Annotated in this window: 108 protein-coding genes, 7 tRNA genes, 2 rRNA genes and 1 pseudogene (2 of these 118 running past the window's edge); 46 read left to right on the top strand and 72 right to left on the bottom strand. The window is 62.2% G+C overall.

The features are described 5' to 3' along the window. The 3 genes from REH59_RS03610 to ycaC all read right to left on the bottom strand — a co-directional run. Positions 1-806 carry the 5' portion of a monovalent cation:proton antiporter-2 (CPA2) family protein gene (locus tag REH59_RS03610; protein WP_014862065.1) on the bottom strand. It extends 391 nt beyond the left edge of the window, so the window shows 806 of its 1,197 coding nt (coding positions 1-806); its start codon is at positions 804-806; the stop codon falls past the left edge of the window. A gap of 36 nt (positions 807-842) precedes the next feature. Continuing rightward, positions 843-1,658: a polyphosphate kinase 2 gene (ppk2, locus tag REH59_RS03605; RefSeq protein WP_003247423.1), complete on the bottom strand. Its 816-nt coding sequence runs from the start codon at positions 1,656-1,658 to the stop codon at positions 843-845. 106 nt (positions 1,659-1,764) lie between these two features. Continuing rightward, positions 1,765-2,385, bottom strand: a complete 621-nt coding sequence (gene ycaC, locus REH59_RS03600; protein WP_003247424.1) for an isochorismate family cysteine hydrolase YcaC — start codon at positions 2,383-2,385, stop codon at positions 1,765-1,767. A 210-nt stretch (positions 2,386-2,595) separates the two neighbouring features. Here ycaC and REH59_RS03595 point away from each other — a divergent pair, with 210 nt between their 5' ends. From REH59_RS03595 to REH59_RS03575, 5 genes are all read left to right on the top strand, one after another. Beyond that, positions 2,596-2,985 (top strand): YybH family protein, encoded by a 390-nt coding sequence (locus REH59_RS03595; RefSeq protein ID WP_004575697.1) that lies wholly within the window; start codon positions 2,596-2,598, stop codon positions 2,983-2,985. 92 nt (positions 2,986-3,077) lie between these two features. Next, complete coding sequence (locus tag REH59_RS03590) at positions 3,078-4,577, top strand: purine-cytosine permease family protein (protein ID WP_010951957.1); 1,500 nt, start codon at positions 3,078-3,080, stop codon at positions 4,575-4,577. A gap of 13 nt (positions 4,578-4,590) precedes the next feature. After that, on the top strand, positions 4,591-6,021 hold the full coding sequence (locus REH59_RS03585) for an aldehyde dehydrogenase family protein (RefSeq protein ID WP_014862066.1): 1,431 nt from the start codon (positions 4,591-4,593) through the stop codon (positions 6,019-6,021). Between the two features lie 17 nt (positions 6,022-6,038). Then, the gene (locus tag REH59_RS03580; protein ID WP_014862067.1) at positions 6,039-6,200 is read left to right on the top strand and encodes a hypothetical protein; all 162 of its coding nucleotides are present in this window, start codon (positions 6,039-6,041) and stop codon (positions 6,198-6,200) included. 399 nt (positions 6,201-6,599) lie between these two features. Continuing rightward, positions 6,600-7,817 carry a DUF3422 domain-containing protein gene (locus REH59_RS03575; protein WP_014859287.1) on the top strand — a complete coding sequence of 406 codons (1,218 nt, stop codon included), beginning with the start codon at positions 6,600-6,602 and terminating at the stop codon, positions 7,815-7,817. A 25-nt stretch (positions 7,818-7,842) separates the two neighbouring features. Here REH59_RS03575 and REH59_RS03570 read toward each other — a convergent pair whose 3' ends face one another. From REH59_RS03570 to REH59_RS03560, 3 genes are read right to left on the bottom strand one after another with little or no spacing between them, the layout of a single operon-like run. Beyond that, positions 7,843-10,254: a DUF3772 domain-containing protein gene (locus REH59_RS03570; protein WP_014859288.1), complete on the bottom strand. Its 2,412-nt coding sequence runs from the start codon at positions 10,252-10,254 to the stop codon at positions 7,843-7,845. A gap of 56 nt (positions 10,255-10,310) precedes the next feature. Then, a complete protein-coding gene (ada, locus tag REH59_RS03565; protein ID WP_014859289.1) occupies positions 10,311-11,363 on the bottom strand; it encodes a bifunctional DNA-binding transcriptional regulator/O6-methylguanine-DNA methyltransferase Ada in 1,053 nt (350 codons plus the stop codon). A gap of 47 nt (positions 11,364-11,410) precedes the next feature. Beyond that, positions 11,411-12,037, bottom strand: coding sequence for a DNA-3-methyladenine glycosylase family protein (locus tag REH59_RS03560; protein WP_014859290.1), 627 nt, complete (start codon positions 12,035-12,037; stop codon positions 11,411-11,413). Positions 12,038-12,208: 171 nt separating this feature from the next. Here REH59_RS03560 and REH59_RS03555 point away from each other — a divergent pair, with 171 nt between their 5' ends. Together REH59_RS03555 and REH59_RS03550 are read left to right on the top strand one after the other, a co-directional pair. After that, a complete protein-coding gene (locus REH59_RS03555) occupies positions 12,209-12,724 on the top strand; it encodes a sigma-70 family RNA polymerase sigma factor (RefSeq protein ID WP_003247432.1) in 516 nt (171 codons plus the stop codon). After that, positions 12,711-13,667 carry a FecR domain-containing protein gene (locus REH59_RS03550; protein WP_047605088.1) on the top strand — a complete coding sequence of 319 codons (957 nt, stop codon included), beginning with the start codon at positions 12,711-12,713 and terminating at the stop codon, positions 13,665-13,667. The genes REH59_RS03555 and REH59_RS03550 overlap by 14 nt, the downstream gene beginning before the upstream one ends. A gap of 7 nt (positions 13,668-13,674) precedes the next feature. Here the strand turns inward: REH59_RS03550 and REH59_RS03545 are convergent, their stop codons facing one another. The 3 genes from REH59_RS03545 to REH59_RS03535 all read right to left on the bottom strand — a co-directional run bounded on the left by REH59_RS03545 (position 13,675) and on the right by REH59_RS03535 (position 16,371). Further along, the gene (locus REH59_RS03545) at positions 13,675-14,832 is read right to left on the bottom strand and encodes an MFS transporter (RefSeq protein WP_320450386.1); all 1,158 of its coding nucleotides are present in this window, start codon (positions 14,830-14,832) and stop codon (positions 13,675-13,677) included. Between the two features lie 83 nt (positions 14,833-14,915). Further along, on the bottom strand, positions 14,916-15,053 hold the full coding sequence (locus REH59_RS03540; protein WP_003247435.1) for a hypothetical protein: 138 nt from the start codon (positions 15,051-15,053) through the stop codon (positions 14,916-14,918). A gap of 103 nt (positions 15,054-15,156) precedes the next feature. Continuing rightward, positions 15,157-16,371, bottom strand: coding sequence for an MFS transporter (locus REH59_RS03535; RefSeq protein ID WP_003247436.1), 1,215 nt, complete (start codon positions 16,369-16,371; stop codon positions 15,157-15,159). Positions 16,372-16,564: 193 nt separating this feature from the next. Here REH59_RS03535 and REH59_RS03530 point away from each other — a divergent pair, with 193 nt between their 5' ends. Both REH59_RS03530 and REH59_RS03525 read left to right on the top strand, forming a co-directional pair. Beyond that, positions 16,565-17,488, top strand: a complete 924-nt coding sequence (locus REH59_RS03530; RefSeq protein ID WP_265536670.1) for a FecR family protein — start codon at positions 16,565-16,567, stop codon at positions 17,486-17,488. 95 nt (positions 17,489-17,583) lie between these two features. Further along, positions 17,584-17,660 (top strand) — tRNA-Met (locus tag REH59_RS03525). Between the two features lie 130 nt (positions 17,661-17,790). Here the strand turns inward: REH59_RS03525 and REH59_RS03520 are convergent. Continuing rightward, positions 17,791-18,405: a LysE family translocator gene (locus REH59_RS03520; protein WP_014861555.1), complete on the bottom strand. Its 615-nt coding sequence runs from the start codon at positions 18,403-18,405 to the stop codon at positions 17,791-17,793. A gap of 227 nt (positions 18,406-18,632) precedes the next feature. Between REH59_RS03520 and REH59_RS03515 the strand changes: the two genes are divergently transcribed. Beyond that, entirely contained in the window at positions 18,633-19,550 is a 918-nt protein-coding gene (locus tag REH59_RS03515; RefSeq protein WP_014861554.1) for a LysR substrate-binding domain-containing protein, read from the top strand. On the opposite strand, the gene REH59_RS03510 is transcribed toward REH59_RS03515, so the two are convergent. The 3 genes from REH59_RS03510 to REH59_RS03500 all read right to left on the bottom strand — a co-directional run bounded on the left by REH59_RS03510 (position 19,490) and on the right by REH59_RS03500 (position 21,441). Further along, the gene (locus tag REH59_RS03510; RefSeq protein ID WP_033725220.1) at positions 19,490-20,065 is read right to left on the bottom strand and encodes a D-Ala-D-Ala carboxypeptidase family metallohydrolase; all 576 of its coding nucleotides are present in this window, start codon (positions 20,063-20,065) and stop codon (positions 19,490-19,492) included. The two genes, REH59_RS03515 and REH59_RS03510, sit on opposite strands and share 61 nt — an antisense overlap. Before the next feature lie 138 nt (positions 20,066-20,203). After that, on the bottom strand, positions 20,204-20,659 hold the full coding sequence (gene rimI / locus REH59_RS03505) for a ribosomal protein S18-alanine N-acetyltransferase (RefSeq protein WP_014861553.1): 456 nt from the start codon (positions 20,657-20,659) through the stop codon (positions 20,204-20,206). Continuing rightward, positions 20,656-21,441, bottom strand: coding sequence for a hypothetical protein (locus REH59_RS03500; protein WP_003247448.1), 786 nt, complete (start codon positions 21,439-21,441; stop codon positions 20,656-20,658). The genes rimI and REH59_RS03500 overlap by 4 nt, the downstream gene beginning before the upstream one ends. Before the next feature lie 208 nt (positions 21,442-21,649). Here REH59_RS03500 and mksB point away from each other — a divergent pair, with 208 nt between their 5' ends. The 3 genes from mksB to mksF are packed head-to-tail and all read left to right on the top strand — an operon-like array spanning position 21,650 to position 26,464. Beyond that, on the top strand, positions 21,650-22,939 hold the full coding sequence (gene mksB, locus REH59_RS03495; RefSeq protein ID WP_003247449.1) for an Mks condensin complex protein MksB: 1,290 nt from the start codon (positions 21,650-21,652) through the stop codon (positions 22,937-22,939). Next, positions 22,929-23,636, top strand: a complete 708-nt coding sequence (mksE, locus tag REH59_RS03490) for an Mks condensin complex protein MksE (protein ID WP_003247452.1) — start codon at positions 22,929-22,931, stop codon at positions 23,634-23,636. The genes mksB and mksE overlap by 11 nt, the downstream gene beginning before the upstream one ends. Then, positions 23,633-26,464 carry an Mks condensin complex protein MksF gene (gene mksF / locus REH59_RS03485; protein WP_014861551.1) on the top strand — a complete coding sequence of 944 codons (2,832 nt, stop codon included), beginning with the start codon at positions 23,633-23,635 and terminating at the stop codon, positions 26,462-26,464. Before mksE ends, mksF begins: the two co-directional genes overlap by 4 nt. A 419-nt stretch (positions 26,465-26,883) precedes the next feature. Here mksF and REH59_RS03480 read toward each other — a convergent pair whose 3' ends face one another. The 5 genes from REH59_RS03480 to rplU all read right to left on the bottom strand — a co-directional run bounded on the left by REH59_RS03480 (position 26,884) and on the right by rplU (position 30,571). Then, entirely contained in the window at positions 26,884-27,345 is a 462-nt protein-coding gene (locus REH59_RS03480; RefSeq protein WP_014859417.1) for a CreA family protein, read from the bottom strand. Continuing rightward, complete coding sequence (proB, locus tag REH59_RS03475; RefSeq protein ID WP_003247458.1) at positions 27,342-28,460, bottom strand: glutamate 5-kinase; 1,119 nt, start codon at positions 28,458-28,460, stop codon at positions 27,342-27,344. The genes REH59_RS03480 and proB overlap by 4 nt, the downstream gene beginning before the upstream one ends. Positions 28,461-28,545: 85 nt before the next feature. After that, complete coding sequence (cgtA, locus tag REH59_RS03470; protein ID WP_003247460.1) at positions 28,546-29,772, bottom strand: Obg family GTPase CgtA; 1,227 nt, start codon at positions 29,770-29,772, stop codon at positions 28,546-28,548. A gap of 188 nt (positions 29,773-29,960) precedes the next feature. Then, entirely contained in the window at positions 29,961-30,218 is a 258-nt protein-coding gene (rpmA, locus tag REH59_RS03465; RefSeq protein WP_003247464.1) for a 50S ribosomal protein L27, read from the bottom strand. A 38-nt stretch (positions 30,219-30,256) separates the two neighbouring features. Next, positions 30,257-30,571, bottom strand: coding sequence for a 50S ribosomal protein L21 (rplU, locus tag REH59_RS03460; protein ID WP_003247466.1), 315 nt, complete (start codon positions 30,569-30,571; stop codon positions 30,257-30,259). Between the two features lie 244 nt (positions 30,572-30,815). On the opposite strand from rplU, the gene REH59_RS03455 reads away from it, so the two are divergent. The 3 genes from REH59_RS03455 (at position 30,816) to REH59_RS03445 (ending at position 32,615) form a co-directional block, all read left to right on the top strand. Continuing rightward, on the top strand, positions 30,816-31,784 hold the full coding sequence (locus tag REH59_RS03455) for a polyprenyl synthetase family protein (RefSeq protein ID WP_003247469.1): 969 nt from the start codon (positions 30,816-30,818) through the stop codon (positions 31,782-31,784). A 159-nt stretch (positions 31,785-31,943) separates the two neighbouring features. Further along, positions 31,944-32,285: a zinc ribbon domain-containing protein YjdM gene (locus tag REH59_RS03450; protein WP_003247477.1), complete on the top strand. Its 342-nt coding sequence runs from the start codon at positions 31,944-31,946 to the stop codon at positions 32,283-32,285. Between the two features lie 84 nt (positions 32,286-32,369). Then, complete coding sequence (locus REH59_RS03445; RefSeq protein ID WP_010951938.1) at positions 32,370-32,615, top strand: hypothetical protein; 246 nt, start codon at positions 32,370-32,372, stop codon at positions 32,613-32,615. Positions 32,616-32,641: 26 nt separating this feature from the next. Here REH59_RS03445 and REH59_RS03440 read toward each other — a convergent pair whose 3' ends face one another. The 5 genes from REH59_RS03440 to REH59_RS03420 all read right to left on the bottom strand — a co-directional run bounded on the left by REH59_RS03440 (position 32,642) and on the right by REH59_RS03420 (position 37,398). Then, positions 32,642-33,259: an FKBP-type peptidyl-prolyl cis-trans isomerase gene (locus REH59_RS03440; protein ID WP_003247482.1), complete on the bottom strand. Its 618-nt coding sequence runs from the start codon at positions 33,257-33,259 to the stop codon at positions 32,642-32,644. A gap of 85 nt (positions 33,260-33,344) precedes the next feature. Beyond that, positions 33,345-33,650, bottom strand: coding sequence for a DUF6482 family protein (locus tag REH59_RS03435; protein WP_003247483.1), 306 nt, complete (start codon positions 33,648-33,650; stop codon positions 33,345-33,347). A 128-nt stretch (positions 33,651-33,778) separates the two neighbouring features. Next, on the bottom strand, positions 33,779-34,267 hold the full coding sequence (locus REH59_RS03430) for a TIGR00645 family protein (RefSeq protein WP_003247486.1): 489 nt from the start codon (positions 34,265-34,267) through the stop codon (positions 33,779-33,781). A gap of 191 nt (positions 34,268-34,458) precedes the next feature. After that, positions 34,459-34,797 carry a hypothetical protein gene (locus REH59_RS03425; RefSeq protein ID WP_003247487.1) on the bottom strand — a complete coding sequence of 113 codons (339 nt, stop codon included), beginning with the start codon at positions 34,795-34,797 and terminating at the stop codon, positions 34,459-34,461. A gap of 162 nt (positions 34,798-34,959) precedes the next feature. Beyond that, complete coding sequence (locus REH59_RS03420) at positions 34,960-37,398, bottom strand: Lon protease family protein (RefSeq protein WP_004575710.1); 2,439 nt, start codon at positions 37,396-37,398, stop codon at positions 34,960-34,962. A 249-nt stretch (positions 37,399-37,647) separates the two neighbouring features. Between REH59_RS03420 and REH59_RS03415 the strand changes: the two genes are divergently transcribed. From REH59_RS03415 to REH59_RS03400, 4 genes are all read left to right on the top strand, one after another. Next, on the top strand, positions 37,648-38,136 hold the full coding sequence (locus REH59_RS03415; RefSeq protein WP_003247492.1) for a DUF3015 domain-containing protein: 489 nt from the start codon (positions 37,648-37,650) through the stop codon (positions 38,134-38,136). 71 nt (positions 38,137-38,207) lie between these two features. Next, positions 38,208-40,061: a DUF4105 domain-containing protein gene (locus REH59_RS03410; RefSeq protein ID WP_014859418.1), complete on the top strand. Its 1,854-nt coding sequence runs from the start codon at positions 38,208-38,210 to the stop codon at positions 40,059-40,061. 101 nt (positions 40,062-40,162) lie between these two features. Further along, positions 40,163-40,519 carry a hypothetical protein gene (locus tag REH59_RS03405; protein WP_004575712.1) on the top strand — a complete coding sequence of 119 codons (357 nt, stop codon included), beginning with the start codon at positions 40,163-40,165 and terminating at the stop codon, positions 40,517-40,519. 67 nt (positions 40,520-40,586) lie between these two features. Beyond that, entirely contained in the window at positions 40,587-41,084 is a 498-nt protein-coding gene (locus REH59_RS03400; RefSeq protein WP_014859419.1) for a GreA/GreB family elongation factor, read from the top strand. Between the two features lie 216 nt (positions 41,085-41,300). Here REH59_RS03400 and gdhA read toward each other — a convergent pair whose 3' ends face one another. The 3 genes from gdhA to REH59_RS03385 all read right to left on the bottom strand — a co-directional run bounded on the left by gdhA (position 41,301) and on the right by REH59_RS03385 (position 45,240). Beyond that, on the bottom strand, positions 41,301-42,641 hold the full coding sequence (gene gdhA / locus REH59_RS03395) for an NADP-specific glutamate dehydrogenase (protein WP_003247498.1): 1,341 nt from the start codon (positions 42,639-42,641) through the stop codon (positions 41,301-41,303). A 222-nt stretch (positions 42,642-42,863) separates the two neighbouring features. Next, a complete protein-coding gene (ettA, locus tag REH59_RS03390) occupies positions 42,864-44,531 on the bottom strand; it encodes an energy-dependent translational throttle protein EttA (RefSeq protein WP_003247499.1) in 1,668 nt (555 codons plus the stop codon). A gap of 304 nt (positions 44,532-44,835) precedes the next feature. Then, a complete protein-coding gene (locus tag REH59_RS03385) occupies positions 44,836-45,240 on the bottom strand; it encodes a hypothetical protein (RefSeq protein ID WP_004575714.1) in 405 nt (134 codons plus the stop codon). Positions 45,241-45,488: 248 nt separating this feature from the next. Between REH59_RS03385 and REH59_RS03380 the strand changes: the two genes are divergently transcribed. The 3 genes from REH59_RS03380 to REH59_RS03370 all read left to right on the top strand — a co-directional run bounded on the left by REH59_RS03380 (position 45,489) and on the right by REH59_RS03370 (position 52,121). Beyond that, complete coding sequence (locus tag REH59_RS03380; RefSeq protein ID WP_014859421.1) at positions 45,489-49,319, top strand: sensor domain-containing protein; 3,831 nt, start codon at positions 45,489-45,491, stop codon at positions 49,317-49,319. Positions 49,320-49,625: 306 nt separating this feature from the next. Further along, positions 49,626-50,879, top strand: a complete 1,254-nt coding sequence (glyA, locus tag REH59_RS03375; protein ID WP_003247505.1) for a serine hydroxymethyltransferase — start codon at positions 49,626-49,628, stop codon at positions 50,877-50,879. Positions 50,880-51,167: 288 nt separating this feature from the next. Continuing rightward, entirely contained in the window at positions 51,168-52,121 is a 954-nt protein-coding gene (locus REH59_RS03370) for an arsenic resistance protein (RefSeq protein ID WP_014859422.1), read from the top strand. Positions 52,122-52,149: 28 nt separating this feature from the next. Here REH59_RS03370 and REH59_RS03365 read toward each other — a convergent pair whose 3' ends face one another. The 9 genes from REH59_RS03365 to REH59_RS03325 form a co-directional block, all read right to left on the bottom strand. Next, complete coding sequence (locus REH59_RS03365) at positions 52,150-52,467, bottom strand: RidA family protein (protein WP_014755282.1); 318 nt, start codon at positions 52,465-52,467, stop codon at positions 52,150-52,152. Between the two features lie 46 nt (positions 52,468-52,513). Beyond that, positions 52,514-53,932, bottom strand: coding sequence for an aldehyde dehydrogenase family protein (locus REH59_RS03360; RefSeq protein ID WP_239607031.1), 1,419 nt, complete (start codon positions 53,930-53,932; stop codon positions 52,514-52,516). Between the two features lie 12 nt (positions 53,933-53,944). Further along, complete coding sequence (locus REH59_RS03355) at positions 53,945-54,988, bottom strand: homoserine dehydrogenase (protein ID WP_064328550.1); 1,044 nt, start codon at positions 54,986-54,988, stop codon at positions 53,945-53,947. 198 nt (positions 54,989-55,186) lie between these two features. Beyond that, positions 55,187-55,624, bottom strand: coding sequence for an Lrp/AsnC family transcriptional regulator (locus REH59_RS03350; RefSeq protein ID WP_010951921.1), 438 nt, complete (start codon positions 55,622-55,624; stop codon positions 55,187-55,189). Then, positions 55,621-57,009 (bottom strand): threonine synthase, encoded by a 1,389-nt coding sequence (locus tag REH59_RS03345; RefSeq protein WP_014859426.1) that lies wholly within the window; start codon positions 57,007-57,009, stop codon positions 55,621-55,623. Before REH59_RS03345 ends, REH59_RS03350 begins: the two co-directional genes overlap by 4 nt. Positions 57,010-57,033: 24 nt before the next feature. Next, a complete protein-coding gene (locus REH59_RS03340; RefSeq protein WP_014859427.1) occupies positions 57,034-57,918 on the bottom strand; it encodes a LysR substrate-binding domain-containing protein in 885 nt (294 codons plus the stop codon). A gap of 45 nt (positions 57,919-57,963) precedes the next feature. Further along, the gene (locus REH59_RS03335; protein WP_010951918.1) at positions 57,964-59,403 is read right to left on the bottom strand and encodes an amino acid permease; all 1,440 of its coding nucleotides are present in this window, start codon (positions 59,401-59,403) and stop codon (positions 57,964-57,966) included. A gap of 142 nt (positions 59,404-59,545) precedes the next feature. After that, on the bottom strand, positions 59,546-60,817 hold the full coding sequence (locus REH59_RS03330) for a cystathionine gamma-synthase family protein (RefSeq protein WP_014859428.1): 1,272 nt from the start codon (positions 60,815-60,817) through the stop codon (positions 59,546-59,548). A 167-nt stretch (positions 60,818-60,984) separates the two neighbouring features. Beyond that, positions 60,985-61,869: a homocysteine S-methyltransferase family protein gene (locus REH59_RS03325; protein WP_014859429.1), complete on the bottom strand. Its 885-nt coding sequence runs from the start codon at positions 61,867-61,869 to the stop codon at positions 60,985-60,987. A gap of 118 nt (positions 61,870-61,987) precedes the next feature. On the opposite strand from REH59_RS03325, the gene REH59_RS03320 reads away from it, so the two are divergent. Together REH59_RS03320 and REH59_RS03315 are read left to right on the top strand one after the other, a co-directional pair. Continuing rightward, positions 61,988-62,809 carry an ABC transporter substrate-binding protein gene (locus REH59_RS03320; protein WP_003247511.1) on the top strand — a complete coding sequence of 274 codons (822 nt, stop codon included), beginning with the start codon at positions 61,988-61,990 and terminating at the stop codon, positions 62,807-62,809. Next, positions 62,806-63,627 carry an amino acid ABC transporter permease gene (locus REH59_RS03315; protein WP_003247513.1) on the top strand — a complete coding sequence of 274 codons (822 nt, stop codon included), beginning with the start codon at positions 62,806-62,808 and terminating at the stop codon, positions 63,625-63,627. The genes REH59_RS03320 and REH59_RS03315 overlap by 4 nt, the downstream gene beginning before the upstream one ends. 61 nt (positions 63,628-63,688) lie before the next feature. Here REH59_RS03315 and REH59_RS03310 read toward each other — a convergent pair whose 3' ends face one another. From REH59_RS03310 to REH59_RS03300, 3 genes and pseudogenes are all read right to left on the bottom strand, one after another. Continuing rightward, complete coding sequence (locus tag REH59_RS03310) at positions 63,689-64,048, bottom strand: hypothetical protein (protein ID WP_014859430.1); 360 nt, start codon at positions 64,046-64,048, stop codon at positions 63,689-63,691. A 5-nt stretch (positions 64,049-64,053) separates the two neighbouring features. Then, positions 64,054-64,305 (bottom strand): annotated as a pseudogene (locus REH59_RS03305) (Hcp family type VI secretion system effector); the annotation flags it as partial. A gap of 118 nt (positions 64,306-64,423) precedes the next feature. Next, the gene (locus REH59_RS03300; protein ID WP_014589614.1) at positions 64,424-65,353 is read right to left on the bottom strand and encodes a malate dehydrogenase; all 930 of its coding nucleotides are present in this window, start codon (positions 65,351-65,353) and stop codon (positions 64,424-64,426) included. Between the two features lie 366 nt (positions 65,354-65,719). On the opposite strand from REH59_RS03300, the gene REH59_RS03295 reads away from it, so the two are divergent. Then, positions 65,720-67,105, top strand: coding sequence for a GntP family permease (locus tag REH59_RS03295; protein WP_014859432.1), 1,386 nt, complete (start codon positions 65,720-65,722; stop codon positions 67,103-67,105). A 64-nt stretch (positions 67,106-67,169) separates the two neighbouring features. Here REH59_RS03295 and REH59_RS03290 read toward each other — a convergent pair whose 3' ends face one another. The 9 genes from REH59_RS03290 to REH59_RS03250 form a co-directional block, all read right to left on the bottom strand. After that, positions 67,170-67,397 carry a hypothetical protein gene (locus tag REH59_RS03290; protein WP_003247523.1) on the bottom strand — a complete coding sequence of 76 codons (228 nt, stop codon included), beginning with the start codon at positions 67,395-67,397 and terminating at the stop codon, positions 67,170-67,172. A 678-nt stretch (positions 67,398-68,075) separates the two neighbouring features. Then, on the bottom strand, positions 68,076-68,486 hold the full coding sequence (locus REH59_RS03285) for an NUDIX hydrolase (RefSeq protein WP_088513546.1): 411 nt from the start codon (positions 68,484-68,486) through the stop codon (positions 68,076-68,078). Between the two features lie 87 nt (positions 68,487-68,573). Further along, positions 68,574-69,029, bottom strand: coding sequence for a GFA family protein (locus REH59_RS03280; protein ID WP_010951906.1), 456 nt, complete (start codon positions 69,027-69,029; stop codon positions 68,574-68,576). A gap of 181 nt (positions 69,030-69,210) precedes the next feature. After that, positions 69,211-69,681, bottom strand: coding sequence for a helix-turn-helix domain-containing protein (locus REH59_RS03275; RefSeq protein WP_088513547.1), 471 nt, complete (start codon positions 69,679-69,681; stop codon positions 69,211-69,213). Then, complete coding sequence (locus REH59_RS03270; protein WP_420715414.1) at positions 69,678-71,042, bottom strand: type II toxin-antitoxin system HipA family toxin; 1,365 nt, start codon at positions 71,040-71,042, stop codon at positions 69,678-69,680. Before REH59_RS03270 ends, REH59_RS03275 begins: the two co-directional genes overlap by 4 nt. A gap of 247 nt (positions 71,043-71,289) precedes the next feature. Further along, complete coding sequence (locus REH59_RS03265) at positions 71,290-71,679, bottom strand: hypothetical protein (RefSeq protein WP_041167277.1); 390 nt, start codon at positions 71,677-71,679, stop codon at positions 71,290-71,292. Further along, on the bottom strand, positions 71,672-73,072 hold the full coding sequence (locus REH59_RS03260; RefSeq protein ID WP_265536593.1) for a PAAR domain-containing protein: 1,401 nt from the start codon (positions 73,070-73,072) through the stop codon (positions 71,672-71,674). Before REH59_RS03260 ends, REH59_RS03265 begins: the two co-directional genes overlap by 8 nt. 222 nt (positions 73,073-73,294) lie before the next feature. Next, a tRNA-Thr gene (locus tag REH59_RS03255) sits at positions 73,295-73,370 on the bottom strand. A gap of 71 nt (positions 73,371-73,441) precedes the next feature. Next, positions 73,442-73,852, bottom strand: a complete 411-nt coding sequence (locus REH59_RS03250) for a pilin (protein ID WP_012051131.1) — start codon at positions 73,850-73,852, stop codon at positions 73,442-73,444. Positions 73,853-74,068: 216 nt separating this feature from the next. Between REH59_RS03250 and REH59_RS03245 the strand changes: the two genes are divergently transcribed. From REH59_RS03245 to yacG, 4 genes are read left to right on the top strand one after another with little or no spacing between them, the layout of a single operon-like run. Continuing rightward, entirely contained in the window at positions 74,069-75,277 is a 1,209-nt protein-coding gene (locus REH59_RS03245; RefSeq protein ID WP_128573576.1) for a type II secretion system F family protein, read from the top strand. Between the two features lie 2 nt (positions 75,278-75,279). Then, a complete protein-coding gene (locus REH59_RS03240) occupies positions 75,280-76,146 on the top strand; it encodes a prepilin peptidase (RefSeq protein WP_265536592.1) in 867 nt (288 codons plus the stop codon). Then, positions 76,146-76,769 (top strand): dephospho-CoA kinase, encoded by a 624-nt coding sequence (coaE, locus tag REH59_RS03235; protein ID WP_004575721.1) that lies wholly within the window; start codon positions 76,146-76,148, stop codon positions 76,767-76,769. The genes REH59_RS03240 and coaE overlap by 1 nt, the downstream gene beginning before the upstream one ends. Next, positions 76,766-76,966: a DNA gyrase inhibitor YacG gene (gene yacG / locus REH59_RS03230; protein WP_003247540.1), complete on the top strand. Its 201-nt coding sequence runs from the start codon at positions 76,766-76,768 to the stop codon at positions 76,964-76,966. The genes coaE and yacG overlap by 4 nt, the downstream gene beginning before the upstream one ends. A gap of 190 nt (positions 76,967-77,156) precedes the next feature. Here the strand turns inward: yacG and REH59_RS03225 are convergent, their stop codons facing one another. Further along, on the bottom strand, positions 77,157-77,864 hold the full coding sequence (locus REH59_RS03225) for an energy-coupling factor ABC transporter permease (protein ID WP_014859437.1): 708 nt from the start codon (positions 77,862-77,864) through the stop codon (positions 77,157-77,159). 86 nt (positions 77,865-77,950) lie between these two features. On the opposite strand from REH59_RS03225, the gene REH59_RS03220 reads away from it, so the two are divergent. From REH59_RS03220 to REH59_RS03205, 4 genes are all read left to right on the top strand, one after another. After that, the gene (locus REH59_RS03220; protein ID WP_014859438.1) at positions 77,951-78,382 is read left to right on the top strand and encodes a hypothetical protein; all 432 of its coding nucleotides are present in this window, start codon (positions 77,951-77,953) and stop codon (positions 78,380-78,382) included. 55 nt (positions 78,383-78,437) lie between these two features. After that, positions 78,438-79,067, top strand: coding sequence for a DUF1780 domain-containing protein (locus REH59_RS03215; RefSeq protein WP_003247546.1), 630 nt, complete (start codon positions 78,438-78,440; stop codon positions 79,065-79,067). 132 nt (positions 79,068-79,199) lie between these two features. Next, on the top strand, positions 79,200-79,373 hold the full coding sequence (locus REH59_RS03210; protein WP_008091951.1) for a DUF3094 domain-containing protein: 174 nt from the start codon (positions 79,200-79,202) through the stop codon (positions 79,371-79,373). An 84-nt stretch (positions 79,374-79,457) separates the two neighbouring features. Continuing rightward, positions 79,458-80,753 carry an NAD(P)/FAD-dependent oxidoreductase gene (locus tag REH59_RS03205; RefSeq protein ID WP_003247549.1) on the top strand — a complete coding sequence of 432 codons (1,296 nt, stop codon included), beginning with the start codon at positions 79,458-79,460 and terminating at the stop codon, positions 80,751-80,753. A 184-nt stretch (positions 80,754-80,937) separates the two neighbouring features. Here REH59_RS03205 and REH59_RS03200 read toward each other — a convergent pair. The 8 genes from REH59_RS03200 to rluD form a co-directional block, all read right to left on the bottom strand. After that, a tRNA-Lys gene (locus REH59_RS03200) sits at positions 80,938-81,013 on the bottom strand. 5 nt (positions 81,014-81,018) lie between these two features. After that, positions 81,019-81,095 (bottom strand) — tRNA-Pro (locus tag REH59_RS03195). Positions 81,096-81,141: 46 nt separating this feature from the next. Then, positions 81,142-81,217: transfer RNA gene (locus tag REH59_RS03190), tRNA-Lys, on the bottom strand. Between the two features lie 6 nt (positions 81,218-81,223). After that, positions 81,224-81,300: transfer RNA gene (locus REH59_RS03185), tRNA-Pro, on the bottom strand. A gap of 4 nt (positions 81,301-81,304) precedes the next feature. Further along, positions 81,305-81,380, bottom strand: a tRNA-Asn gene (locus REH59_RS03180). Between the two features lie 362 nt (positions 81,381-81,742). Beyond that, positions 81,743-84,307, bottom strand: coding sequence for an ATP-dependent chaperone ClpB (gene clpB / locus REH59_RS03175; RefSeq protein WP_012051127.1), 2,565 nt, complete (start codon positions 84,305-84,307; stop codon positions 81,743-81,745). Between the two features lie 249 nt (positions 84,308-84,556). Beyond that, complete coding sequence (gene pgeF / locus REH59_RS03170) at positions 84,557-85,297, bottom strand: peptidoglycan editing factor PgeF (RefSeq protein ID WP_012051126.1); 741 nt, start codon at positions 85,295-85,297, stop codon at positions 84,557-84,559. Then, positions 85,294-86,256, bottom strand: a complete 963-nt coding sequence (rluD, locus tag REH59_RS03165) for a 23S rRNA pseudouridine(1911/1915/1917) synthase RluD (protein ID WP_003247554.1) — start codon at positions 86,254-86,256, stop codon at positions 85,294-85,296. The genes pgeF and rluD overlap by 4 nt, the downstream gene beginning before the upstream one ends. Positions 86,257-86,403: 147 nt before the next feature. Here rluD and REH59_RS03160 point away from each other — a divergent pair, with 147 nt between their 5' ends. The 10 genes from REH59_RS03160 (at position 86,404) to REH59_RS03115 (ending at position 96,305) form a co-directional block, all read left to right on the top strand. Further along, positions 86,404-87,423, top strand: coding sequence for an outer membrane protein assembly factor BamD (locus REH59_RS03160; protein WP_004577276.1), 1,020 nt, complete (start codon positions 86,404-86,406; stop codon positions 87,421-87,423). A gap of 94 nt (positions 87,424-87,517) precedes the next feature. After that, positions 87,518-87,748 carry a PP0621 family protein gene (locus REH59_RS03155; RefSeq protein WP_014755231.1) on the top strand — a complete coding sequence of 77 codons (231 nt, stop codon included), beginning with the start codon at positions 87,518-87,520 and terminating at the stop codon, positions 87,746-87,748. Positions 87,749-88,015: 267 nt separating this feature from the next. Next, a complete protein-coding gene (locus tag REH59_RS03150) occupies positions 88,016-88,780 on the top strand; it encodes a FadR/GntR family transcriptional regulator (RefSeq protein WP_010951884.1) in 765 nt (254 codons plus the stop codon). 90 nt (positions 88,781-88,870) lie between these two features. Continuing rightward, positions 88,871-90,073: an ABC transporter substrate-binding protein gene (locus tag REH59_RS03145; RefSeq protein ID WP_320450385.1), complete on the top strand. Its 1,203-nt coding sequence runs from the start codon at positions 88,871-88,873 to the stop codon at positions 90,071-90,073. 65 nt (positions 90,074-90,138) lie between these two features. Next, positions 90,139-90,999: a branched-chain amino acid ABC transporter permease gene (locus tag REH59_RS03140; RefSeq protein WP_003247565.1), complete on the top strand. Its 861-nt coding sequence runs from the start codon at positions 90,139-90,141 to the stop codon at positions 90,997-90,999. 1 nt (position 91,000) lies between these two features. Then, a complete protein-coding gene (locus tag REH59_RS03135) occupies positions 91,001-92,020 on the top strand; it encodes a branched-chain amino acid ABC transporter permease (RefSeq protein WP_003247567.1) in 1,020 nt (339 codons plus the stop codon). Continuing rightward, a complete protein-coding gene (locus REH59_RS03130; protein ID WP_012051121.1) occupies positions 92,020-92,772 on the top strand; it encodes an ABC transporter ATP-binding protein in 753 nt (250 codons plus the stop codon). The genes REH59_RS03135 and REH59_RS03130 overlap by 1 nt, the downstream gene beginning before the upstream one ends. Beyond that, complete coding sequence (locus REH59_RS03125; RefSeq protein WP_014859443.1) at positions 92,772-93,467, top strand: ABC transporter ATP-binding protein; 696 nt, start codon at positions 92,772-92,774, stop codon at positions 93,465-93,467. The genes REH59_RS03130 and REH59_RS03125 overlap by 1 nt, the downstream gene beginning before the upstream one ends. Positions 93,468-93,616: 149 nt before the next feature. Then, on the top strand, positions 93,617-94,894 hold the full coding sequence (locus tag REH59_RS03120; protein ID WP_014859444.1) for a Zn-dependent hydrolase: 1,278 nt from the start codon (positions 93,617-93,619) through the stop codon (positions 94,892-94,894). Position 94,895: 1 nt separating this feature from the next. Continuing rightward, positions 94,896-96,305: an amidase gene (locus REH59_RS03115; protein WP_014859445.1), complete on the top strand. Its 1,410-nt coding sequence runs from the start codon at positions 94,896-94,898 to the stop codon at positions 96,303-96,305. Between the two features lie 280 nt (positions 96,306-96,585). Here the strand turns inward: REH59_RS03115 and thiO are convergent, their stop codons facing one another. Genes thiO through REH59_RS03090 form a run of 5 tightly spaced genes read right to left on the bottom strand, consistent with a single transcriptional unit; the run spans position 96,586 to position 99,407 of the window. Next, the gene (gene thiO / locus REH59_RS03110; RefSeq protein ID WP_004577282.1) at positions 96,586-97,683 is read right to left on the bottom strand and encodes a glycine oxidase ThiO; all 1,098 of its coding nucleotides are present in this window, start codon (positions 97,681-97,683) and stop codon (positions 96,586-96,588) included. 54 nt (positions 97,684-97,737) lie between these two features. Continuing rightward, on the bottom strand, positions 97,738-98,127 hold the full coding sequence (locus tag REH59_RS03105) for a type IV pilin protein (RefSeq protein WP_003247577.1): 390 nt from the start codon (positions 98,125-98,127) through the stop codon (positions 97,738-97,740). 1 nt (position 98,128) lies between these two features. Further along, the gene (locus REH59_RS03100) at positions 98,129-98,593 is read right to left on the bottom strand and encodes a hypothetical protein (protein WP_014859469.1); all 465 of its coding nucleotides are present in this window, start codon (positions 98,591-98,593) and stop codon (positions 98,129-98,131) included. Then, positions 98,590-99,228, bottom strand: a complete 639-nt coding sequence (locus tag REH59_RS03095) for a PilW family protein (RefSeq protein ID WP_004577284.1) — start codon at positions 99,226-99,228, stop codon at positions 98,590-98,592. The genes REH59_RS03100 and REH59_RS03095 overlap by 4 nt, the downstream gene beginning before the upstream one ends. Next, a complete protein-coding gene (locus REH59_RS03090; protein ID WP_003247582.1) occupies positions 99,225-99,407 on the bottom strand; it encodes a type IV pilus modification PilV family protein in 183 nt (60 codons plus the stop codon). Before REH59_RS03090 ends, REH59_RS03095 begins: the two co-directional genes overlap by 4 nt. A 109-nt stretch (positions 99,408-99,516) precedes the next feature. Between REH59_RS03090 and REH59_RS03085 the strand changes: the two genes are divergently transcribed. Continuing rightward, a complete protein-coding gene (locus tag REH59_RS03085; protein WP_012051114.1) occupies positions 99,517-99,999 on the top strand; it encodes a GspH/FimT family pseudopilin in 483 nt (160 codons plus the stop codon). 76 nt (positions 100,000-100,075) lie between these two features. Here REH59_RS03085 and ispH read toward each other — a convergent pair whose 3' ends face one another. From ispH to murJ, 6 genes are all read right to left on the bottom strand, one after another. Beyond that, a complete protein-coding gene (gene ispH / locus REH59_RS03080; RefSeq protein ID WP_004577287.1) occupies positions 100,076-101,023 on the bottom strand; it encodes a 4-hydroxy-3-methylbut-2-enyl diphosphate reductase in 948 nt (315 codons plus the stop codon). A 14-nt stretch (positions 101,024-101,037) separates the two neighbouring features. Further along, positions 101,038-101,475, bottom strand: a complete 438-nt coding sequence (gene fkpB, locus REH59_RS03075) for an FKBP-type peptidyl-prolyl cis-trans isomerase (RefSeq protein ID WP_003247607.1) — start codon at positions 101,473-101,475, stop codon at positions 101,038-101,040. Continuing rightward, entirely contained in the window at positions 101,468-101,983 is a 516-nt protein-coding gene (lspA, locus tag REH59_RS03070) for a signal peptidase II (RefSeq protein WP_014862058.1), read from the bottom strand. The genes fkpB and lspA overlap by 8 nt, the downstream gene beginning before the upstream one ends. Then, complete coding sequence (gene ileS / locus REH59_RS03065; RefSeq protein WP_014862057.1) at positions 101,976-104,807, bottom strand: isoleucine--tRNA ligase; 2,832 nt, start codon at positions 104,805-104,807, stop codon at positions 101,976-101,978. Before ileS ends, lspA begins: the two co-directional genes overlap by 8 nt. Further along, the gene (ribF, locus tag REH59_RS03060) at positions 104,804-105,754 is read right to left on the bottom strand and encodes a bifunctional riboflavin kinase/FAD synthetase (protein ID WP_003247613.1); all 951 of its coding nucleotides are present in this window, start codon (positions 105,752-105,754) and stop codon (positions 104,804-104,806) included. Before ribF ends, ileS begins: the two co-directional genes overlap by 4 nt. Before the next feature lie 118 nt (positions 105,755-105,872). Further along, positions 105,873-107,411 (bottom strand): murein biosynthesis integral membrane protein MurJ, encoded by a 1,539-nt coding sequence (murJ, locus tag REH59_RS03055; RefSeq protein WP_003247616.1) that lies wholly within the window; start codon positions 107,409-107,411, stop codon positions 105,873-105,875. Positions 107,412-107,661: 250 nt separating this feature from the next. Here murJ and rpsT point away from each other — a divergent pair, with 250 nt between their 5' ends. Further along, positions 107,662-107,940, top strand: a complete 279-nt coding sequence (gene rpsT / locus REH59_RS03050) for a 30S ribosomal protein S20 (protein ID WP_003247625.1) — start codon at positions 107,662-107,664, stop codon at positions 107,938-107,940. Between the two features lie 247 nt (positions 107,941-108,187). Here the strand turns inward: rpsT and REH59_RS03045 are convergent, their stop codons facing one another. The 5 genes from REH59_RS03045 to REH59_RS03025 all read right to left on the bottom strand — a co-directional run. Next, entirely contained in the window at positions 108,188-110,488 is a 2,301-nt protein-coding gene (locus tag REH59_RS03045) for a PqiB family protein (protein WP_004577289.1), read from the bottom strand. After that, a complete protein-coding gene (locus tag REH59_RS03040) occupies positions 110,481-111,104 on the bottom strand; it encodes a paraquat-inducible protein A (RefSeq protein ID WP_003247629.1) in 624 nt (207 codons plus the stop codon). Before REH59_RS03040 ends, REH59_RS03045 begins: the two co-directional genes overlap by 8 nt. Next, positions 111,091-111,750 (bottom strand): paraquat-inducible protein A, encoded by a 660-nt coding sequence (locus REH59_RS03035; protein WP_003247631.1) that lies wholly within the window; start codon positions 111,748-111,750, stop codon positions 111,091-111,093. The genes REH59_RS03040 and REH59_RS03035 overlap by 14 nt, the downstream gene beginning before the upstream one ends. Before the next feature lie 241 nt (positions 111,751-111,991). Next, positions 111,992-112,107, bottom strand: a 5S ribosomal RNA gene (gene rrf / locus REH59_RS03030). A gap of 131 nt (positions 112,108-112,238) precedes the next feature. Further along, a 23S ribosomal RNA gene (locus REH59_RS03025) occupies positions 112,239-112,705 on the bottom strand (it continues 2,426 nt past the right edge of the window).

Here is a 112,705-nt window from a genome sequence, read left to right as displayed (position 1 = left end):
ATCGGCTCGATCTGGGTTTCCAGTTCATGGCGGAACGGCGACTCGGCCATCAGCACACCGGCCAGAAACGCCCCCAGCGCCATCGACACACCCACATGCTCCATCAACCAAGCGGTGCCCAGCACGACCAGCAAGGCCGTGGCGGTCGACAGCTCAGGCAGGCCCGAACCCACCGTCCACTTGAATATCGGGGTCAGCAGATAACGGCCAAAAACAATCAGCACTCCAATGCCGACAGCTACAGCCAACAAAGGCCAGGCACCTTCGTCAGCAGTGCTGACATCGCCACCGAGCAGCGGCACCACGGCAATCAAGGGAATGGCGGCAATGTCCTGGAACAGCAGGATGGCCACGGCCAGGCGGCCATGAGGTTTGCCCAGGTCCTTGCGCTCGGCCAGTACCTGCAAGCCAAAAGCGGTGGACGACAGCGCCAGGCCCAGCCCCAGCACGATGGCGGCGGGTTTCGATTGGTCGAACAGCCAGAATGCCAGTAGCCCAAGCAGCACGGCGGTCAGCCCCACTTGCAAACTGCCGACGCCAAATAGCGCCCGGCGCATGGTCCACAGGCGCCTTGGGGACAACTCCAGGCCAATCACGAACAACAGCATGACCACGCCCATTTCCGACAGCCGCGCCACGTTGTCCGGGTTGCCGAGCAGGCCAAACACCGACGGACCAATCAAGATACCCGCCAAGAGGTATCCCGGTACTGCGCCCATTTTCAGACGCTGCGCCAGCGGTACCAGAAGCACCACAGCCAAAAGGAATACCACCGTCGCCTGCAACAGGCTGCCGTCATGTGGCATGAGCTCGTACCTTCGCAGCTCCCTGCAGGGAGGGGTTCAGAAACGTTCTTCGACGAACTTGAACGGGTAGGCGACCGCCTTGTACTTGCCGATCTTGCCGCGTTTGGGCAGCTTCACGTGCTGGTCGCGGGTTATATCCTTGTAGGGAATACGGCTGAGCAGATGGCTGATGATATTCAGCCGGGCGCGACGTTTGTCGTTGGAGTTGGCCATGAACCACGGCGCCCAAGCGGTATCCGACGCCTGGAACATTTCGTCACGCGCTTGGGTGTATTCATCCCAGCGGCTATACGACTTGAGGTCCATCGGCGACAACTTCCACAGCTTGCGGCCGTCGTTGATGCGATCCTGCAGGCGCCGGGTCTGCTCATCGGCGCTGACTTCAAGCCAGTACTTGATGAGGATGATCCCTGAATCGACCATGACCCTTTCGAACCCGGGTACTCCGGTCAGAAACTTGTCCACTTGCTCGCCAGAGCAAAAGCCCATTACCCGCTCAACGCCCGCACGGTTGTACCAGCTGCGATCGAAGATCACCACTTCACCCGCCGCAGGCAGATGGCCCAGGTAACGCTGCACGTACATCTGGGTCTTTTCCCGCTCGGTCGGTGCGGGCAGCGCCACCACACGAAACACCCGCGGGCTGACACGCTCGGTAATGGCCTTGATGGTGCCGCCCTTGCCGGCGCCATCGCGGCCTTCGAAGACAATGCATACCTTCAGGCCCTTGGCGACCACCCACTCCTGTAGCTTCACCAACTCTACATGCAGGTTCTTGAGCGCTTTTTCGTACGCCTTGCCGCCCAGCTTTTCTGGCTGTTTTTTGGGGGGCTTCCTGGACGGCTTCGACATGACACGCTCCTGAAGGCGAATGAAGAGTGAGTATGGTCGATTAATGCCAGTTTGCCGCTTCGCTTGCAGATTGATGTGGGGGCTGCCGTGCAGCCCCCGGGAGGCACTATTTGGCCAGCTTGTTGTAACTGGTCATCAGGTTGCGGTAGTCCGGGATATGGTTGGAGAACAGGGTACCCAGCCCTTCGATGTCGTTGCGCCAGTCACGGTGCAGTTCGCAGGCCACGCCGAACCAGGTCATCAGCTGCGCCCCGGCAGCCTCCATGCGTCGCCAGGCCGAATCACGGGTCAGTTCGTTGAACGTGCCAGAGGCGTCGGTGACGACGAATACCTCGAAGCCCTCCTCCAACGCCGACAGGGCCGGGAAAGCCACGCATACTTCAGTGACCACGCCAGCAATCAGCAGCTGTTTCTTGCCGGTGGCTTTTACCGCTTTGACGAAATCTTCGTTGTCCCAGGCGTTGATGTTGCCCGGGCGTGCAATGTAGGGGGCATCAGGGAACTGCTCTTTCAGCTCCGGCACCAGCGGGCCGTTGGGCCCCGTCTCGAAGCTGGTGGTGAGGATGGTCGGCAGCTTGAAGTATTTGGCCAGGTCAGACAGGGCCAAGACGTTGTTCTTGAAGCGGTCGGGGTCGATGTCCCTTACCAGCGAGAGCAAGCCGGTCTGGTGGTCGACCAGCAGTACGGCTGCGTTGTTCTTGTCCAGACGCTTGTATTGGAAGGTCACAGTGGATCTCCTTGCTTCAGCGGGTTGGGAGTATCAGCGTAGGCAAGGATGGAGGGTGGGAGAGACCGTCAGTCGGCTTGCCTGTACTGCCATGTGCCCCATCACTTCACAAATTCCTGAACTGATTATTTGCCGCCAGCGATTTTTCCCCTCGCCAACCGCCACCAGAATCGCTTCACCACAATCACAAAAAACCGTGAGGCCACTCCCGTGGACCAGACACTCCAAGTGCGGCAAGCTGCCGCCGACCTCGTCGCGGCGTTCGCCAGCAACGACACCGCCCGCTATTTCGCCTGCTTCAGCGAAGACGCCACCTTTCTGTTTCACACCTTGCCGTATCCGCTGCTGTCGCGTCGCGCCTATGAAGAGCTGTGGGCCCAGTGGCAGGCCGAGGGCTTTACCGTGCTTGCCTGCGAATCGGGCAACGCCCATGTAAGCCTGCAAGGCGACGTGGCTGTTTTCATGCACGATGTGGCCACGCGTATCCGCATCGGCGGTGAAGAGCACCCGTTGAGCGAGCGCGAGACCATTGTCTTCCGCCGCCATGGTGACCAGTGGCTGGCCTGCCACGAGCACCTGTCGGTCGTAACACCGGCCTGATCACCCTTTACGCGGCGCTGCCGCCCTGCCATCGCACCCACAAAAAGGCCCGCGCACTGCGCTGGCTACAACAACCGCGCTGGAGCACCACCATGAGCCACTCGACCGGTATCGAGACCAACGGCGTCGAACAGATCCCCGCCGATCAACGCGACGCCTCCCCGCTGGACCTGTTCCGCCTGATCTTCGGCGGTGCCAATACCTTCGCTACCGCCGTATTGGGCAGCTTCCCGGTGCTTTTCGGGTTGTCATTCCAGGCGGGTGTGTGGGCGATTCTGCTTGGCGTTGGCATCGGCGCGCTGATCCTTGCACCGATGGGGCTGTTCGGCGCGCTTAACGGCACCAACAACGCCGTTTCATCGGGCGCGCACTTTGGCGTACACGGGCGCATCGTCGGCTCGTTCCTGTCGCTGCTCACGGCGGTGGCGTTTTTCTCCCTCTCGGTGTGGAGCTCGGGCGATGCATTGGTCGGTGGTGCCAAGCGCCTGGCCGGCCTGCCAGAGACCGACCTGACCCTCGGTCTGGCCTATGGTTTGTTCGCGGTGCTGGTCCTGGTGGTCTGCATCTTTGGCTTCCGCTTCATGCTGTGGGTCAACAAGATTGCCGTTTGGGCCTCGAGCCTGCTGTTCCTGCTGGGCATCGTCGCCTTTGCCGGGCCCTTCGATGCCGGCTACGCAGGCAGCGTAAACCTTGGCCAGGCAGGCTTCTGGGCTGCGTTCGTCGGCGCGGCGATCCTGGCCATGAGCAACCCGGTGTCGTTTGGCGCCTTCCTGGGTGACTGGTCGCGCTACATTCCACGCGAAACCCCCAAGGCACGCATCATGCTGGCAGTGATCGCGGCACAGGGGGCGACGCTGATTCCGTTCCTGTTCGGCCTGTGTACGGCCACCCTGGTCGCCACCCAGGCTCCAGACTACATCGCCGCCAACAATTATGTGGGCGGACTGCTGGCGGTAGCGCCAAGCTGGTTCTTCCTGCCGGTGTGCCTGATTGCGGTGATCGGCGGCATGTCCACCGGCACCACCGCGCTGTATGGCACCGGCCTGGACATGTCCAGCGTGTTCCCACGCTTGCTCAGCCGAGCCGGCGCCACCCTGCTGATCGGCGTGCTGGCGATCGGCTTCATCTTCATTGGCCGCTTCACCTTCAACCTCGTGCAGAGCGTATCGACCTTTGCCGTGCTGATCATTACCTGCACCAGCCCGTGGATGGTGATCATGATCCTTGGCCTGATTACCCGCCGCGGCTTCTACCACGCCGACGACCTGCAGGTATTCACCCGCGGCCAGCGTGGTGGCCACTACTGGTTCCTGCACGGTTGGAACTGGCGCGGCATGGGGGCGTGGATCCCCAGCGCGGCGGTCGGCCTGTGCTTCGTCAACCTGCCGGGGCAGTTCGTCGGCCCACTGGGTGACCTGGCTGGCGGCATCGACCTGAGCCTGCCGGTCACGCTGGGGCTGGCTGGCGTGCTGTACCTGCTGTTGCTCAACCTGTTCCCTGAACCTGCTGGCGTGTATGGCCCCCTTGGCCCGCGATGGGTGCGTTGCAAAAGCACCGCGCATACGCCTGTGACCACCGCCGAAATGGCCTGACTGGAAACCGACCATGACCACTTCCCACTATATCGCCGGCCATTGGGTCGAAGGCCAAGGCAGCGACTGCATCAGCGTCAACGACCCTGCGCTGGGGCAACCGTTCGCCGAGCTGATGGCCGCCAGCGTGAGCCAGGTCGACCAGGCCGTCGCCGCTGCCCGCAGCGCCCTGCCCGCCTGGAAAAGCACCTGCGCCAGTGAACGTGCCGCCTTCCTGCGTGGTTTTGCCGAACAGCTCGGGCAGCGCCGTGAAGCGCTTGTCACCCTGCAGATGCGCAATAACGGCAAACCGCGTCACGAAGCGGAAATTGACCTGGATGACGCCATCGCCACCTTTGGCTATTACGCCGAGCTGGCCGAGCAACTGCCATCGAAAAACCGCGCTGTGCCGCTGGCTGCGCCGGGTTTCACCGCCCGCACCCGCCTTGAACCGGTGGGCGTGGTCGGCCTGATCGTGCCGTGGAACTTCCCGTTGGTGACCAGCGCCTGGAAACTTGCTCCGGCCTTGGCCGCCGGTTGCACCGTGGTGCTCAAGCCTTCAGAGGTCACCCCGCTGATCGAGCAGGCCTACGGCCAGATCGCCGACGCTCTGGGCCTGCCCGCCGGGGTGCTGAACATCGTCAACGGCAAGGCCGAGACCGGCGCCGCACTGAGCAACCACAACGGCCTGGACAAGTTGTCCTTCACGGGTAGCAACAGCGTCGGCAGCCAGGTGATGCGCAGCGCGTCGGCGCAGTGCCGGCCGGTGACGCTGGAACTGGGCGGCAAGTCGGCCATCGTGGTGTTCGATGATTGCGATGTCGACCAGGCGGTGGAATGGATTGTTGCCGGCATCAGCTGGAACGCCGGCCAGATGTGTTCGGCCACATCGCGGCTGCTGGTGCAGGACGGCATTGCCGATGCACTGCTGCCGCGCTTGCAGGCGGCACTGGAAAACCTGCGGGTGGGTAATCCTTTGACCGAAGAGGTCGACATGGGGCCGCTGACCAGCCAGGCGCAATGGCTGAAGGTGGCCAGCTACTTTGCCACGGCGCGGGAAGAAGGTTTGCAGTGCCTGGCTGGCGGCCATGCACTGGACCGTGAAGGCTGGTTCGTCAGCCCGACGCTGTATACCGATGTGCCGAAAGACAGCCGCCTGTGGACCGAGGAAATCTTTGGCCCGGTGCTCTGCGCACGGCGCTTTGCTACCGAGGAACAGGCCATTGCCGAAGCCAATGACAGCCGCTTCGGGCTGGTCGCCACGGTGTGCTCCGCCGACCTGGAACGCGCCGAGCGCGTGGCCGATGCGCTGGAGGTTGGCCATGTGTGGATCAACTCGGTGCAGGCGGTGTTCGTCGAAACGTCCTGGGGGGGCACCAAGGGCAGCGGGATCGGCCGTGAGCTGGGGCCTTGGGGGTTGTCAGCCTATCAGTCGGTCAAGCATGTAACCCGCTGTCTGGGCTGATATCGCAAGGGGCCGCCTTGAAGCTTCTCACCGGTGTCAGTCGACAGGCAGCAACCTGCAGCTTCAACGGCGGCAATGCCTGGAAAGGCTTTGAAATCGAGGTGATTAATCATCAAACCGTGGGGCAAGGCGAAATCTATGGTTTTCCGGCCTCCTCGCGGGTAAGCCCCCACAGGTAATCCACAACACCTCAGCCCTGTGGTCATCTTGTGGGAGCGGGCATGCCCGCGAAGAAAACCAACGCGGTGGATGGCACCGGCTTTGCCGGTGTTCGCGGGTGAACCCGCTCCTACAACGGCCTGTGCTGTGTGTAGGAGCGGGTTTACCCGCGAATACGGTGGCGGCTGCGACGGTGAGCGGCGGGTGGAAATTGGCCAGCAGGGCCGGCCCTTTCGCGGGTGAACCCGCTCCTACAGGCGACCGCGAAGGCTTTTCAACTGTTGAGCGCCCACGAGCAGTTCACCCGCGAAGAGGCCGGTACAGGCCATACAAACATTCCCCCCGCGTGACTTTCTCCAGTGCCCGCAAAGTCCCACTTCCTGGTACCCCCATAATCACAACACCAGGCCGGACCACCCATGCACCCTCAACGCACCGCCTTGCACAATGAACTGCACGCCCGTCCGTCACTCTATTTCGACGGCCCGGCGCATGTCTTCCACCTGGCCTTGCTCGGCGGCGATGCTGCCTGTACAGCATTGCTACAACGCTGCTGCCCTGATGTTTCGGACACCGGTGCCGCACAAGGCATCACTGACATGGATGGCCACCCGTTCAAATGGGAGCGGCACACCGAGTTCTTCACGTTGACGCTGGTTGTGCCATGCACCACAGCCGATACCACATGGCAAACCCTGCCGCCGGTGCTGGCCGAGGCGATTGCGCCGCAGGCGGGGCAGGTGATCAATGCAGTGCAGGTGCTGGTACGTCACGAACAGGACCTGAACCTGGCCCACTATGGTTTCAAAGACCCGTGCGGCTCGTGCGTGGGTGGTGGCGATGCGGTGGTATGGAGCGACTTCCGCCTGACCGAGGATGGCACCAACCGCTTCCTGTTCATCAACAGGCGCCTCAATGCCTACCGCCAGGGCCGCATGATCCGCCGCCTGCTGGAAATCGAGACGTACCGCATGATGGCTTCGCTGACCCTGAGCACGGCCAAGCAACTGAGCCAGGAACTGGATGCCTTCGACAAGACCCTGGTCTGCCTCTCCGAGCGCAGTGCCGGGGTCGATGGCCATGATTCCAAAGGGCTCTTGGAAGCCATTGCCCACCTGTCACGTCAGGTTGTAAGCCGCACGGTAAAAACCCGTCACCGCTTTGGGGCCACCCAGGCCTACGCACAGCTGGTGTTCGAACGCCTGGGGGAGTTGCGGGAAAGCCATGTGGGTGACTGCCAGCGCCTTGGGGTATTCATCGAGCGCCGGTTCAAGCCGACCGTGCGCTACTGCGCAGCCACCGAGCAACGGCTGGAGCAGTTGGCGAAGAACGTGGCCAACCTGGGCGACTTGCTGCAGGCGCGGGTGCAAGTTGAGATGGAGGAGCAGAACGCCGAGATCTTGCGCAGCCTCAATGCCCGGGCAGATGCCCAGGTGAAAATCCAGCGAGCGGTGGAGGGGCTGTCGATCATCGCCATCACCTATTACCTGCTGAATCTGTTCAAGCTTTTGTATGGCGGGCTGAATGTACTGGGGTTGGGACTGACGGCGCGCGATGGCTTGATGGCCATGGCGCCGCCAGTCCTGCTGGTGCTGCTGGTGATACTGCTGCGTATCAGGCAGGCCAAACAGCATTGAGTTGGGGGGCCTTGCCCCCCGATGCCTACACCGACTCGTCAGCCGGCCGCGTACCTTCCTGCACCAGCACCATGCTCTGCGGCGAAGACAGTGGAATGCCTTCATCACGCAAACGGCCAAGAATGGTGAACAGCAGGTCGCTGCGGGTGCCCGATACCTGCCGCGGCCCAGCCACATAGCCACTCACACCGATCACCATACCGCTGGCCGTCAGGTCCTTGAACGACACCGAGGTAGCTGGCGCATCCAGAATCGCCTCATGCTCATGGTAAGCCGCCAGCAGCAGCTCACGCACACGGTTGGCATCGGTCTCCAGCGGCAGTGTCAGGGTAATGCTGACCACGCCCAGCGCGTTGCCCATGGTCACGTTGCGCACGTTCTGCGAGATGAACTGCGAGTTGGGCACGATCACCGTGGAACGGTCAGACATCTGGATCTCGGTGGCGCGGACATTGATACGGCGGATATCCCCCTCGACACCCGCCAGGCTGACCCAGTCGCCGACCTTCACCGGGCGCTCGGTCAGCAGGATCAGGCCGGAAATGAAGTTCTGCACAATCTGCTGCAAACCGAAACCGATACCGACCGACAGGGCACTGACCACCCAGGTCAGGCTGGTGAGGTTGATACGCAAGGTCGACATCACCAGCATGGCCAGGAACAGGAAACCCAGGTAACCCACCAGGGTTACCAGCGAGGCCCGCATGCCGGCGTCCATCTCGGTTTCCGGCAGCAGGCGGTCGCTCAGCCAGCGCTTGACCACACGGATGGCGAACAGGCCACCGAGGAAGATGGCCAAGGCCAGCAGGATGTCCTGCGGCACGATGTTCAGGTTGCCGAGCACCTTGCCGCCGGTCCCATCCCAGTCGCCCAGACTCAACAGCAGTTCGCTAGGGCTGGTGCCCGACGGCATCAACACCAGCAGCAGTGCCAGGAACAGCACGACCGTGCGGCCGATGCCGGCCAGTATGGTGCTGGCCTGCGCCTGGTGGCGAGGCGCCAGGCCCAGGGTCGACGCCAGTGCCAGGCCTCCGGGCTGGCGGGGCGACAGCAGGGTTTCGCACAGGTCGCCGAAGAAGGTGGTCAGCAAGTAGGCACAGGTGATCACCAGGCTGACCCACAACAGCTTGGCGGTGAGGAAATAGGCGAGTGTCAGGTAGCCGGTGAGCAGTGCCAGCAGGATCAACGTCAGCCAGATGACCATCACGAACGGGATCAGCCCGGCCAGGCCCGTCGGGCGCTCCAGGTCATGCTTGCGCAGGGTGCGGCGGTAACACAGCAGCGCGCCTGCAAAGGTGAGCGCCACCACCAGCGCGGTCAGCCCGTTGACGGCCACCGTCAGCGCCAGGCTGGCGCCGATCACGCTGTTCATGCGCTCCATGGTCATCATGACCATCAGTGCCAATGCCAGCACCTTCGGGAACCAGCCCAGCGCACTGGCGACTTCGTCGTGGATCGCCGGCAACCGCCAGGACGGACGCTGCAGCATCAGCATGGCGCGGCCCAGGCCTGTGATGAAGGCACTGAACACCACCAGGGTGAGAATGTGATTGGTCAGGCTGGCGATATCCGAACCCAATCGTGCATTGCTTTCCAGCCCCCAGCGCAGCAACGACACCGAGCCGGCGATGGTGCCCAGGGTTGCCAGGCTAACGCCCAGAGCCAAGGCGCTGCGGCGCAGGCGGCCCTCCGGCAACCAACGGATCATGGCACTGGCCAGCAAGCGTTCAAGCACGCGCCTTACCAACGTCCACACCAGAATCGCCGCCACCAGGCTGGCAACGAACAGCCAGCGGTTTTCGGCGCTGAAGGCGCTGCTGATGGCATCGGCCGCCTCGCCGCGCAGGTCACGCAGGCGCGCCACGTCGTCCTGGGTGGGGCGGATGATGCTCTGCCAGAACGCCGGGCTCAGCGGCGAGGCTGCGCGGCTGGTGATTTGCGAGTTGAACTGGCTGCGGCGCAGGTTGACGATTTGCGTGGACAGGTCACGGGCCGACTGGGTCAGCTTGGTGGCCTGATCCTGCTGGGCTACCAGCGCCTTTTTCTCGGCCTCCAGCGCTTTGCGCTGCTGTGTCAGGGTAGCGGCCTCGTCCGGCTGGGCCGGGCCGATGACCTTCAGCTGGTCGTCGAGTTTTCCCACATCGGCAGTGCGCTGTGTACTCAGTGCATCAGCTTGACGCTGAACCTGCATCGCGCCCAGGCGCAGTTGCGACAGCACGTCGTCGTTGGCCTCGCTGGTGACGCCTTGGCGGATCAGGTCCAAGCGGTCACTCAGCTGTTCGAGGCTGGCGTTTTCGTCCAGTGCGGGCGCTTCGGCAGCCGCCAAGTTGGACAATGGCGTGGCCGGGGCCGACCAGGCCGGGCTGACAAGCAACAGCATCAGGGCCAGCAGGGCAATCAGACCTGGGCAATAACGGGCAAGGCTGACACGCCTCATCGAATATTCCTCTTTGCAATTCGATTTGGCGGGGGATTCTACGCGGCTTCGGGCCGTCAGGAGAGTGCCGTTTCTCGCTTCAGCAATTGCTGTTTGCGCTCCACGCCCCAGCGGTAACCGCTGATGTCGCCATCCCGGCGCACTACGCGGTGGCAAGGGATGGCCACGGCAATACGGTTGGCCGCGCAGGCCATGGCTACCGCCCGCACGGCCTTGGGGGCGCCAATGCGCTCGGCGATGTCGGTGTAGCTGACCCGGCTGCCGGCCGGCACCTCACGCAGCGCCTGCCACACCCGCTCCTGAAACGCGGTGCCTTGTACATCCAGCGGCAGGGCCAGGCCCAAGGCGGGCGCTTCGACGAAACCGATCACTTCGGCCACCCTCTGTTCGTAGGCGCTGTCGCCGCCAATCAGGTGGGCCTTGGGGAACTGATCCTGCAACTCGTGCAACAAGCCCTCGGGGTCGTCGCCCAGCAGAATCGCGCAGATACCCTTGTCGCTCTGGGCGACCAATATTGCACCCAGCGAGCACTGCCCAAGGGCGAAGTGAATGCTTGCCCCGGCACCGCCGGCGCGGTATTGCCGGGGGCGCATGCCCAAGCGCTGGTCGGCGCTTTCGTAGAAGCGGCTGTTGGAGTTGTAGCCGGCGTTGTAAATAGCATCAGTGACAGAGTGCTGGCCGTCTTCCAGATGCGCACGCAGGCGCCGGGCCCGGAAGGCTGTGGCGTAGGCCTTGGGGGTGACCCCAGTTTCGGCCTTGAACAGCCGATGCAGGTGGAAGGGGCTGACGGCCAGCTGTGCACTGAGTTGGTCGAGGCTTGGCGCGGGGTCGCTGGTTTCGATCAAGCGGCAGGCGTGGGTAACCAGCTGGCTATGGCGGGTGGCGCTGGCCTTGCTGATACAGCGTTTGCAAGCACGGTAGCCGGCAGCCTCGGCAGCCGCGGCAGTGTCGTAGAACTCGACGTTCACGCGCTTGGCCTGGCGTGATTTGCAGCCGGGGTGGCAGTAGACGCCAGTGGTACGTACGGCGTAGACAAAGTGGCCTGTGGCGGCAGTGTCGCGGCTCTCTACGGCTTGCCAGCGTTGGTCAGGGGTGGTGTAGAGGTTCATCTTTGTTTCCCGGATATGTTGTTGCCTGTACGGGCGATGCAAAAACCTCAGGCCCGCCACAGGTACCAGGCCGCCACGGTACGAAACGGCCGCCAGGCGCCGCCCAGCGAACGCATTTGCGCCGGTGTCGGCGCCGTCTCCAGCCCTTTGAGCCGCCGATACCCCTCGCGCACGCCAAAATCGTCCACCGGCAGAATGTCAGAACGGCCCAGGCTATAGATCAGCAGCATCTCCACCGTCCATCGCCCTACCCCACGCAGCGCCACCAGGCGTTCGATCAACGCCTCGTCAGCCATGGTTAACGCCTGCTCCCGCGTCGGTACCAAGCCCTCCAGGGTGGCTTGAGCAATGCCCTGGACCGTCACCAGCTTGCTCGCCGAAAAGCCGCAGGCACGCAGGGTTTCCGGGGTTTCCGCCAACAACTGCTCTGGCTGCGGAAAATCATCTGCCGGGAACAGTGCCAGCAAACGCCCCAGGATCGCCTCGGCGGCGCGGGCGTGCAGTTGCTGGTAGGCAATCGCCCGCACCAATGCCTCATAAGGCTCACGTCCCGGCGTAGCCTGGTGCAGGCAGGGCCCGATCGCTGCGATATGCCGCGACCAGTCCGGGTCAAGTGCCGCCAGGTGTTGCGTGGCCTCGTGATAGGCCTCAGGCGAAAGGTCGGCCAGCATCATGGCACCTCCATCAAGTCGATTGCAGGTCCAGCTTAGCGCAGCCGTTCATCGGGCAAACGCCGGTTCTTGCGCAGCTAATCTTTGGCATGCCATTGCTCGGCGCCATCTTCCCCGCATAGAATTGAGAACTATTCACAATCGCACACATCACTGGACTGGGCCTTCTCTACGATGCAGATCAACGACACGCTCAAGCCCACCGAGGTCGCTCTGCTCTACCAGTCTCACCATGCCTGGTTGCGTGGTTGGTTACGCAGCCGGGTCGGTTGCAGTGAACATGCCGCAGACCTGGCCCAGGATACCTTCGTGCGGTTGTTGCGCGCCCGCCACGTGTCGCCGCTCAAAGAACCGCGCGCCTACCTCAGCAGCATCGCCCGTGGTTTGATGATCGACCAGTTCCGCCGCCGCGCGCTGGAGCGGGCCTACCAGGAGAGCCTGGCTCACCTGCCCGAAGCAGAAGTGCCCAGCGAAGAGGATAAGCTTGTCATCCTCGATAGCCTGGAACGCCTCGACCGCGCCTTGCACCAGTTGAAACCGCGCGTCCGCCAAGCGTTCCTGCTGGCCCAGCTAGACGGTTTGAGCATCGTGCAGGTTGCCCAACGTCTGGAGGTGTCCAGGGCCACCGTCGAGCGCGATCTGGCCAAGGCCCTGGGCGTCTGCTACCGGTTGCGCTATGCCGATGCCTGATGGTACGCCCGCACAGGCGCAGGTCGATCAGGCCATCGACTGGCTGGTAAAGCTGCGTTTCGACACCCCCAGCCCGCGCACCGAGCAGCAGTTTCAACACTGGCTGGCCAGCCACCCACACAACCGCCTGGCCTGGCAGCGGGTCAGTCATCTGGGCGATGAACTGGCCGGGCTGCCCAAGGACTTGAGCCGGCGCACACTGGACGCTAGCCAGCACCCCAAAGCCAGCCGCAGGGACCACCTGAAGTTACTGGGGCTGTTGGCCGTGGGCGGCAGCCTGGGCTGGGCCGCGCGCGAACCGCTAGGCCTGCCACAACTGCTGGCCGACACCAGCACCGCCACCGGTGAACGGCGCCAATGGCAAGGCAGTGACGGCAGCCGCATCCAGCTCAACACTGCCAGTGCCATCGACTTGCACTACAGTGCGGAACAACGCCAGCTGAAACTGATCCATGGCGAGGTCAGCCTGGACAGCAACCCCAACGACAACCGCCCATTCCACGTCGCCACCCCTGTCGGCCCGCTGACCACCTTCGATGGCCAGCTGTTGCTGCGCGAAAACAGCCAGGGCCTGCTGCTGTCGGTGCGGCGTGGTGAAGTCACGCTGTTCCCTGCCTCGGCCTCAGCGAGGCAGGTGCTGCCCGGTGAAACTTTGCAAGTCAGCGCCAACGGCAGCATTCAGGCCAGAACACTGCACAACGATCCCTGGGGTTGGACCGAAGGTGTGCTCAGCGTGCAGCAGATGCCGCTTGCCGAGTTTGTCAGCGAACTCGGCCGCTACCGACCGGGCCTGTTGCGCTGCGCTCCAGAAGTGGCGGGCTTGAAGGTTTCCGGCACCTATCAGTTGGCTGACACCGGGCAAATCCTGCAACTGCTCACCCGCAGCCTGCCCGTGCGGGTCGAGTACAGGACGCGCTATTGGGTCAGCATCGGCGCGGCGTAAAGGGATATCACTGCGCCACAGCCCGCATCCGCCCACGGCGCCGGTATGACTGCCTGGCAAAGCACACGAACAGCCCGGCCATCAGGGCCAGCGCCATGGGCAAACCGTGGGGCGCGACATTCATGGCCGCCCCACTGACCAGCGGCCCGACCAGGCTGCCTACGCCCCAGAGCAAGCCCACACTGGCGTTGGCAGTGACCAGGTCCTGGCCCTTGAAGCGCTGCCCGATCAGCACCAGCGCCAAGGTATAGATGCCCCCCGCCACCGCGCCCAGCACCACCAGCAGCGGCCACAGCAGCCAGGTCAGATTCAGCAGCCGAGGCAAACCGATGCCGATCACCATCGCCACCAGCCCGCACACCAGGTGCAACCCTGTGCGCTCAACCCGGTCGGCCAGCCAGCCCAGCGGCAGCTGGAACAGCATGTCGCCGGCAAACACCACCGTCACCATCAACGCCGCCACGCCAACGGCAAAGCCATGGCTGGTGGCGTACACCGGCAGCAGCGACAGCACCACAGCATCGAAGAACGAGAAGAACAGCACCGCCATGCACAACGCCGGTGCCACACGGAAGAACCCGGCCAGGCCGAAGCTTTTTTCGCCCTCTTCGTGCTCGACATGGTCGTTGGGCACCGTCAGCACAATGCACAGCAACGCCAGCCCATAACAGGCCGTGACGACACCCGTGATCCACGGGCTATCGGCGCCCAACACTGCCAGCATGGCCGGGCCCAGCACCTGAAAGCCCGTAAAGCTGGTGGCGTACAAGGCCATGATCTTGCCGCGGTTATGTTCGGGGCACAGTTCGTTGACCCACGACTCGCCGAGGATGATGGCGATCCCCATGCCAAGCCCCAGGCCCAGGCGCAGCAACGCCAGCAGCCACAACGAGCCGAACGCGGACTCGAGCAAGGCGATGCTGACCGTGCACAGGCTGAAACACAGCAGATAGATAGTGCGCCGGGTGAGATGGCGGCAGCAGACGTCGACCAGAAAAGCCGAGAGCATCATGCCGGCGGCAGGGATGGCCGAGATGATGCCGATTTCCAGGGTGCTCGCCCCCGCTTCATGCAGGCGCAACGACACCAGCGGCAAGCTGGCCCCCAAACTGAAACCCACGACAGAAACGGCGAACAACAAGCCCGCCAATAAACGCATGTTCATGTACCACTCCTGGCAAACCGAAAAGACGTGCAGAAACAGGCGCGCACGCCGAGACGGCGAGCGACGCTAAAGCGCAGATCCGTTCAGGCGAGGTGTGGTGAGAAGGTGAAGGCAAACAGCACGCTGCGGCGGCGCTTGAGCACCGTGTCACTCGGCCATGCACGACGCAGTGCCTGGAAGGCAGGCTGGCGGGCGTGTGGGAGGGACTGGGTACGGCGCATTGCTTTGGCTACTACGCAGGTGATTGAAAAAAGAGGCGGCACTCTAGCCACCTCCGGGGGGCTCGTCAATTGCCCAGGGGCCTCTGCCAGGCCCCCGGCGCGTTCAGCGTTTACCTGTACTTGGCAGAAACACCGCCAACAACCCGAACAATGGCAGGAACGAGCACAACCCATACACGTATTCGATACCACGCAGGTCCGCTACGTACCCCAACAGCGCAGCACCAATGCCGCCAAAACCGAACATCAGGCCAAAGAAGATCCCGGCAATCATGCCCACGCTGCCCGGCACCAGCTCCTGCGCATACACCACGATCGCGGAAAACGCCGAAGCCAGGATAAAGCCGATCACCACGCTCAGCACCGTGGTCCAGAACAAGTCGGCATACGGCAGCGCCAGCGTGAACGGCGCCACGCCCAGTATCGAAAACCAGATCACAGCCTTGCGCCCGATACGGTCACCGATCGGCCCGCCAAAGAAGGTGCCCGCCGCCACCGCGCCGAGGAACAGGAACAGATGCAGCTGCGAGCTGGCCACCGACACACCGAACTTCTCGATCAGGTAAAAGGTGAAGTAGCTGGTGAAGCTGGCCATGTAGAAGTACTTGGAGAACACCAGCAAGCCCAGCACGATCAGCGCCGCAATTACCCGATTGCGCGAAATGCCGTGGGTGGCCTGAACCGTCTTGCGCGCCTTGGCCTGATTGAGGTGCTCCTTGTACCAGCCGCGCAGCATCAGGGTAACGCCGAGGAAGAACAGCCCGGCCAGGCCGAACCAGGCCACATGGGTCTGGCCGAACGGAATGACGATGGCCGCTGCCAGCAGCGGGCCCAGAGCGGAGCCGGTGTTGCCACCGACCTGGAAGGTCGACTGGGCCAGGCCGAAGCGCCCGCCCGAGGCCAGCCGTGCAATACGCGAGGTTTCCGGGTGGAAGGTCGACGAGCCAATGCCCACCAGCGCCGACGCCAGCAGGATCATCGGGAAACTGCCAACGAAGGCCAGCATCACGATCCCCACCAACGTGCACAGGGTGCCTAGCGGCAACAGATTTGGCGTGGGCCGGCGGTCGGTGAAGAAGCCGACCCAAGGCTGCAACAGCGAGGCGGTGATCTGGAACGTGAGCGTGATCATGCCGATCTGGGCGAAGCTCAGGTCGTAGTTGGCCTTGAGCATCGGGTAGATCGCCGGCAGCACCGACTGGATCAGGTCGTTGATCAAATGCGCCAAGGCGCAGAAACCGATGATGCGCATCACCATCGGCGAGGCTTGGCTTGCCGCTGCCGGGGTGGATGCGGTGGAGGCACTACTGGTGGCCATTTGCCTGAATCTCCGTCCTCTGGTTTGGGATCCGATTATCAGGAATCAAATAGATACATAGCTACCTTTTTTATCCCCCTGTCGCCACGCACTTGAAAATGGTTCTCAATATAATTAGCATCCTCTGCCAATGACCCCTGTCATCGTTAGGCCAAACGGCCCCTATCGTGAGCAGACCGCCCCCATGAGCCCGATGTCCGCCAAGCAGCTGCAGCCCGACCCACAACAGGAAGCGCTGGCGTGGTTTTCGTTGCTGCGCCAGCCCGGTTGCGACGAAACCCAGCGCCAGGCATTTGCAGCCTGGTGCCAGGTACAAGAGAACGCCCACGCCTACGCCGAGCTGGAGACGTTCTGGCAACAGCTGCAACCCGCACCTGCCCGCCCTCGCCCACGGCATGTCACTGTCCGTCGCAGTCACCTGGGTAAAGGGTTGGCGCTTGTGTTCTTGCTAGGGTTAGGCGCTGCTGCTTACCTGTACTGGCCGCTGATACAGCGTCTGGCCAGCGAGCTGCACACCGATGTGGGAGAGCGCCGCAGCATACGCTTGGCGGATGGCACGACATTGAACCTGGACAGCGCCAGCGCGATGAACGTCGACCTGCGCGGCCGCACCCGCCAACTGCACCTGGTGCAGGGCCAGGTGCATATGGAAGTCGTGCTCGACGGGCGGGCCATGGACGTGGAAGTGGGCAACGCACGCATCCAGGTATACGGCACTCGCTTGCAGATAGCCCGGCATGCGGGGCGTGACGAACTCGTGGTATTCAGTGGCAAGGCCATGGTCACCCAGGGGGGTGAGCAGCGGATGGTCTCGGCAGGTGAGCGGGTAACCTTCGATGACACACGCATCGCCCCGGTGCGTAAGGCTGATCTGAAAACCGCTGACAGTTGGCGCAACGGTCGCCTTAAAGCCACAGACATGCCATTGAGGCAGGTGCTGGAGCGCCTTGCCGGTTACCAAGGGCAGCGTCTGTGGATGATGGATGAACACGTGGCTCATCGCCGTGTAAGCGGCGACTTCAACCTCGACCGGCCTGACCAAAGCCTGCAATCCCTGGCTGCAGCCCAGCAGTTGCAGTTGCTGGGCGTGCTCGGGCACTGGCTTGTGGTGCGCTGAAACCGGGGCTGGCCGCTAAGTTTTTGAAAGCGTGCAAATTTTTTTTGAAATGAGTGTTGACAGAGGGGGCGTTCAAGAGAATAATGCGCGCCATCGGCTACATAGCTCAGTTGGTTAGAGCATAGCATTCATAATGCTGGGGTCCGGGGTTCAAGTCCCTGTGTAGCCACCAAACAAGACGAAGGGCTTACCGCAAGGTAAGCCCTTTTTCTTTGCCTGCGAAAAAGTTGCTGGTGCCCGCGCTAACCCATCCAGCAGCAGCCGGGCGCCGAACCACAGGGTTCGGCGCTGCTATCGTCGCCTCAACGTATTCCGGTCACCGCCACAGCCAGGCCAAGCCCGATCAATGCCAGACCAATGGCCCGGTCCACCAGCACTTGCCGTTCGATCATCGCCTTGCGCAATGCCGTGCTGGAAAAAAATACCGCCACCAGGCTGAACCATAGCCAATGGGCAACGGACATGAACGCACCGTAGGCGAAGTTCAGCGTCAGCGGGCTGCCAGGCTGTACCACCTGGGTGAAGGCACTGATGACAAACAACATGGTCTTGGGGTTGAGGGCGTTGGTCAAAAAGCCGGTGCGCAGCGCTTGCAGTACGCTGGCAGCAGACTGGCCAACCCCGTCCAGGCTGATGCGTCGGGTGTTGGTCAATGACTTGTACCCGAGGTAGATCAGGTAGCCCGCACCCAGCACTTTCATGACGAGGAACAGCGCCGGGCTCTGGCTGATGATTACGGCAATGCCCAACACCGTGTACAACACATGCACCTGCACCCCCAGTGCGATACCTATGGCGGCAGCCAGCCCGGCCTTGCGCCCCTGTGCATAACTGCTGCGGGTGACCATGGCGAAATCGGCACCAGGGCTGATGACGGCGAGCAGGGTGAACAGGGCGACGGCGATGAGTTCGGTCATGCTGAGGGCTCTCGATAGGCGATGGAAATGCACAGACCGCCGATTATCGAGCGCTTACAGATGCGGAAAAATCGATTTATGCTGAGATGAATCTGATAGTTTTGCTCACAGATACGTACAGCCTGCCTTGGCCTCTTCGCGGCTAAACCCGCTCCTACAGGGAACTATGTGGCCATGTAGCAGCGGGTTTACCCGCGAAGAGGCCGGCACAGCTGAGCAGGGAAATCATGAAACTGCCGCCACTCAACGCCTTCCGCTACTTCGACATTGCCGCCCAGACCGAGAGCTTCGTGCGCGCCGCCGAGCACTTGCACGTCACTCACGGCGCGGTCAGCCGCCAAATACGCCTGCTGGAAGAAAGCCTTGGCGTGGAACTGTTCGAACGGCGCAACAGGGCCATTTTCCTCACCCCTGCCGGGCGCGCCCTGCATGGCACCACCCAGGCGATCTTCGAGCAGCTGGAAGGCGCCGTGCAGCGTTTGCAGCACCAGGTCCGCGACAATGTGCTTGTGCTGTCCTGCGAACCGACCATCGCCATGCGCTGGCTGATCCCGCGCCTGCCGCGCTTCCATGCCACCCATCCCGACCTGCAGTTACACCTGGTGGCTGCCGGCGGGCCGCTGGACTTCGCCCGCAGTGGGGTCGACATGGCCATCCGCCGTGACGACTTCCACTGGAATAACCAGCTGTTCAACCAGAAGGTCTGCGATGAATGGATCGGCCCGGTGTGCCACCCCGCCGCCAGCGCCAGACTCGATGGCCAACGGCTGCTGCACAGCACCACACGCCCTGCTGCCTGGCCCACCTGGCTGCGCCTGAGCGGCCAACAGGCGCGGCACTGCGAACGCAGCGACTACGAGCATTTCTACCTGTCGATCCAGGCCGCCAACGCCGGCCTGGGCCTGGCCATGGCCTCAGCCCTGATGGTGTGCGACGAAGTCGACAGCGGGCAGTTGCAGGCGCCGTACGGTTTTGTGCGCGATGGCTCGGCCTACCACCTGCTTAGCCCACAGCCTCTGGCCGACAGCAGCAAGTGCCAGCGCTTCGCAGAGTGGCTAATGGACGAATGCCGGGGTTGCCTGGCTCATTTGGGTTTGACGCAGAACGACGACCCCGCACTGCCATCGCCGCCCCAGGTGCGATAGCCGGCGGTATCCACATGAATGCGGCCTGATGGGTAGCGGCCCAGGCCCATGTTCCAGGCTTGGCCGTGTTGCTGCCAGAAACGGCACAGCGGATTGGGGTCGGCCCAGGCCGGCAGCAGTATATCGACGGCGAACGCGCGGGTATGCGCACTGTTGGCTGCCCCGCCCGCACAGGCGTTCAGGCGCGGCTCACGGTAAGCCGAAACCACCTCGAACTGGCGCAGGATGCCTTGATCGTCGAGTGCCCTGATCAACGCGAGGGTCGAGCGTACAGCCGCCCAATTGCCGGGGGGCGGTACAGCGAAAGGCGATGCGTGGCACAGTTTCCAGTCCGAAGCCGAGCGCAGCAACTGGTGAATTGGCACTACACCGTAAAGCCGGGCATCTACCAGCATTTCGCGGAAAGGGCGGGTTTGATGATCACCCGCCCACTGGGCGAACATCCACACGTCGCGCTCGTCAGCGTGGGCAACGCTCGCTAAACACAAGCCCGCTGCCAAAAGCAGTTTTCTCATTCTTCATCCGTCCCTGCAGAGAACAAAGCCTGCGCTCCCACCGGAACTCATACTAGTTCAACGCGCAACCGTTACTGCAGCGTCAGCGGGTGGCCGAAGCAGAGGGGTGCCTGCGTGACGGGGTAAGCCGCTGGAAAGTCAGTCTTCAAACAGGGTACAGGCCATCACCAGGGCGTCTTCACGGCCGCCGGCGACCGGATAATAGTCGCGGCGGCGGCCAATTTCGTTGAACCCGTAACGTTCGTATAAACGATAGGCCGACTGGTTGCTGGCGCGTACTTCCAGGAAGCATTCGCGGCCATTGAGCTCATAGGCCCGGGCCATCAGGTGTTCGAGCAGGCGCAGGCCCAGGCCGCAGCCTTGGTTTTCCGGTTTTACGGTGATGTTGAGCAGGTGCGCTTCATCGATGATCACATTGATCACACCATGGCCCACTTGCTGCTGGCCATCGAACATCAGCCAGACTTCGTACGACTTGAGCGCATCCTGAAAGATTCCACGGGTCCAGGGGTGACTGAATGCGGCATATTCGATCTTAAGTACGGCATCCAGATCCGCCTCGGTCATCGGGCGGAAGCTGATCGAGTCACTCATTCAACGCTCTTCCAGCGCGCCATCAGCTGGCGCATGGCTTTCCAGACGTCCGCCTTGCGCTGCGGCTCGTCCATCAACAGTTCAAGGCCCGGCAATGCCCAGGCGTCGCCCAGGCTGTCGAGCGTCAGGGTTTGGTAATAGGCGTCGGCGTCGACATTGGCGGCAAAACGCAGTGCCGGCAGGCCGACCAGCCACAGACAGGTACACGGGGCGTCTTCCAGGCGCGCCTGAACGAAGCCCTGGACGAAATCGCGCGCAGCCTCCGGCCCCTGGTCCATGTTGCCGCGCACCAACAGTGGCCAGCGTACCGGCTCGCCGATGATCTGCGGGGCGTCGGGCAGGCCGGCGGCGCGCAGCATGTCCTTGAGCAGCAGATAGGACGGATCGCGGCTCTGGAAGGGCTGACCGGTGGCCAGTTCAACCAGCAGCAGGCAACTGCCGGCGCGCAACAACTGCAGCGAGAAGCGCGGTGGCGGCACCGGTGCCGGGCGCGGAGCAGCGGGCTGCTCTTGTGCCTCGGCAGGCTTGACGGCGGGTTTTGCCACACTGCCCGGGCGTGGGATCTCGATTTTCGGCCGCTCGCCGGAGCGGGCCTGGGGGGTGACAGGCGCTTCGTTGGTTACCGATGCCGGCCTGACCTCGAAATCGATGTCCTCGACTGGCACAACCGGCAGCAGCAGCTCGGGCCGCGACGGTGCGGCGAACGGCAGCTCGGCGCGCGGCAGCCAGTGCACCACTTGCATGGCGGAAAGGTAGGCGCGGCGACGGGGTTCGGTCAGCAAGGGGCGGATATCCGAGGGGGTGAAGGCAATTGGGCATTCTAACGTGTACGCCGTGGTTTTTGCAGCGCCTATCAGACCGAGCGCCACTAGAACAACGACATACACCCACAAACCCAAAGGTTATCTCTCATTACAGACCAAGGGGTAAAAACCACCCCCGCGAATGCAGTACAATCGCCCCCTTTTTCTTGGCAACGAGTCGAAGCCAATGATCGAACCCAAGCGCGTCCTGCGCGCCCTAGCCGAACACTGGGCCCTGATCGAGCCGCTGTGCGAGCGTTTCGACCAGGGCACCCTGAGCCTGGTCGAACTGCGCCAGCATGTGGCCCGCCAGCAGCTCGAAAGCACCCCGCAGGACATCACCCAGCTACTCGACGTGTGGATCCGCCTGGATATCCTGGTCCCGGTGGCCAAGAGCCCGAACCGTTTCGAGCTCAACGCGCAGATCCACGACTTCCTCGCCTACCTGCGCCGCGAACACCGGCTGGGCCTGTGCCTGGAGATCGAAGCCTACTTGCGCCACCTGGAGCGCCTGGCCGGGCACATCCAGGATGCCTTCGACAACCGCGACAGCGACGACCTGGCACGCCAGTTGCGCCTGCTCGACATGCGTGTGCGCGATGTGCTGAAAAAGCTCGACAACGACGAGCAGGCACTGGTGGCCGTGGCCGAACGGGCCAAGACCAGCAACCGCCAGATTCCGCTGCGCCAGCGTTATGCCGAAGTGCTGGCCACCTGGGACGAATACGTCGAGCCGATGATCCAGCTGGTCAACGCCGACGGCGCCTTCGAGCAGGGTGTACGCAAGGTCGAGACCGTGCTGCTGAAACTGCTGGGCGAACAGGCGCGCCTGGGCCACCTGGTCGACGACGACATGCTGCTGCGCACCCACGCGCGCATTCTGGAAATGCAGACCAGCGCCCAGTTGACCCTGCGCCACGCCCGCGAACTGCTGCTGCCGCTGCGCGAAGAAGCCCGCCGCCACAACGCCGTGACCCGCGGCGCTGCACTGGCCCTGTCGGTGATCCGGCGCAAGGGCATCGATGCCGTGCCGCAGGCGGCCATGCCGATGTTCACCCGCCCGCAAAGCACCTTCCTTGGCAGTGCCAGCCAGGTCGAGGCCTACGTTTACGCACTGGCCCGCTTCGAGCCCAAACCGGCGCGCTTCCCCAAAGCCCACAAGACCCAGTCCGGCGCCCTGCCCCGTGCCCCGCGCACGGTCAAGGAAATGGCCGAACGCTGCGAACAGGCCCTGCCACTGCCCGACTTGATGGTCTGGCTGCTGGAGCAGGAGCCCGAAGGCGCCACCGACGAGCTGCTGTACTGGTTCTCGCGCCTGTCGCGGGAAAAGCGCTTCAAGCGCGAACGCCTCGACCGCCGCGAATACACCACTCAGGAACATTTGGTCAGCCTGCATTCGTTCGCCCTGACCTCCAGCCGCGAAGACGCCCCTAGCGCGCCTACCGAACCCAACGCGAGCCCAGCCCATGCATCTTGATCTTTCCGAACTGTCCCAGCTCGCGCCGATCTTCCGCGAGCTGTTCAAAGGCTTCCACGTCAGCCGGCGCGACCCTGAGCTGTACGCCCAGCTGTCGAACTTCCAGGACCAGTACCGCACCCTGTTCAAGGCCCTGGGCTTCGAGCTGGTGTGCGATACCCGTGGCTTCTATTACTTCGTGCCCGACATGACCGCCGCGCAGGTCAACAAGACCGCGCAGCGCCTGTCGCTGTTCACCTTCATCCTGGTCGAGCACCTTGCTGACCAGGGCCGCGACCCGATGGCCGTGCTCGATGGCGGCAGCATCGGTCGCGACGAACTGCCCTCGCTGCTGGACAAGTACCGCGACCTGTTCCTGCAGGCCGAAGTGCAGACCGTGGACGAGCTGGAAGAAAAAATCCTGCGCCGCATGACCCAACTCGGCTTCGCCCATGAGGAAGGCGGCATCTACCGCTTCCTGCCGCCCATGCATCGCTTCCTCGATGTGTGCCTTTCGGTGCAGCAGGACCGCGACCTGGCCGCCACCCTGCACAGCGCCCTGCCGCTGCCGACCCCGGTACTGGTCGAGGAAGAAAGCGCCGAAGAACTCAACCGTACCGACGACCCGCTCGACCTCACGCCTTTCCAGGGCGAGGAAAGCGAAGAGGACGCCCTGGCCCGGGCCATCCGCGAAGAGCAACAGGAGATTGACGCATGAGCCAGGAACGCTACGGCATCCGCCGCTTCGCATTGCTCAACACCGCCGGCTACAGCCTTGGCCTGTTCCCGCTGGAGCACCCGCTGTCGGTATACGGCGCCAACAACCTGGGTAAATCGGCTTCGATCAATGCCCTGCAGTTCCCGATCCTGGCACGTATGTCGGACATGAGTTTCGGCAAGTACAGCCTTGAGCAATCGCGCCGCTTCTACTTCGCCAGCGACACGTCGTACATTCTTTGCGAACTGAGCCTGCCCCACGGCCCGCACGTGATCGGTGTGGTCGGGCGCGGCCCGGGTGGCGGTTTCGGCCACCAGTTCTTCGCCTACAAGGGCGAACTGGACCTGGCCCACTATCAGAAGAACGACACCTGCCTGCGTCAGAAAGAGCTGTTCACCAACCTTGAACGCCTGGGGATCAAGGCTTACGAACTGAAGCCGGACGAACTGCGCCGGCTGCTGGTGGGCGGACACACTTCGGTGCCGCTGGACCTGACCATGATCCCGCTGCGCTCCACCAGCGAGCAAAGCCTGAAAACCTTCCGCGCGCTGTTCATCAACCTGCTGCACATGCGTGAGATCACCGCCGCCAAGCTCAAGCAGCTGTTCCTCGACGCCTTCGAGCACAGCCTGCGCTCGGGCAGCGTCGACTACATCGCTGCGTGCGAGGAAGCCTTCCGCGACGTACGCCGCATGGAGCAGGACTACAACGCCCTGGTGGCTGCCGGCCCGTTGGTCGAGGCCCTGGCCGGTGGCGTGGCCCAGCGCGACATCCTGCGTGGCAAGCTGCACCGCATTTCGCCTGTGCTCGACACCCTGCTGGGCACCTGGCAGGAATACGCCATGGCGCGCAAGGAAGAGCTGGTCATCCAGTCCGAGCACTACCGTGGCGAGCAGGACCGCCTGCAGAACGACCAGCGCGGCGGCACCCAGGAGCTGATGCGCCTGGAGCGTGAAATTACCGGTATCCAGCGCTGGCTAGGCGAGCTGTCGGTGCTCAAGCACCGCTTTGCGCTGGTCGATGACGTCAAGGTGCTGGAGCAGCAACTGCTGGCAGCCAAAGACGCCCACGACGAGCTGGCCGGCGCGCTGGCCCAGTCACGGCAGTTCAGTGCCGAAGACCTCGACGAGCGCGTACGCGACCTGGAAAAACGCCTGAAGCAGGTCAAGCAGCAGCTGGATCACGCTGACAACAACAGCTATGCCCGCCTGCGCGAGGAGTTCTCGCAGCAGGACGTCGACCGCCTGATGCGCCTGTTCAACGGTGCGCTGTTCAGCCTGCCGCTGGGCGACCGCGGCATCGAGCTGGACGACAGCGACCTGTGGGTAAAATCGCTGGAAGCGGTGCTGGACGGCTTCAAGGGCGAGCGCTTCGAGGCCCCAGGCCTGGCCATCGACCTGACCCACATCGACCCACCGGCCCTGCAGGCCCTGGCCGACCGTGCCGCCCTGCGCGACCAGAAAGAGCGCCTGGAAAAAGAACTCAAGCAGCTCAAGACCCAGCAGGCCGTGGCCGCCGACCGCTCCGCGTCCAAAGCGCAGACCGAAACCCTGTACCAGGAAGTGCTGGACGCGCAGAAGGCGCTGGAAGACTTCCGCCGTAGCCAAACCCTCACCGCCGAAGAGCCCGAGAAGCTGGAACAGCTCTCGCAGCTGGAAGCGGCCCAGGACGAACTCAAGCGCTCCAGCGACGCCTTCACCGAGCGCGTCCAGCAGCTGTCAGCCAAGTTGCAACTGGTCGGCCGTCAGCTCGGCGACCTCGAGTCCAAGCAGCGCACCCTGGAAGACGCCCTGCGCCGTCGCCAGCTGCTGCCGGCCGACCTGCCCTACGGCACGCCATACATGGAAGCCATCGACGACTCGATGGACAACCTGCTGCCGCTGCTCAATGACTACCAGGACAGCTGGCAAGGCCTGCAGCGGGTGGACAACCAGATCGAGGCGCTGTACGCCCAGGTGCGCCTCAAAGGCGTGGCCAAGTTCGACAGCGAAGACGACATGGAACGCCGCCTGCAACTGCTGGTGAACGCCTACGCGCACCGTACCGACGAAGCCCTGACCTTGGCCAAGGCACGCCGCGCTGCGGTCACCGACATCGCCCGAACCCTGCGCAACATCCGCAGCGACTACGACAGCCTTGAGCACCAGCTGGCCCTGTTCAACCGCGAGATCAACAAGCGCCAGGTGTCCAACCTGGAAAGCTTCCGCGTGGTACTGGCGCCGAACAAGGAAGCGCTCAAGCACATCGACCAGATTATCCACAGTGCCGGCCAGTACGAAGAAGGCGAAACCCTGTCGGTCTTCGACCTGACCCAGAGTGCAGACCAGGACAACAAAAACGAAGAGGCCAAGGAGTACCTGGCACGGCTGGTGGCGGCCAACCACAACCAGCTGGGCCTGAAGGACCTGTTCGAACTGGCGTTCGAGATCACCAAGGTCAATGGCCAGCCGATCATCCACGCCGACATCGACGGTGCGGCGTCCAACGGCACCACCATGACCATCAAGGCGCTGACCAACATGTACCTGTTGCTGCACCTGATGGACCGTGACCTGGCCGGGCGCATTCGCCTGCCGTACTACCTGGACGAAGCGGCAGACATCGACGAACGCAACCAGGCGGCACTGCTGGAGACCAGCCAGCAACTGGGCTTCGTACCGATCCTGGCGAGTGTGAAACCACAGGTCTCGGCGCACGTTGCGATCGACCTGGAAGGTGGCAGCGGGCCGAACGGCATCTACATCGACGAGGCGGACTGGAAGTTCATCAGCCGGCTGGATGAAGTGAAGGCGGTTGTGCGTGAGGATCAGGCCGAGGAGCTGGCCTGAGATAGCCGGGGCCGCGTTGCGGCCCATTCGCAGGTAAACCCGCTCCTACGGCGGCCTGTGTCCAATCACCGAGGCGTACGACGGCCTGTGTCCAACCACCGAGCGTATGTAGGCGCGGGTTTACCCGCGAATACGGTGGCGGCGGCAACGGTGAACGGCGGGTGGAAATTGGCCAGCAGGTCCGGCCCTTTCGCGGGTGAACCCGCTCCTACGACGACCTGTGTCCAACCACCGATGCGTATGTAGGAGCGGGTTTACCCGCGAATACGGTGGCGGCGGCAACGGTGAACGGCGGGTGGAAATTGGCCAGCAGGTCCGGCCCTTTCGCGGGTGAACCCGCTCCTACGACGACCTGCGCCCAACCACCGATGCGTACGACGGCCTGTGTCCAACCACCGAGCGTATGTAGGCGCGGGCTATCAATGAGCCCAAGGCAGGATCGGAATGGCAGTCACCGCATTCTGCGGGCTGCCTTCGATCATGCGGTCGCTGTACACCAGGTACACCAGCGTATTGCGCTTCTTGTCGAGAAAACGCACCACCTGCATGGTCTTGAACACCAGCGAGGTGCGCTCCTTGAACACTTCCTCGCCATCTTTGAGCTCACCCTTGAAGTTGATCGGCCCGACCTGACGACAGGCAATCGATGCCTCCGCCCGGTCCTCGGCCAACCCCAAGCCCCCCTTCACTCCGCCAGTCTTGGCACGTGACAGGTAGCACGTCACGCCCTCAACCTTAGGGTCATCGAACGCCTCGACCACAATGCGATCGTTCGGCCCGAGGAACTTGAACACGGTGGACACCTGGCCGATCTCTTCGGCGCCAGCCAACATCGGCAGCACGCACGCTGCCACCACGATTACGCTCTTCAGCAGGCTCATACCAGCACCAGGTTGTCGCGGTGTACAAGTTCCGGCTCGGCGCTATAGCCAAGGATCGACTCGATGGCTTCGGACGACTGACCAATGATCTTCTGCGCCTCCAGGGCGCTGTAGTTGGCCAGGCCGCGAGCCACTTCAACACCGTCCGGGCCGACGCACACCACCATCTCGCCACGACGGAAGCTACCCTGCACTGTCTTCACACCAACCGGCAGCAAGCTCTTGTTGGCCTGACGCAGCGCTTGCACGGCACCGGCATCCAGCACTAGGGTGCCACGGGTTTGCAGGTGACCGGCCAGCCACTGCTTGCGCGCAGCGAGCATGCCACGCTCAGGGGACAGCAAGGTGCCCAGGCGCTCGCCTGCCTTCAGACGGTCCAGCACACGCTCGATGCGGCCACCGATAATGATGGTGTGGGCACCGGAACGGGCAGCCAGGCGCGCCGCACGCAGCTTGGTCTGCATGCCGCCACGGCCCAGGGCACCACCGGTACCACCGGCCACGGCATCCAGCGAGGGGTCGTCGGCACGGGCTTCGTAGATCAACTGCGCCTCGGGGTTGTTGCGCGGGTCGGCATCGAACATACCATCGCGGTCGGTGAGGATCACCAGCAGGTCGGCCTCGACCAGGTTGGCCACCAGCGCCGCCAGGGTGTCGTTGTCGCCAAAGCGGATCTCGTCGGTGACCACGGTGTCGTTTTCGTTGATCACCGGCACCACACCCAGATCGACCAAGGTGCGCAGGGTGCTGCGGGCATTCAGGTAACGCTTGCGGTCGGACAGGTCGTCATGGGTCAGCAGGATCTGCGCGGTGTGCTTCCCATGCTCCCCGAAGCTCGACTCCCAGGCCTGCACCAGGCGCATCTGGCCGAGCGAGGCAGCCGCCTGCAGCTCGTTCATCGCACTCGGTCGCTTGGTCCAGCCCAGCTGGCTCATGCCGGCAGCCACGGCCCCGGAGGAGACCAGTACCAACTCCACGCCTGCCTCACGCAGCGCGACCATCTGCTCGACCCAAACGGCCATTGCACCGCGGTCGAGGCCCTTGCCATCGGCGGTCAGCAGAGCACTGCCAATCTTAACGACCCAGCGCTTGGCGCCCGTCACCTTGCTTCGCATCTTCTTCCAACCTATGTCGAATCTGTAGATACCGTGGATACAAAAACGCCGCTCCAGAGAGCGGCGTTTAGTGTACTGCAACCGATCAGTCGCGCACGTAAATGATTTCCGGACCGTCTTCGTCGTCCTCGAAATCATCGTCCCAACCGTCATCGTCGCCGATGTCGTGCACGCTCTTGACGCCGGTACGGCGCAGGGTACGAGCGTCGTCCAGGGCCTGCAGCTGGGCACGGGCTTCGTCTTCGATACGCTGGTCGAGGTCGGCCAGCTCTTCGGCGTAGGCCGGGTCGTTGGCCAGGCGGTCGGCGCGGTCTTCAAGGTAGCGCATCAGGTCGTGGCTGAGCTTGTCGGTGCCCTGCTTGGAAATAGCCGAGATCACGTAGACCGGGCCTTCCCACTCCAGACGATCGATCACTTCCTGCACACGCTCGTCGCGCTCGTCGTCCATGACCATATCGGCCTTGTTCAGCACCAGCCAGCGCTCACGCTCGGCCAGCGACGGGCTGAAGCGGGTCAGCTCGTTGACGATGACTTCGGCGGCATCGGCCGGGCTGCTTTCGTCCAGTGGCGCGATGTCCACCAGGTGCAGCAGCACGCGCGTACGCGCCAGGTGCTTGAGGAAGCGGATACCCAGACCGGCACCTTCAGAGGCGCCTTCGATCAGGCCGGGGATGTCGGCGATGACGAAGCTCTTCCAGCGGTCGACGCTGACCACGCCCAGGTTTGGCACCAGGGTAGTGAACGGGTAGTCGGCGACTTTCGGCTTGGCGGCCGAGACCGAACGGATGAAGGTACTCTTGCCAGCGTTCGGCAAGCCCAGCAGGCCGACGTCGGCCAACACCTTCATTTCCATCTTCAGGTCACGCTGCTCACCCGGTTTGCCTGGGGTGGTCTGGCGCGGTGCACGGTTGGTGCTCGACTTGAAACGGGTGTTGCCCAGCCCGTGCCAGCCACCTTGCGCGACCATCAGCTTCTGGCCGGGGGTAACCAGGTCACCGATCACTTCCTGTGTGGAAGCATCGATCACGGTGGTGCCGACCGGCACGCGCAGGAACAGGTCTTCACCCTTCTTGCCGGTGCAGTCGGTGCTACCGCCGTTGGAGCCACGCTGGGCTTCATGGTGACGGGTGTAGCGGTAGTCGACCAGGGTGTTCAGGTTTTCGTCGGCAATCATGTACACCGAGCCACCGTCACCGCCGTCACCGCCGTTAGGGCCGCCGTTCTCGATGAACTTCTCGCGACGGAAGCTCATGCAACCGTTGCCACCGTCACCGGCCTTGACCCGAATGGATACTTCGTCAACAAACTTCATTAAAACCGCCTCTCGTCGGTAGACGAGCTGAATGACTCAAAAACATGAGGCTCTTGCAAAAATGAGCGCGGCGGCCCCGTACGACCGTAGAAACCAACGCCGGCAACCCAGACAAACAGCTTTGCAAGAGGCTCACCACAAACGAAAAAGCCCCGTCGCATGACGGGGCTTCTGGAGCGACGTCGCGATTAAGCGGCGACGATGCTCACGTAACGGCGCATGAACTCGCCTTTCTTCTCGAACTTGATCACGCCTTCGATCTTGGCGAACAAGGTGTGGTCCTTGCCCATGCCAACGCCGTAGCCAGCGTGGAATTCGGTACCGCGCTGACGGACGATGATGTTGCCTGGCTTGATAACCTGGCCGCCATACATCTTCACGCCAAGGCGTTTAGATTCTGAGTCGCGACCGTTACGAGTACTACCACCAGCCTTCTTGTGAGCCATGGTTCAATTCTCCAAATAAATTCAGGGGATCTAGGGGATTAAGCCTGGATGCCGGTGATTTTGATCTCGGTGAACCACTGGCGGTGGCCCATACGCTTCATGTGGTGCTTACGACGACGGAACTTGATGATGCGAACCTTGTCGTGGCGGCCTTGCGAAACGACTTCGGCCACTACTTTAGCGCCAGCAACAACTGGAGCACCGATGGTGACTTCTTCACCGTTGGCGACCAGCAGAACGCGATCGAAGGTCACGGATTCGCCAGTGGCGACTTCCAGTTTTTCGATCTTGAGGAATTCACCTTCAGCGACTTTGTACTGCTTGCCGCCGGTAACGATTACTGCGTAAGACATGGTATTTCTCCGATAATCCTGCTCACCCAGCGCTTTATATGATGAGTATTGGCTGGCATGGCTGCACAGGGCTGGAACGGCCCGGCGCAATTGCGTAAGGCAGGTGCTGCCCAGGAAGTTAGGGTGCGCGATTGTACGCAACCGCGGTTTTGCTTGCAAGTGCCGCCCCCGGCCTGCGGGCACCGCGCCTTGACACACCGGGACCTGCGACCTAGCATGCCGCGCAACCTCACTGGAGCAGCCGATGCAACCCCAAACCTTCTACCGCGCGGTGGCTGATGATTTCAGCGCCGTCGACGAGATCATCAAGAAGCAGCTGACCTCGCGCGTGCCGCTGGTATCGAAGATCGGCGACTATATCACGTCCGCCGGTGGCAAGCGCCTGCGTCCCCTGCTGGTACTGCTGTGTGGCAAGGCCCTGGGCCGCGAAGGCGACGACCTGCGCCTGCTGGCCGCCACCATCGAGTTCCTGCACACCGCCACCCTGCTGCACGACGACGTGGTCGACATGTCCGGCATGCGCCGTGGCCGCTCTACTGCCAATGCCCTGTGGGGCAACGCGCCGAGCGTGCTGGTGGGCGACTTCCTTTATTCGCGCTCGTTCGAAATGATGGTCGAACTGGGCTCGATGCCGGTCATGCAGATTCTGTCCAAGGCCACCCGGGTGATTGCCGAAGGTGAAGTGCTGCAACTGTCGCGCGTACGCGACGCCAGCACCACCGAGGAAGTCTACATGGAGGTCATTCGCGGCAAGACGGCGATGCTGTTCGAAGCGTCTACCCACAGTGCTGCGGCACTGGCCCAGGCCACCGACGAGCAGCGCGAAGCCCTGCGTACCTTTGGCGACCATCTGGGCGTGGCCTTCCAACTGGTCGACGACCTGCTGGACTACAAGGGTGACTCGCAGACCCTGGGCAAGAACGTCGGTGACGACCTGGCCGAGGGCAAACCTACCCTGCCACTGATCTACACCATGCGCGAAGGCACTGCCGAACAGGCGGCACTGGTACGCCAGGCGATCCAGAAGGGTGGCCTGGAAGATCTGGAACAGATTCGCGTCGCGGTCGAAGAGTCGGGCGCGCTGCAGTACACCGCCGAGCTGGCGCGCGATTACGTGAAGCGTGCCATCGCCTGCCTCGAAGTGCTGCCTGCCAGTGAATACCGGGATGCGCTGGTTGAACTGAGCGAGTTTGCGGTCGCGCGTACGCACTGACAGACCGAGTCGCCTTCATTCGCGGGCAAGCCCGCTCCTACACCATTTGTGGGAGCCGGCTTGCCCGCGATGCTTTTTGTCCGGACATAATCACTTCCGGGAAATTACCTTTTACAATGTGGGCTTTTAACCGCCCGTCTGTTTGTTTGAGGAACCGAAGTGAGCACTCTGCCACCCTGCCCAAAATGCAACTCCGAATATACCTATGAGGATGGCACTCAGCTGATCTGCCCTGAATGCGCCCACGAGTGGTCGGCCGGCGGCGATGCCGAGGCGGCCAGTGACGAGGTGGTGAAAAAGGATTCGGTCGGCAACATCCTGCAAGACGGTGACACCGTCACCGTGATCAAGGACCTCAAGGTCAAGGGTTCGTCCCTGGTGGTCAAGGTTGGCACCAAGGTCAAGAACATCCGCCTGTGCGACGGCGACCACGACATCGACTGCAAAATCGACGGCATCGGTGCCATGAAACTGAAGTCCGAGTTCGTCCGCAAAGTTTGATTACACAAAAATCCGGCAATTGGCGCTTGCCATTTACGTAATAAGAATTATTCTCATTGGAATTGCTGTCCAAGGAGAATAGCCATGACTTATCTGATCGACGCCTGGCTGGAACGCCCTCACCCCTACCTGCGCATTCTTCATCGGGAAACCGGCGAAGTGTGCGCGGTGCTTGAAGAAGAAGCCCTCGACGAACTGCGTGACCAGGGTGACCTGGACATGAGCGGGCTGAATTCGAGTGAGCCGGGGGTGCTCAAGGAACTGGTACGGAATCTGTTTCTGTTCTGCTATGCGCGGGCGTTGCGCCCTGGGGGGACAGACTGGAATTGAGGCCGGCAGGGCCGGCCTCTAGGGCATTACAGAACGTCGAGCAGCTCGACGTCGAACACCAGTACGCTGTGCGGCGGGATGCTGCCAACGCCTTGGGCGCCGTAAGCCAGCTCGCTTGGCACGTACAGGCGCCATTTGCTGCCAGCGTTCATCAGCTGCAGGGCTTCGGTCCAGCCAGCGATCACGCCGCCGACCGGGAATTCAGCCGGCTGGCCACGCTCGTAGGAGCTGTCGAACACGGTGCCGTCGATCAGGGTGCCGTGGTAGTGCGTACGCACGTTGTCTTCGCGGGTCGGCTTGGCGCCTTCGCCAGCGGTCAGCACTTCGAACTGCAGGCCCGAAGCCAGCGTGGTGATGCCTTCACGCTTGGCGTTCTCGACCAGGAACTCCTTGCCAGCAGCAGCGGCGGCTTCGGCCTTGGCTGCAGCTTCGGCTTGCATCACCTCACGGATGACCTTGAAGCTGGCCGACAGGTCGGCTTCGCTGACGCGGCTGTCGGCACCGTTGAAGGCGTCGGTCAGGCCGGCCAGGATGGCTTCCAGGCTAACGCCTGGTGGCGGGTTGTCGCGCAGCTGGCCGCCCAGCTGACGGCCGATACCGTAGCTGACGCGCGTTTCGTCGGTAGACAGGTTGAGTTCGGACATTGTCGTGCTCCACTGCAGGGCGCAATGCAGCCGCGCCCTTGATAAAAAGGGCGAGCAGCCTAGCACACTGGGGCGCTGCGAGCAGCTACCAGGCCGAACGCTGGGAAATCGGCACCTTCAGGTCTTCTTCCGGGTGCGTACCCATGCCGCACATTTCGTCCTGCACCGACCAGTGCACCAGGTTCATCGAGAGCAAGGGAATGGTTTGCAGCAACTTGCGCGCATCTTCCACCGAGTGCACGCGCAAGCGTTCACCGCGGGTATCGGACAGGGGGTGAGGATGGCCTTTGACCCGAGCCTCGAGCAGGTAGTCACCGCCTTCGATGGCGATCAGGTTCAGTTCGTCGACATGGCCAGCCCTGGCCTCGGTATTGAGCTGATGCAGGTTCATGAGAGCACCTCGCGATGGGAACCACGCATGAGAGCTCATTTTTTGTACAGACCGGCTAAAAGCACAAGCCAGAAACGACACCGCCCGTCCGTTTGGCAACGGCCGGGCGGTGTAAGCAGCAAGCGGACTCAGTGCTTGGTCAGCTTGTCCAGGTAGCCCATGCAGAACGCCGAGACCACGAAGGTCATGTGGATGATCACGTACCACATCAGGTAATCGGTGGAGATGTTCTGCGCATCCATGAACACCCGCAGCAGGTGAATGGACGAAATCGCCACGATCGACGCGGCAACCTTCATCTTCAGCGACGAGGAGTCCATCTTGCCCAGCCAGTTGAGCTTTTCCTTGCTTTCATCAATGTCCAGCTGCGAGACGAAGTTTTCGTAACCGGAAATCATCACCATCACCAGCAGGCCACCGACCAGCGACATGTCGATCAGCGACAGGATCACCAGGATCAGGTCGGCTTCGCTGAGGGCAAAGACGTTGGGCAGGACGTGGACCACTTCCTGGAAGAATTTCAGCGCCAGGGCCAGCAGGCCGAGGGACAAGCCGAAGTAGATCGGTGCGAGCAGCCAGCGCGAGGCGTACATCGCATTTTCGAGGATACGTTCCATGGAGGGTTTTGAGACTCGTCAGGTGACTGAAAAACGACGGCGAGTATAGCCAGCCACCTGTTACAGCAAAAGCCCGGGGGCTGCTCCGCAGCCTGATCGCGACACAAGGCCACACTCCCACAGCAAGGCGATGCTGTACCTGTGGGAGCGGCCTTGTGTCGCGATGGGCCGCAAAGCGGCCCCGGCATTCTTCAGGTCTCAGGATGAAACTGGTAATCCCCCAGGTTGCGACACCGCTCACCATTGATCCGCCGCAACTGCGCCTGCAAATGCAAACACCAGATCTGCGGGTCCTCGGCCACCTGGTACCCATGCAGGGTCAGGCTGTCGACAATGGCATTGAGCACCGATTCGGCCACCAGTGGCCCATGAAACGGGCCCTGCGCCTTGATCGCGGAGGGTTGTTCACCGGCCATGCCGGCGGCGAACAGCAACGTCCACATGCCGTTGTCACCGGCCAGCGGGCGGATGCTGCATTCGATACGGGTCACCAGGCCCAGGCACTGGCGTGTGAGGCTGAGGTTGCGCATGGCCGCGTCCCCTCCAATGAGCCTTGTTCAGCCCGAAACCCTCAGGCTGTTTCCATCCTGAACGCTGTACCGTCCTTAAGTTCCAGCATAGAGGAACAGTACAGAAAGATGGAAAACTGGCGCTGAACGGTAGCACATCGCCGCCAGCGCCAGTTTATTGACTCAGGCCGGTTTGGCCTGGGCAATTACCTCTTCCAGGCGTTCCTTTTCTGCCTTCTCGATGTCTTCCTCGCTGATCATCTCGGCAATTTCACGCAGGCGCTCGACCACCCGAGCGTTGACGCTGCCCTCGGTGAACAGCCCCTTGTCGTCGAGTACCCCGGCCTCCTCGCCCACCAGCAGGCTCAGCGCCTCATCAGCCTGGCTGACCGCGTAGACGTGGAACATGCCGTTCTCCACCGCCTGCAACACGCGCTCGTCAAGCATCAGGGTGGCGACGTTGGCACGCGGAATGATCACCCCCTGCTCGCCGGTCAGGCCACGCGCCTCGCAGAGGCGGAAGAAGCCCTCGATCTTCTCGTTCACCCCACCCACCGCCTGCACTTCACCGAACTGGTTGATGGAACCTGTGATGGCGAAGCACTGCTTGAGCGGCGTGCGCGACAAGGCCGAGATCAGCGTGCAGGCTTCGCCCAGCGAGGCGCTGTCGCCGTCCACGTAGCCGTAGGACTGCTCCAGGGCGATGCTCGCGGAGATCGCCAGCGGGAACTCTTGGGCATAGCGGCTGCCCAGGTAACCGGTGAGGATCATCACCCCTTTGGAGTGGATCGGCTGGCCAAGGTTGACCTCACGCTCGATATCGACAATACCGCTGCCGCCGGGGTAGACGGTGGCCGAAATACGCGCGGGCATGCCGAACGCCGAGTCACCCACTTCCAGCACGGTCAGCCCGTTGCACTTGCCGATGGCCGCGCCTTCTGTGTCAATCAGGATGATGCCGGCGAGCATGTCGTCCAGCACCCGTTGCGACACACGGCCGGTACGGGTGGCTTTGGCCTTGAGCGCACGCTCGATGTGGCCTGCGTCGGTCATTTCGTCACTGGCCAGCTGGCGAATGAAATCAGCCTCGCTGACCAGCTGGAACAGGTCGCCGATACGCGCCGACAGGCGCGACTGGTTTTCGGCCAGACGCGCACTGTAGGTGGCCAGACGCGCCACCGCGTCACTGGTCAGCGGTGCCATGCCCTCTTCGTTGGTGCGGGTGCGCAACAGCTGGGCGAACTGCTCCAGGTTCTCGTCGACCATCGGCATGTCTTCATCGAAGTCCACCAGCACGCGGAACATCTCCTGGAAGTCCGGGTCGTGGTCCTGCAGTGCGTAGTACAGCTGGCGCGAGCCGATGATCACCAGCTTGACGTTCAGCGGAATCACCTGCGGCTGCAGGCTGACAGTGGCAACACGGCCCAGCTCACCGATCGGCGACTCCATTTTCAGCTTGCGCGACTGCAGCGCACGCTTGAGCGCGTCCCATACGAACGGCTCGCCCAGCATTTTCTCGGCTTCCAGAATCAGGAAGCCGCCGTTGGCCCGGTGCAGCGCGCCTGGGCGCAGTTGGCGATAGGAGGTATACAGCGCACCTTGGTCGGTGCTGTATTCGATACGGCCAAACAAATTGTCGTAGGTCGGGTGCGGCTCGAACACCACCGGCGCACCACCATCAGCGTGATGGCCCACCACCAGGCTGGGCGCGTACTGCTCTTCGAGCAGCTTGCGGGCCACGGCGTCGGACTTGCTGTCATCGACCAGTTGCTCGACCAACGTACGCAACAGGTTCAATTGCACCGATTGCAGGTAGGCGCAAACCGCCGCGTTTTCGGCGTACTTTTCCGACAGCGGCGCCAGCAACGGCTGCAGCGCCAGCGTGATGGTTTCTTCGTTGAGCTGGCGCAGCTGGTTGTTCGATTCGCGCTTCCATTGCGGCAGGCTGGCCAGCTCTTCGTTGAGGCGCTCCTCAAGCAGGGCAATGTCCTCGTGGAACTGCTCGCGCACCTCCTCCGGCAATTGGGCAAATTCAGCTTCATCCAGCGCCTTGCCATCAGCCATCGGCGTGAAGGCGACGTTGCTGGCATCGCGGTACAAGGCCACGTCCTTTTCCAGCGACGCGCGCTCGATCACATCCAGAGCACGGTCATAACGCTGGTTGAAAGCGCGGTCGATGGCGCCCTTCTTCTGCTGGTAGGACGGGTGTTCGAACACCGCCGGGAACGTCGACAGCAGGTTATCGATCAATCCGCCCATGTCGCTGATGAACTCGGCGGCGCTTCCGGACGGCAGCTCCAGTGCGCGTGGTTCACGGGTGTCGTCGAAGTGGTTGACGTAGACCCAGTCAGCCGGGGTCTGCTGGCGCTTGCCCTCGGCCTTGAGGTAGCGCTTGACGAACGAGAAGCGCCCGGTGCCGGGCTCGCCCATCACATACACATTGTAACCAGGACGCGGCATGGCCACGCCAAACTGCAGGGCCTCGACAGCACGTTCCTGGCCCAGAACTCCGCGAAACGGCTCCAGATCGTCGGTATGGGTAAAAGCAAACTGCTCGGGGGAGAAACGCCGGGTCAGGGCTTCAGGCGCAAGACGCAGGCGCGCAGCGACAGGATCGGGCATTGGGTTTCCTTACTTCGGCGGGCAGATACGCAGCATTCTGGCGCTGCCCGCGCGCGCCTTGCAAGGCTCCACAGGACTTTATGTCGCAGCCGGTGCAGTCCTGTGACAGCAAATTTTTCGCAATCAACAACGCAACCTTTAGATCGTGCCTAAACTCCAAGCTGCGCGGGTGGGTGAAAAGCTTTCCCGACCTGGCAACCGAGTTGCCAGAAACCCTGACCCTTGGTTAAGACAAAGAGAACAAATGCTATGAAACGGATTCTTCTGGGTACTCTGTTCACCGTGGTCTCGCTGAACGCCATGGCCGAAGCGCCAGGCGGCCCGAACTGCGGCTGGGGCAACATGCTGTTCGAAGGCCAGCGCGGCACGCCGGCACACTTCCTGGCCTCTACCACCAACGGCACCTCCGGTAACGCCACCTTCGGCATGACCTCCGGCACCAACGGCTGCTCGACCAAGGCTTCGCTGACCTACGGCGGCAAGTCCTGGTTCGCCATGAACGGCATGATGAACGAGCTTTCCGAAGACATGGCCATGGGCCAGGGCGAAGCACTGACCACCTATGCCGTCGTTCTCGGCGTAGCACCGGAGGACCGCAGCTACTTCAACTCGGTCACCCACCAGCACTTCAACCAGATCTTCAGCAGCGCCGACGTCACTGCCGAAACTGTCCACAGCAACACCCTGGCCGTTCTGAAGAGCGACCCCCGTCTGGCCAAATACGCTACCGAGGCCTAAGCACAGCTGCTCCCGCCCCACCCGGGGCGGGTTTCGCCTTTTTCGGCATCGTCAAGAAGTAGTTGCCCGATATGCTCAAACGCCTCGCTGCCCTGGCGCTGTGTGCCTGCGCCCCTGTTCATGCCGCCCCCCTGCTGGATCCAGGCCGTCTCCAGCAATTGGCCAATACCCCTTACTGGCTCGCCATTGGACATTACGAAACCGCCAAGCTCGGCGGCTGGCGCAGCTATGTGGATGATGATGCGTTCTTCCTCGCCGAAGATGGCGCGCACCATCCGGACCAGGAACTCAAGGCTACGGTCGATGCGCTGTATGCCCCGGCCAGTCTCGGTGACAAGCACGCCCAGTGCGTATTCCCCGCGCGCACCCGCTGGCTGCGCGAACAGCTCGATCTGCAAGACTTGCCACAACCGGACTGCCAGGAATTCAAGACCTGGTACCAGTCGATCGACCCGCACAGCGCCGCGTTGATCTTCCCGGCAGCCTACCTGAACAGCCCATCGTCGATGTTCGGGCACACCCTGCTGCGCATCGACCAGTCCAACACCCGCAGCGACGACACCACACTGCTGAGCTACGCCATCAACTTCGGTGCCTATATCGAAGGCAGCGACAACAGCATCCTGTACGCCTGGAAAGGCCTGATGGGTGGCTACCCGGGGCTGTTCGCGCTGATGCCCTACCAGGAAAAACTGTCCGAATACCGCAGCCTGGAAAACCGCGACCTGTGGGAATACCAGCTGGACCTGACCCCCGAAGAAACCGGACGTATGGTCGAGCATGTGTGGGAGCTGAAGCAGATCCAGTTCGACTACTTCTTCTTTGACGAAAACTGCTCGTATCGCCTGCTGGAGCTGCTGCAAGTGGCCCGGCCGAGCCTGGACCTGACGTCTCAGTTCCCGCTGACCGCCATTCCCACCGACACGGTGAAAGCCGTGAAGCAGTCCGGCCTGGTCGCCAGCGAAACCTACCGCCCCTCTCGCGAACGTGAATTGCTGGCCAGGGCCGAGCCACTCGACCACGGCGAAAAGCGCCAGGTGCTGGCTGTAAGCGCCGACACTACGCAATTGCAAAGCCCAGAATTCCAGGCCCTGCCTCGCGAACGCCAAGCGTTGGTGCAAGATGCCGCGTATCGCCTTGAGCGGTATAGGGCCAATGGCCAGGAACGCGACCCAGGGCAGGCCAAACGCAGCTTCGAGTTGCTGCGGGCGATCAACAGCAACCCGCCGCCGCCCCTGCAGATCGAGCGCCCCGGCCTGCCCGAGGATGGCCATGACTCGCGCACCTGGCAACTGGGCGTGGGCACCCGTGAAGACCGCGCCTACGCCGAATATGGCCTGCGCATGGCCTACCACGACCTGAATGACAACGCCTATGGCTTCCCGCTGGGCGCACAGATCGAAATCCTGCAATTGAAGCTGCGCCAGTACGAAGGCAACGATTGGCAGGTGCAGCGCCTGGACCTGGCCACCATCCGTTCACTGACACCCCGTAACGAGCTGCTCAAGCCTTGGTCATGGCAAGTGGCTGGCGGGCTGGAGCGGGTGCCGGGCAAGCATGATGACGAAGTGCTGGTGAGCCATGTGAATGGCGGCGCTGGCGGCACCTGGCAGCTGGCCGACGGTTTGCTGGGGTTTGCCTTGGGCACGGTGCGGGTCGAGCATCACAACGACTTCGCTCAGTTCATTGCCCCGGCAGCTGGCTTCAATGGCGGGCTGCTGTGGCGCAACGGGCTGGGCAACATGACGCTGGAGGCCAAGGGCGATTACTTCACCAACGGCGAAGTGCGACGCAGTGTGAGCCTGAACCAGCAGTGGGAGATCAGCCAGAACCTTGGTCTTCGGTTGAGCGCCTCGCGTGAGTTCAGCCACCTGGCCACGGCACAGAACGAGGTGATGCTCGAGCTGAAGTGGTATCACTACTGACGTGAATTGTGGGAGCCATCCGACTCTTTGACACTGTTTTGACACCTACCCGACAAACCGCCACCTAGACTTCCCATAATCAACTGGAGGGCTTTGTGGCTATGTCGCGGTACTGGTTCGGCGTGTGCATTGCGGTGTTGCTGTCAGGTTGCGAAACCACCCACGAGCAGATGGTCAACCACGGTTACCCGCCCGCCTATGCGGATGGCTTCCAGGACGGCTGCAGCAGTGGCCGCCAGGCGGCCGGGCTGATGGTGGGCAACTTTCGCAAAAACGTACCGCGCTACCTGCACGAGCGTCAGTACGAAACCGGCTGGGACGATGGCTTCCGCCAGTGTCACGCCATGCAGAACAGCGAAGAACAGCGCCAGTACCACGAGCGCTTCTGGGACCAGCGCGACCGCGAGTGGGAGCAGGAAAAGGACCGCGGCGCTGCCAAGGCCTATCGCCACAATTGAGTCGCAAACGGACATTCCTTTAATCCGGCGGCCTGCCATGATGGTCTCATGCACAAGGAGGCCCTACATGAGCCGAGCATTCGTCAACGAAGACCAAGCCGCCGACCAGGCCGACCAGCCGGTCGAGCGGCGCATCAGCGAACAGCCCAACTATGTGACGGCCAGCGGCCTGCGCCAGCTGCAGACGCGGGTGGCCGAGCTGAATGCCTTGCGCAGCGAACTGCAGACGCAGGGCGAACGGGGTGACAAACAACGGCTGGCCGATACCGAGCGGGATCTGCGCTACTTCAGCGCGCGGGTGCAAAGCGCCCAGGTGGTACCGGCGGCGACTTCGCATAGCAAGGTACAGATTGGTAGCCGGGTGCGATTTGTCGACGCGCAGGACCAGGAGCAGGTGGTGCGGCTGGTAGGCGAGGATGAGGCGGATGCCGGGCGTGGCTTGATCAACTGGGGTTCGCCATTGGGGCGGGCTTTGCTCGGGGCTGGGCCGGGGGATGAGGTGGTCTGGCGGCGGCCGGTGGGGGAACAGGTGATAGAGGTGGTTGAGATTCTGGGCGAGGGTTGAGGGCCCGGGGGGCTGCTTTGCAGCCCATCGCGACGCAAGGCCGCTCCCACAAGCTGGACTGCCACCGAGAAATTGGACACCAATCCAACCCTTGGTAGCCTGTGAGAGCCTGTGAGAGCCTGTGAGAGCCTGTGAAAGCCTGTGAGAGCCTGTGAGAGCCTGTGGGAGCGGCCTTGCGTCGCGATCGGCCGCAAAGCGGCCCCCTACGGTCTCAGATCAGACCACGCCCTGAGCCAGCATCGCATCGGCCACTTTCACGAAGCCCGCGATGTTCGCACCCTTGACGTAGTTGATACGGCCATCAGCCTCTTCACCGTAGTGCACGCATGCATGGTGAATCGACTGCATGATGTTGTGCAGCTTGCTGTCCACTTCACCGGCCGTCCACAGCAGGCGCATGGCGTTCTGCGACATTTCCAGGCCCGACACGGCTACGCCGCCCGCATTGGAGGCCTTGCCCGGGGCGTACAGAATGCCGGCGTCCAGGAAGATATCCACAGCCTCGAGGGTAGTCGGCATGTTGGCGCCTTCGGCCACACAGATACAGCCGTTACGCAGCAAGGTGCGGGCATCTTCGGCGCCCAGCTCGTTCTGCGTGGCGCATGGCAGGGCGATGTCGCACGGCAGGCTCCACGGGGTCTGGCCCTTGCGGAACTCAAGGCCGAATTGCCCGGCCAGCTCGCTGATACGTCCGCGCTTGACGTTTTTCAGCTCCATCAAGGCGTCCCACTGGGCGTCGGTCAGCCCGGCTTCTGCATACAAGGTACCTTCAGAGTCAGACAGCGAGATCACCTTGCCGCCCAGGTCCATGACCTTACGCGCAGCATACTGGGCGACGTTGCCCGAACCAGACACCGCCACGCGGCGGCCGTCGATACGCTTGTCCTGACGCTTGAGCATTTCTTCGGCGAAGTAAACGCAGCCATAGCCGGTGGCTTCCGGGCGGATCAGGCTGCCGCCATAGGTCATGCCCTTACCGGTCAACACCGAGGTGAACTGGTTGGCCAGGCGCTTGTACTGGCCGAACATGAAGCCGATTTCGCGGGCACCCACGCCGATGTCACCAGCCGGTACGTCGCAGTCAGCGCCGATGTGGCGATACAGCTCGCTCATGAACGCCTGGCAGAATCGCATCACTTCGGCGTCGCTCTTGCCTTTCGGGTCAAAGTCCGAGCCGCCCTTGCCGCCGCCCATGGGCAGCGAGGTCAGCGAGTTCTTGAACACCTGTTCGAACGCCAGGAACTTCAGCACGCTGAGGTTCACCGACGGGTGGAAGCGCAGCCCGCCCTTGTACGGGCCAATGGCACTGCTCATCTGAATGCGGTAACCGCGGTTGACCTGCACCTTGCCCTGGTCGTCGACCCAGGAGACGCGGAACAGTACGGCGCGCTCGGGCTCGACCATGCGCTCGAGGATGCCGGACTGCAGGTAGTGGGGGTTGGCTTCAAGGAATGGCCACAGGGTGCGCAGCACCTCTTCCACCGCCTGGTGGAATTCCGGCTGGCCTGGGTCACGCTGCTTTAGGCGTGCAAGGAAATTGTCGACAGATTCGATCATGGTAGACATCTCACCAAGAGGATTGGACTTATTGGTTTTTTTCAGAAATGTACCAAGAAGCAATCGCACCGGAATAGGGCGAAATGTCGTTTTTTTGAAATTATTTGGTGCGTTTTATGTAAGTGTATACAAAATACACCTTCGCCTCGCCATTTATAGCGGTCCGCCAGGCACAAAAATGGGGCCACTTGGGGCCCCATTCTTGTGCATCAGAAAACCGGCTTACTGGGCCAGTTTCTTGTGCCGTACACGGTGCGGCTGGGCTGCAGCATCACCCAGACGCTTCTTGCGGTCGGCTTCGTACTCGGTGTAGTTACCTTCGAAGAACACCACATTCGAGTCGTCTTCGTACGCCAGGATGTGAGTAGCCACACGGTCCAGGAACCAACGGTCGTGGGAAATCACGATCGCGGCGCCCGGGAAGTCCAGCAGGGCTTCTTCCAGCGAACGCAGGGTTTCGACGTCGAGGTCGTTGGACGGTTCGTCGAGCAGCAGAACGTTACCGCCTTCCTTCAGGGTCAGGGCCAGGTGCAGGCGGCCACGCTCACCACCGGACAGGTCCTTGACGAACTTCTGCTGATCGCCACCTTTGAAGTTGAAGCGGCCAACGTAGGTACGTGAAGGGATCTCGTAGTTGCCGATGCGGATCTGGTCGGAACCGTCGGAGATCTGCTGGAACACGGTCTTGGCGCCGTCCAGGTCCTCACGGCTCTGGTCCACACAGGCCAACTGCACGGTTTCACCGATCTCGATGCTGCCCGAGTCCGGCTGCTCCTTGCCCATCAACATGCGGAACAGGGTCGACTTACCGGCACCGTTACCACCGATAACGCCCACGATGGCACCTTTGGGCATGGCGAACGACAGGTTGTCGATCAGCACACGGTCACCGTAGCCCTTGGTGACGTTCTTGAACTCGATAACCTTGTCACCCAGGCGCGGGCCGGCCGGGATGTAGATTTCGTTGGTTTCGCTGCGCTTCTGGAATTCCTGCGACTGCATTTCTTCAAAGCGCTGCAGACGGGCCTTGGATTTGGACTGGCGCGCTTTGGCGCCTTTGCGCACCCACTCCAGTTCCTCTTTCATGGCCTTCTCGTGGGCGCTCTGCTGCTTGGATTCCTGCGCCAGACGCTCCGACTTGGCTTCCAGCCAGCCCGAGTAGTTGCCTTCGTACGGGATGCCGGCGCCGCGGTCCAACTCCAGGATCCAGCCGGCGACGTTGTCGAGGAAGTAACGGTCGTGGGTAATGGCTACCACGGTACCCGGGAAGTCGTGCAGGAAGCGCTCCAGCCAGGCCACCGAGTCGGCGTCCAGGTGGTTGGTGGGTTCGTCGAGCAGCAGCATGTCGGGTGCCGACAGCAGCAGGCGGCACAGGGCCACACGGCGCTTCTCACCACCGGACAGGTGTTCGATGCGCGCATCCCAGGCGGGCAGGCGCAGGGCGTCGGCAGCGACGTCCAGCTGGCGCTCCAGGTTGTGGCCATCGGCAGCCTGCAGGATGGCTTCCAGCTTGGCCTGCTCGGCGGCCAGCTTGTCGAAGTCGGCATCCGGCTCGGCGTAGGCCGCGTAGACCTCGTCCAGGCGGGCCTGGGCGTCCTTGATTACGCTGACCGCTTCCTCGACCACTTCACGCACGGTCTTGGTTGGGTCCAGTTGCGGTTCCTGTGGCAGGTAACCCACGTTGATGTCGGGCATCGGACGGGCTTCGCCGTCGAATTCCTTGTCGACGCCCGCCATGATCCGCAGCAGGGTCGATTTACCGGCGCCGTTCAGGCCAAGTACGCCAATCTTGGCGCCTGGGAAGAACGACAGGGAAATATTCTTGAGAATTTCCCGCTTCGGCGGCACGACCTTGCTCAGCCGATGCATGGTGTAGACGTATTGAGCCAAAACCAAGCCCTCTAATCAGATAGGTAAAGACATCGCCGATCGCCCCGGCACGCGGTGGCCAGTGGGATGTGTTTACGGGGTGTCATTGAACAAAGTCGACCATTCTACGCCAACGCGCGGCGTTGCATAGGAGGGGCCGATAGTGGGGTGTGATCAGTGCGGTCCCTGGGATGAATACATTGCCTGTGCCGGCCTCTTCGCGGGCATGCCCGCTCCCACAGAGTCACCACAGAGTCTGAAGAATCCACGATTCCTGTGGGAGCGGGCGAGCCCGCGAAAGGGCCGGCACAGCAGCCGAAGAGGCTCAGACGTGACGCTGTTTGGCCTTGCCCCGCGGCAAGCGGCAACGGTCGCCCTGCTCGGCCAGGCGTGCGGCCCAGGCGGACTTCACGCTGAAGCCGCCGCTGCGGGCAGGGTGCTGCTCGGCCGCCTTGGCCGGTTTGCCAGGTGCAGGCGCAGTGCTGACCACCTTGGCTGCCGGCTTGACCGCCGGTACTGCAACAGCCGGCTCTGCTGCCACCTTGGCGGTCTTGCGCAGTTCAGCCAGCGATGGGGCCTTGCTTTTGGCGGCAGCGGCCGCCTCGGGTTTGCCCAGCGAACGCTGGCAAGACTTGCAGGATACGTCCTCGGTCACGGCAGTACTGACAAGGGTCTGACTGCTGCGCCCGCAGGCGGAATCGAGGCCATTGGAGGAAAAGTGAGTAACCAAAAGCGAACATCTCCGATGCGTTGTCATGTATAGCGGGCGCTATTCTCGCACAGGTTACAGGGGCTTGCCGAACCACCGGGCAGCCACCACCGGTCAACATGGCTGGCACTTCGCCATAATCCGAGGCATGCTAGCCGGTTTCGGGTGTCCGGCCTTATAGTGCGCCACCGCGGTGCGCAAGCCCGGCGCCGGCACGCTCCGTGCACGATCATTCCCTGCCATCGCCAGCCCAATCGCAGGATCAACGCTTGACCAACCTTACTCATCCGTCGTCATTGCGTTCCGCCCCACAAGCACCCGCAACTATCCTGCGCGGGTCGATCAAGGGTGCGCTGGCGCTGCTGGCCCTGATCCTGCTGGGCCTGCTGCTGTGGCAGCTGTTCGCCCAGTTCAATCATACCCAGGCCGAATTACGCAAACAGAGCCTGGACGCCTCCGCGGAACTGGCCGACCACCTGAGCCTGAACATGGCGCTCAAGGCGCAACAGGCCGTGAACGTGGTGCAACCCTACCTTGATGCACCAACACCTGCCGCCGTGCCCAGCCTGCTCGGTACCCTGCGCGAGCGCCTCCCCGCCCTGCAGAGCGTGGCCTGGCTGGACAACACCGGGCAGCTACGTGCCGACAGCCTGGCCGGCAGCCCCGACCGCCAGTCGCTTGACGAGTTGCTCGTGCTGAGCCAGGGACGCCCGTACTTCTTCACCAATTCGGCCGACAACCACATCCTGTACCTGTTGCTGCGCCAGGATGCCTCACAGGGTAGCGGCTACTGGCTACTGCGCCTGTCACCGGACTATTACCGCGAGCTCACCCTCCACCTCGAGGGCAGTGGCCACCCGCAGTGGCTGCTGGAAAACAGCCGCAGCGGCGAGGTGCTGCAGCGCCATGCCGCAGCCGACACCAGCGACGAGCCGCTGCAAAGCGTGATGCTGGCCTTTATCGAAAACAGCACCTGGCAGCTACGCGGTCTGTTCGACGCCAAACTGGCCCAGCAAAAATTATTGCCGGCGCTGTTAGGCAAGTGCCTGCTGGTGCTGTTCTGCGCCCTGCTGCCGGTGCTGGCGCTGATCAACATGCGTCGCCGCCAGCGGGCGCTGCAGGAAGACCGCCGGCGTTATCAGGAAATTTTTGAAGGCACCGGCGTTGCCCTGTGCGTGCTCGACCTGTCCAGCCTGCCCGGCCAGCTCGATCGCTACCACCTGCGTAACCGGGCCGCCCTCAAGCACAGCCTGGCGCTGGACCCGAACCTGCGCCGCTCGCTGCTGCTGGAGCTGAAGATCACCGAGGTCAACCAAGTGGCGCGCCAGCTGCTGAACATCGACTGCCACGAAGGTGCCTGGCAGCGGCTGATCGATGGCACTGGCGACAGCCGAGACAGCGTCGGCATGCAACTGATCGACGCACTGATCGAACAACGCCCGTTGCTGGAGCTGGAAGTGCGCTTGCCGACACCGCAGGGCGACGAGCTGCACCTTTGGCTGATGGCCCGCCTGCCGCTGCAGCGTCGTGATCACCAGGCGGTGATCCTCAGCATCAGCGATATCACCAGCCGCAAACAGGTGGAGCTGTCGCTACTGGAACGCGAAAGCTTCTGGTCGGACGTGGTACGCACCGTACCCGACCAGTTGTATGTGCAGGATGTGCCCAGCCAGCGGATGATCTTCAGCAACCGCCACCTCGGCCAGACCCTGGGCTACGACCGCACCGAGCTGGCACAGATGGGCGACCGCTTCTGGGAGCTGCTGCTGCACCCCGAGGACGCCGCACACTACCAGGCACTGCGCCAGCAACAGCGCGACAGCGGTCATGACCAACCGCTGCACTGCCAGCTGCGCTTCCGCCACCGCGACGGAAGCTGGCGCTGCTACGACATCCGCGAGCAAGTGCTGACCCGCAACGCCGAAGGCCTGGTGACGCGCATCATCGGTGTGGGCAAGGATGTGACCGTTCAGATCGAGGCCAGCCAGTCGCTACGTGACAGCGAGCAACGCTACCGCATGCTCGCCGAAAGCATCAGCGACGTGATCTTTTCCACCGACAACCAGCTCAAGCTCAATTATGTCAGCCCCTCGGTACAGAGCGTGCTGGGCTACCAGGCCGACTGGATCTTCGCCAACGGCTGGCAGTCGATCGTCGCCAACCCGGCCCAGCTCACTGGCATCTACAGCCTGATGGAGCGTGTCAGCAAGGCCATGGGCGATCCGGCGCAGATGGCGCAACTGTGCAGCCAGTTACCCACCCAGCTGTTCCTGTTCGACTGCCTGCGTGCCGATGGCCGCAAGATCCCGATCGAGCTGCGCCTGGTGCTGGTGTGGGACGATGACCAGCGCTTCGAAGGCGTACTCGGGGTGGGCCGCGACATCAGCCAGCAACGTCGTGCCGAAAAAGACCTGCGCATGGCCGCGACCGTATTCGAACATTCCACGTCGGCGATCCTCATCACCGACCCGGCCGGCTATATCGTTCAGGCCAACGAGGCGTTCAGCCGCGTCAGCGGTTACGCCGTCAGTGAAGTGCTCGACCAATTGCCGGGCATGCTCACTGTCGATGAACAGCAGGAAGGCCACCTGCGCTATGTGGTCAAGCAACTGCACCAGCGCGGCAGCTGGGAAGGTGAAGTGTGGCTCAAGCGCCGTGACGGCGACCATTACCCGGCCTGGGTCGGCATCACCGCGGTACTGGACGACGAAGGCGACCTGGCCAGCTACGTGTGCTTCTTCACCGACATCAGCGAACGCAAGGCCAGCGAACAGCGCATCCACCGCCTGGCCTACTACGACGCCCTTACCCACCTGCCCAACCGCACACTGTTCCAGGACCGTTTGTACAATGCCCTGCAACAGGCCGAGCGGCAGAAGGCCTGGGTGGTGCTGATGTTCCTCGACCTCGACCGCTTCAAACCGATCAACGACTCCCTCGGCCATGCGGCCGGCGACCGCATGCTCAAGGACATGGCCCTGCGCCTGCTGGCCTGCGTGGATGACGACGACACGGTGGCACGCATGGGCGGCGACGAGTTCACCCTGCTGCTGCAACCGCGCCCCACCCGCGAAATGGCCCTGAACCGCGCCATCCACGTGGCCGAGAACATCCTCGGCAGCCTGGTGCGGCCGTTCGTGCTGGAAAACCGCGAGTTCTTCGTCACCGCCAGCATCGGCATCGCCCTCAGCCCGCAGGATGGCAGTGAGCTGAGCCAACTGATGAAGAACGCCGACACCGCCATGTACCACGCCAAGGAGCGCGGCAAGAACAACTTCCAGTTCTACCAGGCCGAAATGAACGCCAGCGCCCTGGAGCGCCTGGAGCTGGAAAGCGACCTGCGCCATGCCATGGAGCAGAACGAATTCATCCTCTATTACCAGCCGCAGTTCAGCGGCGACGGCAAGCGCCTGACGGGCGCCGAAGCGCTGCTGCGCTGGCGTCACCCGACCCGTGGCCTGGTGCCGCCGGGTGACTTCATCCCGGTGATCGAAGAACTGGGCCTGGTGGTGGACGTGGGCGACTGGGTGCTGCGCGAGGCCAGCCGCCAGCTCAAGGCCTGGCACAAGGCCAAGGTGCGGGTGCCGAAAGTGTCGGTGAATATTTCGGCGCGGCAGTTCTCCGACGGCCAACTGGGCACGCGGATTGCCAACATCCTGGAAGAAAGCGGCCTGCCGCCGGCGTGCCTGGAACTGGAGTTGACCGAAAGTATCCTGATGCGTGAGGTGAACGAGGCGCTGCAGATTCTTGCCGGCCTGAAGAACCTTGGCCTGAGCATTGCGGTAGACGACTTCGGCACCGGCTACTCGTCGCTCAACTACCTCAAGCAGTTCCCCATCGACGTCCTGAAGATCGACCGGACCTTCGTCGACGGCCTGCCCGAAGGCGAGCAGGACGCGCAGATTGCCCGGGCGATCATCGCCATGGCCCACAGCCTCAACCTGGCAGTCATCGCCGAGGGCGTGGAAACCCACGAACAGCTGGAGTTTCTGCGCGAGCATGGTTGCGACGAGGTGCAGGGCTATCTGTTCGGGCGACCGATGCCGGCGCATCAGTTCGAGGCGCAATTCTCCAACGAGACCTTGTTCATGTTCCATTGACCCGCACGCTGCCTGTTCACAAGGTCCCCCGTAGGAGCGGGTTTACCCGCGAACACCGGCAAAGCCGGTGCCATCCACCGCGCCGGCTTCTTCGCGGGTAAACCCGCTCCTACAAGTACGATGTCGCGACACAATCCTGCATAAAAAGCGGACTTCCAGGTCAACTCCCGCCCCCGCCCAGCCCAGAAACGGCGCGGGATGCAAGATGAAGCCCATTGGTCTGCGACTTGACGCCACTTCATATGCCAGCCGCGAATCAATCGGTTAGAATGCACACCCAAATTACCCCGATCCTTGAGGACCGCCATGTTCAGCCGTGATTTGACCATTGCCAAGTACGACGCCGAGCTCTTCGAAGCCATGCAGCAAGAAGCTCTGCGCCAGGAAGAGCATATCGAGCTGATCGCTTCGGAAAACTACACCAGCCCGGCAGTCATGGAAGCCCAGGGCTCGGTCCTGACCAACAAGTACGCCGAAGGCTACCCAGGCAAGCGCTACTACGGCGGTTGCGAGTACGTCGACGTCGTCGAGCAACTGGCCATCGACCGTGCCAAGGAGCTGTTCGGCGCCGACTACGCCAACGTACAGCCGCACGCTGGCTCCCAGGCCAACGCTGCCGTCTACCTGGCCCTGCTGTCGGCCGGTGACACCATCCTGGGCATGAGCCTGGCCCACGGTGGCCACCTGACCCACGGTGCTTCGGTAAGCTCCTCGGGCAAGCTGTACAACGCCATCCAGTACGGCATCGACGGCAACGGCCTGATCGACTACGACGAAGTCGAGCGCCTGGCTGTCGAGCACAAGCCCAAGATGATCGTTGCCGGCTTCTCGGCCTACTCGCAGGTTCTGGACTTCGCCCGCTTCCGCGCCATCGCCGACAAGGTCGGTGCCTACCTGTTCGTCGACATGGCCCACGTTGCCGGCCTGGTTGCCGCTGGCGTGTACCCGAACCCTGTTCCGTTCGCCGACGTGGTCACCACCACCACCCACAAGACCCTGCGCGGCCCGCGCGGCGGCCTGATCCTGGCCCGTGCCAACGCCGACATCGAGAAGAAGCTGAACTCCGCCGTCTTCCCGGGCGCCCAGGGCGGCCCGCTGGAGCACGTCATCGCGGCCAAGGCCATCTGCTTCAAGGAAGCCCTGCAGCCAGAGTTCAAGGCTTACCAGCAGCAGGTCGTGAAGAACGCCCAGGCCATGGCCAGCGTGTTCATCGAGCGCGGTTTCGACGTGGTTTCCGGTGGCACCCAGAACCACCTGTTCCTGCTGTCGCTGATCAAGCAGGAAATCTCCGGTAAGGATGCTGACGCCGCACTGGGCAAAGCTTTCATCACCGTAAACAAGAACTCGGTACCGAACGACCCGCGTTCGCCGTTCGTCACCTCGGGCCTGCGTTTCGGCACCCCAGCCGTGACCACCCGTGGTTTCAAGGAAGCCGAGTGCAAGGAACTGGCCGGCTGGATCTGCGACATCCTGGCCGACCTGAACAACGAAGCGGTGATCGACGCTGTCCGTGAGAAGGTCAAGGCCATCTGCAAGAAGCTGCCGGTTTACGGCAACTGATTGGCGCTTGCCTGAAGTGAAAAAGCCCGGCCCAGTGCCGGGCTTTTTCGTTTGATTTCGTTTGTTTCACACGCACTGCTGCTCTTTGGAGGAGCAACTGTCTTGCTCAATTTGTAAAAGCTGGCGCGATCCCTGTGGGAGCGGCCTTGCGTCGCGATAGGGCCGCGCAGCGGCCCCAGGATCGCGGCATCATGCATAGATTGCAGGGGCCGCTTTGCGGCCCTATCGCGACGCAAGGCCGCTCCCACAAAGACCGCGTCCCCAGTTGATCACCGCACAGGCCACACCTTGACCAGAGAACAACTCGAGACCCACCAGATCCCGATCTACTTCGCTGCCGTGCTCGCAGCCGTTGCCTTCGGCTTGATGGCCAGCCACAGCGCACGGCATCTGGAAGCCCTGATCACTCCCGCCATCGCCGTGTTGATGTACGCGATGTTCCTGCAAATACCCTTCCTCGACCTGCGCCAGGGCCTGGGTAACCGCCGCTTCATCACGGCCCTGCTACTGGCCAATTTCATGCTCGTTCCGCTGCTTGTCTGGGCCATCACCCGCGGGCTGGTGGAACACCCGGCGATCCTCGTCGGGGCCTTGCTGGTGCTGCTTACGCCCTGCATCGACTACGTGGTGGTGTTCACCCACATTGGCAAAGGCGACTCACGCCTGACACTGGCCGCAACCCCCCTGTTATTGCTGGCGCAACTGGTGCTGCTGCCGGTGTACCTGGCCCTGATGCTGGGTGGCAGCAGCCAGGTGGCAATTTCCATCACCCCGTTCGTGGAAGCCTTCGCGCTGTTGATCGTGTTGCCGATGGCCCTCGCGGTGCTCACCAGCGCCGGTGCCCGGCGCTCGCGCGCAGTCGCGACGTGGAACGACGCCTGGGCGTGGTTGCCGGTGCCGGCGATGGCCTTGGTGCTGACGGTGGTGATCGCTTCGCAGATTGTCGTGGTACTGCGTGATTTCGACCGTTTGCTGCCGGTGATTCCGGTATACATCGGCTTCATGCTGCTGGCGCCGGTGCTCGGCTTCATCTGTGCGCGCCTGCTGCGCCTGCCGGCCAGCGAGGCACGCTCGGTGACGTTCAGCGCAGCCACGCGTAACTCGCTGGTGGTGCTGCCGCTGGCGCTGGCGTTGCCAGAAGAGATGCGCGGGTTGGCGGCGGCAGCCGTGATCACGCAAACCCTGGTAGAGCTGGTGAGCGAACTGATCTATGTACGGGCGGTACCACGGTTTGTGCGTTGACCCGTGGTACTCGTCATAGAGAAAAGGGCTATTCTGGGCACACAGCAAACACCTGCACCTCTACCAGGTAGCCATCCCCCAGGGCGGCGCCCACGCAGGCCCGCACCGGTTTTGCACAGCCTTGCAACCAGGCGTCGTACACTTCGTTGACCAGGTCGAAGTGGCGGTAGTCGGCAAGCCACATCTGAACCCGCGTCAGCTGCGCCTTGCCGACGTTGGCTTGCACCATCAGGCCGTCGATCACGCTCAGCGCCTGACGCAACTGCCCCTGCACATCCTGTTGCAGGTCATCCGCCACGATGCCTGCCGTTTCAAACAGGCCCCTGTAACTGACCGCCAGTGACATCCGCGCGCTTGATCCGTAGCGAGTGATCATTGAGGTACCCTCCCCCTCAACCCATCTGGTTGAAGCAGACGACTTTGGGTTGGGTCATGTCCTCGTAGGCGAACCGCACCCCCTCACGCCCAAGACTCCCATACTTGGCACCACCAAATGGCATGGCATCGAAGCGGTAGTCGGAAGAGTCGTTGATCATTACACCGCCGGCCTCGATACGCCGGGCCAGGCTCAACGCCAGCGACAGGTCGCGGGTGAACACACCGGCATGCAAGCTGTACTCCGGGGCATTGGCCAGCGCTATCGCCTGCTCGACAGTCTCGAAGGGCGCCAGCATCACCACCGGTGCAAAAACCTCCTCGAGCCACAGCCGGCTGACGGGGTCAACGCTTTCGAGCACTGTCGGCGCATAGACCGCCCCCTGACGCTGGTGGCCGCAGAGCAGGCGGGCACCGCCCTCAAGCGCCTGGTTGACGCGTGCTTCGATCTGCCGTGCAGCCGCTTCGGTGATCATCGGCCCCATATCGGTTTCGCGCCGGCCCGGATCGCCCCAGACCATCGCCTGGGTCAATGCCACAAAGCGTGCACGAAACGCCTCGTAGATCGAGGCATCCACGAGAATGCGCTGGGTGCCGATGCAGTTCTGCCCGGCGGCCCAGAACGCGCCCGACACACACGACTCGACCGTGGCTTCAAGGTCGCAGTCCTTGAGCACCAGCACCGGGGCGTTGCCGCCAAGGTCCATGGCAAGTTTTTTCAAGCCAGCCCCGTGCGCAATCTGTTCGCCCGTCGCGAAACCGCCCGTAAAGGAAACCATGCGCACCTCACGCACAGCCACCAGCGCCTTGCCCAGTTCGGCGCCCCCTGTGGCTACGGTGACGACGGCCTCCGGCAACCCTGCCTCCACCAGGTACTGCACCAGTTTCAGGGCAGAAAGAGGGGCCAACTCCGAGGGTTTCAGAATGACCGCATTGCCCCCTGCAAGTGCTGGCCCCAGCTTGTGCGCCACCAGGTTGAGCGGGTCGTTGTACGGGGTAATGGCCAGGATCAACCCCAACGGCTCGCGGGTGAACCAGCCCTGACGCGATTCGGAGCCTTCATAGGCATCGAAAGGCACCACCTCACCGGCGTTGCGCCGCGCCTCTTCGGCAGACAGCTTGAGCGTGTTGATGCAGCGTTTGACCTCTTTTTCGGCCTGGCGCAGGGTCTTGCCCGCTTCATCGACGATCAGGCCGGCAAAGTCTGCCGCATCCCGTTCAATGAGCTGAGCGGCGTGCTCCAGAATAGCGGCCCGGCGGTGCCGGGGCAGCGCCGCACTTTCACGCCCCCCCTGACGGGCACGGGCGAGCAAGGCAGGCACCGCTTCTGCACCGAGGTTGTCGACGCTGCCAACCAGGCTGCCATCGAAGGGGTTGTACACATCGATCAAGGCGGGTTGCTGAACAAGCGCCCGCGATACGGAAGTCAGGCTCATGAACGTTGCTCCTCAGGCCGAATGGCCGGCGGTGTGAATGGCGACAATGTCCGACAGCAGGGCAAAAGCCGTTTCAATGCGCCCCGCACCCGGGCCGGACACGGTTACAGCCCCCAGCAACTCGGTGTCGAACGCCAGCGCATTGGTGGCGCCTGAAATACCCGCCAAGGGGTGATGGCCAGGCAACAGCTTCGCTTCGACGCTGGCACGCACCGAGCCATCAGCTTCACGGCGGGCGCTGCCGATCAGCTTCCAGCGCTCGCCCGCCGCCTGTGCCCGCTCGATAGCCGCGCTGTCGATGGCACTGATACCGCTGCAGGCCACATCACCCACCTGCAGACAGGCGCCGAGCAACTCATTGGCGAGGATCACCACCTTCAGGCGTACGTCATGGCCTTCCACATCGGCGGTCGGGTCAGCCTCGGCAAAGCCAAGTGCTTGTGCCTGGGCCACCGCCTCGTTGAAGCCAAGGCCTTCCTCCATGCGCGTAAGCACATAGTTCGAGGTACCGTTGAGAATGCCCTCGAAACCTACCAGGCCCGCGCCCGCCAGGGTCTGGCGCGCCATGCGCAGCACCGGTGTGCCGCTCATCACGGCGCCTTCGTATTCGAACGACACATTGTTGGCCTTGGCCAAGGCCTTGAGCGCCTGGGCATGCAAGGCAATCGGCCCCTTGTTGGTGGTGACCACGTGCTTGCCCGCCTCCAGCGCCCAGCGGCAGAAGGTTGCCGCCGGCTCACCGTCCTTGGGGTTGGTGAATGTGGCCTCGGCGATGATGTCGGCGCCTGATTGCTTGATCACCGCCTCATTGAACGCCTCGGCCGAACCTTGAGGGATTTGCGCCAGCGCGCCCTTCTGGGCCGGCAGCGCGGCCAGCATGGCGGCATCCAGGCCGTCGCGGTCGATCACCGACCCCAGGAACAAGTCGGTGACACCAACGATTTTCAGGCCAAAGCCCAACTCGTGCTGCCAGCGCGCATTGCGTTCGGCGATCAGTTGGGCAAGCGCGCGGTTAACGCCACCAAAGCCAACGAGTGCAATTTTGTATTCGGTCATGGTTTGCTGTCCTGTCCAGGCAGTGGGTCGATGAGGACTAGCGTAAGAGCCGTGCACTGCCAGTTGAATATGGCAATCCGCTGTATTTATTGGCCAATCTGGCCAGTGCAAAGCGCGCACCTGCGCCGGGGCAAAACGCACAACGCCGCCTGGGCGCGAACCCAGGCGGCGTTGTGCTAGCCAATGCAAAGACGCAGTTCAGACCACCGCGGCCAGGACGAACGATGTCACCGTGTTCTCCACCCCGGGCATGGCAGCGATTTCCTTCCACACATGGTGCACCCGCTCCGGGCTGGAGGCCTCGACGCGCAACATCAAGTCGAACTCGCCGCTGAGCACTTCACACTGGATTACCTCGGGGATCTGGCGCAGCGCATCGAGTACCGCCTCACCGCGCATGCGGTCATAGCGGTAGACGAAGATCACCGCGTTGATCAACGACGCCGGCCGTCTGCCCTCACCGATGCGCAGGGTATAACCCTGAATGGCGCCGTCGCGCTCCAGCCGCTCGATGCGCTGGCGTACCGCATTGCGCGACAGGTTCACCTTCAACCCCAACTCGGCGTGGGCAATACGCGCATTGGCGGTGAGCTCGGCGAGAATGCGCTCGTCCAGGGGGTCGAGGATGCGCTTCATCGCCCAGCCTGCAACCGGGCCAACAAGGCATGAACACCGGCCAGGTCGTCAGGTGCCAACAGCGGCCCATCGCCCGCTGTGCCGACCGCACCGGCGGGCACCTCACCGTGCCAGGCCCCCAGCTCCGCCAGCAGCCCGGCAGACTTTTCGGGGGCAAACTGCCCCAGCGTGACGATGGGCGCACCGATGTTGCGCCGGTGCAGGCGCCCGGCGAATACCCCTGTCGCGGCATGAGGGTCTACTGCGCTGCCCGTTTCGTGGAACAGGGTGACAATTTCTTCGCGAATCAGCACGTCGTCCACGGCATAGGAGTCGAACAGCATGCGCGCATGCAACCACTGGCGGTTGCCGATGCTCAGCTCGCCACACGCCTCGAAGTGCTCCATCAGTGCCCGGGTTGCCCCGCCATCGCGGTCATACAGTTCCCAGACGAAGCGCTCCAGGTTGGAGAACAGCGAAAAGTCCATGACCGGTGACAAGGTCTGGCTGGTGGAGCCACGGCTGTAGCGGTTGCAGTGGATGAACCGGTGCAGGGCATCGTTGCGGTTGGTGGAGACGATGATCTGGTTGATCGGCAGGCCCATTTTCTGGGCAATGAACCCCGCGTAGATCTCGGCAAAACTGGCCGTGGGGATGCTGAACCCGACCGGGCGTATCCCGCCACCGAGCTGCAGCGCCGCATGGAAATAGAACACGATCTGCGCCAGCACACCGACCCAGTTGGTGGAGTTGAAGCTGACCGGAATCAGCCCGGGGCAAGGCCAGTCACGCAGCAGCGCCGACACCAGCGACTGGCAATCGTCAAAACTGCCATCCACGGCCACGCAGCTCACGCTGTCGGACGCGGCACTGCGCATCACTGCCGCGCGGTCGGCGGGCGTGCCTGCGCTCGGGTATAGCGCCAGCAAGCCTGCTGCAGGGCAATGCCGCAGCGCTTCGATAGCCGCTACTGCGGTATCGCCGTTGCTGGCACCGACCAGCATGACCCGCTCGCACTCCGCCCCCAGAAAGTGCCGGACAAAGCGCGCCTGCAACTGCGCGGCAAAGTCCTTGGAGGACCGGGTAGGGCCATGGAAAAGCTGCAGGATCCATTCGTTATGGCCAAGCTGCTGCAACGGCGCAATGCCGCGGTGGCGGAACCCGCGATAGCTGTCGCTGACCAGCGCCCTGAGCGTAGGCTCGTCGAGGGTATCGCCGACAAACGGTGCCATTACCCGCCAGGCCAGTTCGTCGAAGGGCAACCACGACCAGCTGGCAATTTCCTGTGGGCTGAACACCGGCACCGAGGTGGGCACATAAAGCCCGCCATCGTCGGCCAGGCCAGAAAGCAATGCCGTGCGGAAATCGACCCGTGTCTCGTTGCCGCGCGTGGATGTGTACTGCATCGGTGCTCCAGATAGCTACGTAAATTAACGATGCGCCATGGCCACCAGCCAATGGCTGAACGCCTGGGCATCGGGGGACAACGCTTCACCCAGGCCGCGTACCAGGAAAAACGACTCGCTTGCCTCGATACGCTGGGCAAAGGGAGCGACCAGCCGCCCCTCCTGCAGCAGGTCCTCGACCAGCGACGAGCGTGCCAGCGCCACCCCGAGCCCCAGCTCCGCCATGCGCAGGGTCGACACCAGCGTGTCGAACTGCAGGCCACTGGAAGAGTCGACCTGATCGGCGCCGACCCGCTCCAGCCAGTAGCCCCACCCCTCCTCGTAACCCAGCACATGCAGCAACGGCACACGGGCCAGGTCGCGCGGGTCGCGCAGCGGGCAACCGGCCAGCAGCGCGGGTGCGCACACCGGCACCAGCATGTCGCGGGTCAGGCGCTGCGCCTCTACCCCGGCCCACTGCCCGCTGCCCCAGCGGATTTCCAGATCATCTTCGGCATCCAGCTCCTTGACCCACAGGTTGCTGATGTAGCGGATGTCCACCTGCGGGTGCGAACGCCGAAAGTCGGCCAGCCGGGGGGCCAGCCAGAAGTGCAGGAACGACAGGCTGCCCCGAACTTTCAGGGGCCGACGTTGGCGTTGCCCGAAGATTTCATTGGTGCCGACCGCAAGGCGGCTGATGGCGTCCTGCACCACCGGCAGATAGGACTGCCCTTCTTCGGTCAGCCCCAGCCCGCGCGGCAGGCGCTTGAACAGCGCCACACCCAATTGGCTTTCCAGGTGACGAATCTGTTGGCTCACGGCCCCTTGGGTAAGGTGCAGCTCTTCTGCCGCATGGGTGAAGTTCAAGTAACGCGCCGACACTTCGAAGGCTCTCAGCCAGTTCAGGGGGGGCAAGGTTTTCTGAGTCATCGGCGGCTTCTCGTGGCTAGGTTCCGGTGGCCTAGTATCACCTGCTCAGGCGGCCTCGGAACCTGGGGCGACGATTTCCAGCGGGGCCGTACGGCGGCTGCGGTACTTGCACGTCAGCCAATAGGCCAGGTAGCACCAGGCAATGAAGGGCAAGCCGAAGTACAAGGCAACACGCTGAGCAGGGTCGAAGGCAATGCCGACGCAGGCCAGTACGCAGCAGAAAATGGCCCCCAGTGGTACGAACGGGTAGCCACGCACCCGGAACTTGAGGTCCTCGAGCTTGCCGCCGCTGGCGATGTAATGACGGCGGAATGCGATCTGGCTGGCCGCGATGCTGATCCACACCACCACCACGGCCAACCCTGAAATCGACACCAGCGCCAGGTAGATGGTGTCGGGGGCAAACACACTGCTCAACAGCGAAGCCATGCCGCCAGCCATGCTCAGCACGATTGCATTGAAGGGGGTGCCGCGGCGCGACAGCGTGGCGTAACGGCGGGGCATGTTGCCTTGGTCGCTAAGGGTCCAGAGCATGCGCGAAGCGGCGTAGAGGCCGGAGTTGGCGGCAGACAGCAGCGCGGTGATGATGACGAAGTTCATGATATCGGCCGCATACGGGATACCAATCATCGCAAAGACCATCACGAACGGGCTTTCAATAACCCCGGCCTGTTCACGCGGCAGCAAGGTGGCCAGTACAAAGATGGTGCCGATGAAGAACAGCGCCAGGCGCAGGACCGTGGTGCGAATGGCCTTGGGGACGTTCTTTTCCGGGTCTTTGGTTTCGCCGGCAGCGATGCCGATCAGCTCGGTACCCGAGAACGCGAAGGCCACTGCCAGCAGGGTCATGGCAATTGACCAGAAACCGGTGGGGAACAACCCTTCACGGGTGAAATTGCCCAGCCCTGCACTGTGCGCCTGCTGGATCTCGAAGCCACCCAGAATGGCCCCGCCGCCCACCACCAGAAAGGCGATGACGGCCAACACCTTGACCAGTGACAACCAGAATTCGGTTTCGGCGAACGATCGCACCGAAATGATATTGCTGATGAACACCGCGGCGCCGAACAGCGCACTCCACATCCATACCGGCGTGTCGGGGAACCAGCGCACCATCAGGATGCCCGCGGCGGTGAATTCGGAGCCGATGGCCACCGTCCAGGTCAGCCAGTACATCCAGGCCACCATGTAACCGGTGCCCGGGCCGAGGTAACGCGTGGCGTAACTGCTGAACGAGCCGACTTCCGGCATGTGTACCGCCAGCTCGCCCAGGCACATCATGACCAGGTACACCATGATTGCGCCGAGTATGTAGGCGATAACCGCGCCCAACGGGCCGGCCTGGTTAACGGTGTAGCCCGACGTGAGAAACAGGCCGGTGCCTATCACACCGCCCAGTGCCAGCATGACGATGTGGCGGGTTTGCATATCCTGCTTGAAGGTATGCGCCGAGGCATTTCTAGTTGTGGTTGTCTGCACGGACATTGTGGGTTACTCATGAAAGTTGGCGGGCAAGGACGTAGCAACGACCTCGTCTTGGCAGAGCGAATCGAGTTGCCTTGCATATTGTTTTTGTTCGACTTCATGAAGTGGCACCCACCGCACGGGTGAGTGCTACGCGCCAGCCTCAGGCCTGCACCGGGCGCTGGCAGGCGTCTGCGTCAGCGTGCAATTCCTTTGCGACGGCCAGTTCCTCACGCACCGATGCACAGGCCTGTGCCAGGTCCGCCAGCAGGTCATCGGTTTCCTCGATGCCCACTGAAATGCGCACCAGCCCTTCGGAAATGCCCAGCGCCAGGCGCTCTTCCAAAGTGTTCTCGACATGGCTGGTGGTGCGCGCCGGGCCATAGATGGTTTCTACCGCGCCGAGGTTGCCGGCCCGGTGGGCATACTTCAGCCGCGGCAGCAAACGGGCCACGGTCGGCATGCCGCCCTTCAGCACGAAGCTGACGATTGCGCCAAACCCGCGCATTTGCGCCTTGGCAATGGCATGCCCGGCATGTGCCGGCAAACCTGGGTAGTTCACCGCTTCAACCAGCGGCTCGGTGCTCAGGTAAAGGGCCAACGCCATGGCACTGGCTTGCTGCTGGCGCAGGCGCACTGCCAGGGTCTTGATACCGCGGATGATCAGGTAGGCCGAGAACGGGTCCAGCGCCGCACCGTTGATTTCACGGTAGTGCCGCACCTGGGCCATCAACGACTCCGCGCCGCACACCACCCCACCCAGCACGTCACCATGCCCGGACAGAAACTTGGTTGCGCTGTGCACCACCACATCAACGCCCAGCGCCAGCGGGTTCTGGTTCAGTGGCGTGGCAAAGGTGTTGTCGGCCACCACCAGCGCCCCCACCTTGTGCGCAGCGGCGCTCAGCCGACGAATGTCCAGCACCTTCAGCGTCGGGTTGGTGGGGGTTTCCAGGTACAGCAGGTCGCAACCGGCGGCAATCTCGCGCTCCAGCGCTTCAGTGTCCAAGGTATCGCACAGGCACACTTGCACCCCCATGCGCGGCAGGAACTCTTCGAAGATCTTGTTGGTGCCGCCATAGCTGTCGCGGGTCGACACCACGCGTTTGCCGTTGGACAGGAAGGTATGCAGCACGGCACTGATGGCCGCCATGCCGCTGCTGAACGCGACTGCCGACTCGGCTTGCTCCAGTTCGGCCAGTTTTGCTTCCAGCGTGGCGACCGTTGGGTTGCTCATGCGGCTGTAGATGAAGCCCGGCTGCTTGCCCTGCGCCACGTCGTACCAGGCATCGATATCGTTGTAGCCATAAGCGGCGCTGACCACGATCGGGGTCTGCGTGGCGTTGTACGGGTGCTGTACCTGTTCCCCGCTCCACACGACCCGCGTCCCCACACCGGCCGCAGCATTGCCCTCGATTTTTTCGTTGTTGTTCATATCCGGTTCCCGCCCAGCTGAGTTGTGTACACCGATGCAGCATCGGCCTTCAGCGGACTATAGGGAGATGACGGAGGCCTGAAAAACGATGGAATCCGGGTCTGACTGGCGTTTTTTTTAATGGCTGCGGGCCGGGCGCTGCAAAAGCCGCCCGGTCACGTGGGCGCTTAGGCCAGGTTGCGTTTCAGCTCGGCGATGTGCTCCGGGCCGATGCCACAGCAACCGCCGACCATGCTGGCACCCCGCGCACGCCAGTCCTTGGCCCATGTCAGGTAACCCGGCGGATCGAGGTCTTCGCGCAGTTCGTCCAGGCCATCGTTGGCAGTGGCTTCTTTGGGCTGCGGCGGGAAGGCGTTGGCATAGGCACCGATGGCAATCTCGGCGTTGTGTCGCTCGATGACCGAGCGCGCGACATCAATGGCGGCGCCGATCACCTCAGGCTGGCTACAGTTGAACAACACCGCAGCCACACCCAGGCTGACTGCGGCTTCGATGGCTTCGGCCACCGGTTCACCGGAGCGCAGGCGCGGAACCTCGTCGACGTCCTCGTCCTGCAGGGTGAAGGACACCCAGAACGGCCTGCCGTCTGCCGGCAAATGGCTATGAATGGCCCGCACTTCGGCCACGGAACTCTGGGTTTCGGCCAGCCACAGGTCAACATGCGGGGCCAGGCCCTGGAGCAACGGGGTCAGCACCTCTGCCACACGCTCGGGCTGGAACAGGTCGGGGCGGTAGGACCCGAACAGCGGCGGCAGCGAACCGGCCACCCTGACCAGGTGCGCGCCGCTATCTGCCGCGTGCCGCGCAAGCTGGCCTGCGATATGGGCCAGCTGTCGCCCTTCGGCGGCAAAGCGTTCTTCACCGATGTGGAACGGCACTACTGCATAGCTGTTGCTGGTGATGACCTGCGCACCCGCATCGATGAAGGCTGCATGCACGCCCACGACCGCCTCCGGCGCCTCGCTCAGCGCCAGCGCCGACCACTCGGGCTGGCGAAACGGTGCACCACTGCGCTGCAGCTCTCGGCCCATGCCACCGTCCAGAATTACCATCGTTCGCTCTGCCATATAACTTCTCTGAAGGTTCTTATGAATAAAATTCATTATGGGGATTAGGGTTATAACTATTAAATACCCTATCACCCATTTGCCCAACATATCAGGTATGTACATGCGATTTTCTTCTCTGCTGGGTGCGGGCCTTGTACTGCTCGCAACTGCCACCCAAGCCTTTGCTGGCGCCACGTTGGAGCGGGTTGAATCGCGCAAGGAAATGGTCAACGTGCTGATGGAAAGCTACCCGCCGTTTTCCTTCCTCAATGACCATAACCAGCTCGACGGTTACGACGTGGACGTGGCCAAGGCAGTGGCCGACAAGCTCGGCGTCAAGCTGCGCCTGGAAACACCGTCCTGGGACGTGATTGCCGCTGGCCGCTGGAGCGGGCGCTACGACATCTGCATTTGCTCGATGACCCCGAGCAAGGCGCGCGCCGAGGTGTTCGATTTCCCCGTGGAGTACTACGCATCGCCCGCCGTGATCGTGGTCAATGCCTCGGATGAGCGCATCCATGGCGCCAAAGACCTGGAAGGCCGCAAGGTAGGTTCGATCAGTGCATCGAGCTACGAAAGCTACCTGAACAAGAACCTGGTCATTGAAGGCAAGGAAGACCAGAAGATCGATTACCCGTTCGACTTCGTGCAGGCTGCGCCCTACGACACTGAAAACGTCGCCTTCCAGGACTTGGGCCTGGGCACTGGCGTGCGCCTGGACGCCATCATTACCAACCTGGTGACCGCGCAGCCGCGCCTGCAGCAAGACAAGCGCTTCAAGCTGGCCGGCGCGCCGCTGTATGAAGAGCCCAACGCGGTGGCCATCGAAAAAGGCGACCCTGAGTGGGATGCCAAGGTACGCCAGGTGTTCGCCGAGCTGAAGGCTGATGGCACCCTGGCCAAGCTGTCGCAGAAATGGATTGGCGCCGACATCAGCAAATGAGCACCTTCCCCCCCTCCCCCAAGCCCGTGGCAAAGCCTGCGGGCGCCGGCCTGTTCGGCTTTCGCACCCGGTTACTGCTAACCTGGCTGGCGCTGTTCGGGCTGTTTGTCGCCTTCTTCCTCAGCTTTGACCTGAAGTTCGCCATCATTCTGGAGAAGTTTCCCAACCTGGCCGGTTTCAAGCTGGGGCCCAATGGTTTTCTGCAAGGCGCCGCACTGACCCTGTTCCTGTGCCTGTGCTCGATGGTGGTATCCGTGCTGCTCGGCTTTGCCGCCGCGCTGGCACGGTTATCCAACAGCGCGGTGCTGGTGGGTGTGGCCAGCTTCTACACCTCGTTCTTCCGTGGCACGCCGCTGCTGATCCAGATTCTGCTGATCTACCTGGGGCTGCCGCAGGTGGGCCTGGTACCCGGCGCCATCAGCGCCGGCATCATTGCCTTGTCGCTGAACTACGGGGCCTACCTGAGCGAGATTTTCCGCGCCGGCATCCTCGGCGTGGCCCGTGGGCAACGTGAAGCAGCATTGGCGCTGGGCATGCGCACGCCGCAGATCTTCTGCCACATCATCCTGCCCCAGGCCATGCGGGTGATCATTCCGCCCACCGCCAACCAGTTCATCTCGATGCTCAAGGACTCGTCGCTGATTTCCGTGATGGGGGTTTGGGAGGTGATGTTTCTGGCGCAGTCGTATGGGCGTTCGAGCTATCGCTACCTGGAAATGCTGACCACCGCCGCCGTGATCTACTGGGTGCTGTCGATACTGCTGGAGCTGCTGCAGGCGCGCCTGGAACGGCATTTTGGCAAGGCTTATCAGCGCTGAGGGCTACACGGCTCGTGCACAACCGACAGGCCTGACCGCGCCCCATGCAGGAGCGGCCAGGCTACGCGTAAGTGAAAACAATCAGCGCGGTAGCCAGCAGGATGTGAATGACCAACAGACTCACCAGCAGTCGTCTCATGCTTGAGGGGAAACGTTTGACTTCATCGAAGTCAATCAACCCCCTGCGCACGAAGAGGCTCGGTATAGCCAGCACCATGGAGATCAACCCCGTACGCATAACCTTGCCCAGAAGGCCTGCATGTTGAAACGTGATTTTATTGCCGGTCACGAAGCTACAGCGCGTTAGCAACGACTCGAAGTACTCAGTGTATTTATGTGCGATGAAACACTGTACGACCATCGCCAGCATCATGGGGGCAAGAATCAGAATCGCAATTAGCCCAGGCTCAACTTCATTCACTCCGATACTTCCTTGAGATGCGGGTCCGAGCAGCTGGCTTCCAGCCGCTTGCAACTCGCGCTGTCGAGAAACTTGGTGAAGGAGAAGTTAGTCAAGGTGGTACGTCCCTATGTTGCACCGCCGAAAGAGCTTGCGGTTGCCGACATGCTTTGATTGACGCCGAAGTTGTGGCCATTGATCTCGATCCAGTTGGTGTACTGCTCATCCAGCGCTTCGCCAGCGATGTCGTCGGTTTGGATGAAAGCGTCGAAAGCCATGCCTACCTCTCCTTGGTAATGGTGGGTCTGAACCCCAATGAACGGGTGTGACAGGTACGGAGGTAAAGTGTTCCCCCACTGCCCGAGCCGCCACACCCGATGCATGACGCTTCAAGCCCTACAACGCCTTCATCTCTGCAATATCCCGCGCCACCTGATCTGCAGAGTGGTCGAACATCGCCTGTTCCTGCGCATCCAGCGGCAACTCGATCACCCGCGCAAGCCCCTTCTCTGCCAATACACAGGGCACACCCATGGCGATATCCGTTCGCCCATACTCGCCCTCAAGAATCGCCACCGCCGGCAAAATACGGTTCCGCCCATTGGCGATCGCATCGACCATCTGCGCAATGGCCACGCCCGGTGCATCGCAGGCGCTCCCCGTCTTCTTCAACCCCAGAATCTCGCCGCCGCCCTTACGGGTGCGCTCGACAATCTGTTCGATCTGCTCGCTGGACAAAAAGTGCGACAGCGGCACCGAGCCGATCTGGCAGTAGCGCATCAGCGGCACCATGCTGTCGCCATGCCCGCCCAGCACCAGCGCCGTGATATCCCGTGCAGAAAACCCGGTTTGCTCGGCGATGAAACACTTCATGCGCGCGGTATCCAGCACCCCCGCCTGCCCGAACACCTTGTCGCGCCCCTGACCGCTCACGCTCCAGGCGCGGTAGGTGAGCACATCGACCGGGTTGGACACCACCAGCACCGTCGCTGTCGGCGCGTGGTGCTTGATATCCGCCATGATGCTGTCGAGGATTGGCAGGTTGGTACTCAATACATCCTGGCGCGACTGGCCGGGCTTGCGCGGCACGCCCGCCGTGATCACCACCAGCTCGGACCCCTCCAGCATCTCGGCTTTGGCCCCGCCGTGAACATGGGTATCGGAACCTGAATCCACAGCCGCCTGCCAAACGTCCAGCGCCTTGCCCTGCGCCAGTTCACCCTGCACGTCCATCAACACCAGCTCACGGCACAACTCATCCCGGGCGATGATCTGCGCCGCCGCCTCGCCGACCAGGCCGGCACCCACAATCGTTAATTTGTTCACCAGACACCTCCCAGCGGCGCGCGCCACCAGGAACACGCCTGCGTATAGAGAGAAGTATTGCCTGCCGGGGCTAAATGGCCACCCAAGACGATGCGACGACCTTCACTTGACAGTATTCCATGGCAGCGCGAATACTTTGGCCAGATTCATATAGATGACCATACAACAAGGTGAATCAATCAGTGAACATGCTGCCCAAGCGCCCCGTCGCCACACCACCGCCCACCGGCCTCAGCGCCACGCCTCCCTGCTGCCCACCTTCCGTTACCAGGCGCCCGCCTGTGAGCGGCAGCTAGCGCAACGCCGCGTCCCCTTCCTCGAAACCGTAGCAGCAGCCCGAGCGCCAGCCCAACCGAGACTCCTTGAATGACCTCCTTAGATATACAGCTATTACTGACGGCACTGGCCAGTGTTCTGGTGCTGGTGGCGCTCATCGTTTCGCGTCTGAAAATGCACCCGCTGCTGGCCTTGCTGGTGGTGTCCATTGGCGTGGGCTTCGCGACGCATATGGCGCCAGGCAGCATCGTCGCCCACCTGCTCACCGGCGCCGGCAAGACACTGGGCGCAGTGGGGGTGGTGATCGCGCTGGGTGCGATGCTCGGCAAGATCCTGGCTGACGCTGGCGTCACGGAACAGGTCGCGGATGTCATCCTCAAGCGCACCTCCGACCGCATGATCCCTTGGGCCATGATGCTGGTTGCCTTCGTCATTGGCATCCCCATGTTTTTCGAAGTCGGCCTGGTGATCATGCTGCCGCTGATATTCAGCGTGGCGCGCAAACTGGAAAGCAAGGCGCGCTTCAAAGGCTCGGCGTATGTGTATGTAGGTGTGCCGGTCATTTCGGCGCTTGCCGCCATGCACGGCATGGTACCGCCGCACCCAGGCCCCCTGACCGCCATCGCCGTGCTCAAGACCTCGGTGGGGCCCACCATGCTCTATGGCTTCCTTGCCGCCATTCCGGCAATGATCCTGGGCGGCCCGCTGTACGGCATGTTCATTTCACCGCGCATGAACACGCGGCCCGATCAGGCATTGCTGGACCAGTTCACACTGGCTGAAAAAGCCGATAGCCAACCCCGCCCCGGGGTAGTGGTCGGCATGCTGGCCGCATTGCTGCCGGCCATCCTGATGCTGGTGCATGCCGTTGCCGAGATGCTGCTGCCCAAAGGCAATGCGCTGCTGGAACTGGCCAGCTTCCTGGGCAACCCGCTGATCGCCATGCTGCTGGGCGTGCTGTTCGCCGGCGCCAGCCTGGTGCTTGCGCGCGGCGGCGACGCCGAACAGCTGCGCGATGCGCTGGGCAAAAGCCTCAAGCCGATTGCCTCGATCATCATGATCATTGCCGGTGGCGGTGCCTTTCAGGAAATGCTGACCAGCGCCAAGGTTGGCGATGCCATTGTGCACCTGACCCAGCAATCTGCCTTCCCTCCCCTGATTCTGGGGTGGCTGATCGCGATGTTGCTCTCGGTGTCTACCGGCTCTGCCACCGTCGGCATCGTGGGTGCTGCCGGCTTGCTGGCACCGCTGGCAGGTGCAGACCCAAGCCTTAACCTGCCTTTGCTGGCCTTGTCCATCGGCTGCGGTTCGCTGTTTTTCAACTATGCGAACCATGCGGGCTTCTGGATGGTGAAAGAATCCTTTGGCATGACCATGGGCGAAGCCACCAAGACCATCTCGGTGGTGCAATCCATTGTGGCGGTGGTTGGGCTGATGGTGGTGTTGATGTTGAATGCGGCCATCACCATAGGTTGAACTCGAGTCAACGGGGGCTGCGCAGCAGCCCCAATCTGGCCCCAACCTCGAGCAACGATCTGGCCTAACGTTCCAGATCCTGCTCGCTTCGTTCCATTACCTTCCCGCACTGCTCACTGGCCAACCGGCTGATGATCCGGATCGCCTGATGGATACCGGCCGTGTTGCGAAAGCTCAGCCGCGGGTTGTGTTCGCACTCGAGCATTTCGTCGTGCTGGACCAGGGCCTCGCCTAGCAGTTCCAGGGTCCACGCGTAGCTTTGGATGGTGGAGAGGCGTTCTTGGTCAGACATGGCGGGCCTCCGGTTGGGGGGAGACGAAGCGGGGCTTGCTGAAGGTGAAGTAGCGCAGGGCCGTTGCGGAACGGCGGAGGAGAACGGATGCGAGGATCCTGGATGGACTTGAGATGAGCATGCATGCGGTCCTTTTCGATTGAAGCACCACGCTGACCGTCGCCAAACGATTAGGGTGGCAGCTGTACGCAGGTTGGCGAACCGAGGAAAAGGAACTCGGCAGACCCGAAGGTCTCCCACGCACAGCCGCCATTACACGAAACTGCGGACGCAAAAAAAGCGCCTGCAATCGTGATCGGGGGCGCCGATGCGCCTTTTCGTTCGGGTCGCCAAACCCGGTCGCGGAGTTGGCCGCGACTGGAGCACGGTAGCGTCGTGGGGGCTGCAATGCAAGGTTTGGGGGGATGTGAATGGACGCTGGGAGTTGTAGGAAACGTCGGCTAAAACGGGTTGGTATCAAGATCTAGTTGAAGGTTGGTAGCGGCGTAAATGGGGAGACAGGAGTCGAATCAGGCACCTGAAAGCTAAAAAAACCATCGAATCAGTTATTAGATCTTCTCGAACGTATACCTAAATCCAAAGATACAATCTGCGACACCTCACTCACAGTCTTTGCTGCAAAGGTGCGCTGACTAGCGCGATGCCGGCCTGACTACCCAGGAAAAGCTGTAAGCGCACTTAGGCGTCAGTGAGCCTTTTCCGAAGAAAGCTCAAAGCATCCTTGAAAACCTGATACCAATTTTCAGAGGGCTCGCTCATGAGAGGATGCCAAAAGAATCTGAATTCATGGCCTCCATCATCTTCTGCAAAATGCACCCAAGTATCAGGAAGGTCTTGGTCAACATAACATTCATGAAATGCCCATGTGTGTCCAGTTACGATGGAACGCCTCTCCCCCAAATGTCGCCCAACTGTCGACTGAATACCTGCTTCTTCTTTCAGCTCTCGAACTGCAGCCAGGTCGGTTGACTCACCTGGCTCGACACTGCCTTTGACCAGCTGAAAGCCTGCTAATGGATGCTCGAACGCTAAAATTTCCAGCGTTTCTCGGCCTCGCAGGACTACAGGACAAGATTTTTCTGCTTCCATGCCGTCACACCTCCGATCCTTACACGTGAGTTGGGAAGCATAAGCGAAGCAAGCTGCCTGACCGATGAGCCCGCCTTCATCTTGACCTCACCCTTGACCCCACTCCGGGTTACCTTCATACCGCAGCCACCCCGCAACCCCCACTCCCCCATCTACCCGATCCTTAGGATGAACACGCCCTTCACTAACCGGCACATCTGCAAAATCAAACGGACTCATCCCCTCAATACACGCAACATTCACACCATACTGATCCGGCGCAGAACGCCGCTGGTGGAAGGTATAGATACCGCACCTCGAGCAGAAGTAATGCTTAGCTTCCCGTGTATGGAACTGATAAAGGGTCAGTGCCTCCTCCCCTTGCGTCACAGTGATATCGCCTAGATTGGCTGACACGGCCACGGCCCCGCGCATGCGGCAGAGCGAACAGTTGCACCTGCGCGCGGTACGCAGACCATCGGTCAAACGCAGTTCAAACCGTACAGTCCCGCAATGGCAGGCTGCTTGGTAAACAGGGCGATCATCCTTTTTTTCATCAGTCATAACGTTCCCCTGCCTGAGAAGGCAACCTGGATATCCACGAGAGAAAGGCCCAAATCTATGTACTTTAGCCTGACACTATGATTGCCTCCCGGGAGGTGGTGTAACTGAACCAGACTTAATGCCGCAACCAATGAGTTAGATAAAAAGTGGTATGAGACTTTATTTGCATACCACATCAATCTCACTGTTCCTGACTGCTTTTCCTTGCCCGTGACGATGCCGGCCTCGACACTGCCTTCTTCGCTTTGGCTGCCGCTGGGCTTTTCCCTCGTTTCGGTCCGGCCACCACGCAGGAACTGGCCAGCGGCGCGGCCACAGCGATTGGCCCACCAACCTTCAACTGGCCGACAGTGTTGCCGACGAGCGTTGCAGTGGGCTTATCTTTGGTAGTCATCACCATCCCCATCCGCACACCAAAGAGACGCAGCACGGCCTCCAAAGTGCTGAGCTTCGGATTCGACTTCCCGCTTTCCAGTTCGTACAGGCTTTTCGTGGACATCTTGCACATGGCCGCGAAGGTCTCTTGGTCAAGCCCGGTGACTTCGAGCCGTAGACGGCGGATGGATGCCCCAATTGGATCGAGCCCCGCCGCGTTGCGCTTGACGATATCCTCTACAAGCTGGGCGCGCTCTTCAGGCTGTAGTTTTTTCATCGCAGTCCCCACTCCACGAGTCGCTTGTCCAGGTTATTCACGGGTAGAGAGGCTGCATTGCGCATCGATTCGGGCGCATCGGTCAGCAGATCGGGCAACGCCCTGAATGCCTCAGCCGCATTCATCAACCGTTGCAGCAGGACATCGGGATCAGTGTAACCAACAAGCTCAGCGCAGTTGTCGCGCCAATTAGAAGACCCCTTGCGCTCTGCTGCCCACTTCGTCGTCCGTGTGATGCCCTCTTCATCGAGGATCATTGGCGCGAGGTCATAGATTGGCGCCAAACAAAACCTCCCACCCACACGCATGATGGAAGTGTTGCGGCCGTGGTTATCGGTGTTCCCTAGAATGCGGTTCAGCAGATCGCGCCGCACATACTCGAACACCAGGTCGTCCACCTCATCCTGCTGGCCGTTATCGATCCATAGGCCTACCAGTCGGTGAACCACTTCGGCATGCGCCATCGGATGCGCGTAGCCGGTAATACCGCAGATCGAGTACACCGACTCCAGCGGTATCCGCTCCACCACGCCATCCACTACTCGGCGATCAAATCGTGGCATCCAGAGGCTTGGCTTCACTGCCTCTTCAAGCGCCAAACCATCAGTGGGAACCGTATCAAGGCCGAGGGCAGCAACCGCCTTGTAGTAATGAAACTCTGTTCGCAGGATGTCCTGGTCGCGCTCGCCGCCTCGATTACGCGCGAACTTGATCAGCCAGTGACGGCACGCCTGGTCATCGGGGAGCATCGCATCCGCATACAGAGCACCGCCGTGGGCTTCGGTCATGACCAGCTTGGGGGCTTGCCCGTTGGCACCGGTAGCACCGCCCAACGCCGCGCCGGTTTCATAGGCGTACTCAAGAAATTCGTTCGTCCTGTCCACGACCTCAGCACGCGCGAAAGCCTCGCTCCGATCCGGCTGAAGGCCTTCCACCGATTCCTTGATGCGCAGGTGCCCAATAGGCGCCGGCGTGAAGCGCTCCAGAAGGTAAAGCCCCATTTCCACACCTTCGGGCTTAAGACGCCCATAGCGGGATTCAAGAGAGTCCTTGGCAGCACCAGAGGGAATGATGTCGTAGAGGAATGCTGGATATCCTTTGACGTCATGGTGGTCCCAGTTCAACGGAAGGTTAACGCTTAGGGCGAGTTCGCAACGATCCTCCATGCGATCAACGTTCGCGATGATGTAGTCGCCGTCGTAGGCGACAAGGCACCTTCCATCAGCAACACGCTCGGGGTTCTCAACCGTGAGTGTCGCTGCATCGCGCCATGCACCATCGGAGAAAGCCTGGATCGTGAGTCTGAGCGGCATCGGGACACCTTTAATCAGTACTTTAATGCTGATTATCATAGTGCGCATGGCAGGAATCGGCAATATTTTGCTGATTAAAAGCTTAAGCACGGATAAAACCGGCATCACACTACCGATTATGCATTCACAGCGCGCGGGAGGGCGGGCTAGAGGTCGTTGCTGCGCCTGGAAGGCAGGAAGTGTGATTCAACCTTTGGGTTATAGGACCATGTTTAATTGCGTTGGGTAGGTGGTGGATGGCACGGGCTTCGCCCGCGTTCGCGGGTAAACCCGCTCCTACAGGGGGGTGGAACGGCTACGCCTTGATGAATCCATAGGTTACCCACATCCAAGCGAAGCCAAAGGCCGTCAGCCACGTGGATATCTGTAGAGCCAACTTAAGTTTTGCAGGGAAGTTTTCTAGTTCTTCGATGTCCAGATGCCCTCGGCGCATATGTACGCCAGGCCAAATGAGTATTCCACAAAGAAACGTTATCAGCAGCCACCGAGCGCCAAAGCGCCGCGTGCCCAAAAACAGTTTCATTTGCTCCAGGCCGGGATGACTTTGGATAGCCGAGGTTGCAACAGTGAAATTTCTTGTACCCGCGATGAATGCACTGACCGCACAACCGGCCAACGCGATCACGAACGGACACGCCAGCATTATCCACTTCAGCCACACGGGCCAACTCTCGAACTCAGTCATAATGTGATTCGTAGATCAGCTCGCCCATTTGCTCACCGCCCTCCGCACCGGCGATGCTCCCAGCAAAAGCCCCTCCCCCGACCAGCGCAATGCCACATACCGGCGCCCCGAAACCCGCGGTACCAGCAGAGAACACCCCACATACAGCGAGCGCAGTGATCCCAGCAATCTTGCCACCCACGATCCCTCCCGCCAGCCCCCCAGCGAAAGCACCTGCCTCAGACAAACGAATTTTTTTGCAGGCTTCGGTTTCCCCTGCACGGCAGGCCTCTTGGACTTTCAGATAGGAAGATGTACCACCTAAGCCAATTCCGACATGCCCACCATACCGAAGGTACTTACTAAGCTTCGCCACTTTGTCCAAGTATGTGGCGTACCCAGGAATCTGCCCTGGCCCACCGGCTTTCGACCAATGATGCACAAGACTCTTGGTCGAGATATTCAAGCTTTTCTTCAGCCGCTCGTAGGCCCCTAGATTCAGATGTTTATTTAGAAAAGTCGCCTTCAGCTGACCATCTAGCTGCTCCAATAACAGCCGTCGTTCGGCGAAGAACGATGGACTATTCAGATGGCCATGGCGCAGAAATTCTTGCTGATGCAAACGCTCGATGTTGCCAAGTGTGCTGCGAAGCTGCCGGAGGCCGTGGTCCATCATGTCCTTACCCACCCCCATGGAGAGACTGGCGTCACTAAGCAGTCCGGCAATTTCAGCCTGGTACTCCATCATGAAATCTGACTCGGCAAAATCGAGTACAGCCAAGGAACGTCGCGCGCGCTCGGCGGCCGCCATTAGCTGGCCCTCCTCCTGGGTGCAGGCATAACCGTTATCCGGATCGCCGATGACGAAGATTTCCCCTGCCTTGAACCCCTGCTCGAAAGTCGGGTTAAGGCGTTGCAGGTACGAAATGGGCAAGGTCGAATCATGGCTAGCCAGCTCCAACAGAATCTGCGGGAACGACATGCTCCGGGGCACCACATAGAATCCCGGCTGCATCTGCCCAGGCAACCCGCCAACCATGGCGGGCGAAGCCCCTGCCAAAGCGCTAGAGCTCCCAGGGCCAGCGGGTGTGAGGCTAGTGCGTACGGCAACCGGCAGCCGCGGCGGGGGCATTTCCCCTAAAGGCGCCACCACCCGGTTGCTACCCTCTGGGCAACCGCAATCAACTAACGCGCCATCCATCGCGACTGGCTGGCCATCCGAGATGAAGTGCCACACCCCTTCGACGACCTTTCCTTCCAGCCCGCAAAGTGGACAAGGTGTGGTGGGATCCCCCATCCTCAGGACCATTCGTCCCTCGTCGAGGTAACCTTCCCCGGTGGCGATGCAAGTCGCACCTGTGGTGGTTACATCACCGTCTACTGCTTGGCCAAGCCCATCCAGACTGACGCGCATTTCAGAGTCCCTTGCGAACTGTAAGAGCGAAAGAACCTAACAGCTAAGAAGGGGCAAATGAGGCCTCGAGCAGCTAACGAGACGATTCCTACGAGCAACGCGGATTTAGGACTAGGCACGACCTAGCGGTTTGAGAACGGGACAACGGGAACAAAAAAGCCCGCACAAGGCGGGCTTCTATTGGTGCCAGGTAGCGATAAATCGCCATAGGCCAACTGATTCTGGTGCCGGAGACAGGAATCGAACCTGCGACCTTCGCGTTACGAGTGCGCTGCTCTACCGACTGAGCTACACCGGCGTGTAGCGCAACGTACCACTGCTCACACCCGTAACGCAAACCCCTGTTTCCGCTGGTTTATTGCCCCGCCCTCAAGCCCCCTTGCACCCTTTGGGCGCCAGGTCTTCCTCGATGTCGGTCGTGCACGCCCAGCCGCTGGCCGAACGCGTCAGGGTCAGGGCCTTGCCCAGCGCGTTGGCCGGCGCATCCACCAGGGTGCAGACAATGCTGCCGCTGCCATCTGCGGCCTTGCCGCTGGCCGTGATCGCACAATGCGCCGTCGCCGGCTGGCCACCCAGGGCGGCGACATCCGCTACATCCTTTCCATCATTCAGCCGCAGATCCATCGCCGTCTTCAGCGCGCTGATCTCCAGCAACCCGGCCGCGGCCTTGGAGCGTGCCTGGTGGTTGGTGTACATCGGTAAGGCGATGGTCGCCAGAATGCCGATGATCGCGACGACGATCATCAGTTCGATCAGGGTGATACCGCGTTGCCCTTTCATGAACGTAGTTCCTTTTTGATTCGCTTACACATTGAGGTCAGTTGCGCCCCAACCGGCAGCGGCGCAGTAGGCCTGAACAGACACCTTTTGTCACCCCTGCCCGCACGGGCGTCATCTTCGCTGAACTACTCTAGTGAGCATCACGGACGCGTGCCCTTGCATGGACGCGGCAAGCTGTTTCCAGGCTTGTCGCCGGGGCTGAACAAGGACCTTTGCATGACTTCATCTTCACTTCTCTACCGCTGGCACGGCACCGACGCCAATGGCGCGCCGGTCAGCGGCCAAACACCCGGGCGCAGCCCGGCTTATGTGCGCGCCGGGCTGATTCGCCAGGGCATCACGGTGGCGAGTTTGCGGCCGGCCAGCGGGCTGGCGTTCAGCTTGCCAAAGCGGCGCGAAAAGGCAGACCCGGCGGGGTTCAGCCGGCAGTTGGCGACGTTGCTCAAGGCCGGCGTGCCGCTGCTGCAAGCGTTCGAGGTGATGGGCCGCAGTGGTTGCGATGCGGCGCAGGCGGCGTTGCTGGAAAGATTGAAACAGGATGTGGCCTCGGGCCTGGGGTTGGCGGATGCGTTGCAGCGTCACCCGGCATGGTTCGATGCGCTGTATTGCAACCTGGTACGGGTGGGCGAGCAGTCCGGTACGCTCGACCGGCAGCTGGAGCAGCTGGCCGGCATGCTGGAACAGCGTCGGGTGCTACACAAGAAGGTGCGCAAGGCGATGATCTACCCGCTGCTGCTGCTGCTGACCGGGCTGGGGGTGTCGGCGATCTTGTTGCTGGAGGTGATTCCTAAATTCGAGAGCATGTTCTCGGGCATGGGCGCGGCGTTGCCGGCATTTACCCAATGGGTGATCAACTTGTCCACAGGGCTGAGCCGTTTTGCGCCGCTGCTGCTGGTGATGGGCTTAATGCTGGGTGTTGCCGTGCGCCAGCTTTACCGGCAGCACGCGCCAGCGCGCCTGTGGATATCTCGGCGGGTGCTGGGCTTGCCCGTGTTTGGCAAGTTGCTGGGGCAGGCCGCGCTGGCGCGGTTTGCGCGCAGCCTGGCAACGTCCTACGGCGCCGGGGTGCCGTTGCTGGATGCGCTGGGTACGGTGGCGCGGGTAACGGGTGGCGACCTGCACGAGCAGGCGGTGTTGCGGCTGCGCCAAGGCATGGCCAATGGGCAAGGGTTAAACCAGGCGATGGCCGGTGAACCGCTGTTTCCCCCCTTGCTGGTGCAGTTGACGGCCATCGGTGAATCCAGCGGCACGCTGGACCAGATGCTGGAAAAAGCCGCCAGCCATTACGAGGAACAGGTCAGCCAGGCGCTGGACCAGTTGACCAGCCTGCTGGAGCCGGCCATCGTGCTGATCCTGGGCTTGCTGGTGGGTGGCCTGGTGGTGGCGATGTACCTGCCGATCTTCCAGTTGGGTAGTTTGATCTGAACATGACTTTATGGGCTTTGCTGGCTGAACAGCCAGCGTATTTCCTCACCCTTGCCACGGTGCTCGGCCTGCTGGTGGGCAGCTTTATCAACGTGCTGGTATATCGCCTGCCGATCATGCTGGAGCGCCAATGGCAGCGTGAGGCGCAAGAGGTATTGGGGCTGCCGACCACGCAGCACCCGCGTTTCCACCTGTGCCTGCCCGCCTCCCGGTGCCCAGACTGTGCGCACCGGATTCGTGCGTGGGAGAACATTCCGGTCATCAGCTACCTGGCCTTGGGCGGGCGCTGTTCGTCCTGCAAAAACCGCATCAGCCTGCGTTACCCGGCAGTGGAAGTGGCCAGCGCGCTGCTGTCGCTGGTAGTGGCCTGGCGCTTCGGCGCTTCGGTAGAGGCGTTGCTGGCGTTGCCGCTGACCTGGTGCCTGCTGGCGCTGAGCCTGATCGATGCGGACCACCAGCTGCTGCCGGATGTGCTGGTGCTGCCGACCATGTGGCTAGGGCTGATCGTCAATGCCTTTGGCATCCATGTGCCCCTGGCCGACGCACTGTGGGGCGCAGTGGCCGGGTACCTCTGCCTGTGGACGGTGTACTGGGTGTTCAGGCTGGTCACCGGCAAGGAAGGCATGGGCTATGGCGATTTCAAGCTGATGGCGCTGATCGGGGCGTGGGGGGGGTGGCAGGTGCTGCCGTTGACGCTGCTGTTGTCGTCGGTGGTGGGGGCGCTTGTTGGCCTGTGCCTGCTGCGTTTTCGCCGGCATGCCTTGGGCACGGCTATCCCGTTTGGCCCTTATCTGGCAATTGCGGGGTGGATTGCCGTGCTCTGGGGTGATGAAATATACGCCTCATACATACAACTGCTTGGATACTGATGACCACTGCGGCCTTTACCCCCTGGATTCTCGGCCTGACCGGCGGCATTGGTAGCGGCAAAAGCGCCGCTGCCGAGCGCTTTGTCGAGCTTGGCGTGCACCTGGTCGATGCCGACCAGGCGGCGCGCTGGGTTGTCGAACCTGGTCGCCCGGCCCTGGCCAGCATCGTCGAGCGCTTCGGCCCGGGCGTGCTGCAGGGCGACGGCCAGCTCGATCGTGCCGCCCTGCGCCAGCTGATATTCGCCGACCCGGCGCAACGCAAATGGCTGGAACAACTGCTGCACCCGCTGATCGGTCAGGAGATTTTCAGCTATCTGGCCAAGGCGCAGTCGCCTTATGCGGTCTATGTGTCGCCGCTGCTGATCGAATCGGGCCAGCATCACAAGACCCAACGTGTGCTGGTGATCGATGCGCCGCAGGACCTGCAAATAGCCCGTACCCTGGCGCGGGACAACACCAGTGCCGAGCACGTGCAGGCCATTTTGCAGGCGCAGTTGGCCCGTGAGGATCGCCTGCGCCATGCCGATGATGTGGTGGTCAACGACGGCGGCCTGGCCGCGCTGCATGAGCAGATTGACCGCCTGCACCACTTTTACCTGACTTTGAAAGGAGGCCAGCCATGAGCCAGCCATTGACCGTCGATTGCCCAACTTGCGGCGCGCCTGTGGAATGGAGCGAAAAAAACGCGTTCCGACCGTTTTGTTCGGACCGTTGCAAGCTGATCGACCTGGGCGCCTGGGCAGCCGAGGAGCACAAGATTGCGGGGTCGGAAGGGTCCGAAGATGAGCTGTATTCGGGGGACCTGGAGCCGCGGCATTGAGCTGATCCAAAAATGCAACGCGGGCCCACAACCCGCGCGGTACCTGTGGGAGCGGGCAAGCCCGCGAAGCAGGCGGCGCAGTGGATGGCACGGGCTTCGCCCGTGTTCGCGGGCATGCCCGCTCCCACAGTGAGAGTGCAACCTCTGAGTACTGATTACCCCCGAAGAGGCCGGCACAGCCACCACACATTCACCGCTCATCTTCCTTCCAGGGCGCCTGCAGGTACCGCGTACGGTTGAAGGTTTCCAGCCACTCGGGGCAAAACACCACCAGCGCACTGATCACCATGCCGTTGATGAACGCCTCGGGGAACATCATCAGCCACAGGTAGCCCACAAAGTCGCTGAGCCACTCCGGCAGGGCAAAACGCCCGTCCAGCCACAACACCCCTAGCGCTGCGGGGACGCAAATCAGCACGGTCAGCGCTGCCGGGAAGAACCCCGAACAGAAGATATAAACGAACAGGTTTCGCGGCTGGGCGCGCTCGACCACTATCGCGCACACCTCGGTAATCAGCACCGGCAAACCAATCAGCAACAAGCCGTTCACCCCCAACGCCGCCAGATCTTGTCGCCCAAGCGCCAGCAAGCCAAGCTGGGCCATGAAGCCACCCAGCACCGCCAGCGGCCAGTCCAGCAACAGGGTAACCGCCGTCATGCCAATAAAGTGGTACGACACCCCGGTATCAAAGTCGCGCCGCACCAGCCACAGCGCAAACAGGCAGAACACCGTGCCAAACAGCAAATGCTGGCGGCGCCGGTCGGTAAACAGTTCAACCCAGCGAACCCGGCTCACCGCCCAGATCAACAACGGCACATAACCCAGCCAGCCAAGGGTAAGGGTGGTGCCGGATAACACCTGCGCGCTGATCACCTGAACAATACCCTTTGCGGCCATGTGGATAAAACCGAGTCTACACCCATTCTCCCATTCCTTCGGCTGCGGTAGGCTGACGCTTCCGTTCGATGCAGGAAGCATTGGTCATGCTGGAAGGAACCAACCCCGCCCTGCTACTGGCAGCGGCACTCAACGCCATCATCGGTGTAATTCACCTGGCCATCATCGCCGTGGGGCCGCGTTGGTACCGTTTGTTCGGGGCCGGTGAGCGCATGGCGGTGGCCGCCGAAAAGGGCCACTGCTACCCGGCGCTGATCACCGCCGCCATCGCCTGCGTGTTGCTGGCCTGGTCGGCCTATGCGCTGTCGGCTGCCGGGGCGATCGGGCGGCTGCCCTTGCTGCTGCCAGTCATTTGCCTGATCACCCTGGTGTACTTGCTACGCGGCCTGCTGGGGCCAGGATTGCTGGCGGGCACCGGGCGTTCGCAGCGTTTTATCGTGGTCAGTTCGCTGATCTGCCTGGGCTTTGGCGTGGTGCATCTGGTCGGGCTGGTGCAGCAGTGGCCGGTGCTGGGCTGATTTTCACGCTTAAACAGCATCTTACCGTCATCGATTAGCGGCTAAGCTTGTCTGCATGGATGACTCAGACTACCTGCGCCTGCTTACCATCCAGGCCGAACAAGCCAATGCCTTTCTCTCCAACGCCCGTAAGTGGGAGCGGGAGCGATGGGTGTGCCAGCGCCTGTTGCAGGGGCTGAACATCCCCTACCGCAGCGAGGACTTCACCCCGGCGGGGCAGGAGCCACCAGACGTGCTGTTCCGCGACGCCGCCTTCGAGGTGTTTTTCGTGCTCGACGAGGGCCGCCGGCTGAACGATGAATGGCGCGAGGAGCTGCAGCGGCGGCGCAGTGCGTTTTCCCTGGCGCAGCTGGTACGCCGCGAAGCACGCCCACGGCGCATCAGTGCCACCGAACTGCTGGGGCGCCTGGCGCCCACCTTGCGCAAGAAGGCGCACAATTACCGGGAACGCGGGCTGGAGCTGAACGAGCTGGACATCATCGCGTTCTCCAGCCTCAAGCGCGAAGTGCTCGACCTCAACACCCACTTCCCGCCGCCTACCGAATACCTGCGCCAAGGCTGGCGCTCGCTGTCGCTGGTCGGGCCAACCTTTGCCCGGGTACTGTTTGCCCACCCCGATGCGCCGGATTTCCTGCGCGGCAACCTGGGCCGCAGCATCGTCTTCGACGTAGGCATCAGTCTTTGATCCAGTGCAGCGACTGTTTGCGATGGCGTACACTCGGCGCCAGGGATAGAAAGCATTATCATTTGTTTCAAGCGCCTGCGCGAACGCTGTAGCGTTTGCGCAGTCACAAACGTCTACCTGACGAGGCCCACCATGACCAGCCGCCTGAACCCGGAAGATCAGCGTCGTGTCGATGAGTATCTGCGAGCCCCCCAGCACCAAGTCGAGCGCAGGCCCTTCCGGCCGTGGCTGCTCCTTGTGCTGGTGCTGGCCGTGACCATCGGGTTGGGTCTCATCAGCCGCCTGCTGAGTGGACTGGTGCTATGAGCTGCTTCGCGCTCGCCCTCCCCTCGCGCAGTTTGCGGCCGGCCCCCAGGGCCACGAATTCCGTAAACCTTATGAGATATTCCCATGACTCATCGCATCGTGATTGTCGGCGGCGGCGCCGGCGGCCTGGAACTGGCGACCCGCCTGGGTAAAAGCCTGGGCAAGCGCAAGCAGGCCGAAATCACCTTGGTGGACACCAACCTCACGCACATCTGGAAGCCACTGCTGCACGAAGTGGCCGCCGGCTCGCTGAACTCCTCGGAAGACGAACTGAACTACGTGGCTCAGGCCAAGTGGAACCACTTCAATTTCCAGCTGGGGCGCATGAGCGGCCTGGACCGTGAAGGCAAGCAGATTCAACTGGCTGCCACCCTCGACGAAGAGGGCCGCGAGCTGCTGCCTGCGCGCACCCTGGGCTACGACACCCTGGTGATTGCCGTGGGCTCCAACACCAACGACTTCGGCACCCTGGGCGCAGCGCAGCACTGCCTGTTCCTGGATACCCGCAAGCAGGCAGAGCGTTTCCACCAGCAACTGCTGAACCACTACCTGCGTGCCCACGCCGGCGACGTGGCCAGCGAGAAAATCAGCGTGGCCATTGTCGGCGCCGGTGCCACCGGTGTAGAGCTGGCGGCCGAGCTGCACCACGCTGCCCACGAGCTGGCGGCCTATGGCCTGGACCGCATCCAGCCCAAGGACATGCACATCACCCTTATCGAGGCGGGCCCGCGCGTTCTGCCGGCGCTGCCGGAGCGCATCAGCGTACCTGTTCACAAAACCCTGGAAAAACTCGGTGTGAAGGTGATGACCAACGCCGCAGTCAGTGAAGTGACCGAGGACGGCCTGAAAACCAAGGACGGTGAAGTGATCCAGGCCAGCCTGAAAGTGTGGGCAGCCGGTATCCGGGCGCCAGGTTTCCTCAAGGACATCGATGGCCTGGAAACCAACCGCATCAACCAGCTGGTCGTGCGCCCTACCCTGCAAACCACCCGCGACGACAACATCTTCGCCTTCGGTGACTGCGCCGCCTGCCCGCAACCCGGCAGCGACCGTAACGTGCCGCCGCGCGCACAGGCGGCGCACCAGCAGGCTTCGATGCTGGCGCAAAGCCTGAAGGCGCGCCTGGAGAACAAGGCCCTGCCGACGTACGAGTACAAGGACTATGGCTCGCTGGTGTCGCTGTCGCGCTTCTCGGCGGTGGGCAACCTGATGGGTAACCTGATGGGCAGCGTGAAGCTGGAAGGCTGGCTGGCGCGGATGTTCTATGTGTCGCTGTACCGCATGCACCAGATGGCGCTGTACGGGTTCTTCCGCACGGCGTTGATGATGCTGGGCAGCAAGATTGGCCGGGGTACCGAGCCGCGCCTGAAGCTGCACTAACAGGCGCCCGCATGCCCTGTAGGCGCGGGTTTACCTGTGAATGCGATGGTGGTTGCACTGCCGCATTCGCGGGTGAACCCGCTCCTACAAAGGGGCGGTGTGGCAAACAGGTGGGATTGCACCGATGGGCGCATTTTTCGAGGCAAAAGAAAAAGGGCATCTCATGCGAGATGCCCTTTGTTCATGGTGGGTCGTGTAGGATTCGAACCTACGACCAATTGGTTAAAAGCCAACTGCTCTACCAACTGAGCTAACGACCCAAAAATGGTCGGGGTGAGGGGATTCGAACTCCTGACATCCTGCTCCCAAAGCAGGCGCGCTACCGGACTGCGCTACACCCCGAGTGTTTCAAAAAAAAGGGCATCTCTTTGAGATGCCCTTTTCTACATGGTGGGTCGTGTAGGATTCGAACCTACGACCAATTGGTTAAAAGCCAACTGCTCTACCAACTGAGCTAACGACCCGGAAAATGGTCGGGGTGAGGGGATTCGAACTCCTGACATCCTGCTCCCAAAGCAGGCGCGCTACCGGACTGCGCTACACCCCGAGATTGGCTCCGCGACCTGGACTCGAACCAGGGACCCAATGATTAACAGTCATTTGCTCTACCGACTGAGCTATCGCGGAACTGAACTTCGGTACAACTCCGAAGACTGTGTTCGCTTCGGACTCTTTAGCTTCTTCGCTTTCGCGTTGTCGCTGCTGAGGCCGGCTATTCTACATTCTTCGTTTTGCTTGTCAACCACTTTTTTTCATTCAACTTACTGATTTGTAAGTTGTTTTGCGATCACTGATGTTGCTGGTGATTCGCTTAGTGCCTGACAACGCGGCGTATATTAGGGGCACTCTAAATTTGATGCAAGCAAAAATTTCAAAAATTTCAGGCGGTTATCCAAGATTGGCGCAAAGGCCCGAAATAGCTGGGCTGTGCCGGCATTGGCAACAGGCAAAAAAAGCCCCGCAAACGCGGGGCTCATGGTGCAACACAATCAGCCGAAGACGATTTCGTCGCCTTCCACCTTGGCGGTGATCGCCGTACCGGGCAGGAACTTGCCGGCCAGAATCAGCTGCGCCAGCGGGTTCTCGATCCAGCGCTGGATCGCCCGCTTCAGCGGCCGTGCGCCGTATACCGGGTCGTAACCCACGGCAATCAGCTTGTCCAACGCCTCTGGGCTCAGGCTCAGCGACAGTTCGCGCTCCAGCAGGCGGCTGCGCAGGCGGCCGAGTTGGATTTCGGTAATACCGGCAATCTGCTCGCGGCCCAATGGCTCGAACACCACCACTTCGTCGATGCGGTTGATGAACTCCGGACGGAAGTGCGCCCCCACCGCATCCATCACTGCCGCACGCTGTGCCTCGCGGTCACCCACCAGTTCCTGAATCTGCGCCGAGCCCAGGTTGGAGGTCATCACGATCACGGTGTTGCGGAAGTCCACGGTGCGCCCGTGGCTGTCAGTCAGGCGGCCGTCTTCCAGCACCTGCAGCAGCACGTTAAACACATCCGGGTGGGCTTTTTCCACCTCGTCCAGCAGCACCACCGAGTAAGGCTTGCGCCGCACGGCCTCGGTCAGGTAACCGCCCTCTTCATACCCTACATAGCCTGGCGGTGCACCGATCAGGCGCGCGACGGAGTGCTTCTCCATGAATTCGGACATGTCGATGCGCACCATCGCCTCTTCGGTGTCGAACAGGAACTCGGCCAGCGCCTTGCACAGTTCGGTCTTGCCCACACCGGTCGGGCCGAGGAACAGGAACGAACCACTTGGCCGGTTCGGGTCGGACAGGCCGGCACGCGAGCGGCGCACGGCGTTGGCTACGGCGGTTACCGCCTCGCTCTGGCCAATCACGCGCTGGTGCAGCAGCTCTTCCATCTTCAGCAGCTTCTCACGCTCGCCTTCGAGCATCTTGGCCACAGGAATGCCGGTCCACTTCGACACCACTTCGGCAATTTCTTCCTCGGTGACCTTGTTGCGCAGCAACTGGTTTTCGGTCTTGCCGTGCTGGTCGACCATCTGCAGGCTGCGCTCCAGGTCCGGGATCACCCCGTACTGCAGTTCGGCCATGCGGCTCAGGTCGCCTTTGCGACGGGCGGTTTCCAGCTCCTGGCGAGCTTGCTCGATCTTTTGCTGGATTTGCGCCGAACCCTGCACTTCAGCTTTCTCCGAAGCCCAGATTTCTTCCAGGTCGGAATACTCACGCTCCAGCCGCTCGATTTCTTCGGTCAGCTTCTCCAGGCGTTTTTTCGCCGCTTCGTCTTCTTCTTTCTTCAGCGCCTGCGACTCCACCTTCAGCTGGATCAGGCGGCGATCAAGGCGGTCGAGCACTTCCGGCTTGGAGTCAATCTCCATGCGGATGCGGCTGGCCGCTTCGTCGATCAGGTCAATGGCCTTGTCCGGCAGCTGGCGGTCGGTAATGTAGCGGTGGCTGAGCTTGGCCGCAGCGATGATTGCACCGTCGGTGATGGCCACCTTGTGGTGCACTTCATAGCGCTCTTTCAGGCCACGCAGGATGGCGATGGTGTCTTCCTCGCTCGGCTCCTCGACCAGCACTTTCTGGAAACGGCGCTCCAGGGCGGCGTCCTTTTCGATGAACTGGCGGTACTCGTTCAGCGTGGTGGCACCTACGCAATGCAGCTCGCCGCGGGCCAGGGCCGGCTTGAGCATGTTGCCGGCGTCCATGGCGCCCTCGCCTTTGCCGGCGCCGACCATGGTGTGCAGTTCGTCGATGAACAGGATGATCTGGCCTTCCTGCTTGGACAGTTCGTTCAGCAGGCTTTTCAAGCGCTCTTCGAACTCACCGCGGTACTTGGCACCGGCAATCAGCGCGCCCATGTCCAGCGCCAGCAGCCGCTTGCCTTTGAGGCCGTCGGGCACTTCACCATTGATGATGCGCTGGGCCAGGCCTTCGGCAATGGCGGTTTTACCCACGCCAGGCTCACCGATCAGCACCGGGTTGTTCTTGGTACGGCGTTGCAGCACCTGCACGGTACGGCGGATTTCATCGTCACGGCCAATGACAGGGTCCAGCTTGCCCTCTTCGGCACGCTTGGTCAGGTCGACGGTGTATTTGTCCAGCGCCTGGCGCGATTCCTCGGCGTTGGCGTCATTCACTGCCGCGCCGCCACGCAGGTTGTTGATGGCATTTTCCAGCGCTTTCTTGCTCACGCCTTGGCTCAGCAGCAGCTTGCCGAGCTTGCTGTTTTCGTCCATGGCGGCCAACAGCACAAGCTCGCTGGAAATGAACTGGTCGCCCTTCTGCTGTGCCAGGCGGTCTGCCTGGTTAAGCAGGCGTGCCAAGTCCTGCGACATGTTCACGTCGCCGGTAGGGTTCTGTATTTTTGGCAGTTGGTCGAGCTCTTTCACCAGCCCCTGGCGCAGGCCATTGATGTCGAAGCCTACCTGCATCAGCAGCGGTTTGATGGAGCCGCCCTGCTGTTCGAGCAGCGCCTGTAACAGGTGCACGGGCTCGATGGCAGGGTGGTCCATGCCAACGGCCAAAGACTGGGCATCGGATATTGCAAGTTGCAGCTTGCTGGTTAAACGGTCTATTCGCATGGTGTACCTTCCTTTAAAGGGCAGGTCGGAGCGATGGACAGCGCCTGTTTATAAAGAAACCTGCCTGAGATGCCTTTATAGATAAGGCTGATTCTGGAAGATTCAAGCGTAGCGGGGTTGACCAAAGTCAACCTGTTGGATTAATGGGGGCCATTCGCGGGCATACTCGCCCCCACAGGTACACCACCGGTTTCAACGTTTGCGGAATCTCTGTGGGAGCGGGCGTGCCGGCGAAGAGGCCGGTACAGGCTAGCGCGGGTCCAGCCAGACCAACGATGCAAAACGCCCACCCTGCGGGGTACGGCGATAGGAGAAGAACCGCGCATCACTGACCGTGCACAAACCACCGCCATAAACAGCAGTCACGCCACGGGCAGCCAGGCGAATACGCGCCAGCTCATAGATATCCGCCAACAGCTTGCCTGGCCGTTCGCCGTCGACGAATGCCCGAGCTGCTTGCGGGTGCACGGCGGTAAAGGCATCACGCACTTCCAGCCCCACTTCGAACGCTTGCGGGCCGATGGCAGGCCCCAACCACACCAGCACCTCTGCTGGCGGCAGCGCCAGCCGGTCCAGCGTGGCTTCCAGCACGCCACCCGCCAGCCCGCGCCAGCCCGCATGTGCCGCCGCCACGCGGGTGCCGGCACGGTCGCAGAACAGCGCAGGCAGGCAATCGGCGGTCATCACGGTGCAGGCAATGCCAGGCTGGTGGGTCCAGCTGGCATCGGCCTCGGCGACCACCGCCGGGTCGGCATCCGCCACCACCCGCCCATGCACCTGCTTGAGCCAGGCCGGTTGGATGGTGAACTGTTCGCTCAGGCGGCGGCGGTTCTCGGCGACCGCGGCAGGGTCATCCCCAACATGGTCGCCGAGGTTGAAGGTTTCGTAAGGCGGCAAGCTGACGCCGCCCTGACGGGTGGTGACACAGGCGCGCACCGAGGCCGGGGCCGGCCAGTCGGGGAACAGCAACGCCTGCGTCAGGTCACTCATCCGATGAAGCTCTCGCGGTCCTGGTTCAGCAGCGACAGCAACCAGACGAAGTCATCCGGCAGTGGCGATTCCCACTTCATGACTTCACCGGTAATCGGGTGGGCCAAGGCAAGGAAACGCGCATGCAGCGCCTGGCGCGGGAAGGTCTTGACCGCCTCGACCATGGTCGGGCTGGCAGCGGGCGGAATACGGAAGCGCCCGCCGTACGTCTGGTCGCCAACCAGCGGGAAACCCACGTGGGCCATGTGCACGCGAATCTGGTGGGTACGGCCGGTTTCCAGCTTGACCCGCACATGGGTGTGCGAGCGGAAGCGCTTGAGTACGCGGTAGTGGCTGACCGCCGGCTTGCCGCCGTCGGTTACAGCCATGCGCTGGCGCATGCCGCCGTGACGGCCGATAGGCGCGTCGATCTTGCCACCGGCAGTCACCACGCCAATCACGATGCACTCGTAGATGCGGCTGACCTTGCGGGCCTGCATCTGCTCGACCAGCTTGGTCTGCGCCTGCAGGGTCTTGGCCACCACCATCAGGCCGGTGGTGTCCTTGTCCAGGCGGTGCACGATACCGGCGCGCGGCACGTTGACGATGTCTGGCACATGGTGCAGCAGCGCGTTGAGCAGGGTACCGCTGGCATGCCCGGCCGCCGGGTGCACAACCAGCCCGGCAGGCTTGTTGATCACCAGGATGTGGTCGTCTTCGTAGACGATATCCAGTTCGATATCTTCTGCGATCCACTCGCCCTGGGCCTCTTGTTCGGCCTCCAGGGCAAGCAGAGAGCCACCATGAACAAGGTCTCGAGGGCGCACGACTGCACCATCGACCGTCAGGCGGCCCTCTTTGATCCACGAAGTTAGCCGCGAACGCGAGTACTCGGCGAACAATTGGGCGGCGACCTGGTCGAGGCGTTGGCCGCCCAGTTCGGACGGTACCTCTGCGCTAAGTTGAATGATCTCGGACATGCTCGATTCGGCGGGCGCACAGCCTTTGGTTTCGGCTGCGAGCTTGTGGTTAAATACGGCTTCTTTTGTCCCGGGGTTGGCCGGGGCGCTCATCATAACAGGACGGCACCGCCCAAGACAGCGGCCGTCAAAGGGACGCAAGCCGCCATGCGAGTGAAACACCTGCTGCTGATCGCCATCCTCGGGCTTACCGCGGCCTGTTCCTCTAATAAAGAGGTCATTGACGAGAACCTCAGCGAGGCCGAACTGTACCAGCAGGCCCAGGCTGATCTGGACAACTCCAGCTACACCAGCGCCGTGAACAAGCTCAAGGCCCTGGAGTCGCGCTACCCGTTCGGCCGCTATGCCGATCAGGCGCAGCTCGAGCTGATCTACGCCAACTACAAGAATTCTGAGCCCGAGGCCGCCAAGTCGGCCGCCGAGCGCTTTATCCGCCTGCACCCGCAGCACCCGAACGTCGATTACGCCTACTACCTCAAGGGCCTGACCTCGTTCGACCAGGACCGTGGCCTGCTGGCGCGCTTCCTGCCGCTGGACATGACCAAACGCGACCCGGGTGCCGCCCGCGACTCGTACAACGAGTTCGCCCAGCTGACCAGCCGTTTCCCCAACAGCCGCTACGCGCCAGACGCCAAGCAGCGCATGATCTACCTGCGCAACCTGCTGGCTTCGTACGAAATCCACGTGGCCGACTACTACCTGAGCCGCCAGGCTTATGTAGCGGCTGCCAACCGTGGCCGCTACGTGGTCGAAAACTTCCAGGAAACCCCGTCCGTCGGTGACGGCCTGGCGGTGATGGTCGAGTCGTACCAGAAGCTGCACCTGGACGAACTGGCCGCCACGAGCCTGGAAACCCTCAAGCTCAACTACCCGGACCACCCGAGCCTGGTCGATGGCGAGTTCCAGCCCAAGCAGACCGAGTCTGACGGCCGCGGCTGGCTGTCCAAGGCCACCTTGGGCCTGATCGAAACCGATACCCCGCTGCCGCCAGGCGAAACCCGCGCCAACCAGGACGTGGTCAAGCAGTTCCAGGACGCGCGCGACGAGATGCCGCGAGAGCTGCTGCCTAAAGACGAGAACGGCGACCCGATCGTGCCGGAAGGCCCGAAAGAAGCCGAGAAAGACCGTTCCTGGTTCAGCTACATGACCTTTGGTCTGTTCGACTGACCTTCAGCGGTGAATGAAAGGGAGGCCTTGGGCCTCCCTTTTTTATTGGCCGCGTCCTAGACTGTTGGCTTCTTCAATCGACAAGCTGGACACCATGGTTCGCCTACTTTTCTGGATCGCCCTGATCGCCGCCGCGTTCTGGCTGTGGCGCAAGTTCAAAGTCAGCCAGCAGTCGCACCCCGAGGCGAAGCTGGATGCGCCGCTGAAGATGGTGCGCTGTGCCCATTGCGGCGTTCACCTGCCCAACGACCGGGCGCTGCAGCAGGGTAATGAGTGGTATTGCAGCCAGGCCCACCTGCAGCAGGGCCCTGGCCACCAAGGCTGAACACGATGTCTGTTCAATCCTGAAACCAATTCGAAATCTGTGGGAGCGGGCTTGCCCGCGAAGCAGGCACCACGGTGTATGGCACCGGCTTCGCCGGTGTTCGCGGGCACGCCCGCTCCCACAGTTTTTATCTGCAATTTCGTGTTCCACATATCCCTCCCCGACCCTTTCACACCATTTACGACCCCTCCCCCAGCACCAGCATTGACCCGCCCGGCCAAAATTCGCTAAATCCTATTTATCCGCATAAATATGAAAAATAGCGAAATGCTCAAACCCAAACGCAAGCGCCAGAAGCTGTCCGATGTGATCGTCGAATCAGTCAAGCGCTCGATCGTCACCGAAGCGCTGCACCCCGGCGACCGCCTGCCCACCGAACGTGAGCTGATGGAGCATTTCGAATGTTCCAAGGGCACCGCCCGCGAAGCGCTCAAGGCGCTCGAAGTCGAAGGCCTGGTCAGCACCCGCACCGGCCCGACCGGGGGCGCCTACCTGAACGAAGTGGGCACCGAGCCAGCCAGCCGCGCGCTGCGCAACTACCTGCATTTCCAGCACCTGGACGGCGAACAGGTGTACCAGCTGCGCAAAGTCATCGAGGTAGAACTGGCGGTGTCGGTGATGGGCAAGCTGAGCGAGGCCGATTATGCCGCGCTGCAGGCCAACATCGACTTCTGCAGCGCGCCGGAAGACAGCGAAGAAGGCCAGCGTGAGCAGCGCTTGGCGGAGCTTGAATTCCACACCCTGCTGGCCGACCGCTGCCCAAACCCGTTGCTGCGTTTCATGGCGGTGTTCCTCAACGACCTGCTGCGCGACCTGGTGGTGCTGAAAAAGGCCTACCTGCCCAAGCGCCAGCAGTTCGCCGCCGCCAACATCGGCTACCACAAGCAACTGCTGACCGCCTTGCGCGCCAGCGACGAACCCGCCGTACGCCGGCTGATGCACGAACACATGTGCGACGCCGAGCACCATATGACCGCGCTGGAAGGCGAGGTTGCCCGTAACTTCCTGCTGGAGTTCGATCACCACCACTGATGCGCCTGTAAAGAGGCCTGCACACAGGCCCGGCCGTACCCGCTTTGTCATTGCCACTCCTGCCTAATAACCACAAACAAGGAGTTACTCATGCAAAGACGTACCCTGCTCAAGGCAGGCCTTGCCCTGGGTGCCTTAGGTAGCCTCCCCTTGGGGGCACACCGGGCATTCGCCGACCAACCGCTGACCTTCTATGGGCTCAAGTCCATGTCGGGCGCCTTCGCCAGCTACGGCAAGTACGCCGACATGGGCTCGCGCCTGGCCATCGCCGAGCACCCGCAGTTGCTCGGCCACCCGCTCAAGTACAAAGTCATCGACACCGAAGGCAACGCCGGCAAGGCGGTGCGCAAGGTGCAGGAAGCCATCGGCCAGGATGGTGCACGCTTCTTCCAGGGGTGCACCCTGTCGTCTTCGGCACTGGCGGTGTCCAAGGAAATCCACAAAGCCGGCGGCGTGTTCATGACGCCTGTGGGCGCCGATGAAATCACCGGCAAGGACTGCAATGCCTCAACCTTCCGCTGGTCGGTGCCCACCTATGGTGCCATCCGCGAAACCCTGGTGCCGATGAGCCGCCAGCTGCCCCAGGCCAAGCGCTGGTACACCATCACCCCGCAATACGTATTCGGCGATGCCCTGCTGGACAACGCCCGCAAAGTGTTCGCCGAGCTCGGCGTGGAACACATCGGCAACAGCTACCACTCGCTGCAGGAGCAGGAATTTTCCGGCTACCTGACCAACGCCATCGCCGCCAAGCCCGACGTGCTGGTGCTGCTCAACTTCGGTAGCCAGGCCTCCAACGCCCTGCGCCAGGCGGTCAACTTCGGCATCAAGGACCGCATGAAAGTGCTGATGGTGTGGTCTGCCGGCCTCGACCAGTTCCAGGAGCTGGGCAGCGACGTGCTCGAGGGCGTGTACCTGGGTGCGCAGTACTGGCACCAGGTCGACACCCCGCTGAACAAACAGTTGGTCGCCGCCACCCGCAAGGCCTATGGCATCAACCCCAACTACCCGCTGGCCGCCGACTACATCGGCATCAAGGTGATGCTCGAGGCCATCGTCAAGGCCGGCAGCCTGGACGGGGCCGCCGTGTCTGCGGCATTGCAGGGCATGCGCTTCCAGGGCCCGACCGGCGAAGAACTGATCCGCCCGGGTGACCACCAGGTGCTCAAGGATTACTACCTGCTGCGCGGCAAGCCCCAGGGGCAGATGCGCGACGAGGACGACCTGGCCGAAGTCATCAGTTCGGGCCGCTCGTTCGTCGAGGTCGATCACACCGGTTGCGCCCTGGCCTGAAGCTGCGGCGTTAGTCACAAACACTTGTACAGGCAGCCGCCCGGCGCGCTGTCGAGGGCACGCTCATGCTCGATTTGTACCTGTTCCAACTGCTCAACGGCCTGGGCCTGGGGATGATCTACTTCCTCATCGCCGTGGGCCTGACGATCATTTTCGGCCTGCTCAACTTCGTCAACTTCGCCCACGGCGCGTTTTTCTTGCTGGGCGCCTACCTGTGCTACACCGCCGTGGCCGTCACCGGCAACTTCTGGCTGGCGCTGCTGATTGCGCCACTGGTGGTGGCCGCGCTGGCCTGGGCGGTCGAGCGCCTGTTGATCAAACGCATCTACCACCTGCCACACACCTTCCAGATCCTCGTCACCCTCGGCATCGCGCTGATCATCCAGGAAGCGTCGGTGCTGATCTGGGGCCCGGTGGGCAAGAACATTGCCGTGCCACCTGAACTGCGCGGGGTGCTGATACTTGGCGACTTCATCTACCCCTACTACCGCTTGTTCCTGATCGGCTTCGCAGCGCTGATCGGTATTGGCCTGTGGCTGCTGCTGGAACGCACCCGTTTCGGCGCACTGGTGCGGGCCGGTAGCGAAAGCACCGAGACCGTGTCGCTGTTGGGCACCAACATTTTCCGCCTGTTCTCCCTGACATTCGCCCTGGGCGTGGGCCTGGCAGGTGTGGCGGGTGTGCTGTTTGCGCCGCTACGGGGCGCCCAGCCCTTCGTCGGCCCGGAAATCCTCGGCATTGCCTTCGTGGTGGTGGTGATTGGCGGCATGGGGTCGTTCGGCGGGGCGCTGGTTGGCGGCCTGCTGGTGGGTGTGGTGCAAAGCATGATGACCAGTCTCTGGCCGCAAGGCGCCAGCCTGATGATCTATGGCGCCATGGCAGCAGTGATTCTGGTCCGACCCTACGGCCTGTTCGGGAGAGCCTGAGATGAGCGAGAAAAACCCATTGCCAGTCGCCAAGGGCCGCGCCCCGGCGCTGCTGTCGCTGGTAGTTGCCAGCCTGGTGGCGCTGCCGCTGTTGCTGCCCTCGGCCACCCTGGCTACCGAGATCCTGATCTTTGCCATGGCCGCACTGGCCTGCAACCTGCTGCTCGGCTACACCGGACTGCTGTCGTTCGGCCAGGGCATCTTCTTTGGCGTGGGCGCCTATGGCGCAGCGCTGCTGATGATCCACCTGCAGTGGGGCATGTTCGCCGCGCTGCTTGGCGCAGCTGTGTTCGGCGCCTTCCTCGCGCTGCTGGTGGGCGCACTGGCGATCCGTCGCACGGGCATCTACTTCGTCATGCTGACCCTGGCCTTCAGCCAGATGGCCTACTTCCTGGCCTATACCCTCAGCGGCTGGACCGGCGGTGACAACGGCCTGCTTGATGTGCCACGGCCGAATATCGAAATCGCCGGCCATGTGCTGGTCGACCTGGCCGATCCGCGGCACTTCTATGTGTTCGTCGCGGTGCTGTTCCTGTTGATCTTCGCCGCAGCCCTGCGGGTGATCCGTTCGCCATTCGGCAGCACCCTGCTGGCTATCCGTGAGAACGAGACCCGCGCCGCCGCCATCGGCTACGACACCCGCCATTTCAAGATTCTGGTGTTCATGCTGTCGGGCGCCATCACCGGCATCGCCGGGGCGCTGTACGCCATGCTGCTGCACTTTGCGCCGCTGTCGAACATCGACCTGATGATGAGCGAGAACATCCTGATCATGACCATCGTCGGCGGCACCGGCTCACTGTTCGGCTCGCTGCTGGGGGCCGGCGCCATCGTGCTGCTGGGTGACGTGCTGTCGGAACTTTGGCCACGCTGGCTGATGCTGCTGGGGGTGATCCTGATTCTGGTGGTGGTGTTCATGCGTGGCGGCCTGTGGGGCGGCCTGACCGAACTGGGCAAGCGCCTGCTGGCCACCCGCAATGCCGATGACAAACCCCAGGCCAAGACCAAGGAGACCCTGTGATGAGCGACTACCTCCTGGAAACCCGCCAGCTGGAGCTGGCCTACGGGCCGTTCAAGGCGGTCGCGGGCGTTGACCTCAAAGTGCGAGCCGGCACCATCCACACTATTATCGGCCCCAACGGCGCCGGCAAGACCAGCCTGTTCCACTGCCTGACCGGCGAACGTCAGGCCACGGCCGGCAAGATCCTGTTCAATGGCCAGGACATCATTCGCAAGCCGTCCCACGGGCGGGTGGCACTTGGCATGGCGCGTTCGTTTCAGCTCACCAGCCTGTTCCAGAACCTTTCAGTGCGCGAGAACCTGCGCCTGGCCGCCCAAGGCCGTGATGGCCTGGGCGCGCTGAACTTCTGGCGCAGCGTCGAGCACAAGCGCAGCCACTGGAACACCGCCGACCAGGTGCTGGAGCGCCTGAAACTGAGCGCCCGTGCCGAAACACTGGCGGGCGAGCTGTCGCACGGCCAGCAAAGGGTGCTGGAAGTGGGCATGTCGATCTGCGCCAAGCCCACCCTGCTGATGCTCGACGAACCCACTTCGGGCATGGGCATCGACGACATCCCGGTGATGACCGACCTGATCAGCGACCTTGGCCGCGACCATACCGTGCTACTGATCGAGCACAACATGAGCATTGTCATGTCGATCAGCCAGCGCATCACGGTGATGAGTCACGGCCAGATCCTGGTCGAGGGTACCCCTGAACAGGTGCGCAACGACGAGCGCGTACGCACCGCCTACCTTGGAGAGGCCGCCTGATGCTCAACGTCGATTCGATCCATTCCTACTACGACAAGAGCCATGTGCTCGAAGGTGTCTCGCTCAAGGTCGAGGCAGGCGAACTGGTAACGCTGCTGGGGCGCAACGGCGCAGGCAAGACCACCACCTTGCGCAGCATCCTCGGCATCGTCCGCCCACGACAGGGGCAGATCAGCTTCAACGGGCAGCAACTGGTCGGACGCGAAATTTTCGATATCGCCCGGCAGGGCATTGCCCTGGTGCCGGAGCACCGCGGCATCTTTCGCCAGCTCAGCGTCGAGGAGAACCTGAAGATTGCCGTGCGCAAGACCAGCCGCTGGCAGCTGGAGGACGTGTACAGCATGTTCCCGCGCCTAAAGGAGCGTCGCCACAACGGTGGTTTTGCCCTGTCCGGTGGCGAGCAACAGATGCTCGCCATCGCCCGCGCCCTGCTCAACGGCCCCAGGCTGCTGATCCTCGACGAACCCACCGAAGGCCTGGCCCCGGTGATTGTCGATGAACTGGTGAAGATCCTGCGACGGATCAAGGACGAAGGGCTGTCGATCCTGCTGGTAGAGCAGAACCTGATGGTCTGCGATGCCCTTGCTGATCGCCACTATGTGCTGGAGCAGGGCCGCGTCGCTTACCAGGGCAGTGCAGCGCAGTTCCGCGAGGACCCGAGCATCAAGAACCGTTACCTGGCCCTTAGCGCCTGACCCGACCGTGCTTACCTGTACCGGCCCTTTCGCGGGCAAACCCGCGCCTACAAAGGTGTCCCCCCCAGCCCTGCGAAGCCTTTGTAGGAGCGGGTTCACCCGCGAATAGGCCGGTACAAGCCACCCAGTAATTTCAGGAGAGATGAACCATGAACACCCGCATCGATCCCTCGCAGCACCTGCTCGGCCAAGGCCCGTTGGTCAGCCGCGAGCGCCTGTGGCAATCATTGATGGACCTGGCCCAACTCGGCGCCACCGCCAAGGGCGGCGTATGCCGTCTGGCCCTGACCGACCTCGACCGCCAGGCGCGCGACCTGTTCGTGCGCTGGTGCGAAGAAGCCGGCTGCACCGTCAGCATCGACGCCATCGGCAACATCTTCGCCCGCCGCCCCGGCCGCAACCCTGCCCTGGCGCCGGTGATGACCGGCAGCCACATCGATACCCAACCCACCGGCGGCAAGTTCGATGGCTGCTACGGCGTCATGGCCGGCCTCGAAGTGATGCGCACGCTCAACGACCTGCACCTGACCACCGAAGCCCCGCTGGAAGTGGTGGTATGGACCAACGAAGAAGGTTCGCGCTTCCCGCCCTGCATGATGGGCTCGGGCGTGTTTGCCGGTAAGTTCGGCCTGCAGGAAACCCTGGAAAAGATCGATGACCAAGGTCTGTCGGTCGGCGCCGAGTTGCAGCGCATCGGCTACGCCGGCCCGCGCGTGCCCACCGGGCATGCCGTGGGCGCCTACTTCGAAGCGCATATCGAGCAAGGCCCGGTGCTGGAAGACCAACGCACCACCATCGGCGTGGTCCAGGGCTGCCTGGGGCAAAAATGGTTCGACCTGACCCTTACCGGCGTCGAGGCGCATGCAGGCCCCACGCCCATGCACCTGCGCAAGGACGCATTGGTCGGCGCTGCCGAGGTGGTGGCTGCAGTCAACCGCGTCGCTCACGCGCACCAGCCACATGCCTGCGGCACGGTCGGCTGCCTGACCTTGCACCCAGGCTCGCGCAACGTCATCCCCGGCCAGGTGCACATGACCATCGACCTGCGCCACCTCGACCCTGGGCACCTCGACGCCATGGTCAGCGAAGTGCGCGCAGCCATCGAAAACAGCACGGCGAAACATGGCCTGAGCTATCAGCTAACCCCGACAGCCGACTTCCCGCCGCTGTACTTCGCCGAGCAGTGCGTGGATGCCGTGCGCCAAGGGGCGCGTGCGCTGGGCCTGAGCCACATGGATATCGTCAGCGGCGCCGGTCACGATGCGATCTTCCTCGCCGAGCTGGGCCCGGCCGGGATGATCTTCGTGCCATGCGAAGGCGGCATCAGCCACAACGAAATCGAAAATGCCGCGCCCCAGGACCTGGCCGATGGTTGCGACGTCCTGTTGCGCGCCATGTTCCAGGCCGCCAACCCAGGAGCCCGTTGAAATGACCCAGAAAACCGCGATTGGCGAACTCACCGCCGTCGAACTGCTCGAACTGTACCAGCGCCGCCAGTTGTCACCCGTCGAGGTGGTCGACGATGTGCTGGCGCGCATCGACCTGCATAACCCGGCGGTCAACGCCTACTGCCATGTCGACGGCGAAGGTGCCCGCGCCGCCGCCCGCGCCAGCGAACAACGCTGGCAGCGCGGCGAGCCCTGTGGCCGACTGGATGGCGTACCCGCCTCGATCAAGGACCTGACCCTGACCCGCGGCATGCCCACCCGCAAAGGCTCGCGTACAACCTCGGGTACCGGCCCGTGGGAAATCGATGCGCCCTTCAGCGCCTTCATGCGTGAAGCCGGTGCTGTGCTGGTGGGCAAGACCACCACGCCGGAGTTCGGCTGGAAAGGCGTGACCGACAACCCGCTGTACGGCATTACCCGCAACCCTTGGGATACCAGGCTGACTGCCGGTGGTTCGTCTGGTGGTGCTGCGGCAGCCGCCGCGCTGAACCTGGGGGTGCTGCATCAGGGCAGCGATGCCGGTGGTTCGATTCGCATCCCTTGCGCCTTCACCGGCACCTTCGGCATCAAACCGACCTTCGGCTATGTGCCGCAATGGCCGGCCAGCGCCATGACCGTGCTGTCGCACCTGGGGCCGATGACGCGTACCGTGGACGACTCGGTGCTGATGCTTGACTGCGTAGCGCGCCCCGATGCCCGCGACGGTTTGGCCGGCGCACCCCGGCAGGCGCCTTGGCTCAGCCAGCAGCAAGATCTGAGTGGGCTACGCATCGCCTACAGCGCCAACTTCGGTTACGTGCAGGTCGCCCCACAGATCCAGGCACTGGTGGCGCAAGCGGTGCAGCGCCTGGTGCGGTTGGGTGCGCAGGTAGAGGAAGTGGACCCGGGCTTCAGCGACCCGCTGGAAACCTTCAATACCCTGTGGTTTGCCGGTGCGGCGCGGTTGGCCAGTGCCTTGAGCGATGAGCAGAAAGCGTTGCTTGACCCGGGGCTGCGCTGGATTGCCGAACAAGGCGCACAGATCAGCCTTGGCGAATACACCCAGGCGCTAGAGGCACGGGCAGAATTGATTGCGAAGATGAATGCCTTTCATCAGCGATATGACGTGCTGGTATCGCCGATGCTGCCGTTGGTGGCGTTCGAAGCCGGACACAACGTGCCGCCTGGGTCGGGGATGGCGCAATGGATGGAGTGGACGCCGTTCAGCTATCCCTTCAACCTGACCCAACAGCCGGCAGCCTCGGTGCCCTGCGGGTTTACCCGCGAGGGGTTGCCGGTGGGTCTGCAGGTGGTGGCCGGGCGCTTTGCCGATGAGCAAGTGCTGCGGGTGTGCAAGGTGTATGAGCAGCATTATCCGAGCCGGCACTTGCAAGCACCGATTACTGGCTGAAATCTGTATGGGCTTCTGCGGCCCTTTCGCGGGTGAACCCGCTCCTACACGCACCGATTACTGGCTGAAATCTGTATGGGCCTCTGCGGCCCTTTCGCGGGTGAACCCGCTCCTACACGCACCGATTACTGGCTGAAACCTGTATTGGCCTCTGCGGCCCTTTCGCGGGTGAACCCGCTCCTACACGCACCGATTACTGGCTGAAATCTGTATTGGCCTCTGCGGCCCTTTCGCGGGTGAACCCGCTCGTGTGGGAGCGGGTTTACCCGCGAAGAGGCCCTCAGCCCAAACGCCCTTCTGGCGCATACGGCGCCGGGTCGATAATCGGCTCGGCCCCTGTCAGCAAATCGGTAAACAGCTGGCACGAAGCCGGCGCCAGCACCAGCCCATTGCGATAATGCCCGCAGTTCAGCCACAACCCTTCATGCCCTGGCACAGGCCCAATGTAAGGGATGCCTTCTGGCGACCCCGGCCGCAGCCCCGCCCAGTGCGCCACCACTGTGGCGCCTTCAAGCTCAGGCAACAACTCCACCGCCGATGCCTTCAGGCTTTCCAGCGCATCCCCGGTCGGGGTCTTGTCATACCCGGCGTGTTCCAGCGTGCTCCCCACCAGAATGTGCCCGTCACGTCGCGGGATTGCATAACGTCCCTTGGCCAGCACCATGCTCGGCAAGAAGTCTTCAGCACACTTGAACAGGATCATCTGGCCCTTCACGGGCTCCACCGGCAGTTCAAGGCCAAGGGTACGCAACAGGTCGCCACTCCAGGCGCCTGCACTGAGCACAACCTCATCCGCCGCCAGTACGCCATCAGCCGTCTGTACACCGGTCACGCGCCCCTTTTCCTGCACGAAGCCGGTGATCTGGCAGTGTTCGCGCAAGGTCACGTTTGGCAGCGCCAGCAACGCCGCTTTCAGCGACTTGACCAAGCGTGGGTTGCGCACATTGGCCACGCCAGCCATGTAGATGGCGTGCTTGAAGCCAGGGCCCAGCACCGGCACCGCATCGTAGGCCGCCGAAATATCCACGGCACTCAGCGGCCGCTGCTCGCGCGCGGCCCAGGCCAACGCTTCAGCCTCGTCGTCCAGGTCGAGCCAGTACAGCCCGGTGGTGTGAACTTCGGGGTCGACGCCAGTGCTGGCGAACAGACGCTCGCCCAGCTGTGGATAAAAGTCCTGCGACCAATGCGCCAGAGCGGTCACTGCGGCGCTGTAGCGCCACGGGTACAACGGCGAGACAATGCCTCCGCCAGCCCAGGACGACTCTCGGCCAACCTCACCCTGATCGCACACCACCACCTGGCCGACCTTGGCTGCCAGGTTGAATGCCGTCAGCAGGCCGATCACCCCGCCGCCGACCACCACTACTTGCTTGCTCATCTGTCGATCCAACACCTGAAGTAAAACCGCGATGCACCGGGCATCATTCAACCTTCAGCTTCCCCAGCAGTGCGTGCTGTGCTCAACGGCACCCGGATTGCGCTGCATGCCAGCCTGGTCGAGCTGGAAATCGCCACAGCCATCCTGCGCCATCAGCCCATGCGGTAGCCGCCGGGCGCGCAGCGTGAAGGTGTCACTGTCGCGCTGGGCCTGAAGGCTGTAGTAGCGGGTACCTTCGGGCAAGACCAGGTCGCCCTCGGCGTATTGGCCAGTGCGCACGCGGTGGCGCTCCAGGCGCAGGGCGGCATCATGCAGCAGGCCAACCACTTCACTGCGCGCGGCTCGCCGAAGCTGGTCGCTGTAACTGGGGTAGGCAATGGCTGCCAGAATGCCGGTCACGGCCAGCACAATCAACAACTCGATCAGGCTCAAGCCTTGCTGCATGTCAGTCTCCTCGCAATCTTTGCCGCCAGGTGATGCGTTGGGTTTGATTGCCAGCCACGGCGTAGACCGCTTCCAGTACATGCCGTGAGCGGCTTTGCTTGCTGACGGCGGTAATCCGGAACAGGCTAACCGGTTGCCCTTCGGGCATGTGCGCGGCACGTTTGCTGACACCCAGGTTCTGCAGCTGGAAAAAGCCGGTCTGGGTACCTTGCCACTGCCCAACCAGATCGTGCGGCCTGGGCGGCGGCAGGCACGCGTTACAAACGTCAGGGGGCGCCCGTTCAAGTTCGCGCTCCCCGGCCAGCAAAGTGGCCTCAGCCTCTTCCAGCGCCAGCAGGCCATCGCTCAGGTAGCCGGTCATCCGTGTTTCCACCAGCGCGTCACGCAGGGCAGATGTGGCAAGCAGGCCCAGCAGGACGCTGAGCACCAACGCCAACAACAGGACAACACCCCGCTGGCGGTTCATGAAGCCGGCACCGGGTTACGCAATGCCACGCTCAGCGCATGGTGCTGCTCAAGCTGCAAGGTCGGCTCATACAATGTCAGCTGAAGATCGATCCGCTCTCCAGCCACCTGCACCACACGCAGTTCGCGCACGTGATCGACCAAGGGCTGATTGCGGCCGCGCCGCTCGAAGTAAAGCGTACTTCCAACGTGAGCATAGCGATGTCGGCTGACAGGCACAGCCATAAGCGTGTCGCTACCTTGCGCGCGCTCCTTGTGTACCTCCACCGTGTTGATACAGTTTGTCAGCAAGGTCCAGTCGGGGTCGCCGGCATACCCTGGTAACTCAGCGACGACCAGGCTCAAACTTGACGGGCCGCTCGCCAAGGGCCGGGCAAAGGCCTGCTCCGCGCCGGAGACCAGAAAGTCGTCTGGGCTCAGGCGCAGGCAACCGAACATCCCGGCCATGCGGATATCCTGCGCCATGCGCAGCAATGCAAGCCGCGCAGAATCCTGCATGCGCACTGCCGTACTTTGCAGGCGCCAAGTCTGGTGCGCAGAGACAAAAAGCTGGCTGGCCGCCGCCAGCAGCATCAATCCGATCGCCAGCGCCACCACCATCTCAAGCAAGCCAAACCCTGCCTGACAGCGCCTCATCGCCGCCTGCGCTCATGTTCGCTGTGCAGCGCCATCGCCGCCTGGCCATCCCGGCGCGCGCTGTCCGCAGCCTGCAATGCCTGCAATTGCATCGCAGCCGTTGCGAACAGACCTGCGGCCACGATCACGATCGCCAACAACACTTCCAGAAGCGTCATGCCCCCTTGCCTTGCGTGCATCCCTGCACCTCCTGCGACTTTTCCCGTCATTGCTTTCAACTTGGGCGACTGGACCTCTTGTCCAACCGCCAGGAAGCTATAGCCAAGCACGTCCAGGGAGGAATGCACGGTGAAGCAACGCGGCGTAACACTGATACAAATGTTGTCGGCCTTGGCCGTGGCGGTCTTGCTGACCCAACTGGGCATGCCGGCCTACGCCCGAATGAGCGATGACCTGCACCGGGCGGCGGCTGCCCGTGATCTGGCGCAGGCGCTGCGCAGTGCACGCAGCCATGCCATGCTGCAAAGCCAGCCGGTGCTGGTGCTGGCGCTGGACGGTAATTGGGGGAATGGTTGGCGGGTAGTGCTGGAGCATAACCGGCAGGTGCTACGCGAACAGCGCCTTTCAAAGCCGCTGAAAATAACCAGCAATCGCGGCGAGCAGTTCAAATTCAGTGCACTGGGCGTGCCAATGACGTCGGGCAACAGCTGGTTGGGCGCAACACTGGAAATGTGCGAACGCGCCGCTGCTCGCAGCCGATATCAAGTGGCGCTGGCATCAAGCGGCAGAGTCAGGTTGCTTACGGAGGACCGGAGCAATGACCGCTGCTAGCGCGGTCATTGCAGGAACAGTCTTGAGTCGCGCAAGGGCTGCAAAGCAGCCCCTGCATTGGCAGCGGTGCAGCCCGTTAGATCAGCGAGCGAACCCGCAGCTCTTTGGGCATTGAAAAGGTGATGTTCTCTTCGCGTCCATCCAGCTCTTCTGCGCCGGTAGCGCCCCAGGCCTTGAGCTGTTCGATCACACCACGCACCAGCACTTCGGGTGCCGAAGCACCGGCGGTGATGCCGATCCGCGCGGTCTGATCAAACCAGCCGCGTTGCATGTCCTCGGCACCGTCGATCAGGTAGGCCGGGGTGCCCATGCGCTCAGCCAGCTCGCGCAAACGGTTGGAGTTGGAACTGTTCGGGCTGCCCACCACCAGCACCACGTCGCTCTCGCCGGCCAGTTGCTTGACGGCGTCCTGGCGGTTCTGGGTGGCGTAGCAGATGTCGTCCTTGCGCGGGCCACCGATGTTCGGGAAGCGCGCACGCAGCGCATCGATGACGCGGCTGGTGTCGTCCATCGACAGTGTTGTCTGGGTGACGAAAGCCAGGTGGTTGGGGTCGCGCACCTGCAGGTTGGCAACATCTTCCTCGTCTTCGACAAGGTAGATGGCGCCGCCGTTGCTGGCATCGTACTGGCCCATGGTGCCTTCGACTTCCGGGTGCCCTTCGTGGCCGATGAGAATGCACTCACGGCCATCGCGGCTGTACTTGGCCACTTCGATGTGAACCTTGGTCACCAGCGGGCAGGTGGCATCGAACACTTTCAGGCCACGGCCAGCAGCTTCCTGGCGCACAGCCTGGGAAACACCGTGGGCACTGAAGATGACGATGACATCGTCCGGCACCTGGTCCAGCTCTTCGACAAAGATGGCGCCGCGGTTACGCAAGTCTTCCACCACGAACTTGTTGTGCACCACTTCGTGACGCACATAGATCGGCGGGCCGAAGACTTCCAGCGCGCGGTTGACGATCTCGATCGCCCGGTCGACCCCGGCGCAGAAGCCGCGCGGGTTGGCGAGTTTGATTTGCATGCTCGGCTCCAGGCTTACAGGGCCTTCACCTCGAGGATCTCCACCTCGAAGGTCAGGGTCTTGCCAGCCAGTGGGTGATTGAAGTCGATGGTGACCTGGTCGTCATCGAACGCTTTGACCACACCCGGCAGCTCGGTGTTGGCGGCGTCGTTGAAGATGATCAGCAACCCTTCGGACAACTCCATGCCTTCGAAGTTGGACCTCGGCATGACCTGTACGTTCTGCGGGTTAGGCTGGCCGAAGGCGTTCTCCGGGGCAACCACCACGGTGCGCTTGTCACCGGCCTTGAAACCGAACAGGGCGTTTTCAAAACCCGGCAGCAGGTTGCCATCACCCACTTTGAAGGTGGCCGGGGCTTTATCGAACGTGCTGTCGACGGTGTCGCCGTTTTCCAGGTGCAGCGCGAAGTGCAGGGTGACTTCGGTGTTCTGGCCGATACGGGTGTCAGTCATGGACCGGATCCTCGGACTTCTTGCTCTTGAACATATCAAGCGCCAGCATCACCGCACCAACGGTGATGGCGCTGTCGGCCACGTTGAAGGCCGGGAAGTAATGACGGTTCTGCCAGTGCACCAGGATGAAGTCGACCACATGGCCCAGCACGATGCGGTCGTACAGGTTGCCAATCGCCCCACCCAGCACCAGCGCCAGCGCCACGGCCAGCCAGGTCTCGTTGCGCCCCAGGCGTTTGAGCCACACCACCAGCACCGCGCTGACCACCACGGCGATCAGGGCGAACAACCAGCGCTGCCAACCTGCACCATCAGCCAGGAAGCTGAACGCGGCACCGGTGTTGTAAGCCAGGGTCCAGCTGAAGTAGTCAGGAATGACCACGATCTGCTGGTACATGGTCAGGGCGTTGTTGAAGTACAGCTTGGTGGCCTGGTCGATGACCAGGACCAGCGAGCTCAGCCAAAGCCATGCAAGGCGCCCGAAGCGCCCCGCTGCAGGGTTAGGCATAGTGGCGCACCTCACCCTGGCCGCTCAGGTTGTCGACACAACGGCTGCAGATTTCCGGGTGCTCCGGGTGGCTGCCGACGTCGGCGCGGAAGTGCCAGCAACGGCCGCACTTGGCGTGGCCGGACTTGACCACTTTCAGCTTGAGGCCTTCGACTTCGGTGGCTACGGCTTCGGCCGGCGCCTGTGCGAACGGCACCACGCTAGCGGCCGAGGTGATCAGCACGAAGCGCAGCTCGTCGCCCAGCTTGCCCAGGTCGGCACTCAGGCCTTCGTCGGCGTACAGGGTCACTTCAGCCTGCAGGTTGCCGCCAATAACCTTGGCGGTACGCTGGTTCTCCAGCTCTTTGTTCACCGATGCCTTCACCGCCATCACGCGGTCCCAGTAAGCGCGGCCAAGCTCGGTGCCTTCCGGCAGCTCGCTCAAGCCTTGGTACCAGCCGTTGAGCATGACCGACTCGTTGCGCTCGCCCGGCAGGTACTGCCAGATTTCGTCGGCGGTGAATGCCAGGATCGGCGCGATCCAGCGCACCAACGCTTCGCTGATGTGGAACAGCGCGGTCTGGCAGGAACGGCGGGCGACACTGTTGGCGCCGGTGGTGTACTGGCGGTCCTTGATGATGTCGAGGTAGAAGCCGCCCAATTCCTGTACGCAGAAGTTGTGCACTTTGGAGTAGACGTTCCAGAAACGGTACTCGCTGTAGTGCTCTTCCAGCTCGCGTTGCAGCAGCAGGGTACGGTCCACGGCCCAGCGGTCCAGCGCCAGCATGTCTTCCGAGGCCAGCAGGTCGCGGGCCGGGTCGAAGCCGGACAGGTTGGAAAGCAGGAAACGCGCGGTATTACGGATACGCCGGTAAGCATCGGCGCTGCGCTGCAGGATCTGCTCGGAAACCGCCATTTCACCGGAATAGTCGGTGGCCGAAACCCACAGGCGCAGGATATCGGCACCCAGGGTGTTGTTGACCTTCTCCGGCTCGATGGTGTTACCCAGCGACTTGGACATCTTGCGGCCGTTCTCGTCCACGGTGAAGCCGTGGGTCAGCAGCTCGCGGTACGGCGCGTGGTTGTCGATGGCGCAACCGGTCAGCAAGGACGAGTGGAACCAGCCGCGGTGTTGGTCGGAACCTTCCAGGTACAGGTCAGCGCGCGGGCCGGTGGCGTGGCCGATGTCGTGCGAGCCACGCAGTACGTGCCAGTGGGTGGTGCCGGAGTCGAACCACACGTCGAGGGTGTCAGCGATTTTGTCGTACTGGTCGGCTTCAGCGCCCAGCAGTTCGGCGGCGTCCAGCTTGAACCAGGCCTCGATGCCTTGCTGCTCGACACGCTTGGCCACTTCTTCCATCAGTTCGACAGTGCGCGGATGCAGCTCGCCGGTCTGCTTGTGCAGGAAGAACGGGATCGGCACACCCCAGTTGCGCTGACGCGAGATGCACCAGTCCGGGCGGTTGGCGATCATCGCGTGCAGGCGCGCCTGGCCCCAGGCCGGGACGAACTTGGTGTCTTCGATGGCTTTCAGCGCACGCTCACGCAGCGGCTCGCCGGTGCTCGGCTGCTTGTCCATGCCCACGAACCATTGCGCGGTGGCGCGGTAGATCAGCGGGGTTTTGTGGCGCCAGCAGTGCATATAGCTGTGGCTGATGGTTTCGGTGTGCATCAGCGCACCGACTTCGCTCAGCTTCTCGACGATGGCCGGGTTGGCCTTCCAGATGAACTGGCCGCCGAAGAATGGCAGCGACTCGACATACACGCCGTTGCTCTGCACCGGGGTAAGGATGTCGTCGTTGACCATGCCGTAGCGCTTGCACGTGACGAAGTCGTCTTCACCGTAGGCTGGCGCGGAGTGCACCACGCCGGTACCGGCGCCCAGCTCGACGTAGTCAGCCAGGTACACCGGCGACAGGCGGTCGTAGAACGGGTGACGGAAGTTGACCAGTTCCAGCGCCGAACCTTGGGCGGTGGCAACGACCGAACCTTCCAGGTTGTAGCGCTTCAGGCACGACTCGACCAGCTCTTCAGCCAGCACCAGCAGGCGCTCGCCGGTGTCGACCAGGGCGTACTTGAATTCCGGGTGGATGTTCAGGGCCTGGTTGGCCGGGATGGTCCACGGGGTGGTGGTCCAGATCACGATGGCGGCCGGCTTGGTCAGCGAGGCAAGGCCGAAGGCGGCGGCCAGCTTGGCCTCATCGGCAACCGGGAAGGCCACGTCGATGGTCTGCGACTTCTTGTCGGCGTACTCGACTTCCGCTTCAGCCAGCGCCGAACCGCAATCAAAGCACCAGTTCACCGGCTTCAGGCCCTTGAACACGAAGCCTTGCTTGACCATCTCGGCCAGGGCGCGGATTTCACCGGCCTCGTTGGCAAAGTTCATGGTCTTGTATGGGTTGTCCCAGTCACCCAGCACGCCCAGGCGGATGAACTCGGTCTTCTGCCCTTCGATCTGCTCGGCAGCGTACTCGCGGCAGAGCTCGCGGGTACGGTCGGCAGAAAGGTGCTTGCCGTGGGTAACCTCGACCTTGTGCTCGATCGGCAGGCCGTGGCAGTCCCAGCCTGGCACGTACGGCGCATCGAAGCCGGCCAGGGTCTTGGAGCGGACGATCATGTCCTTGAGGATCTTGTTCAGCGCATGACCGATGTGAATCTTGCCGTTGGCATAGGGCGGGCCGTCGTGCAGGACGAACTTGGGACGATCCTTGCCAATTTCGCGCAGCTTCTGGTACAGGCCAATGCTGTCCCAGCGCTGCAGGATCTGCGGTTCGCGCTGAGGCAGGCCGGCCTTCATGGGGAAGGCGGTGTCCGGAAGGTTAAGCGTGGCTTTGTAGTCGGTCATTTCAGGCTCTTCGTTAGCGGTTGAGCGTGCCAATGTGCACGTGCGGCGGCGATATCCGCATCGATCGCCGACTTCAGCGCCTCCAGGGAGGCGAATCGCTGCTCTTCACGCAGCTTGTGGTGGAACTCCACCGTCAGGCGCCGGCCGTAAAGATCGCCGGCAAAGTCCAGAAGATGAATCTCCAGGTGCGGGCGCCCATCACCGGCAACGGTGGGGCGCACGCCGATATTGCCGACACCCGGCCAAGCTTTGCCGTCGATCACGATGCTGGCCAGGTATACCCCGGACAGCGGCACGCGACGGCGCTTGAGCTGGATGTTGGCGGTTGGTGTGCCGAGCTGGCGGGCCAGCTTCTGGCCGTGCAGCACGCGGCCTGTAATGCGGTACGGGCGGCCCAGCAGGTGTTCGGCCAGCTCGAAGTTGCCCTCGGACAAGGCCTTGCGCACTTCGGTGCTGCTGACCCGCAGGCCATCCTGGATGACCGTGTTGGCGGCCTCGACGGTAAAGCCATACGCGTTGCCGGCCTCGACCAGGAAAGCGAAGTCGCCAGCGCGGTCGCAGCCGAAGCGGAAGTCATCGCCCACTTCGAGATGACGCACGCCCAGGCCGTCGACCAGGATGGCCTTGACGAAGGCATCGGCACTGAGCTTGCTCAGACGCTGGTTGAACGCCAGGCACAGCACCCGATCGATACCTTCGGTCGCCAGCAGCTCTATCTTGTCGCGCAGCCGGGCCAGGCGCGCTGGCGCGGTATCGGGTGCGAAGTACTCGCGTGGTTGCGGTTCGAAGATCACCACGCAGGTCGGCAGGCCCAAGGCCTGACCGCGCTCGCGCAGGCGCGCCAGGATTGCCTGGTGGCCGCGGTGAACCCCGTCGAAGTTGCCAATGGTGGCGACACAGCCCCGGTGCTCGGGGCGCAGGTTGTGAAGACCTCGAACCAGCTGCATAACGCGCTTCTTGCTCATAAAGTGGCCGATTATAACCACACCCGGGCGCTGGTGACAGGCAGCAGCGCCCAAGGGCGGCGTGGAATGCGAAAAACCGACGCCTGACCCGCCAAAAGCCTCAGTGCAAGGCCTTGCGAGCGAAATGCCGGGGCCTGAAGCCACACAGGTACAGGCAGCCAAAATACGTCACGACGCCCGCCAGGATCAGCGCCCCAAGCCGCAGGAAGCGCTCAAGCATGATGCCCTGCTCCCAGGCCGGCATATAGTGCATGCCCGCCAGCAGTACTGCCGACATCAGCGTCACTGCCAACACAAGCTTGAGCAGGAACACTGCCCAGCCAGGCTGAGGCTCGAACAGCTGCTGACTGCGCAGCTTCCAGAACAGCAAACCGGCATTCAGGCAGGCACCGAGGCTGATCGCCAATGCCAGGCCGGCATGTGCAAGCGGGCCGACCAGGGCAAGGTTGAACAGCTGGGTGCAGACCAAGGTGAAGACTGCGATCTTCACCGGCGTGCGAATATTCTGCTGCGCATAGAAGCCAGGTGCCAGTACCTTGATCAGAATGATCGCCAGCAAGCCCACGGAATAGGCGATCAACGCCCGCTGGGTCATGGCCGCATCAAACGCGCTGAACTTGCCATATTGAAACAGCGCAACGGTCAGCGGCTCGGCAAGAATGGCCAAAGCCAGGGTGCAGGGCAGCACCAGCAGGAAGCACAGGCGCAGGCCCCAGTCGAGAATCCGTGAGTACTCCTCGCGGTCCTTGTTGGCGTAGGTCTTGGCCAGGGTCGGCAGCAGGATGGTGCCCAGGGCAACGCCCAACACACCGGAAGGCAGCTCCATGAGGCGGTCGGCGTAGTACATCCACGACACCGAGCCGGCCACCAGGAAGGAGGCGAAGATGGTGTTGATGATCAGCGAGATCTGGCTCACCGACACGCCCAGGATCGCCGGCAGCATCTGCTTCAGTACCCGCCACACACCCGCGTCCTTGAGGTTCAGACGCGGTAGCACGAGCATGCCGATCTTCTTCAGCGCTGGCAGCTGGTACAGCAACTGCGCCAGGCCACCCGCCAGCACGCCCCAGGCCAACGCCATGATTGGCGGGTTGAAGTACGGCGTCAGCAACACGGCGAAGGCGATCATCGCCACGTTCAGCAAGGTAGGCGTGAAGGCCGGCACCGAAAAGCGGTTCCAGGTATTGAGGATCGCTCCGGCCAGGGAAGACAGCGAGATCAGGAATATATAAGGAAACGTCACCCGCAACAGGTCGGTGGTCAGCGCGTATTTTTCGGTGCTGTCGACAAAACCCGGGGCCGTCGCCCACACCACCCACGGTGCAGCGAGGATGCCGATGGCGGTCACCAGGGCCAGCACCAGGGTCAGAAGGCCGCTGACATAGGCAATGAAGGTGCGCGTCGCCTCCTCGCCCTGCTGGGTCTTGTACTCGGCCAGAATCGGCACGAAGGCCTGGGAGAATGCGCCTTCGGCGAAGATGCGCCGCAACAGGTTGGGCAGTTTGAACGCGATGAAGAAGGCATCGGTAGCGACACCAGCACCAAAGATGCGGGCCAGGATGGTGTCGCGAATAAAGCCCAGCACCCGCGAAATCATGGTGATCGAGCTTACTGCAGCCAGGGATTTGAGCAGGTTCATCGAAAAGATTCACGCCAATGACAGAGGACGCTGCCAGACAGCGTCCGAATGTGCGATACTCCCGCGCCTTCGCAGGGGAGCCAAAAATTCCCGAGTGTACAGGTCGCGCAGCAGAAAGGAATCTTTCCCGCTTGTTGGCGCACCGCTCGGCGGAACCTTGCAGGTGGCCTTGACATCCGCTCGACTGATCGGCATGATTCGCGGCCTATTTTGTTTGCTATTTACCTAAAGTCTTTCGAGGAGCTCGACGGTGGCCAACACACCTTCCGCCAAGAAACGTGCAAAACAGGCTGAGAAGCGTCGCAGCCACAACGCCAGCCTGCGTTCCATGGTCCGCACCTACATCAAGAATGTAGTTAAAGCAATCGACGCAAAAGACGCCGAAAAAGCGCAAGCCGCTTACGTTCTGGCTGTACCTGTAATCGACCGTATGGCCGACAAGGGTATCATCCACAAGAACAAGGCTGCTCGTCACAAAGGCCGTCTGAATGGCCACATCAAGGCGCTGAAAGAAGCTGCAGCTGCCTAAGCGACGCGCTAGTCGAAAAACCGACCCTAGGGTCGGTTTTTTGTTGCCTGCGATTTATGCTTGCGGGCACAGCTCCATGTGGTACTTGATCTCTGTGGGAGCGGCCTTGCGTCGCGGAAGAGCTGCGGGGCAGCCCCGGCAATCTCAGCTTCTGCGCTGAGGCCGAGGGGCCGCTACGCACCCCTGTCGCGACGCAAGGCCGCTCCCACAAAAAAGCGGGGCCGCGTTTGGCGGCCCTACTTTTACATCACTTGGCGATTTGAATCTTCGGTGCCCACTGCAGCCATTCATCCTCGGCCTTTTCGAACAAGGCAAAGGTCTGTTGCGGCCGTGCCGGGTTACCCATCTGCTCGCCATCTGGCGTTGCAAAGGCGATACCGCCATCGATCAGGGTTTCCACCGACTCGGTACGCACTGTAGCGCCCTTGAACAGACCCCAGTCGAACCCGAAACCACTGCTGTTCCAGAAGCGGCTACCGCTGCGCACCAAGGCGGCATAGCGCGGCTCGATGAGGATATGAATCAGCACGCGGTCAGCGCTCTGGCCCAGCTCGAAGCCTGTCACCTTGCCCACCGTAACCTCACGATAGGTAACCGGCACACCCGGCTTGATCGAGCCGCGGCGTGGCGCACTGAGCGTCAATGGCAGGCCGACCTCTGGCCCTGCTACCTGCGGTGCTTCGGCCAAGGCGATGAAATCGCGCTGTGGCCCACGGTTCTTGGCTGCTGGCTGCACTTCCAGGTACTGCCCACCTATCAAGGTGTCCAGGTTTTCAGTGCGAACCAGGCCCAGGGCCGGCTTGACCACCCAGAACTGCGTACCGGCACGGGCAATACGATCCGCCGCTTCGGTAATGCGCGCCCGTAGCAGCACCGCCTGCAGGTCATCGGTGAGGTCGACGCTCTCGATGCTGCCCACATCCAGGCCGCGGAAGCGGATGGCCGTGCCCGGTTTCAGGCCATCGGCACGCTCCACGCGGATGGTGATCAACGTACCCGCACGGTTTACCGCCTCCTGGCTGTCATGCAGGCGGAAGCGTGGAATGTGTCGCTTCAGCGGTACATCGGGCCGTGGCGTATCGAACGCAATACCGCCGGCCATCAGTGTTTGCAGCGACTCACTCTTGATCTTGATGCCCGACAGGCCGCCGGTCAGGGTGATCCCACTGACGTTCCAGAAGCGCGACGAACCATTGACCAGCTTCTCGTACTCCTTCTCGATATGCACACCGATCAGGATGCGGTTGCTGTTACGGGCGAACTGATAGCTCTGCACGCTACCCACCTTCACCTGGCGATACATCACCGGGCTGCCGATTTCCAGCGAACCCAAGGTGTCGGCGAACAACACCATGTGCAGGCCCGGCGCTTTGAGGTCGAGCGGCGGCGCCTTGGCACGCGCCTCGAACTCACGCTCTGGCCGTGCGCCCTTCTCACCAGGACGAATGGCGATGTAGTTACCTTTGACCAGCGCTTCCAGGCCCGTGATTCCCGCCAGGGAAATCGACGGTTTGACTACCCAGAACTGCGTCCCGTCTACCAGGTAGTCCTCGGTCAGCGGGTCGAGTGTCAGCTCGGCAGAAGCGCTGGCCAGGTTGTCTTCCATCTTCAGGGCTTTCAGCGAGCCCACCTGAATGCCCTTGTACATGACCGGCGTGCGGCCCGCCTGCAGGCCTTCATAATCGCTCAGCTTCACTTTTACCCGGATACCCGCCTGGGCTGCATCGAAGTCCTCGTACAGGCGGAACGGCAGGCTTGGATCGGTGGGCGGGCTGTCCTTGCGGTACTCCGGCGTGGCGAAGGCGATACCACCCGCCACAATGCTCGACAACGACTCACTGCGCACCTTCACACCCGAAAGCGAAGCATCGATGCTGACACCGCTGGCGTTCCAGAAACGCGTGTGCTTGCGCACCAGGCTGGCGTAGGCCGGCTCGATGAAGACTTTCACCTCTACGGTGCTCTGGTCCTCGGACAGGCGGTAGCTTTTCACCCGGCCAACCTGAATCTGCTTGTAGAACACCGGGCTGTCACGGTTGAGCGAGCCCAGCCTGTCGGCCTTGAGGGTCAGGTGCAGGCCGGGTTCAGAATCCGAGAGCGGTGGCGCCACCTTCAATGCCACAAAGCGTTTGGTACGTTCCCCCTCTCCCGGGCTAACGGCTATGTAGTTACCCGACACCAGTGTTTCAAGGCCAGATATACCGGCCAGGCTGACACTCGGCTTCACCAGCCAGAAACGCGTGCCTTTGGTTAGATGGGGCTCGGCAGCCTTGTTCATCTCGATGGTAGCGATCACCCCCTGCGTGTCGCCCTTGGCATCGAGCACCAGGCTTTTCACCTTGCCAACCGGCATGCCTTTGTAGATGACCTCGGTCTTGTTGGCGACGATGCCCTCTCCCGACTCGAAGCGGACTTCAATTTCCACGCCAGCGTCGCGGTAGGCCTGCCACGCGAGCCAGCCACCGATCATTAGCGCAATCAAGGGCAGGATCCAGATGGCCGACCAGTTCGAGGCGGGGCGGGTTTTAGCCGTTGGCAGGTCACTCATGGTCGTCATCCGACTCCGTGTTATCCCAAATCAGTCGGGGATCGAAAGTTAAAGCGGCAAGCATTGTCAGGATCACCACAGTTGCGAAGGCGACAGCGCCCAGGTTGGCTTCGACACTGGCTATTCGGCCAAAATTCACCACTGCCACCAGGATGGCAATGACGAAGATATCCAGCATGGACCAGCGCCCGATGAATTCGATGAAGCGGTACATCAATATCCGCTGCCGGGCCGAAAGCGGTTGCCGCCGCTGGACGGAGTACAACAGCAAGCCGATGCCCACCAGCTTGAACGTGGGGACCAGGATACTGGCAATGAACACCACAGCCGCAATGGGCACCATGCCATGCTTGAGCAGGGTGATGACACCGGACATGATGGTGTCCGGGCTGCCCTGACCGAGGGTACTCACGGTCATGATCGGCAGTATGTTGGCTGGGATGTAGAGGATCGACGCCGCAATCAGCAACGCCCAGGTGCGCGCGATACTGTTCGGCCGGCGTGCATGCACGATAGCGCCGCAGCGTGTGCAGGTTTGCGAAGTGCTGTCTGGCTCTTGCCTGTTCAGCTCGTGACACTCATTGCAGACAACAATGCCTGCGTCAATCGCCCGCATGCAGGTCCTCCCCCGATAGCGCACTCCAGATCTGGTGGGGCGACATCACCACCTCGAGCCACACCTGGATCAATAACAGACTGATGAAACAGAACAGCCCAAGGCCCACGGTCAGTTCGGCCAGGTCCACCAGCTTGACGATGGCCACCAGCACCCCCATGAAATAGACCTCGAGCATGCCCCAGTCACGCAGATGGTGATAGATGCGGTAGAAGACCAGGCCGTAGTCACGCCCGAAGTTCAAGCGGATGCTCAACAGCACGGCCAGCTGACAGAGCAGCTTCGCCAGCGGAATGACCATGCTACAGAGCAACACCACTACGGCAACACCGCGCATTCCCGAGTTGTACAGGCCTAGCACGCCACTCCAGACCGTATCGTCCGAAGTCTGACCAAGCAGGTGCAACTGCATGATCGGCAGGAAATTGGCCGGCACGAACAGCAAAAGGGCCGCCAGTACCAAGGCCAGGCTGCGATTGACCACATTGTGCCGGTGGGCATAGAGCTCGTAGCCGCAGCGCGGGCATTGGGCTTTCTCATCATGCTGCAGCACGGGCTTGCGCAGCAGCAGGTCACATTCATGGCAGGCGACAAGCTCGTCCAACGGCAGCTGGTCCAGGGTTTCAGGTTCGACAGAATTGGACATATGGCGCTTCTGAATAGGTGCGTGGTGGCTATTCTAGTGTTCTGGCTCGAATTGTGGGAGGCGACATTGGCCTGGAGGGTATGCGCCCCTGCCTGGCGTTGCCCCCTTCCCCGTAGGAGCGGGTTTACCCGCGAACACCGGCGAAGCCGGTGCCATCTCCGCTCTCGAGCAAGTCCAGTTTTTTTGCCCAAAAAGACAAAACCCCTACCTGCATGCGCAGATAGGGGTTTTGCGAAATGAATCTTGACGATGACCTACTCTCACATGGGGAAACCCCACACTACCATCGGCGATGCATCGTTTCACTACTGAGTTCGGGATGGGATCAGGTGGTTCCAATGCTCTATGGTCGTCAAGAAATTCTGTTGCCAGAATGTCCAGATGGACAGCCCAGCGAATCCGGATATGCGATATTTGTGGTCTTACGAATTTTCGGGTCTTTCGTCTTCACCACCACAATCTGCGTCAGCAAATTGCTTGGGTGTTATATGGTCAAGCCTCACGGGCAATTAGTATTGGTTAGCTCAACGCCTCACAGCGCTTACACACCCAACCTATCAACGTCGTAGTCTTCGACGGCCCTTTAGGGGATTCAAGATCCCAGTGAGATCTCATCTTGAGGCAAGTTTCCCGCTTAGATGCTTTCAGCGGTTATCTCTTCCGAACATAGCTACCCGGCAATGCCACTGGCGTGACAACCGGAACACCAGAGGTTCGTCCACTCCGGTCCTCTCGTACTAGGAGCAGCCCCTCTCAAATCTCAAACGTCCACGGCAGATAGGGACCGAACTGTCTCACGACGTTCTAAACCCAGCTCGCGTACCACTTTAAATGGCGAACAGCCATACCCTTGGGACCGGCTTCAGCCCCAGGATGTGATGAGCCGACATCGAGGTGCCAAACACCGCCGTCGATATGAACTCTTGGGCGGTATCAGCCTGTTATCCCCGGAGTA

Source organism: Pseudomonas sp. BO3-4 (assembly GCF_034044115.1).
In the GTDB taxonomy this organism is placed as follows: Bacteria; Pseudomonadota; Gammaproteobacteria; order Pseudomonadales; family Pseudomonadaceae; genus Aquipseudomonas; species Aquipseudomonas alloputida.
The sequence above is the reverse complement of the archived record's forward strand: the minus strand, read 5'-3'. Positions and strand labels throughout refer to the sequence as shown.

Coding starts and splice junctions, on each gene's coding strand:
- ppk2 (WP_003247423.1), bottom strand. CDS start 1,658: ATGTCGAAGCCGTCCAGGAAGCCCCCCAAAAAACAGCCAGAAAAGCTG.
- REH59_RS03590 (WP_010951957.1), top strand. CDS start 3,078: ATGAGCCACTCGACCGGTATCGAGACCAACGGCGTCGAACAGATCCCC.
- REH59_RS03585 (WP_014862066.1), top strand. CDS start 4,591: ATGACCACTTCCCACTATATCGCCGGCCATTGGGTCGAAGGCCAAGGC.
- REH59_RS03575 (WP_014859287.1), top strand. CDS start 6,600: ATGCACCCTCAACGCACCGCCTTGCACAATGAACTGCACGCCCGTCCG.
- REH59_RS03570 (WP_014859288.1), bottom strand. CDS start 10,254: ATGAGGCGTGTCAGCCTTGCCCGTTATTGCCCAGGTCTGATTGCCCTG.
- ada (WP_014859289.1), bottom strand. CDS start 11,363: ATGAACCTCTACACCACCCCTGACCAACGCTGGCAAGCCGTAGAGAGC.
- REH59_RS03560 (WP_014859290.1), bottom strand. CDS start 12,037: ATGATGCTGGCCGACCTTTCGCCTGAGGCCTATCACGAGGCCACGCAA.
- REH59_RS03555 (WP_003247432.1), top strand. CDS start 12,209: ATGCAGATCAACGACACGCTCAAGCCCACCGAGGTCGCTCTGCTCTAC.
- REH59_RS03550 (WP_047605088.1), top strand. CDS start 12,711: ATGCCGATGCCTGATGGTACGCCCGCACAGGCGCAGGTCGATCAGGCC.
- REH59_RS03545 (WP_320450386.1), bottom strand. CDS start 14,832: ATGAACATGCGTTTATTGGCGGGCTTGTTGTTCGCCGTTTCTGTCGTG.
- REH59_RS03540 (WP_003247435.1), bottom strand. CDS start 15,053: ATGCGCCGTACCCAGTCCCTCCCACACGCCCGCCAGCCTGCCTTCCAG.
- REH59_RS03535 (WP_003247436.1), bottom strand. CDS start 16,371: ATGGCCACCAGTAGTGCCTCCACCGCATCCACCCCGGCAGCGGCAAGC.
- REH59_RS03530 (WP_265536670.1), top strand. CDS start 16,565: ATGTCCGCCAAGCAGCTGCAGCCCGACCCACAACAGGAAGCGCTGGCG.
- REH59_RS03520 (WP_014861555.1), bottom strand. CDS start 18,405: ATGACCGAACTCATCGCCGTCGCCCTGTTCACCCTGCTCGCCGTCATC.
- REH59_RS03515 (WP_014861554.1), top strand. CDS start 18,633: ATGAAACTGCCGCCACTCAACGCCTTCCGCTACTTCGACATTGCCGCC.
- REH59_RS03510 (WP_033725220.1), bottom strand. CDS start 20,065: ATGAGAAAACTGCTTTTGGCAGCGGGCTTGTGTTTAGCGAGCGTTGCC.
- rimI (WP_014861553.1), bottom strand. CDS start 20,659: ATGAGTGACTCGATCAGCTTCCGCCCGATGACCGAGGCGGATCTGGAT.
- mksB (WP_003247449.1), top strand. CDS start 21,650: ATGATCGAACCCAAGCGCGTCCTGCGCGCCCTAGCCGAACACTGGGCC.
- mksE (WP_003247452.1), top strand. CDS start 22,929: ATGCATCTTGATCTTTCCGAACTGTCCCAGCTCGCGCCGATCTTCCGC.
- mksF (WP_014861551.1), top strand. CDS start 23,633: ATGAGCCAGGAACGCTACGGCATCCGCCGCTTCGCATTGCTCAACACC.
- REH59_RS03480 (WP_014859417.1), bottom strand. CDS start 27,345: ATGAGCCTGCTGAAGAGCGTAATCGTGGTGGCAGCGTGCGTGCTGCCG.
- proB (WP_003247458.1), bottom strand. CDS start 28,460: ATGCGAAGCAAGGTGACGGGCGCCAAGCGCTGGGTCGTTAAGATTGGC.
- cgtA (WP_003247460.1), bottom strand. CDS start 29,772: ATGAAGTTTGTTGACGAAGTATCCATTCGGGTCAAGGCCGGTGACGGT.
- rpmA (WP_003247464.1), bottom strand. CDS start 30,218: ATGGCTCACAAGAAGGCTGGTGGTAGTACTCGTAACGGTCGCGACTCA.
- rplU (WP_003247466.1), bottom strand. CDS start 30,571: ATGTCTTACGCAGTAATCGTTACCGGCGGCAAGCAGTACAAAGTCGCT.
- REH59_RS03455 (WP_003247469.1), top strand. CDS start 30,816: ATGCAACCCCAAACCTTCTACCGCGCGGTGGCTGATGATTTCAGCGCC.
- REH59_RS03445 (WP_010951938.1), top strand. CDS start 32,370: ATGACTTATCTGATCGACGCCTGGCTGGAACGCCCTCACCCCTACCTG.
- REH59_RS03440 (WP_003247482.1), bottom strand. CDS start 33,259: ATGTCCGAACTCAACCTGTCTACCGACGAAACGCGCGTCAGCTACGGT.
- REH59_RS03435 (WP_003247483.1), bottom strand. CDS start 33,650: ATGAACCTGCATCAGCTCAATACCGAGGCCAGGGCTGGCCATGTCGAC.
- REH59_RS03430 (WP_003247486.1), bottom strand. CDS start 34,267: ATGGAACGTATCCTCGAAAATGCGATGTACGCCTCGCGCTGGCTGCTC.
- REH59_RS03425 (WP_003247487.1), bottom strand. CDS start 34,797: ATGCGCAACCTCAGCCTCACACGCCAGTGCCTGGGCCTGGTGACCCGT.
- REH59_RS03420 (WP_004575710.1), bottom strand. CDS start 37,398: ATGCCCGATCCTGTCGCTGCGCGCCTGCGTCTTGCGCCTGAAGCCCTG.
- REH59_RS03415 (WP_003247492.1), top strand. CDS start 37,648: ATGAAACGGATTCTTCTGGGTACTCTGTTCACCGTGGTCTCGCTGAAC.
- REH59_RS03410 (WP_014859418.1), top strand. CDS start 38,208: ATGCTCAAACGCCTCGCTGCCCTGGCGCTGTGTGCCTGCGCCCCTGTT.
- REH59_RS03405 (WP_004575712.1), top strand. CDS start 40,163: ATGTCGCGGTACTGGTTCGGCGTGTGCATTGCGGTGTTGCTGTCAGGT.
- REH59_RS03400 (WP_014859419.1), top strand. CDS start 40,587: ATGAGCCGAGCATTCGTCAACGAAGACCAAGCCGCCGACCAGGCCGAC.
- gdhA (WP_003247498.1), bottom strand. CDS start 42,641: ATGATCGAATCTGTCGACAATTTCCTTGCACGCCTAAAGCAGCGTGAC.
- glyA (WP_003247505.1), top strand. CDS start 49,626: ATGTTCAGCCGTGATTTGACCATTGCCAAGTACGACGCCGAGCTCTTC.
- REH59_RS03365 (WP_014755282.1), bottom strand. CDS start 52,467: ATGTCACTGGCGGTCAGTTACAGGGGCCTGTTTGAAACGGCAGGCATC.
- REH59_RS03360 (WP_239607031.1), bottom strand. CDS start 53,932: ATGAGCCTGACTTCCGTATCGCGGGCGCTTGTTCAGCAACCCGCCTTG.
- REH59_RS03355 (WP_064328550.1), bottom strand. CDS start 54,988: ATGACCGAATACAAAATTGCACTCGTTGGCTTTGGTGGCGTTAACCGC.
- REH59_RS03350 (WP_010951921.1), bottom strand. CDS start 55,624: ATGAAGCGCATCCTCGACCCCCTGGACGAGCGCATTCTCGCCGAGCTC.
- REH59_RS03345 (WP_014859426.1), bottom strand. CDS start 57,009: ATGCAGTACACATCCACGCGCGGCAACGAGACACGGGTCGATTTCCGC.
- REH59_RS03340 (WP_014859427.1), bottom strand. CDS start 57,918: ATGACTCAGAAAACCTTGCCCCCCCTGAACTGGCTGAGAGCCTTCGAA.
- REH59_RS03335 (WP_010951918.1), bottom strand. CDS start 59,403: ATGTCCGTGCAGACAACCACAACTAGAAATGCCTCGGCGCATACCTTC.
- REH59_RS03330 (WP_014859428.1), bottom strand. CDS start 60,817: ATGAACAACAACGAAAAAATCGAGGGCAATGCTGCGGCCGGTGTGGGG.
- REH59_RS03325 (WP_014859429.1), bottom strand. CDS start 61,869: ATGGTAATTCTGGACGGTGGCATGGGCCGAGAGCTGCAGCGCAGTGGT.
- REH59_RS03320 (WP_003247511.1), top strand. CDS start 61,988: ATGCGATTTTCTTCTCTGCTGGGTGCGGGCCTTGTACTGCTCGCAACT.
- REH59_RS03315 (WP_003247513.1), top strand. CDS start 62,806: ATGAGCACCTTCCCCCCCTCCCCCAAGCCCGTGGCAAAGCCTGCGGGC.
- REH59_RS03295 (WP_014859432.1), top strand. CDS start 65,720: ATGACCTCCTTAGATATACAGCTATTACTGACGGCACTGGCCAGTGTT.
- REH59_RS03290 (WP_003247523.1), bottom strand. CDS start 67,397: ATGTCTGACCAAGAACGCCTCTCCACCATCCAAAGCTACGCGTGGACC.
- REH59_RS03285 (WP_088513546.1), bottom strand. CDS start 68,486: ATGGAAGCAGAAAAATCTTGTCCTGTAGTCCTGCGAGGCCGAGAAACG.
- REH59_RS03280 (WP_010951906.1), bottom strand. CDS start 69,029: ATGACTGATGAAAAAAAGGATGATCGCCCTGTTTACCAAGCAGCCTGC.
- REH59_RS03275 (WP_088513547.1), bottom strand. CDS start 69,681: ATGAAAAAACTACAGCCTGAAGAGCGCGCCCAGCTTGTAGAGGATATC.
- REH59_RS03270 (WP_420715414.1), bottom strand. CDS start 71,042: ATGCGCACTATGATAATCAGCATTAAAGTACTGATTAAAGGTGTCCCG.
- REH59_RS03265 (WP_041167277.1), bottom strand. CDS start 71,679: ATGACTGAGTTCGAGAGTTGGCCCGTGTGGCTGAAGTGGATAATGCTG.
- REH59_RS03260 (WP_265536593.1), bottom strand. CDS start 73,072: ATGCGCGTCAGTCTGGATGGGCTTGGCCAAGCAGTAGACGGTGATGTA.
- REH59_RS03250 (WP_012051131.1), bottom strand. CDS start 73,852: ATGAAAGGGCAACGCGGTATCACCCTGATCGAACTGATGATCGTCGTC.
- REH59_RS03245 (WP_128573576.1), top strand. CDS start 74,069: ATGACTTCATCTTCACTTCTCTACCGCTGGCACGGCACCGACGCCAAT.
- REH59_RS03240 (WP_265536592.1), top strand. CDS start 75,280: ATGACTTTATGGGCTTTGCTGGCTGAACAGCCAGCGTATTTCCTCACC.
- coaE (WP_004575721.1), top strand. CDS start 76,146: ATGACCACTGCGGCCTTTACCCCCTGGATTCTCGGCCTGACCGGCGGC.
- yacG (WP_003247540.1), top strand. CDS start 76,766: ATGAGCCAGCCATTGACCGTCGATTGCCCAACTTGCGGCGCGCCTGTG.
- REH59_RS03225 (WP_014859437.1), bottom strand. CDS start 77,864: ATGGCCGCAAAGGGTATTGTTCAGGTGATCAGCGCGCAGGTGTTATCC.
- REH59_RS03220 (WP_014859438.1), top strand. CDS start 77,951: ATGCTGGAAGGAACCAACCCCGCCCTGCTACTGGCAGCGGCACTCAAC.
- REH59_RS03215 (WP_003247546.1), top strand. CDS start 78,438: ATGGATGACTCAGACTACCTGCGCCTGCTTACCATCCAGGCCGAACAA.
- REH59_RS03210 (WP_008091951.1), top strand. CDS start 79,200: ATGACCAGCCGCCTGAACCCGGAAGATCAGCGTCGTGTCGATGAGTAT.
- REH59_RS03205 (WP_003247549.1), top strand. CDS start 79,458: ATGACTCATCGCATCGTGATTGTCGGCGGCGGCGCCGGCGGCCTGGAA.
- clpB (WP_012051127.1), bottom strand. CDS start 84,307: ATGCGAATAGACCGTTTAACCAGCAAGCTGCAACTTGCAATATCCGAT.
- pgeF (WP_012051126.1), bottom strand. CDS start 85,297: ATGAGTGACCTGACGCAGGCGTTGCTGTTCCCCGACTGGCCGGCCCCG.
- rluD (WP_003247554.1), bottom strand. CDS start 86,256: ATGTCCGAGATCATTCAACTTAGCGCAGAGGTACCGTCCGAACTGGGC.
- REH59_RS03160 (WP_004577276.1), top strand. CDS start 86,404: ATGCGAGTGAAACACCTGCTGCTGATCGCCATCCTCGGGCTTACCGCG.
- REH59_RS03155 (WP_014755231.1), top strand. CDS start 87,518: ATGGTTCGCCTACTTTTCTGGATCGCCCTGATCGCCGCCGCGTTCTGG.
- REH59_RS03150 (WP_010951884.1), top strand. CDS start 88,016: ATGCTCAAACCCAAACGCAAGCGCCAGAAGCTGTCCGATGTGATCGTC.
- REH59_RS03145 (WP_320450385.1), top strand. CDS start 88,871: ATGCAAAGACGTACCCTGCTCAAGGCAGGCCTTGCCCTGGGTGCCTTA.
- REH59_RS03140 (WP_003247565.1), top strand. CDS start 90,139: ATGCTCGATTTGTACCTGTTCCAACTGCTCAACGGCCTGGGCCTGGGG.
- REH59_RS03135 (WP_003247567.1), top strand. CDS start 91,001: ATGAGCGAGAAAAACCCATTGCCAGTCGCCAAGGGCCGCGCCCCGGCG.
- REH59_RS03130 (WP_012051121.1), top strand. CDS start 92,020: ATGAGCGACTACCTCCTGGAAACCCGCCAGCTGGAGCTGGCCTACGGG.
- REH59_RS03125 (WP_014859443.1), top strand. CDS start 92,772: ATGCTCAACGTCGATTCGATCCATTCCTACTACGACAAGAGCCATGTG.
- REH59_RS03120 (WP_014859444.1), top strand. CDS start 93,617: ATGAACACCCGCATCGATCCCTCGCAGCACCTGCTCGGCCAAGGCCCG.
- REH59_RS03115 (WP_014859445.1), top strand. CDS start 94,896: ATGACCCAGAAAACCGCGATTGGCGAACTCACCGCCGTCGAACTGCTC.
- thiO (WP_004577282.1), bottom strand. CDS start 97,683: ATGAGCAAGCAAGTAGTGGTGGTCGGCGGCGGGGTGATCGGCCTGCTG.
- REH59_RS03105 (WP_003247577.1), bottom strand. CDS start 98,127: ATGCAGCAAGGCTTGAGCCTGATCGAGTTGTTGATTGTGCTGGCCGTG.
- REH59_RS03100 (WP_014859469.1), bottom strand. CDS start 98,593: ATGAACCGCCAGCGGGGTGTTGTCCTGTTGTTGGCGTTGGTGCTCAGC.
- REH59_RS03095 (WP_004577284.1), bottom strand. CDS start 99,228: ATGAGGCGCTGTCAGGCAGGGTTTGGCTTGCTTGAGATGGTGGTGGCG.
- REH59_RS03090 (WP_003247582.1), bottom strand. CDS start 99,407: ATGCACGCAAGGCAAGGGGGCATGACGCTTCTGGAAGTGTTGTTGGCG.
- ispH (WP_004577287.1), bottom strand. CDS start 101,023: ATGCAAATCAAACTCGCCAACCCGCGCGGCTTCTGCGCCGGGGTCGAC.
- fkpB (WP_003247607.1), bottom strand. CDS start 101,475: ATGACTGACACCCGTATCGGCCAGAACACCGAAGTCACCCTGCACTTC.
- lspA (WP_014862058.1), bottom strand. CDS start 101,983: ATGCCTAACCCTGCAGCGGGGCGCTTCGGGCGCCTTGCATGGCTTTGG.
- ileS (WP_014862057.1), bottom strand. CDS start 104,807: ATGACCGACTACAAAGCCACGCTTAACCTTCCGGACACCGCCTTCCCC.
- ribF (WP_003247613.1), bottom strand. CDS start 105,754: ATGCAGCTGGTTCGAGGTCTTCACAACCTGCGCCCCGAGCACCGGGGC.
- murJ (WP_003247616.1), bottom strand. CDS start 107,411: ATGAACCTGCTCAAATCCCTGGCTGCAGTAAGCTCGATCACCATGATT.
- REH59_RS03045 (WP_004577289.1), bottom strand. CDS start 110,488: ATGAGTGACCTGCCAACGGCTAAAACCCGCCCCGCCTCGAACTGGTCG.
- REH59_RS03040 (WP_003247629.1), bottom strand. CDS start 111,104: ATGCGGGCGATTGACGCAGGCATTGTTGTCTGCAATGAGTGTCACGAG.
- REH59_RS03035 (WP_003247631.1), bottom strand. CDS start 111,750: ATGTCCAATTCTGTCGAACCTGAAACCCTGGACCAGCTGCCGTTGGAC.